At 68.2% G+C, this 88,935-nt stretch carries 79 protein-coding genes, 1 tRNA gene and 1 pseudogene; 31 read left to right on the forward strand and 50 right to left on the reverse strand.

Features of this window, described 5'->3' with window-relative positions; genetic code table 11:
• Both DFR74_RS36795 and DFR74_RS31230 read left to right on the forward strand, forming a co-directional pair.
• Positions 1 to 246: hypothetical protein (locus DFR74_RS36795; RefSeq protein WP_211334146.1), on the forward strand; the 246-nt coding region annotated here is incomplete at its 5' end.
• Positions 247 to 491: 245 nt separating this feature from the next.
• Positions 492 to 2,408 (forward strand): ATP-binding protein, encoded by a 1,917-nt coding sequence (locus DFR74_RS31230; RefSeq protein WP_232331836.1) that lies wholly within the window; start codon positions 492 to 494, stop codon positions 2,406 to 2,408.
• Positions 2,409 to 2,898: 490 nt separating this feature from the next.
• Here the strand turns inward: DFR74_RS31230 and DFR74_RS31235 are convergent, their stop codons facing one another.
• The 4 genes from DFR74_RS31235 to DFR74_RS31250 form a co-directional block, all read right to left on the reverse strand.
• The gene (locus tag DFR74_RS31235; protein ID WP_067511517.1) at positions 2,899 to 5,091 is read right to left on the reverse strand and encodes a hypothetical protein; all 2,193 of its coding nucleotides are present in this window, start codon (positions 5,089 to 5,091) and stop codon (positions 2,899 to 2,901) included.
• Positions 5,088 to 5,798 (reverse strand): hypothetical protein, encoded by a 711-nt coding sequence (locus tag DFR74_RS31240; RefSeq protein WP_147266004.1) that lies wholly within the window; start codon positions 5,796 to 5,798, stop codon positions 5,088 to 5,090. The genes DFR74_RS31235 and DFR74_RS31240 overlap by 4 nt, the downstream gene beginning before the upstream one ends.
• A 10-nt stretch (positions 5,799 to 5,808) precedes the next feature.
• Positions 5,809 to 6,687 carry a hypothetical protein gene (locus tag DFR74_RS31245; RefSeq protein WP_067511519.1) on the reverse strand — a complete coding sequence of 293 codons (879 nt, stop codon included), beginning with the start codon at positions 6,685 to 6,687 and terminating at the stop codon, positions 5,809 to 5,811.
• Between the two features lie 127 nt (positions 6,688 to 6,814).
• On the reverse strand, positions 6,815 to 7,432 hold the full coding sequence (locus DFR74_RS31250) for a hypothetical protein (protein ID WP_147266005.1): 618 nt from the start codon (positions 7,430 to 7,432) through the stop codon (positions 6,815 to 6,817).
• Between the two features lie 205 nt (positions 7,433 to 7,637).
• Between DFR74_RS31250 and DFR74_RS31255 the strand changes: the two genes are divergently transcribed.
• Positions 7,638 to 8,624 carry a restriction endonuclease gene (locus tag DFR74_RS31255; protein WP_147266006.1) on the forward strand — a complete coding sequence of 329 codons (987 nt, stop codon included), beginning with the start codon at positions 7,638 to 7,640 and terminating at the stop codon, positions 8,622 to 8,624.
• A gap of 770 nt (positions 8,625 to 9,394) precedes the next feature.
• Complete coding sequence (locus tag DFR74_RS31260) at positions 9,395 to 10,141, forward strand: TIGR02391 family protein (protein ID WP_067511521.1); 747 nt, start codon at positions 9,395 to 9,397, stop codon at positions 10,139 to 10,141.
• Positions 10,142 to 10,250: 109 nt separating this feature from the next.
• Here DFR74_RS31260 and DFR74_RS31265 read toward each other — a convergent pair whose 3' ends face one another.
• From DFR74_RS31265 to DFR74_RS31290, 6 genes are all read right to left on the reverse strand, one after another.
• Positions 10,251 to 11,870, reverse strand: coding sequence for an ADP-ribosylglycohydrolase family protein (locus DFR74_RS31265; RefSeq protein ID WP_084537943.1), 1,620 nt, complete (start codon positions 11,868 to 11,870; stop codon positions 10,251 to 10,253).
• Positions 11,871 to 11,908: 38 nt separating this feature from the next.
• Complete coding sequence (locus tag DFR74_RS31270) at positions 11,909 to 12,550, reverse strand: DarT ssDNA thymidine ADP-ribosyltransferase family protein (protein ID WP_084537937.1); 642 nt, start codon at positions 12,548 to 12,550, stop codon at positions 11,909 to 11,911.
• On the reverse strand, positions 12,547 to 13,935 hold the full coding sequence (locus DFR74_RS31275; protein WP_067511522.1) for a 3'-5' exonuclease: 1,389 nt from the start codon (positions 13,933 to 13,935) through the stop codon (positions 12,547 to 12,549). Before DFR74_RS31275 ends, DFR74_RS31270 begins: the two co-directional genes overlap by 4 nt.
• Positions 13,936 to 14,267: 332 nt before the next feature.
• A complete protein-coding gene (locus DFR74_RS31280) occupies positions 14,268 to 14,747 on the reverse strand; it encodes a helix-turn-helix domain-containing protein (protein ID WP_147266008.1) in 480 nt (159 codons plus the stop codon).
• A 297-nt stretch (positions 14,748 to 15,044) separates the two neighbouring features.
• Entirely contained in the window at positions 15,045 to 15,599 is a 555-nt protein-coding gene (locus tag DFR74_RS31285) for a hypothetical protein (protein WP_067511523.1), read from the reverse strand.
• A gap of 323 nt (positions 15,600 to 15,922) precedes the next feature.
• The gene (locus DFR74_RS31290) at positions 15,923 to 16,411 is read right to left on the reverse strand and encodes an FBP domain-containing protein (protein WP_067511524.1); all 489 of its coding nucleotides are present in this window, start codon (positions 16,409 to 16,411) and stop codon (positions 15,923 to 15,925) included.
• Positions 16,412 to 16,534: 123 nt separating this feature from the next.
• Between DFR74_RS31290 and DFR74_RS31295 the strand changes: the two genes are divergently transcribed.
• Positions 16,535 to 17,176: a peptide deformylase gene (locus tag DFR74_RS31295; RefSeq protein WP_198161819.1), complete on the forward strand. Its 642-nt coding sequence runs from the start codon at positions 16,535 to 16,537 to the stop codon at positions 17,174 to 17,176.
• Between the two features lie 83 nt (positions 17,177 to 17,259).
• Here DFR74_RS31295 and DFR74_RS31300 read toward each other — a convergent pair whose 3' ends face one another.
• The 3 genes from DFR74_RS31300 to DFR74_RS31310 are packed head-to-tail and all read right to left on the reverse strand — an operon-like array spanning position 17,260 to position 18,925.
• Entirely contained in the window at positions 17,260 to 17,976 is a 717-nt protein-coding gene (locus DFR74_RS31300; protein ID WP_067511526.1) for an ESX secretion-associated protein EspG, read from the reverse strand.
• Positions 17,973 to 18,548: a hypothetical protein gene (locus tag DFR74_RS31305; protein ID WP_067511527.1), complete on the reverse strand. Its 576-nt coding sequence runs from the start codon at positions 18,546 to 18,548 to the stop codon at positions 17,973 to 17,975. The genes DFR74_RS31300 and DFR74_RS31305 overlap by 4 nt, the downstream gene beginning before the upstream one ends.
• Complete coding sequence (locus DFR74_RS31310; RefSeq protein WP_067511528.1) at positions 18,545 to 18,925, reverse strand: hypothetical protein; 381 nt, start codon at positions 18,923 to 18,925, stop codon at positions 18,545 to 18,547. The genes DFR74_RS31305 and DFR74_RS31310 overlap by 4 nt, the downstream gene beginning before the upstream one ends.
• A 471-nt stretch (positions 18,926 to 19,396) precedes the next feature.
• Between DFR74_RS31310 and DFR74_RS31315 the strand changes: the two genes are divergently transcribed.
• Positions 19,397 to 20,353: a GGDEF domain-containing protein gene (locus DFR74_RS31315; RefSeq protein ID WP_067511557.1), complete on the forward strand. Its 957-nt coding sequence runs from the start codon at positions 19,397 to 19,399 to the stop codon at positions 20,351 to 20,353.
• Positions 20,354 to 20,381: 28 nt separating this feature from the next.
• On the opposite strand, the gene DFR74_RS31320 is transcribed toward DFR74_RS31315, so the two are convergent.
• Together DFR74_RS31320 and DFR74_RS31325 are read right to left on the reverse strand one after the other, a co-directional pair.
• Positions 20,382 to 21,182 (reverse strand): Fpg/Nei family DNA glycosylase, encoded by an 801-nt coding sequence (locus DFR74_RS31320; protein ID WP_067511529.1) that lies wholly within the window; start codon positions 21,180 to 21,182, stop codon positions 20,382 to 20,384.
• A gap of 9 nt (positions 21,183 to 21,191) precedes the next feature.
• Positions 21,192 to 21,665 carry a ribose-5-phosphate isomerase gene (locus DFR74_RS31325; protein WP_067511530.1) on the reverse strand — a complete coding sequence of 158 codons (474 nt, stop codon included), beginning with the start codon at positions 21,663 to 21,665 and terminating at the stop codon, positions 21,192 to 21,194.
• Between the two features lie 273 nt (positions 21,666 to 21,938).
• Between DFR74_RS31325 and DFR74_RS31330 the strand changes: the two genes are divergently transcribed.
• The gene (locus DFR74_RS31330; RefSeq protein ID WP_113975375.1) at positions 21,939 to 22,838 is read left to right on the forward strand and encodes a M48 family metallopeptidase; all 900 of its coding nucleotides are present in this window, start codon (positions 21,939 to 21,941) and stop codon (positions 22,836 to 22,838) included.
• 4 nt (positions 22,839 to 22,842) lie between these two features.
• Here the strand turns inward: DFR74_RS31330 and DFR74_RS31335 are convergent, their stop codons facing one another.
• Positions 22,843 to 23,484: a mycothiol-dependent nitroreductase Rv2466c family protein gene (locus DFR74_RS31335; protein ID WP_232331833.1), complete on the reverse strand. Its 642-nt coding sequence runs from the start codon at positions 23,482 to 23,484 to the stop codon at positions 22,843 to 22,845.
• 169 nt (positions 23,485 to 23,653) lie between these two features.
• Here DFR74_RS31335 and DFR74_RS31340 point away from each other — a divergent pair, with 169 nt between their 5' ends.
• From DFR74_RS31340 to DFR74_RS31355, 4 genes are all read left to right on the forward strand, one after another.
• On the forward strand, positions 23,654 to 24,874 hold the full coding sequence (locus tag DFR74_RS31340; protein WP_067511532.1) for an NAD(P)/FAD-dependent oxidoreductase: 1,221 nt from the start codon (positions 23,654 to 23,656) through the stop codon (positions 24,872 to 24,874).
• Between the two features lie 106 nt (positions 24,875 to 24,980).
• On the forward strand, positions 24,981 to 25,376 hold the full coding sequence (locus DFR74_RS31345; RefSeq protein WP_195125810.1) for a YciI family protein: 396 nt from the start codon (positions 24,981 to 24,983) through the stop codon (positions 25,374 to 25,376).
• Positions 25,373 to 26,599 (forward strand): RNA polymerase sigma factor, encoded by a 1,227-nt coding sequence (locus DFR74_RS31350; protein WP_198161821.1) that lies wholly within the window; start codon positions 25,373 to 25,375, stop codon positions 26,597 to 26,599. The genes DFR74_RS31345 and DFR74_RS31350 overlap by 4 nt, the downstream gene beginning before the upstream one ends.
• 7 nt (positions 26,600 to 26,606) lie before the next feature.
• On the forward strand, positions 26,607 to 27,080 hold the full coding sequence (locus DFR74_RS31355) for an NUDIX domain-containing protein (RefSeq protein ID WP_067511559.1): 474 nt from the start codon (positions 26,607 to 26,609) through the stop codon (positions 27,078 to 27,080).
• A gap of 2 nt (positions 27,081 to 27,082) precedes the next feature.
• Here the strand turns inward: DFR74_RS31355 and DFR74_RS31360 are convergent, their stop codons facing one another.
• The gene (locus DFR74_RS31360) at positions 27,083 to 27,910 is read right to left on the reverse strand and encodes a phosphoribosylaminoimidazolesuccinocarboxamide synthase (protein ID WP_067511533.1); all 828 of its coding nucleotides are present in this window, start codon (positions 27,908 to 27,910) and stop codon (positions 27,083 to 27,085) included.
• Positions 27,911 to 28,430: 520 nt separating this feature from the next.
• Between DFR74_RS31360 and pepN the strand changes: the two genes are divergently transcribed.
• The 3 genes from pepN to DFR74_RS31375 all read left to right on the forward strand — a co-directional run bounded on the left by pepN (position 28,431) and on the right by DFR74_RS31375 (position 32,399).
• Entirely contained in the window at positions 28,431 to 31,019 is a 2,589-nt protein-coding gene (gene pepN, locus DFR74_RS31365) for an aminopeptidase N (protein WP_067511534.1), read from the forward strand.
• A 151-nt stretch (positions 31,020 to 31,170) separates the two neighbouring features.
• Entirely contained in the window at positions 31,171 to 31,776 is a 606-nt protein-coding gene (locus DFR74_RS31370; RefSeq protein ID WP_067511535.1) for a ClpP family protease, read from the forward strand.
• Between the two features lie 29 nt (positions 31,777 to 31,805).
• Positions 31,806 to 32,399, forward strand: coding sequence for a ClpP family protease (locus tag DFR74_RS31375; RefSeq protein ID WP_067511536.1), 594 nt, complete (start codon positions 31,806 to 31,808; stop codon positions 32,397 to 32,399).
• Positions 32,400 to 33,020: 621 nt separating this feature from the next.
• Here the strand turns inward: DFR74_RS31375 and DFR74_RS31380 are convergent.
• From DFR74_RS31380 to ctaJ, 6 genes are all read right to left on the reverse strand, one after another.
• A complete protein-coding gene (locus DFR74_RS31380; protein ID WP_084537938.1) occupies positions 33,021 to 33,401 on the reverse strand; it encodes a helix-turn-helix domain-containing protein in 381 nt (126 codons plus the stop codon).
• 61 nt (positions 33,402 to 33,462) lie between these two features.
• Entirely contained in the window at positions 33,463 to 33,663 is a 201-nt protein-coding gene (locus DFR74_RS31385) for a DUF6186 family protein (RefSeq protein ID WP_067511537.1), read from the reverse strand.
• A complete protein-coding gene (locus DFR74_RS31390) occupies positions 33,645 to 33,887 on the reverse strand; it encodes a hypothetical protein (RefSeq protein WP_067511538.1) in 243 nt (80 codons plus the stop codon). The genes DFR74_RS31385 and DFR74_RS31390 overlap by 19 nt, the downstream gene beginning before the upstream one ends.
• 539 nt (positions 33,888 to 34,426) lie before the next feature.
• A complete protein-coding gene (locus tag DFR74_RS31395) occupies positions 34,427 to 35,230 on the reverse strand; it encodes an NAD(P)H-binding protein (RefSeq protein ID WP_067511539.1) in 804 nt (267 codons plus the stop codon).
• A 180-nt stretch (positions 35,231 to 35,410) separates the two neighbouring features.
• Positions 35,411 to 35,875 carry a DUF5130 domain-containing protein gene (locus tag DFR74_RS31400; protein WP_067511540.1) on the reverse strand — a complete coding sequence of 155 codons (465 nt, stop codon included), beginning with the start codon at positions 35,873 to 35,875 and terminating at the stop codon, positions 35,411 to 35,413.
• Complete coding sequence (ctaJ, locus tag DFR74_RS31405) at positions 35,862 to 36,137, reverse strand: aa3-type cytochrome oxidase subunit CtaJ (RefSeq protein ID WP_067511541.1); 276 nt, start codon at positions 36,135 to 36,137, stop codon at positions 35,862 to 35,864. Before ctaJ ends, DFR74_RS31400 begins: the two co-directional genes overlap by 14 nt.
• A gap of 203 nt (positions 36,138 to 36,340) precedes the next feature.
• Between ctaJ and DFR74_RS31410 the strand changes: the two genes are divergently transcribed.
• Complete coding sequence (locus DFR74_RS31410) at positions 36,341 to 37,111, forward strand: alpha/beta fold hydrolase (protein WP_084537940.1); 771 nt, start codon at positions 36,341 to 36,343, stop codon at positions 37,109 to 37,111.
• Positions 37,112 to 37,129: 18 nt separating this feature from the next.
• Here DFR74_RS31410 and DFR74_RS31415 read toward each other — a convergent pair whose 3' ends face one another.
• Positions 37,130 to 38,734, reverse strand: a complete 1,605-nt coding sequence (locus DFR74_RS31415) for a glycoside hydrolase family 13 protein (protein WP_067511543.1) — start codon at positions 38,732 to 38,734, stop codon at positions 37,130 to 37,132.
• 121 nt (positions 38,735 to 38,855) lie between these two features.
• A complete protein-coding gene (locus DFR74_RS31420; protein WP_067511544.1) occupies positions 38,856 to 39,260 on the reverse strand; it encodes a globin in 405 nt (134 codons plus the stop codon).
• Between the two features lie 325 nt (positions 39,261 to 39,585).
• On the opposite strand from DFR74_RS31420, the gene DFR74_RS31425 reads away from it, so the two are divergent.
• A complete protein-coding gene (locus tag DFR74_RS31425; protein WP_407674981.1) occupies positions 39,586 to 40,200 on the forward strand; it encodes an HNH endonuclease in 615 nt (204 codons plus the stop codon).
• Between the two features lie 48 nt (positions 40,201 to 40,248).
• On the opposite strand, the gene DFR74_RS31430 is transcribed toward DFR74_RS31425, so the two are convergent.
• Positions 40,249 to 40,818 carry a helix-turn-helix domain-containing protein gene (locus tag DFR74_RS31430; RefSeq protein WP_067511545.1) on the reverse strand — a complete coding sequence of 190 codons (570 nt, stop codon included), beginning with the start codon at positions 40,816 to 40,818 and terminating at the stop codon, positions 40,249 to 40,251.
• An 81-nt stretch (positions 40,819 to 40,899) separates the two neighbouring features.
• On the opposite strand from DFR74_RS31430, the gene DFR74_RS31435 reads away from it, so the two are divergent.
• Positions 40,900 to 41,673, forward strand: coding sequence for an AzlC family ABC transporter permease (locus DFR74_RS31435; RefSeq protein ID WP_067511546.1), 774 nt, complete (start codon positions 40,900 to 40,902; stop codon positions 41,671 to 41,673).
• A complete protein-coding gene (locus tag DFR74_RS31440; protein ID WP_067511547.1) occupies positions 41,670 to 41,981 on the forward strand; it encodes an AzlD domain-containing protein in 312 nt (103 codons plus the stop codon). The genes DFR74_RS31435 and DFR74_RS31440 overlap by 4 nt, the downstream gene beginning before the upstream one ends.
• 44 nt (positions 41,982 to 42,025) lie before the next feature.
• On the opposite strand, the gene DFR74_RS31445 is transcribed toward DFR74_RS31440, so the two are convergent.
• The 7 genes from DFR74_RS31445 to DFR74_RS31475 form a co-directional block, all read right to left on the reverse strand.
• Positions 42,026 to 42,694, reverse strand: coding sequence for a hypothetical protein (locus tag DFR74_RS31445; RefSeq protein ID WP_232331834.1), 669 nt, complete (start codon positions 42,692 to 42,694; stop codon positions 42,026 to 42,028).
• A 13-nt stretch (positions 42,695 to 42,707) separates the two neighbouring features.
• Complete coding sequence (locus DFR74_RS37455) at positions 42,708 to 43,166, reverse strand: acyl-CoA thioesterase (protein ID WP_067511565.1); 459 nt, start codon at positions 43,164 to 43,166, stop codon at positions 42,708 to 42,710.
• Positions 43,167 to 43,431: 265 nt separating this feature from the next.
• Positions 43,432 to 48,363, reverse strand: coding sequence for an NAD-glutamate dehydrogenase (locus DFR74_RS31455; protein ID WP_067511548.1), 4,932 nt, complete (start codon positions 48,361 to 48,363; stop codon positions 43,432 to 43,434).
• A gap of 383 nt (positions 48,364 to 48,746) precedes the next feature.
• Complete coding sequence (gene ettA / locus DFR74_RS31460; protein WP_067511549.1) at positions 48,747 to 50,423, reverse strand: energy-dependent translational throttle protein EttA; 1,677 nt, start codon at positions 50,421 to 50,423, stop codon at positions 48,747 to 48,749.
• A 155-nt stretch (positions 50,424 to 50,578) separates the two neighbouring features.
• Complete coding sequence (gene ssb, locus DFR74_RS31465) at positions 50,579 to 51,094, reverse strand: single-stranded DNA-binding protein (protein WP_067511550.1); 516 nt, start codon at positions 51,092 to 51,094, stop codon at positions 50,579 to 50,581.
• Between the two features lie 185 nt (positions 51,095 to 51,279).
• Positions 51,280 to 52,248 carry a serine/threonine dehydratase gene (locus DFR74_RS31470; protein ID WP_084537942.1) on the reverse strand — a complete coding sequence of 323 codons (969 nt, stop codon included), beginning with the start codon at positions 52,246 to 52,248 and terminating at the stop codon, positions 51,280 to 51,282.
• A gap of 13 nt (positions 52,249 to 52,261) precedes the next feature.
• The gene (locus DFR74_RS31475) at positions 52,262 to 54,304 is read right to left on the reverse strand and encodes a cytochrome c oxidase assembly protein (RefSeq protein ID WP_067511551.1); all 2,043 of its coding nucleotides are present in this window, start codon (positions 54,302 to 54,304) and stop codon (positions 52,262 to 52,264) included.
• A gap of 137 nt (positions 54,305 to 54,441) precedes the next feature.
• Between DFR74_RS31475 and DFR74_RS31480 the strand changes: the two genes are divergently transcribed.
• The 3 genes from DFR74_RS31480 (at position 54,442) to DFR74_RS36360 (ending at position 55,564) form a co-directional block, all read left to right on the forward strand.
• Positions 54,442 to 54,816 (forward strand): DUF4345 family protein, encoded by a 375-nt coding sequence (locus DFR74_RS31480; RefSeq protein ID WP_067511552.1) that lies wholly within the window; start codon positions 54,442 to 54,444, stop codon positions 54,814 to 54,816.
• Between the two features lie 105 nt (positions 54,817 to 54,921).
• Positions 54,922 to 54,995: transfer RNA gene (locus DFR74_RS31485), tRNA-Arg, on the forward strand.
• Between the two features lie 182 nt (positions 54,996 to 55,177).
• Positions 55,178 to 55,564 (forward strand): hypothetical protein, encoded by a 387-nt coding sequence (locus DFR74_RS36360; RefSeq protein WP_063125116.1) that lies wholly within the window; start codon positions 55,178 to 55,180, stop codon positions 55,562 to 55,564.
• Between the two features lie 351 nt (positions 55,565 to 55,915).
• Here the strand turns inward: DFR74_RS36360 and DFR74_RS38170 are convergent.
• From DFR74_RS38170 to DFR74_RS31520, 5 genes and pseudogenes are all read right to left on the reverse strand, one after another.
• A pseudogene (locus DFR74_RS38170) lies at positions 55,916 to 57,163 on the reverse strand (recombinase family protein); the annotation flags it as partial.
• A 304-nt stretch (positions 57,164 to 57,467) separates the two neighbouring features.
• Positions 57,468 to 60,332, reverse strand: a complete 2,865-nt coding sequence (locus DFR74_RS31505; RefSeq protein WP_082393410.1) for a PrgI family protein — start codon at positions 60,330 to 60,332, stop codon at positions 57,468 to 57,470.
• Positions 60,329 to 61,873, reverse strand: coding sequence for a hypothetical protein (locus DFR74_RS31510; protein WP_054815553.1), 1,545 nt, complete (start codon positions 61,871 to 61,873; stop codon positions 60,329 to 60,331). The genes DFR74_RS31505 and DFR74_RS31510 overlap by 4 nt, the downstream gene beginning before the upstream one ends.
• Before the next feature lie 332 nt (positions 61,874 to 62,205).
• Entirely contained in the window at positions 62,206 to 62,604 is a 399-nt protein-coding gene (locus DFR74_RS31515) for a pilin (protein ID WP_054815555.1), read from the reverse strand.
• Positions 62,601 to 63,524, reverse strand: coding sequence for a hypothetical protein (locus tag DFR74_RS31520; protein WP_146089069.1), 924 nt, complete (start codon positions 63,522 to 63,524; stop codon positions 62,601 to 62,603). Before DFR74_RS31520 ends, DFR74_RS31515 begins: the two co-directional genes overlap by 4 nt.
• Positions 63,525 to 64,002: 478 nt before the next feature.
• Here DFR74_RS31520 and DFR74_RS31525 point away from each other — a divergent pair, with 478 nt between their 5' ends.
• The 9 genes from DFR74_RS31525 to DFR74_RS31560 all read left to right on the forward strand — a co-directional run bounded on the left by DFR74_RS31525 (position 64,003) and on the right by DFR74_RS31560 (position 74,268).
• A complete protein-coding gene (locus tag DFR74_RS31525; RefSeq protein ID WP_146089070.1) occupies positions 64,003 to 64,647 on the forward strand; it encodes a hypothetical protein in 645 nt (214 codons plus the stop codon).
• 48 nt (positions 64,648 to 64,695) lie between these two features.
• Positions 64,696 to 65,709 carry a TRM11 family SAM-dependent methyltransferase gene (locus DFR74_RS31530; protein ID WP_063125117.1) on the forward strand — a complete coding sequence of 338 codons (1,014 nt, stop codon included), beginning with the start codon at positions 64,696 to 64,698 and terminating at the stop codon, positions 65,707 to 65,709.
• Entirely contained in the window at positions 65,706 to 68,159 is a 2,454-nt protein-coding gene (locus tag DFR74_RS31535; RefSeq protein ID WP_054813823.1) for a type IV secretory system conjugative DNA transfer family protein, read from the forward strand. Before DFR74_RS31530 ends, DFR74_RS31535 begins: the two co-directional genes overlap by 4 nt.
• A gap of 88 nt (positions 68,160 to 68,247) precedes the next feature.
• The gene (locus DFR74_RS31540) at positions 68,248 to 69,273 is read left to right on the forward strand and encodes a replication-relaxation family protein (RefSeq protein ID WP_054813824.1); all 1,026 of its coding nucleotides are present in this window, start codon (positions 68,248 to 68,250) and stop codon (positions 69,271 to 69,273) included.
• Between the two features lie 7 nt (positions 69,274 to 69,280).
• On the forward strand, positions 69,281 to 70,291 hold the full coding sequence (locus tag DFR74_RS31545) for a C40 family peptidase (RefSeq protein WP_054813825.1): 1,011 nt from the start codon (positions 69,281 to 69,283) through the stop codon (positions 70,289 to 70,291).
• 27 nt (positions 70,292 to 70,318) lie between these two features.
• The gene (locus DFR74_RS37705; RefSeq protein ID WP_063125118.1) at positions 70,319 to 71,731 is read left to right on the forward strand and encodes a cutinase family protein; all 1,413 of its coding nucleotides are present in this window, start codon (positions 70,319 to 70,321) and stop codon (positions 71,729 to 71,731) included.
• Positions 71,732 to 71,962: 231 nt separating this feature from the next.
• The gene (locus tag DFR74_RS31555; protein WP_054813827.1) at positions 71,963 to 72,724 is read left to right on the forward strand and encodes a hypothetical protein; all 762 of its coding nucleotides are present in this window, start codon (positions 71,963 to 71,965) and stop codon (positions 72,722 to 72,724) included.
• Positions 72,725 to 72,864: 140 nt separating this feature from the next.
• Complete coding sequence (locus tag DFR74_RS35690) at positions 72,865 to 73,701, forward strand: hypothetical protein (RefSeq protein ID WP_147266009.1); 837 nt, start codon at positions 72,865 to 72,867, stop codon at positions 73,699 to 73,701.
• 309 nt (positions 73,702 to 74,010) lie between these two features.
• Complete coding sequence (locus DFR74_RS31560; RefSeq protein WP_082393111.1) at positions 74,011 to 74,268, forward strand: recombinase family protein; 258 nt, start codon at positions 74,011 to 74,013, stop codon at positions 74,266 to 74,268.
• Positions 74,269 to 74,592: 324 nt separating this feature from the next.
• Here DFR74_RS31560 and DFR74_RS31565 read toward each other — a convergent pair whose 3' ends face one another.
• From DFR74_RS31565 to DFR74_RS31620, 12 genes are all read right to left on the reverse strand, one after another.
• On the reverse strand, positions 74,593 to 75,075 hold the full coding sequence (locus tag DFR74_RS31565) for a hypothetical protein (RefSeq protein ID WP_054813830.1): 483 nt from the start codon (positions 75,073 to 75,075) through the stop codon (positions 74,593 to 74,595).
• 90 nt (positions 75,076 to 75,165) lie between these two features.
• Positions 75,166 to 76,344: a hypothetical protein gene (locus DFR74_RS31570; RefSeq protein ID WP_104362266.1), complete on the reverse strand. Its 1,179-nt coding sequence runs from the start codon at positions 76,342 to 76,344 to the stop codon at positions 75,166 to 75,168.
• Positions 76,345 to 76,661: 317 nt separating this feature from the next.
• On the reverse strand, positions 76,662 to 77,006 hold the full coding sequence (locus DFR74_RS31575) for a hypothetical protein (RefSeq protein WP_063125119.1): 345 nt from the start codon (positions 77,004 to 77,006) through the stop codon (positions 76,662 to 76,664).
• Between the two features lie 41 nt (positions 77,007 to 77,047).
• Positions 77,048 to 77,359: a hypothetical protein gene (locus tag DFR74_RS31580; RefSeq protein ID WP_063125120.1), complete on the reverse strand. Its 312-nt coding sequence runs from the start codon at positions 77,357 to 77,359 to the stop codon at positions 77,048 to 77,050.
• 122 nt (positions 77,360 to 77,481) lie between these two features.
• Positions 77,482 to 79,299 carry a VWA domain-containing protein gene (locus tag DFR74_RS31585; protein ID WP_228791154.1) on the reverse strand — a complete coding sequence of 606 codons (1,818 nt, stop codon included), beginning with the start codon at positions 79,297 to 79,299 and terminating at the stop codon, positions 77,482 to 77,484.
• Between the two features lie 37 nt (positions 79,300 to 79,336).
• Entirely contained in the window at positions 79,337 to 80,521 is a 1,185-nt protein-coding gene (locus tag DFR74_RS31595; RefSeq protein ID WP_054815564.1) for an AAA family ATPase, read from the reverse strand.
• 743 nt (positions 80,522 to 81,264) lie between these two features.
• Entirely contained in the window at positions 81,265 to 83,052 is a 1,788-nt protein-coding gene (locus DFR74_RS31600) for a BTAD domain-containing putative transcriptional regulator (RefSeq protein WP_054815565.1), read from the reverse strand.
• A 9-nt stretch (positions 83,053 to 83,061) separates the two neighbouring features.
• Positions 83,062 to 83,811: a hypothetical protein gene (locus tag DFR74_RS31605; RefSeq protein WP_054815566.1), complete on the reverse strand. Its 750-nt coding sequence runs from the start codon at positions 83,809 to 83,811 to the stop codon at positions 83,062 to 83,064.
• Positions 83,812 to 83,925: 114 nt separating this feature from the next.
• Positions 83,926 to 85,068: a lipase family protein gene (locus DFR74_RS31610; protein WP_063125220.1), complete on the reverse strand. Its 1,143-nt coding sequence runs from the start codon at positions 85,066 to 85,068 to the stop codon at positions 83,926 to 83,928.
• Positions 85,065 to 85,703, reverse strand: coding sequence for a hypothetical protein (locus DFR74_RS37470; protein ID WP_228791159.1), 639 nt, complete (start codon positions 85,701 to 85,703; stop codon positions 85,065 to 85,067). Before DFR74_RS37470 ends, DFR74_RS31610 begins: the two co-directional genes overlap by 4 nt.
• The gene (locus DFR74_RS37475; RefSeq protein WP_308706005.1) at positions 85,597 to 86,316 is read right to left on the reverse strand and encodes a cutinase family protein; all 720 of its coding nucleotides are present in this window, start codon (positions 86,314 to 86,316) and stop codon (positions 85,597 to 85,599) included. Before DFR74_RS37475 ends, DFR74_RS37470 begins: the two co-directional genes overlap by 107 nt.
• Complete coding sequence (locus DFR74_RS31620; protein WP_147266010.1) at positions 86,313 to 87,077, reverse strand: hypothetical protein; 765 nt, start codon at positions 87,075 to 87,077, stop codon at positions 86,313 to 86,315. Before DFR74_RS31620 ends, DFR74_RS37475 begins: the two co-directional genes overlap by 4 nt.
• Before the next feature lie 803 nt (positions 87,078 to 87,880).
• Between DFR74_RS31620 and DFR74_RS31625 the strand changes: the two genes are divergently transcribed.
• Positions 87,881 to 88,717 (forward strand): helix-turn-helix domain-containing protein, encoded by an 837-nt coding sequence (locus tag DFR74_RS31625; protein ID WP_063125221.1) that lies wholly within the window; start codon positions 87,881 to 87,883, stop codon positions 88,715 to 88,717.
• Positions 88,718 to 88,935 lie beyond the last annotated feature (218 nt).

An 88,935-nucleotide genomic window follows, 5' to 3' on the forward strand; every position in this document is an offset into this window, starting at 1 on the left:
CTTGAAGGATCACGCGGTGGCCATCTCCTTTCCGGCTACGACACGCCGGTCACACCGGACGATCCGGCTGATACACCACCCTGCCGGACGCAACCTAAATTCGACACGATTGGACGTAGATCGAACGTTGATACTGTTCCATTGAAAGGCGATCCGCAGATACACTTTAGCGAGATCACCTCGCGGCGAGCCAGCCTTGCGAGGAGCTACGTCCGCGCCAAACTCGATGTGGAACCATGTCAATGAGCAAGAACCCTACGCCGAGCTCCGACGGCCGGACACCCCCAGGTCCGTCGATCCATAACGCCGTGGCTGGGTCCGTGTCAGGGCACGTCGTGCAGGTCGGCGCCCTCTCTGGCGATGTCCACCTATACGGTGGGGTTCCGGTGTCCGTACCGGTTCCGCGACAACTTCCCTCGGCGCCGGGATCGTTCGTTGGTCGGCGTCACGAGTTCACGCAGCTCGACGCGGTGCTGGACGCCCCAGGCTCAATGGTTGTGGTGTCTGCGGTCACCGGAGCTGGCGGTATCGGGAAGACCTGGCTCGTACTGCACTGGGCCCATCAGCATCTCGACCGGTTCCCAGACGGACAGCTGTTTGTCGACCTGCGTGGTTTCAGCCCTGCGGAGAGACCAATGTCGGTCGGGACCGCGGTTCGAGGGTTCCTGGATGCGTTCGGCGTTGAGTCCAGCAGGATTCCTGTAGATGTGGACACTCAGATCGGGCTCTACCGGAGTCTCGTCGCGCAGAAGTCGATGTTGATCGTGTTCGACAACGCCCGTGATGCCACCCAAGTGGCTTCACTCCTTCCAGGCACACCAGCGTGCACGGTGCTGGTCACGAGTCGCCACCAGCTATCGGGACTTCTTACGACACAGGACACGCGGCGACTGAACTTGGATGTCCTCGACGCGACCGAATCGCGCGAACTTCTCGCCGCACGACTCGGGCAGAGAAGGGTCGATGCAGAACCTGGCCCGGTCACTGAATTGCTCAACTACTGTGCGGGTCTCCCCCTCGCCCTGAGCATCGTCGCCAGCCGAGCCGCTGCCCACCCAACCTTCGCGTTGGCGGAGCTAGCGCGAGAACTCCAAAGTGCCGCCGCGCGGCTGGACGCTCTCGACGATGGCGATGCGGCTAGTATCACGACGGTGCTGTCATGGTCGTTTGCCGCATTACCTCCGGAGCAGGCCGAAGCCTTCGAAATGCTGGGAATTGCACCCGGACCGGACATCTCGCTACCGGCCGCAGGCGCGCTGCTCGGACTGTCGGAAGCGAAAGCCAGCACCGTACTGAGAGCCCTGGAGCGTGAGTCGTTGCTCCACCAGCACACTCCCGGCCGGTGGCAGATGCACGACCTGGTGCGCCTCTACGCTGTGCAGCAAGCTGAGCGTCTTCAGCCTGAGGACAAGCGACAGGTGTCACTCCACCGGCTGCTTGAGTTCTATCTCCACACAGCTCACGTTGCCGATCGGATCATCAACCCCCGCCGGCCTCCGATTGAAATCGATATTTCGATCACCTCCAGCAACTGGTCTCTGCCGTCGAGCCAGGATGCTGCTTGGGAATGGTTTGACGCCGAGTTTGCCTGCCTGGAGGCGAGTGAACGCCTCGCCGGCGATCAATGGCATCGTCTCGCTTGGCAATTGACCTGGGCGCTGGACACGTTTCGCTATCGACGGGGTCTCCTGAATGAGCGAATTTCCGCCTGGCACGCTGGATTAACCGCCGCTCGCCGCGACAGCGATCCAGATGCCCTGTTTATTGCGCATCGCCTGTTGGGCCATGCATACGTCCGGGTTGGCAGACACGATGACGCTCTTGAGAATCTGAGTCATGCGCTGGAAGTGGCCAAACGTACAGGAAATCTTCTGAACCAGGCGCATACCCACACGTTCCTTGTGAAAGCACAGGAGGTAATGGGAAACGAACAAAAGGCGCTCGCCCATGCCGCCGAGGCTCGTCGACTGTTCCAATCACTGGGTCATCCGGTATGGGAAGCGCAGGCTCTGACATCAATGGGTCAATACGCGGCTCGACTCGGCCAACACGATAACGCACGGCGGTACTGCGAGGCTGCACTGTCGATGTGCCGGAGTAATGGTGACAACCAAGGCGAGACCGAAGTACTGAATAACCTCGGATACTTGGCTCAGCTGGTTGGCAATCATCATACGGCGTTGAGCTACTATGAGCGATCGCTGGAACGCTATCGCGACCTCGGGCACACATACTACGAAGCCGACGTCCTCGATCGTGTTGGGCAGACCTACCAGGCACTCCGGATGGTCAGTCGCGCCCGCGCCGCTTGGTCCGAGGCCTTGGAACTCTACCAAGACCAACACCGCCGGGTAGACGCCGAACGCGTTCAACAGCTCCTCGCCGATCTCGGTGAGCCGTCGCGCTAACGGGCGGGCGGTCGATACCCGAAGTATGGTGGGCGATCAGCGCAGATCGGTATCGCCCTCGATAGAATCCGCCTGTACTACGTGGCCATGTACGGTGCCAGTAATCGTATTACCTCCGTGCTTCGGAGGTTGTGGTGGAGGTGCTGGAGGCGGCGCGGGCTTCGGCACCAGGGCTACAAGGGCGATTGTCACTGCTATCAGTCCACAGAACGCACTGATAACACTCGCTACCTTGTTGGCCTCATCAAGTCCGATCCTGGCCAGATAGACACCAAGTCCTACAAGAAGAGCTGCGCCGACCAGACCGGCGATGACTCCGACAAGCTTACGCTGGCTTGACATACGTCACAGTATGCACCCATCGTGCCGACTCGGAGTACGAATCCCGCTCCCAGAGAGAGCGATTGAGAGTTCGATCTGTCGCTAGACCACCCGCAGGCCCGACGTCGGGACACCGTGCTTCCCGCAGCTTTCAAATCGGGGCGACGCCCTAGTAGATTTCGAACGAGTCGCGCTCGATCCGAAACCCGCGCGAGGAATTCGCCTCGCGGCACGTCACCCCGGAGTGATAGTCGATCGAGCACCGGAACGGCCCGTAGGTCCTCGTCGTGTTGTATTCGAGGACCGGCAGAGACGGGTCGATCAGGGAGTCGGTGGCGCACGCGAAAGCCGCCCCGTGCCCCTCGGTAAGGACGACCGTTCGGCCGAAATGCTCTGGGGCGCAATTGGGCGGTGGCGGTGGCGGCTGGTACAGGACCTGCCCGGCGTCGCACCGGACCGAAGCCGGCGATTCGAAAACAACCAGACAGGAAAGGTTTGAGCTGGCCGATTGGAACCGGATGGGCGCCGGTGGCGGCGCCGACGAGTCGAACGTGGCGACACAGCCGCGAGCTGTCAACCCGAGCATCACGACCCAGATGGCACCGATCGCGAGCAGGAATGCTGTCGGCACCCGGCGGTGGCGCTTTCGGCGAGGTGGCTGCGCCCACTGTGGTGGGTAACTCGGTGGATACCGAGGCGGAGGCGGCGGGTACGACACCGGTGGCACGGTCGGACGGGCTTCGGTGCGCGTCGGCACCGGCCTCGCTGTCGCTGGCCCTGGGGTCGGCCGCGGAGGGGGCGGCGTCTCCGGCTTCGGTGCCTCGCGCTTCGGTTTCGGTGCTTTAGGCGGCGCTGCGGGCGATGGTGGTGGCGGTGATACCGGGAACCGGGCGGACATCGTGCTCAACAGGTCGTTGATCCCGGTCGGGCTGGCTGCCGGGCGCGCCTGCGGTTTCGGCTTGGGGGGCGGCGCGGCCGAAGCGGTTGCGGCCGTGTCGGTTCGACTCGACGCCCGGGGGATGGTCGGCGGTGTGCGTACTTTGGTCGTTCCGGATGCTGCGCTCATCATCGTGGCGTAGGCGGCCGCGTCCAGAGTCTTGAGCTGGGCGGCACGCGACAGGACCATCTGGGGAGTCAGGTTCGTTGCACGCTTGGCCTGATACAGCGTGACCAGCCCGGTCAGTGTGACAGTCTGGCCTTTCAGCTTGTAGAGGCCTTTGCCGTAGAGACGTTCGAGTGCACTCGCAACTGGGCCAAAGGCGACGACCGTAAAGTCGCCTTTTACGTAGGAGCCGAAGTTGATCAGGGCTACGGCGCCACTCCAATGAGGTTTGTATAGCCACTTCGTGGAGTCGACGGTGCCGACGATGGTGACCTGATCGCCTTGTCTGCGGCGGAGCGCGGCAGCATTCGAGGCCAGCATGACGGTAGGGGTTGGCGCTGCCGTCGCAGTGGCCGTCCGCGACTGGGTCGGCTTGCCGCTCAGCGCGTCCTCGATCTGTTCGTAGCTGGTGATGCACGCTTGCTTGAGCACCCTGGCCCGCGGCGCGAGCGGGCTTGCCAGAAGCGCGTCGAACACTTTCGACGTACCTGGGTCGGCGTAGTCGCTGGCGCTAAACAGAAGGTTTTGCCCGCCACCGCCGAACTTGTCCCAGAGATCGGGGTCTTGGGCGATCGCGGCCAGCGACAGATCGATCACGTAGGCCGAGAACAGGTCGAGATTCTCATCGAACCGGCTCCCGCGGTCAGGGTGTTGGTAGTTCGGGTGCCCACGCTCGGCAGCCCCGTACGGTTCCAGTTCGCGAAGGTACATGCCGTCGTAGTCGATCAGGGTGACGGCATAGTCGTCGCCAACCATGACATTGCCGTGCTGCAAGTCTCCGTGTGCCACATGGACGGCGCGCAGCCGACGCACGGCGTCCGCAAGGTTGCGCCGAACGGCCTCGATCGCGTCCGGCTCGTCGAAATGGTCGTCGACCCAGTCGCCGAGCGGATCGCCCGTGATCCACGGCATCCGCACCATCGGGTGCGAGGAACCGCCCACGACAACACCGTTCGTGTCGTAGCGGACGTCCACAAGGAAATCCAGCTGAGGGTTGCTGGTGACGAACTGGGCGATCTGGGCGTAGCGCTGCGCCAGCGTCGCGTCAGTAGTCAGCTTGTGGAAGCACCGCACAGCGTAGCTCCGGCCGCTGCCGGGGCTGTGGATTCGGAACGTGGCGGCAAATCCGCCCGACGCCACCGCGGCTGTGCCCAGAGGGGTCATCGCGGCCTTCCCGGCGCGCAGTTCCGGGTCGCGCGGGAAGGCGATCTCTGGGTGCAGGACAGCCTGCTGGTAATCAAGCAGGCTGGGCAAGCTCATAGCCACACCACGCAGATCGTCGTATCGTCGGGCGCCATGCCGCGTTCGGCGCGCGCGAAGTCGACCCAGGCTTCGAACTCGTCGTGCCGGACCATCACGTCAGTGCTGACCAGCTCTTGGTACAGCTCGCTGGGTCCACCCAGGAGGTAGGCCGCGGCGGCGTCGGTCGCGAGGATAAGCGCATCGCCGGGGCGAGCGATTGCCTCGTGGTGCCAGACGTGATCGAGAAACCCGTTCTCGCCTGGGCGCGTCGATACCAGCGACGGACGCGAACTGAAGTCCTGCGCCCGCTGCAGCGGACCTGCGCTCAGAACGTCGCCATCGCGGATATGAAGCAGGCAGGTGTCGCCAACACCGTTTGCCCAGTACTGCCCGTCAGCGTCGGGCAGCCGCAGTCCGAGGAATGTGGCGGCACCGCCTTCAGCCAGCTTGGCCGTTGCGTACCACGGCAGTTCAGGTTCGGAAACCTGGGCCATCCACTTATCCCTCAGCACGGCCAGGTGCATAGGATCGAGAGGGTCGAGCCCGTCATACACGAACGCCGTTACCAGCAGCTCGGCCCAGACCTCGGGACGTGCGGACCTGGAGGCACCGTCAGACAGGGCGACCCGATCGCCGGCGTGTGCGATCTGGTCTTCGTTGTCCTCGTCGGTGTCCTCGGGTTTCGGCACGCTGCATGCGGCGATCCGTGGCTCCGAAATGGCCATTGTGCCGGATTCAGCTGCCCAGGGCGGGCTGGCCGCTTGTCAGCTCCTTCAGCCCGGTCGGCGTCACCGCGCGAGTCCCGAGGTCCAGGAACTCGAATACGCTGCTCGCGTCGGCGTTATAGATGAACCCGCGGGCACCCGGTTCGAGCTGCTTGCCTGCGCAGCGGGCCGCTTCGTACAACGACGGCGGCAACTGGCTGGACATCCCGAACAGCAGATCCGCGTTCGCGTCGGGCATGCCAGCCCGGGAACTCGGGTACGCGAACGGCTGTTCCGCAGCATTCGAAAGATGGACGTTGAAGATCAACGACGAGCCGTCGTCGGTACTAATCGCCGCCACCCGCTGCGCTGCCGCCGTCGGATCCCCATCAGTGCTTTCACCGTCGGTGATATTGACAACGATGGGCGGAAAGCTCGACGCATGGTCGCTGCACCAAGCGGCCACGATGGGCTCGACCGTACGGAAGGCCGCGGTCATCGGCGTCATGCCGCCAAACACTGGGTCAATCCAGACAGGGAACGGCGATTCCACTGTCACTGGTCTCCCCGCGTGGTTCACCTCCTGGCGCTGGCGCATCTCGATGTGCTTTGGCGCCCGCGCCAACTCACTGATCGGCAGCACTGGCCGATAGGCATCGGTGCCAGACAGCTGGAGCTGCACATCAGCGCCGTACCCGAGCACGCAAATCTCGAAGTAGTCGTAAATGCGCGCAGTTCCCTTGCTGCACAACCCAATCGCGTTGTTCAGCGTCACGTTGACCGCCTGCGCCAGTGCCTGCGCCTTGCTGGCACCGGTTCCCGCCCACGGATCACTCATCGATGTCGACTGGTCGATGAGTAGCACCAGCAACGCCGGCCGCTTCCGGTTGATCTCCGCCGAGTACGCCACAACACCCTCCCTGTTCAGTGAGCCTTCTGCGCAGAACCCGCCCCTGACCACAACCCCTCAGCAGACGGCCAGCCCCACAGTACCGAGCCGCGCGCCCGCGCGCAGGCGACCAGTTGGTCGGATTCGATCACGCCACTTCGTACTTGGCGAGCCGCTCCGCTGCTTTGTCGTCACCGCGCAGCGACATGGCCAGCACACGCCGGCCTCCCGTGATGGCGACGTAGATCTGGGCGGGCCATTGGCCCCACAGCGAACGCGGCGTTGTCTCCTCCCCGGTGCTGGGGTCCATGAGCAGCACCTGCGTTTGCTCGCCGCGGGGGCTGGCGTGCTGGACCCACACGATCCGGGCGCCGTCATCAGCAGCGGCCCGGTGCAAGCTCAGCCACCGCACGCGGCCTTGCTTCTGCCGTCGGAACCACCGGTAGACCTCTCCCCCAAGGACGGGGAACAGCAGAAGCGCCACCACCAGAACCGTTCCAACGTCCGGCCGCATCCATAGCCACAGCAGCCCGAACAGGCACGCGATGACCTCGACTACCTTGGCCTTGCCCGCCGGACCATCGGCGACGGCCCGTACGACCGCAGCTCCTGGAACAAGCGTGACTACGAGGAGGTCGATGATCCCCGGCTGGTTGGCCAGAGCCGTCGCGATCATCACGACGCTGCACACGATGCCGCCGGCAACGGCGACTATGACCGGAATCGGCGTGCGGACCGCTGGAAAATCCGAAGCGTCATAGACCACGAGCCACCCCCTCCTGTCGTCAACCCCTTGACGGCACCCGCCGAACCACACGAGCCTGTCCGGCCGCCGTTCTCGCGTCACGAGGGTAGCGGACTGTGCGCCGCTTGGCAGCGGGCCGCCTCACCGACGTCGGTATCCTGTGAAGGCTCGGATCCAAATCGTCAGTGCGCGAAGGCGCAGCAGGTGGTCAAAGGGGTTTGTCAGGGTGGGCCGGGATGATCAGGCGCGACTCGGCGTGTATGGCGAGCGGAAGGTGACGCTGACTCGCCGGCACACACGCATCTCCGCCCAGGCGTACCAGGCCCTCCGCAAGGCGCTCCCCGCCATCGTCTGGTACAAGGCACGAACGCTGAAGCCCTTCCTGAAGGCCGCGTTCCGGGAGCACCCCGAGCTGCTCGACGGCGTCGACTTCAAGACGCCGACGAAGTGGGAGATCACCGATACGGTCGTCGACCGGTTGCTGGCCGGCGAGTCGCGGTACCGGGACACAACGCTTCACCTCATGCTCGAAGTCGCAAACATGACGCGGTTCCCGGATCTCGAAGACCTGGAGGACTCCGAACAGCGGATCAGCATCGCCCGAAAAGCTGTTGCCGAGATGAGGCGCCACACTGAGGGATACGAGATCCTCCAGGACGAGCGGGAGCGCCTCGCTGCTGAACATGCGGTACTCGAACAGCAGCTCGCGTCCCGCCGTGCGTTCGAGAACACACTGCAGACGATGCACCAGGACTTCCTCCGCCTGCACCAGCTCGACAACCCGCACTCCCGCGGCAAGGCGTTCGAGCTATTCCTGCTGCACCTATTCGGCCTGTTTGACCTGAACCCCAGAGGGGCGTACGAGCTTGAGCGTGAGCAGATCGACGGCGCCTTCACCCTCGACAGCGACGACTACATCCTCGAAGCGCGCTGGCGAAAGGAGAAGGTCACCCGAGAGCAGGCCGATGCCTTCGCGAGGAAGGTAGAGCGCAAGCACAAGAACGCTTCCGGGCTGATCGTCAGCGTCACCGGCTTCACGAAGGACGCAATCAACGAGTACGCCTCCGCGACACCGTTTCTGACCATGGATGGCACGGACCTCTTCTACGTCTTGGACAACCGCGTCCGGCTCGACGAGCTGCTGGCACGGAAGAAGCGCCACGCCAGCGAGACCGGGGAGTGCTACTTCCCGGTCAGCATGATGCTTACCTGAGGCCAGCGCGCACAGGCGGATCGAGGGCCACTTGGCAATTCATTAGCAAAACTAGGCTTCGACCGTGCCCCGGCCACAGAGATGCTGCCGGAAGGCCTGCCGATCTTGTTGCCGCGCAGCAGAAGTCCGCCGGCCACCTGCATGTTCATTGGATGTGGCCGACATCACGTTTGAAGCGTCAAGGACGCCGAGAATTGGCTTTCGCCGGGAATCCCACGGCTGTAAGATCGGACGTTGGTACACAGCAAACCCCAGGCCAAATGCCGAGGGGCTCTGGACCTGGGGCTTACGTGTCTACTTGGCGGTAGGGCGCTGAAGCTACCAGGAGGCTGTACCGCTGTCAGTGACAGCGGACACATCGTGACCAGAGCTTTACCCGCTGTTGCCTGGTCCGTGACGGATGTTGCGGGCCATCAGTGGAAGGTTGGCTCGATATGAGTCCGATCGGAACCATCGCCCGCACAGGCGAGCGTTGCCCGCAGAGTGGCGTTTGGGAGGTAGTCGGCACGCCGTCGACCACGGCACCCATCGCCAAGGGGAACGTTATGCCTCCGTACGGCGGCAAGGCCGTGAGCTGGAAGCTCGTTCAGCTGGCGTAGGGTCTATCGAACTACCGAGCCGGTCCTACAAATTGTAGGACCGGCTCGGTAGTTCCGAAGCTATAGGAAACTGTGGCGACGAGTGCCCTTCAGCCTATTCAGGCTCCACACTTCTATCGCATCGCCTAGCGGCGCAGCCAGGATTTTCATTCGAATGTAGGATAAATTACGGTGACATCCCTAAATACAAGATGGGCGATAGCTCGGCTTGAAGCATTCGTCGAAGCTGTAGAGCAATATAACTCTCTTGCGCCAACCATTCCCCCGACTGCTGAAAACAACGAAAAAAAGAGAAAGATGGAGTCAGCGTCAGTAGCCGCTGAGAAAATTCTTGATCGTATCATTCCCACATGGCGAACCGAACTGAAGACCGGCATGATGGACAATGTCTGGAGCCAACGTAAGGAATTCTGCGTCCGCGCCATCGAGGAAATACAGATGCAGAATGAGTTTGACGCGAATCTCGGCGACAACGCACCATCACTAAACGCCAACCAGCTGCATGACTGGGTATGGGAAGCCGCGAAGCCCCTCTGGATGAGCGGCCACTTTTCTGAGGCGGTCCGCGCTGCAAGTGTTGTCGTTAACGCACGAACCCAAGATAAGGTGGGCCGACGGGAAGTATCTGAGTCCGACCTGTTCGCGCAGGCATTTACGTTGGATGCTCCGAAGACGGGAGCACCCCGTCTTCGCATCATGGAGAATGACGGCAGCAAAACATACCAAAGTATTCACCAAGGCGCCGCAGCCTTCGCTCGCGGGTGCTACGCAGCCATTAGAAACCCTATAAGTCATACCGTGCATGAACAAATCAGCGAGCACGAAGCCCTTGAACATCTAGCGGCATTCAGCATTCTTGCGAAATGGGTCAGTCGCGCGATTGTAGAAATAGCACCGTCGAACGACGCTACCAAGTGAGGAAGACCATCGTCCGTCCGAAGCACCGGACAACTGCCTCACCTACCCCAATTACCGGCGTTAACGAACTATGCTGGCCACAAGTTGCGGACACTCAACTAATCACTGGCTAGTGCTTAGTATCTCCCGCATCGCGCCGGATAGCCCGCTGAACCTCTTTGGTAAACTCAGCCAGTTGGGAAGACGTTCCTCGTTCGATTACACGGCGAAACGCGTACCCCAGATCCTTATCGCTATAGCCTCGACCATCGAGCCAATCTAGTATAAGTCGAATGTTTAAACGCCTACCTTCCTCCTGATAGAGATGACGGGGCTCCGATTCGGATTCATCCTCGAACAACGACGACTGGGCAGAGGTTCTTGGATTACCCCGACTACTCGCCACATCCACACCCACTGTAGGCGCCACAGGCCAATTTCCTAGTGGAAGATCTGGAATGTGAACCCTATGTTTAAGCAGAAGCGTTGGACCAAAGGAAGTTGTCATCCATTGCCAATTACCAAGCTTTGAAACGTACACGTCACCAAACGGATGCACCCATCCAAGACCCGATACAGCTAGTTTCGAATCTGCAACTCCCAAGCTGTCCAGTGCAGATTTCGGTGCAGTCCATTTCAGCAAGTCCGGATAGGGGAATGCCGCAGTTTCCTCACCAAAGGAAATTGCCGCCAATCGTCGCGCTTCCGTAGTGATGTGCCCGATGTCGAGAAGCGGCGACGGAAGTTTAGCCGGACTTAACGCACCGACGATCGCCGCAGCCATCGTCGCTATTGTGTCCGTGTCAGTGTTGAGACGAGCGGCAGACAGTTGCGCAGACTGAGCAGGGTGATCAGGAAGCGCCCCGGCAAGTACTATCGCGGCAATCGAGGTCGTTAGACCATTTCCAACTGTACGGGCGTCATCGAGACTAAGCACTCGCACGAGTAACTCGTATGCGGCGCCTGCCATGACTCTATCGTTCCGAGAAGCGTGCAGCGCATCATACGCATCAACTGACTCGTAGAGCAGCCGTTTAGCGTGGTCCACCGTATTATGCCACTCTATATCGAATCGTCGTCCTGTGACCGATTCCCAACGAGGACGCCAGTATGCTGCGAGTTCCGCACAGTGATTGAAGATTTCGAATGACTCGTGGGCAACCTCAATAATCCTATTCCAGTTATCCGGACCAGGAGGACGTTGCTCCGCCATCGCAACTGTGAGTGCCGCTGCATGCAAAACGGCTCCGACTAACGCATTAGGATGGCCATGAGTGACGATCGAATTCTTAATTACGTCGTCAATATGACCGTACGACTGAAGGTCCGGCGAGGCGTAGACATGAGGCTGGATCCGCATGGCAGCGCCATTACCCCCGGACTTTTCCCATCCGGAGTAAAAGTTCGCTGCCCAATTCGCAGTCTGTTTCGCCATTGATGCCGAGGCCGCCTTGGTAGATCGGCCGCCGCCGAGCGCATAAGACTGCCAAACCGGCAGCTCCACTCGGGAGAACGCTTCGACATCGAACCCTGCAGACGAAATCGCTCTAGCCGTAGCCAGCCTTAGCTGTGTATCGTCCGAGTAACACCCTGCTGGCAGTTTGACTCGAGGCCCAGACCGTCCACCGATATTGCGCTCCCAAGCGAACGGCTCAGTGAGAGCACGCCCTTGAGTACGTCGCCGAAAGTTCTCCGCAGTGGTGAGCTCAGAAATCCAGCCCAAGGCATCCGCCCATGCCGCCCACAGCATAGAGGATACGGTTTGTTCTGCCCGATATCCGAAATTAGTCACTGAAATACCTCTGGACGGCAGGACACTGGCACATGCGGCACTTTGGGGAAGGTAGCAATTAGACCTTCGATGTAGTCCATGTGCTCCTCCTCCGGTACATATATCGCTCGTAGTCGAGCCAGCGACAGTTCCCCCGGATAAAGTACTTCTGCCTGATCATTTGTCGGCCGGTCGCTGGCAAGCCCAGCCTGACGCGTGCTCCGGTGGCCATACCAACCCCATGGCACCGATTCACTATACATGTCCTGAAGACCGGCGAGACCCTGCCCTCGACGAACAGTAGTCGTATACGTGTTGTTGGTGGTTGTAAACCATACGCCTTTATCAGCCAGTATATCGGGCTCAAAAGATAGCACAGCCCACCATACGCTATCTGTCTGATGCCAGTTCTGGGATGTTCCAAGCATGCGACGGTTGACCACGGATATCGACATGTTGACGTAGTCTGTCCACTCCGGGTCTTTGCGAACCTCGCAATTCGCCAGCCTGATATTCTCCAAATATTCGTCAACATCCAGCCTGTCTCGACTTCTTACAACACCAGAGGCGAATATTCCGACAAGTCCATGATTGGTTGTGAAGTGAACGACTTCGGAGATATTGCGTTCACGTAGGAACTTCAAGATCTCGTTATTCACAGTTCAATCTTTCGGTATGTCGAAGGGTTCAGGATACCAATTAATGTCGAGGCGGAGCCCTGCTTGAATCCGACGGTAACGGACTTTCGCGCTCTTCCTATGCCCATGGCCAGTAGCCGGCGCAAGTTCTCCAGTCCAGCGTCTCCCGCACCATCTCCATGGGGAGTGACTTCTTGGTTAAGACCAAGGATTATCACGTGATCGAACTCTAGACCTTTTGCCGAATGAATCGTGCACAGCGCCACAGTCTCCTGGCCGCCAGGCCACTTGCTCGATCGGGCGAGTTGGACATATGGAATACTGTAACGCTCAAGTTGTTCCTTGACGTAGCGGAACCATCCGCCGCCAAGAGGGTGCAGAAACACCACAGACTCGTCCGCAAGGCTTGCAATAGATACAACATTCGATATCGACCATTTCATCTGGTCAGAAAATTTTCCCACTAGCACGGTTGGGAGAGGTCCAGAATTATTCGCCGCACGCAGATCCGGCAGTGCACCGTCATCTCCAATTGCCATGCCTTCTACCAGGCCCCGGGCAAAAGCAGCTATCTGTTTTGTATTTCGGTAGTTTTTCTTCAGAGACCGACTCCGCGGCTGGATGACGCCAGCTTCCTTCCAAGTGAAGGAACGAGGGTATATTCTTTGCGCAGTGTCGACTACAAATGTAATCGAGTGATCGTCGGCAACATGCTTCAAGATTGCCCTCACTTGGTTCGCAGAAAAGTCCTGAGCTTCATCCACGATTACCACGTCCCACGGCATTCCGGAGGACTTCCCCGCCTCTAGTGCAATATCATTCCAGTCCCGGAGATGGCGGGTTTTCTTTTTGTCTAGGTATGGATATACGACGCGATCCAGGAGGCGGCGCCTAGTCGTTGTCTCCATTCTCGGGGAGAGCCCTCTACCGTCGCGCTGAGTCGTCAGATACTCGTTGATTCGATGTGGCTCAAACCGACCAAGTAGATACTGGATTTCATCACGAAGAAACGACTCGGGCATTCCAAAGGGTTCAATAAGCTCGCCCAGTATTTGTTCCGTCTCGACGACATCCGGCGTTGTTCCGACCAAATCGGTGGCAAATTTACCAAACGTTGTTACTGTCAGATGCAAATTCACATTCTCCTGCACCTGATGATGCGCCAGCTCTGATACATATCCCTCAAGGGTTCGATTATAGGTTAGAACCAGAACCCGAACCGGATCTTGAAGGCGCAACCGATTTCGACGTGCTAACCAAAATCCACAGAGGTGTTTCAGACGAAGTAATGCTGTCGTCGTCTTTCCGCTTCCGGCGGCGCCTCGAATAACCAATACGCCAGGACTAGGGTCGAGTAGAATTGTCAACTGCTCGGGTGTCGGACTGACGTCGGGCAATATGCGCATAGCCGCCTCCAGCAGGTTGGGGCCCAGTGTGCCAGGCTCACATGGCCAGGATGGTACGCCACGCGACGTCCTGTTGTGCACACCACACGCAGTGTCTCCTCCCCTTGAGGCTCATCCGTCGTTTCGCCGTTGGATGCACGCTGGCCACTGACGGTGGAATGGAGGTGTGCGTGGACGCGGGACTTCTAATCATGTCGTCCTTGCGCCGAGTAGTGCGTTTCGCGCCTGGCTCGAAGCAAGCTGCTTACACTTCGGCATCGGCCAGAGTGGCAGCTGCCCAAGGTCACATAGCGCAGCATCTTGACCTACACGTCGCCCTCGTGAATCCGCTCCTACTTCCTTGCCGGACGCATCGTCACCCCGTGAGCGATGAGGGCTTCACGGATGGTGCTGAAGGAGCTGCCGAGTTGGCGGGCGATGGTGCGGAGGGAATTGCCGTCGGTGTAGAGCTGGACGGCTTGGGTGATCTGGTCATTGGTGAGGGGTTGGCGGCGCATGGTGACGCCGTTGTCGGACAGGAGCTTGAGCAGGCTGCCCTTGGATAGTCCGTAGCGCTGGCAGAGTTCGGGCGTCGTGCTGCCGGCTTGGTAGGCAGCAACGATGGCCGTGATGGTATCGGGAGACAGGCGACGGGCGATGCGGTAGGGCGTGGGCGGTGTTTGCACTGGTCGGCGGCGGGGTGCGGACTCGACGAGGGCAATGATCCGGGCGAGGTCCTGGGCTGACCACTGTTTTGAATAGCGGGCGAGGAGGCCGACCAATACAGACTTACCGGAACCATCGACCAGGCAGATTCCGTCGGCAGGGTCCATCGCGATGACTACCGCGCAGATGGCCGTCCCGAATCGGGGATCGGTTTCCGAACGGTGTCCACAGTGCAGCCGACCGGGAACGGCGGGTCCCGCAGTACCGTTCACCCTCCCTCGAACGAGCACAGGTTCCAGCGATCGCGGGTGGTCGTCGTGGTGTACGTCGCACGGCGAATCGCGGTGTCGCTGTGGTTTTCCGGTGACGGCCGTTCGTGTCGCACAATCACCGTCGCGGTGGCGTCGCGTGGAAGAAGGGATCATCCGGACGGTCAGGGTCCACCCATTCGACAGCACCGAGGCTCACCAGTCGGCTTGTGCCGCGAGCGGCAGCGTTCGCGCAGGCGGTCTCTCCCTGAACGCGACGTCGGACTCGTAGGTGGTCGGAGGCAATTGGGTGTTGAGCGCTCCACAGGTGATGGCGGACAGGCTCGCCTTGTCGCCGGAGTCCCAGGCGGACAGCGCGAGCGCGGTAACCGTACGCCGTTGTTGTTCGGCGCCGAGGATAATGTCCCGACCGGAATCGTCGGCGGCCGCGCACGGCGAGGCGGACTTCACGACGGACTCTCGGGCGCCGGCCGGATAGGCGTCGACGGTGAAGCCGCGGTTGTCGGTGTAGCGGCGTCCGCGGGTGGCGGATTCACGAGTGAAGCCCCGCTCGGTCAGCGTGTCGACCCGGCCCAGCGTGGCCTCGATCGTTTCGTGGGTGACGTTCTGGAATGGGTGATCGACAGTGAACTTCCACGGCGACCCGGTCAGCGTCCGGGAAGCGTCGTAGCGGCACCTTCTTGCTTGGTCGTGCCATGGATGACCCTTCGCCCGGCCTCGGTGCGACGGAGACGAGATTGTCGAGAGCAATGGCTGCGGCGCCTTCGAGCGTCAACCGGTCGAGTCGAGAATGCCCTGATCAGTGGGGCCTTCGTCGGACAGATCCAGCCCACACCCAGCCGCGACGGCCACCACGACGAGTGCCACCAGACCACGGAGGCTCCACCCGGCGTGGCCTGAATGGTTCGAAGCGACTCCTCCCCGGATGAAACGGTCCGGTGGGGCCGGGCGGTCTCAACCGGGGAGGTGTCGGCGGCACCCCGAGTTCGGGTGCGGAACTCGGGGTGCGTGGTCGTGGGTATCGAGTGTCGGCGCATGGCATCCGACTCCTTTCGTTCGCGGGGGCGGGTGGGTCAGGCGTGGAGCCTGGTGAGGAAGGCGTCCATGTTCTCGCGGACGCGGGCGATCTTCTCCTCGACCGTCAGGTCCTCGCGGTAGCGGCTGCCGAGCGCGGGGCGCTTCTTGCCGCGCGCGTAGAGCGAGCAGGCCAGATCGGTGCACATGTAGGTGCCGATGGAGTTGCCGCGACGGCCGGACTCGCCCGCCTTGTTCGCGGTCATGAGACGCACGCCGCCACCGGTGTGGGTGGTGAGGCAGATCGCGCACATCTGCGCCTTGCCGGAGCCACCGGTCTCGTGGCGCAGCGCCACGCCCACCAGGCGGTCCTCGCGCGGCACCACGACGTAGCAGCGCCCGGCCAGCGACGGGTCGCCCCAGCCGAGGAAATCCAAGTCCTCCCAGGGATATTCGACCAGATCGCGCGGCACCGACAGGCGTTTGGCGTCGCCCTTGGAGCAGTTGACGAACGACGACCTGATGTCGCGTTCGGTGACGGGTTCCATGACGGATCCTTTCCGTTCGGTAGTGACAAACCGCGGCGACGTTACGGATCGCCGCCCGCGACGGCAACGCAATTTCCGATCCCGCGCTTCGCGTGCCGCCACCGGATTGCCATGCTGGCATCCATGGCCTCCCACGACCGCCCGCTGCTCGACCTGGTGTCGGAGCTGCTCGCGACCGACGGCCCGCTGCCGATCGTGCAGGCGGGCGACCCGGTGCTGCGCCGCCCCGCCGCGCACTTCGACGGGCAACTCGACGACGCCCTGCTCGCCCGGCTGATCACCGCGATGCGCGAGACCATGCACGCCGCACCGGGCGTCGGCCTGGCCGCGCCGCAGGTCGGCATTCCGCTACGGGTGGCGGTGCTCGAGGACGCGGCACAGGTCTCCGAGGAGGTCCGCGCCGCGCGGGCCCGCGAGCCGCTGCCGTTCCGCGTCCTCGTCAATCCGGTCTACTCCCCCGCCTCCGCCGAACGCGCCGCGTTCTTCGAGGGCTGCCTCAGCGTGAGCGGATGGGAAGCCGTGGTGACGCGCCCCGCCGACATCCACCTCACCGCCCTCGACGAAACCGGCCACCGCGTGGACGAATTCGTGCACGGCTGGCCCGCCCGCATCGTCCAGCACGAGACCGACCACCTCGACGGCACCCTCTACCTCGACCGCGCCGACCTCCGCTCCCTGTCCACCAACGACGCCGTCACCACCCGCTGGCACCACCCCACCCCCCACGAAGCCGCCATCGCCCTCCTCTTCCCCCTCCCCCACTGACCCACCCGAAACCCACTCCCCTGCGACATTTCCGGCGCGCGCCGCGCGGCAGATCCATGCGAATGGACTCGGCTCGGCGGCCGTCAGCGGATCGCGGCGAGGTGGCGGAGGTGGGTCGTCAGGGAGGTGTCGGTGACCGGGGCCAGGGTGAGGTGGGTGGCGGTGGTGAGCAGGTAGCGTCCATCGCCGGTGAAGTCGAGCCAGGTGCGGTGGCGGGTCGGCGGCGACATCGGGTCTTCCGGGGAGACGGTGACGGTGATGAAGCCGCGCGCGTCGATGGGGCGGTGCAGGGTTTCGCGGAAGACGGCGGCGCGGTCGGCGGCTTCGGTGCGGTCCCAGCGGTTCGGGTCGTCGTAGAGCACGGCCTCGCGCGGTTCGCGCATGGTGGCCAGGCGTCCGGGCGGCGTGTGCCCCATCGCGTCCACCAGGTGCCGTGGCACGGTGCGCGCGTGGCAGGCGATGACGGTGACGTCGCACGGCCCGGCGATCAGCACCGTCCCCCACACCAGATGCGCCGCCCCGAACGCGAGGATCGGTTCCTCGGCGCGCCCGTCGGCGCCGTAGCGGTCGCCCGAGACGGTGATGGTGGTGACGTCCGAGCGCGCGCACAGGGTGAGCGCGCCGGTGAGGTCGGGATCGACGTTGCGGGGGAAGCGTTCGGCGAGATCGAGCTTCTCCCGGTCGTTCTCGCTGCGCACGGTGCCGCGATGGGCCATGTTGATCGGATACGGGCGGCGGTCGCGGCCGGTCTCCACCGACCACACGTAGGTGAACTCGTCGGGAGTGAACACCCATCTCACGGCGCGTCCTCCCCTCCCGGGCCGGGCCCGCCGAACGAGGGAACGGCGTCGCCGGAGGCCACCAGGGTCGTGTTGTAGTGAAAGGTCAAGGTGTCCTGGGCGGCGGCCAGGGCTTCGGCGGCGGCGATGTCGTACGCCATCTTGCGCGGCCCGCCGTCCACCGCCTCCACCACCGGATCCGGGTGCGGCGTATACGGTTCCGGCGGCGGCGGGATCGCGTCCCGGATCGCCTGCGCGGCCGCCGAATTCGCCTCCATCCGCCGGTACATATCGGCGCACACGTCGCGCACGGCGGCGCCTAGCAGGATGAACTGCTCGGTGGAGGCGCGCGCCGCGTCGGCGGCCTGTCCCTGCCAGTCGGCCAGCTCCTGGTGCACGGCCGCGGCGAAGGCGCCGAACAATTCGTCGAGTTCGTCGGCCCCGGCCTCCCAGCCGTCGGCCAGGCGGCCGAGTTCGACCGGGCGCAGCGCCTCGTGCACCAGCTCCCAGATCTCGCGGTGGGTGTAGGCGTCGAAGGACTCCCGGTCGGTGACGTACGGCGGGTCGGTCGCCGCGTCCGCGCCGTGGTTCACGCGCCGCCGTCCAGACGGTCGGCGGCCAGGTCGAGGGCGGCCCTGTTGGCGGCGTCGGCCTCGGCGACCAGGCGCCCGGCGGCGAGGAATCCGGCCTTGTAGCGCAGCGCGGCCTCCCGCAGGTCGGCCACGACCTCGGTGAACTGCGTGCCCTTCCCGGCGAACCCCTTGGTGAGCGCCACGCCCGAGGGCAGCTCCGGGAATCCGGTCACGTGGGCGAGTCCGGCGCTGGAGTTCCGCAGCGCGCCGAGTCCGTCGATCAGCGCGTCGCACGCGGCCGCCAGCCGTTGCGCGGTCTGCTCCGGCATCCGGAAATCCCCGGCCGCGGCGGCGTCGTAGAGACCGCTCCCGGCGTCGCGCGCCTGATCAGGTCGCACGGATCCACCCCCTCGCTCTCGATCGGCGCCACGGTCGTAGAGCAAGGCAGCCTATCAGCGCCGGTGCGCGCGGGGGCAGGGCCGCGGGGCGGTGTTCGTACATCTCACAAATCGCCGCCGGGCGCGCACGCCGGGAACCATCCTGACCAGTCGGTTCAGCACACCTTCGGCAGCCCCGAAAGCTAATGTTCAGCTAATGAAAAGTGGGGTGTAACACTTCGGCCCGGACGGCGATGTCATACCCGATCGCCATTCGCGAGGCAGCGAAAACTCGTTGTAAAACGCCGTTTTTCGCCGCCGGGTGGCTTGCTAGGATCCTTTTTGCCGGACGGGGGTATCTGGAAAGGGGGCGGTGAGCGTGCGCCGAGCGTGGTGGGCACAACCGCATAGCAGTAACGAACGGGGTGAGACCGGCATCTGTGCGCGCACAGGCCACCCGGGTACCGACCTGACCAGCGGCCGGTGATCGACATGGCGACCGATCCCGAACCGCGGGTGCGCGAGATGTGTCGCGACTGGGCGCGCGCCGTGTGCGCCGAACCGGGCTCGCACACGACGCCCGCGCAGCTGGAACCTGTTCTCATCGAGCTGGTGCAGCGGCTGCTGTATCTGGCCAAGCACGAGCCCTTCCCGGTGCCCGAGGCGCGGATGCTGGGCGCTCGCCTGGCCGACCCGCCGTTCGAGCGAACCCGGATGCTGGCCCAGGCGAGCCGCTGGCTACTCGGATTCCCCTCCGGGCGTCCCGGCTCGCTGGTGGCCACGCGCTGGCCGTTCGTGGCCAGCCAGGCCATCGACAGCTACGCCCAGGCCCTCCAGGAGCGCGCGCTGGCACAGCAGGAGCAGAACCTCTCGGCGAAGGTGTCGCTGCGCGTGCAGGAGATCGCCGCGCTCCAGCACCGGCTGCGCCACGAGGCCACCCACGACGCGCTCACCGATCTGGCCAACCGCACCCTGCTGCAGGACCGGGTGCGCCGCATGGCGACCGATCCCACCAGCTGCGTCGGCCTGCTGCTCATCGACCTGGACCGCTTCAAGCAGATCAACGACGGCTACGGCCACGCCGTCGGCGACGAGGTCCTCGTGGAGCTGGCCAACCGCCTGCGCGAGGTGTGCCCGCCCGACACGGTCATCTGCCGGTACGGCGGCGACGAATTCGTCGTCGCGCTGAACCGGGACGGCCAGACATTGACCGATATCGCCAATCGCATCGTGGTCGCGCTGCGCGATCCGGTGTGGACGGCGGCGGGCCCGGTGCCGGTGTCGGCGAGCGTGGGCACGGCCTTCAACCCGCCCGGCGCGCCGTGTGACTTCATCGATCTGCTGCGCCGCGCCGACCGGGCCATGTACACCGCGAAGACCGCTGGTGGGCGCCGTTTCCACTATTCCGACACCGACGAACCGGAGATCGGCGCGGCCGTCGCGGGCTGACGAGGGGGCCGCGCGCCGGCGCGCGGCCTCATTTCGGCTGGCAGGTCGGGCACCAGAAGAGATTGCGGCCGTCCAGCACCGCGTGGGCAACCGGTGACGCACACACCCGGCATCCGGCGCCGGGTCTGCGGTAGACGTAGGTGCGCGGGCGATCGGGGGCGTAGGACGGCTCGCCGTGATCGTGTTCGGGCCGCACCACGTGCATCCGCCCCGTCGCGACACCCACCGGCATCAGCTCGACCAGATCGTCCCAGAGCGCGGCCCACTCGTCGACGCCGAGTTCCACGCCGGGACGGTAGGGCGAGATGCCGTGCCGGAACAGCACTTCGGCGCGGTAGACGTTGCCGACGCCGGCGAGCACGCTCTGGTCCATCAGCAGCGCGCCGATCGGCCTGCGGGAACGGGTGATCCGCCGCCACGCCCGCTCCGGCTCGGCGTCGGGGCGCAGCGGATCGGGTCCGAGGCGCTGGGTGAGCGCGTCCACTTCCGGCGGCAGCAGTATCTCGCAGGCGGCCGGTCCGCGCAGGTCGGTGCCGAAACCGGACGAGCCGGCCATCCGCATCCGCACCTGGCCGACCGGCTCCCCCATCGGCAGCTCGGCGTCGTAGAACTTGCCGTACAGACCCAGGTGCACGTGCACCGTGAGCCCGGATTCGTAGTGGTGCAGCAGGTGTTTCCCGTAGGCCTCGGCCCGCTCGAGCCGTTGACCGTCGACGCGCGCGGCGTCGGCGGCGAACCGGCCCTGCGGACTCGACACCCGCACCACGCCGCCCGCGAACCGCCGGTGATGCCGGTCCGCGAGGCGGTGCAGCGTGTGCCCCTCCGGCACGAGACGAACTCAGTACGCGGGAACGGCGGGCGCTTCCCCGGACTTCTCGTACTCGGCCAGGATATCGATGCGGCGCTGGTGGCGCTCCTCACCCGACCAGGGCGTGCTCACGAACGCGTCGACGATGGCCAGCGCCTCCTCGGTGGAGTGCATACGGCCGCCGATGCCGATGAGCTGCGCGTTATTGTGCTCGCGGGCCAGCTTGGCGGTCTCCACGCTCCAGGCCAGCGCGCAGCGGGCGCCGGGCACCTTGTTCGCGGCGATCTGCTCGCCGTTGCCGCTGCCGCCGAACACCAGGCCGAGGCTGCCCGGATCGGCGACCGTGCGGCGGGCCGCCTCGATGCAGAACGCGGGGTAGTCGTCGAGTGCGTCGTATTCGAGGGCGCCGCAGTCGACGACCTCGTGCCCCGCCTGCTCGAGGTGGGCCTTGACGTGATTCTTCAGTTCGAAACCGGCATGGTCGGCACCCAGGTATACGCGCATGGCTGCGATTGTGTCAGGCCCGTCCGGGCCGGTTCCGCGCGGGATCGTCCCCCTCGGGCGGGTCGCGCGCCGACGCGCCGACCGGCACGGCCGGCGATGAATAGAGTGCACATCATGCAGCCGCACGAACCGAATCCGCCGGGCCCGCAAGACCGGCCCGCGGACCAGTACGCGCCGCCGACCGGGTGGGAAGTCCAGCAACCGCCGTATCCGACCGCGCACACCGGCGGGTACCCGACCTACGGCGCGCCCCCGCCGCCGACGCCGCATCGGATGCCGCGCGGGCTCTCCCCGTTCGGCATGCCCGCCCGGCACAGCTGGGAGATCCCGCTGCTGGTGGCGGTCGTGGTGCTCACCGCGATCGCGTATCTGATCGCGGTGCTCGTGCTGATCGGCGCGCTGCTCGACGGCGCCGCGCCGAGCGATCTCGTCCTGCTGCTGGCGCTCGCGCCGGTGATCGTGTGGGCCGCGCGCGGTATGAATTTCGCGACGCAGCGGGTGAACGGCGTGAAGATGTCGCCGACGCAGTTCCCGGAGGGGTACCGGATGGTGGCCGAGGCGGCGGCCAGGTTCGGAATGGCCAAGGCGCCCGACGCCTACGTGGTGCTCGGCAACGGCCAGATCAACGCGTTCGCCTCCGGCCACGGCTTCCGCCGGTTCGTGGTGGTGTACAGCGACCTGTTCGAAATCGGCGGTCAGGCCCGCGAACCCGACGCGCTCGCCTTCATCATCGGCCACGAGGTCGGCCACATCGCCGCGGGCCACACCTCCTATTGGCGCCAGCTCGGCATGTTCCTGGTGCCGTTCCTGCCCATCCTGGGCAATTCGCTGATCCGCTCCCAGGAGTACACGGCCGACAACCACGGCTACTGCAACCGGCACACCGGCGCGGCCGCCGCGATGGGCACGCTCGCGGCGGGCAAGTACATGAACACCCTGGTCGGGTTCGACGAGATGGCCGACCGCGCCGCCACCGAGAAGGGCGGATTCGTCTGGCTGGTCAACGCCATGTCCACCCACCCGGTGCTGACCTGGCGGATGTGGGCGCTGCGCGACCGCAGCAGGCACGGCAAGATGTTCTGGCGGCCGAGCCCGCGCCCCGGTTTCGGCGGCCCGCCGCCGCCCGCGCCCTACGGCGAGGTGCCGAGCCTGCCGCCGAAACCGGTGCCGTAGCGGCTCAGTCGAAGGCCGGTTCCTCGTGCCTGGTGCGCTTGAGCTCGAAGAAGTGCGGGTAGGAGGCGAGCGCGACGACGCCGTCCCACACCTTGCCCGCGTCCTCGCCGCGCGGGATGCGGGACAGGACCGGACCGAAGAACGCGACGCCGTTGACGTGGATGGTCGGGGTGCCGACGTCGTCGCCGACCTTGTCCATGCCCGCGTGGTGGCTCTTGCGCAGCGCCTCGTCGTAGTCGGTGCTGTCGGCGGCCAGCGCCAGTTCGGCGGGCAGCCCCACCTCGGCGAGCGCGTCGGCGATCACCTGCTTGCGCTGTTCGGCGGTGGTCGGACGGCCGTAGGCGGTGTTGCCGTCGTGGAAACGGGTGCCGAGGGCGGTGTAGAGCGGGGCGAGCACCTTCTCCCCGTGCTGCTGTTCGGCGGCGATGGCCACGCGCACCGGACCCCACGCGGTCTCGAGCAGTTCGCGGTACTCGGCGGGCAGGTCGCGTCCCTCGTTGAGCACCGCGAGGCTCATGACGTGGAAGCGCACTTCGATATCGCGGACCTTCTCGACCTCCAGAATCCAGCGGGAGGTGATCCAGCACCACGGGCACAGCGGGTCGAACCAGAATTCGGCGACATCCTTCTCAACCGTGTCGGTCACGGGTGGTCCTCTCGATCGCATGCTCGAATACGCGACGCCCCGGCGCCGCTACTCCGAACCAACCACGGCGCCGCGCGATTCGTTCCCGGGCGGCGTCGCGATATCGCGTTGCCGGTGTCCGCGTGACAGTAGGCTCGAGGACACGAGTTCCCCCCGAGAGGAGTCCACGATGACCTCGGATCGGCATTTCGTGATCGTCGGCGGCGGCCTGGCCGGCGCCAAAGTGGCCGAAGCGCTGCGCGACAACGATTTCGACGGCAAGGTCACCCTGATCGGCGCCGAGGAACATCTGCCCTACGAGCGACCACCGCTGTCCAAGGAGCATCTACTCGGCAAGAAGGGCCTCGCCGAATTCACCGTCGACGCCGCGCAGTGGTACCGCGACCACCACGTCGAACTGCTGCTCGGCACCACCGTCATGGCGATCGACGCGGGCGCGAAAACCGTCACGCTGCCCGACGATTCGACCCTCACCTACGACAAGCTGGCTCTGGCCACCGGCTCCACCCCGCGCACGCTGCCCCTGCCGGGCGCCGACGCGGCGAACGTCTACACGCTGCGCACCATCGACGACTCGGACACGCTGATCGAACTGTTCGCCCAGGACCGGCGGCTGGCGATCATCGGGGCGGGCTGGATCGGGCTGGAGGTCGCGGCCGCGGCCCGCACCAAGGGCGTCACGGTGAGCGTGATCGAGTCCGCGGAGCAGCCCTTGCTCGGCGCGCTCGGCCCCGAGATGGGTGCGGTGTTCGCCGACCTGCACCGCGCGCACGGCGTGGATCTGCGGCTGGGCGCAAGCGTCGAGGAGATCGTCACCCGCGAGGGCGTCGCCACCGGCGTACGCCTGGGCGACGGGACCGAGGTGCCCGCCGACGCGGTGCTCGTCGCGGTGGGCGCGGCCCCCAACACCGGGCTGGCCGAGGCCGCCGGGCTCGCCGTCGACAACGGTGTGCTGGTGGACGCGAGCCTGGTCACCAGCGATCCCGACATCGTCGCGGTCGGCGATATCGCGGCCGAGGAACACCCGCACTACGGTCGCCGGATCCGGGTCGAGCACTGGGCGAACGCGCTGAACCAGCCCGCCGTGGCGGCGGCCACCCTGCTCGGCAAACCCGCCACCTACGATCGACTGCCCTACTTCTTCACCGACCAGTACGACCTCGGGATGGAGTACACCGGCTACGCCGCACCCGGCGCCTACGAGCGCGTGGTGATCCGCGGGGATCTGGACGCGCGCGAGTTCGTGGCGTTCTGGCTGGATGCGCGGAATCGCGTGCTGGCGGGGATGAACGTCAACGTGTGGGACGTGACCGACCGGATCAAGGAGCTCATCACCGCGGGCGAACCGGTCGATCCCGATCGGCTGGCCGACCCCTCGACGCCCCTGTGAGAACCGGCCGGAAGAATTCCCGAGCGGATACGTCGAAACCCGCTGTCCCGCGCCGACCTTCTCATGAGAGCGCCACCGGGGCGCGTCGACCGGCAAGGAGCCGACCGTGAAATACATGCTGATCAAGTCATACGGACCCCCCGCCAACTGCGACATCCCGATCTCGGAGTGGGCGCCCGAGGACATCGCGGCCCACATCGATTTCCAGCGCGCCCTCGGCGAGGAACTGGCCAAGTCCGGTGAGCTGGTGGACGGGCAGGGGCTGGCCGGTCCCGACGAGGCGCGCATCGTCAGTTCCGATGGGCGCTCCGCGCCGGTGGTGACCGACGGCCCTTTCCCTGAGACGAAGGAATTCCTGGCGGGGTACTGGATCGTCGATGTGGACAGCCCCGAGCGCGCGGTGGAGATCGCCGCGAAGGCGTCGGCGGCGCCGGGCCCCGGCGGAAAGCCGATCGGCGAGCACATCGAGGTCCGCGCGGTGATGAGCGCACCGCCGCGGTGATTCCGGCACGCACCGAGGACCTGCTGCGCGAGCTGGCGCCGCAGGTCCTCGGCCTGTTGGTGCGCCGGTTCGGCGATTTCGACGCCGCCGAGGACGCCGTCCAGGAGGCGTTGCTCGCGGCGGCGACGCAGTGGCCCGAGGAGGGCGTGCCGGAGAATCCGCGCGGCTGGCTGATCCAGGTGGCCCAGCGCAGGATGACCGACGCGGTGCGCGCGGAGGTGGCGCGCAGGCGCCGCGAGGTCACGGTGTTCGAGCGGGAGGTGCCCGACGGCGACGCCGCGGATCGCGACGACACCCTCGACATGTTCTTCCTGTGCTGTCATCCCGCGCTCTCGCAGGCCAGCGCCATCGCGCTGACCTTGCGAGCGGTCGGCGGACTCACCACCGAGGAAATCGCGCACGCCTTCCTGCTGCCGGAAGCCACGATGGGCCAGCGCATCTCGCGCGCGAAGAAGCGGCTGGCCGCGCTGGACCGGCCGTTCGCCCGTCCGGGTGACGCGCAGTGGCGCGACCGGCTCGGCGCGGTGCTGCACGTGCTGTACCTGATCTTCAGCGAGGGGCACACCAGCACCTCGGGGGCGCAGCTGCGGCGCGCGGACCTCTCGGCCGAAGCGATCCGCCTCGCTCGCGCCGTGCACGAACTCCTCCCCGACGACAGCGAAGTCACCGGCCTGCTCGCCCTCATGCTGCTCACCGATTCCCGCCGCGCCGCGCGGACCGGAGCGCACGGCGAGCTGATCCCCTTGCACGAACAGCAGCGCGGACTCTGGGACCGGACGATGATCGTGGAAGGCGTGCGACTGGTGACGAGCACGCTGTCCGGCGGGCTCACCGGCACCTACCAGGTGCAGGCCGCCATCGCGGCGCTGCACGGGCAGGCGCTGCGCGCCGAGGACACCGACTGGTCGCGCATCCTCGGCCTCTACGACGTGCTCGAACGGCTGGCGCCCAATCCGATGGTGACGCTGAACCGGGCGGTCGCCGTCGCCATGGTGCACGGACCCCCGGCCGGACTGGAGCTGGCGGAGACGGTGGCGGATCAGTTGGGGCGCGGCCATCGGCTCGACGCGGTGCGCGGGCACCTCTACGAGATGGCCGGTGATCGTCCCGCGGCGATCGCGCACTACACCGCCGCCGCGGCGCGCACCACCAGCGTGCCCGAACGCGACTATCTGATGTTGCGCGCCGCCCGGGTGCGCAGCGCCGCCGACTCCGACTCCTGAGGTGATCATGAAGTACAGCGCGGGCGTGCTGCTGTTCCGGCGCGGCGAACGGGCCGAGGTGCTGCTCGGGCACATGGGCGGACCGTTCTGGGCGCGCAAGGACGCGGGGGCCTGGTCGATTCCCAAGGGCGAGTACGAGTTCGGTGCGGAGGAACCTGCCGTCGCGGCGCGGCGCGAGTTCACCGAAGAGCTCGGCCTGCCCGTGCCCGACGGCGACTGGGCGTCCCTGGGCGAGGTGCAGTACGGCAGCGGGCGCGGGCGCAAGCACCTCACGGTGTGGGCGGTCGACGGCGACCTCGACCCGTCCGCAGTGACGCCGGGGACGTTCCAGATGGAATGGCCGCCGCGCTCGGGCACGCTCGCCGAGTTCCCCGAGGTCGACCGCGCCGAATGGTTCGACCTGGACACCGCCCGCGACAAACTCACCGCGGGTCAGCGGCCCTACCTGGACCGGCTGGCCGAATTGCTCGGCGAGAGCTGAACTCAGAGCTCCCAGGGGCGGCCGGTGATCAGCTCGTACGCCTCCTGGTACTTGCGGCGGGTGGCCTCCACGATGTCGGCGGGGATCTCCGGGCCGGGCGGTTCCTTGTCCCAGCCGGTGGAGGTGGACCAATCGCGCACGAACTGCTTGTCGAACGAGGGCTGCGCGCGGCCCGGCTCCCACTGGTCGGCGGGCCAGAAGCGGGAGGAGTCCGAGGTGAGCACCTCGTCGCCGAGGGTGAGAACGTCGCCGTCCCAGCCGAATTCGACCTTGGTGTCGGCGATGATCACGCCGCGGCCCGCCGCGTGCTCGGCCCCGCGCCGGTACACGTCCAGGGTGCGGTCGCGCAGCAGGTCGGCGACCTCGCGGCCCTCCTGGTGCACCACGTCGTCGAAGGTGATCGGCTCGTCGTGGCCCTCGGACGCCTTGCTGGTGGGGGTGAAGATCGGCTCGGGCAGCTTGTCGCCGTCGCGCAGGCCGGGCGGCAGCGCCACACCCGACACGGTGCCGGTGCGCTGGTACTCCTTCAGGCCCGACCCGGTGAGGTATCCGCGCGCGATGCACTCCACGGACACCATCTTCAGCGGCTTCACCCGGACCGCCCGCCCGGCGAACTCGGCGGGCACGTCGGTGGTGGATACGACGTGGTTGGGGATATCGGTGAAGAACTCGAACCACCAGTTGGAGAGCTGGGTCAGCAGCGCGCCTTTACCGGGAATCGGCGTCGGCAGCACCACGTCGTAGACCGAGACCCGGTCCGAGGCGACCAGCAGCAAGGTGTCGCCGTCCTCGTACAGGTCGCGCACCTTTCCGGCGTGCACATGCTTCAACGTCGGGCCTCCGATTCCGGGAGTGGGTCAGGTGTGCGCCCGTGCGCACGGTCGCGGTATGCGTCGCGCCGGCCCAGCGTTCGAGGCGTACCCGAGTATGCGGTGAACGCGAGGTCGGACATACGAACCTTATCGTCACCGGCGCTCGAACCCTCCGGACCGGGTGGGTGGCCGACGGGTCGTTCCTCGCCGTGGCGAGCGCCACTTTCACGAGCCGGCCGGAGCGACAGCGAAATCCGCGCCGGAGGATCTACCTGCGGTTTCGTCCAGGCTCCGCGACCGGAGTCGAGGCCGGATACCGCCCCGGGCGGCCCTCGGCGCGAAATCGGTTATCCACATGTGGACAACTTTCGCCGCGGGCCAGGTCGCGCGGCGATCGGCCCGGCACGTCCGTCCGCTCGGCCGTTAGGGTTGGCGGGACGGCTCCGCGAGCGCGGTCCCGCCGGGTGGCGACGCCCGCGGGCGAGCACCCGTCGCGAGCTCGTACCGTGCCGTGTTCGTCCCCGAGCGAAGGAGTTCCATGTCCGCCCCGAATCTCACCCGCGACCAGGCGATCGAGCGCGCCGCCACCGTGGGCGTCGAGAACTACCGCATCGAACTCGACCTCACCGGGCAGCCCACCTCCGCCGACGCGCCGGTCTCCGACATCTTCGGTTCCAAGACCACCGTCACCTTCACCGCCACCCCCGGCGCGAGCACCTTCATCGACCTGGTCGCCGCGGGCGTGCGCTCGGCCACGCTCAACGGCGAGCCGCTCGACGTCACCGGCTACGACGAATCGCAGGGCATCGCGCTGACCGGCCTGGCCGAGCGCAACGAACTGGTCGTCGAGGCCGACTGCGTGTACTCGCACACCGGCGAGGGCCTGCACCGTTTCGTCGATCCCACCGACGACAAGGTCTACCTGTACTCGCAGTTCGAAACCGCCGACGCCAAGCGCATGTTCGCGTGCTTCGACCAGCCCGATCTCAAGGCCACCTTCGACATCGTCGCCACCGCCCCCGCCGACTGGGAGGTCATCTCCAACGGCTCGGGCAGCCGCAAGCAGGTCGGCGCGGTGGCCGTGCACACCTTCGCCACCACGCCGCGGATGAGCACCTACCTGGTCGCCATGATCGCGGGCCCGTACGCCAAATGGACCGACTCCTATGCCGACGAGCACGGGGAGATCCCGCTCGGCATCTTCTGCCGCGCCTCGCTCGCCGAACACATGGACGCCGAGCGCCTGTTCACCGAGACCAAACAGGGTTTCGGCTTCTACCACCGCAACTTCGGTGTGCCCTACGCCTTCGGCAAGTACGACCAGCTGTTCGTGCCGGAGTTCAACGCGGGCGCGATGGAGAACGCGGGCGCGGTGACGTTCCTGGAGGACTACGTCTTCCGCTCCAAGGTCACCCGCGCCTCCTACGAGCGCCGCGCCGAGACCGTGCTGCACGAGATGGCGCACATGTGGTTCGGTGACCTGGTCACCATGAAGTGGTGGGACGACCTGTGGCTCAACGAGTCGTTCGCCACCTTCGCCTCGGTGCTGTGCCAGTCGGAGGCCACCGAGTACACCAACGCGTGGACCACCTTCGCCAACGTGGAGAAGTCCTGGGCCTACCGGCAGGACCAGCTGCCCTCCACCCACCCCATCGCCGCCGACATCCCCGACCTGCACGCGGTGGAGGTGAACTTCGACGGCATCACCTACGCCAAGGGCGCGAGCGTGCTCAAGCAGCTCGTCGCCTACGTCGGGCTGGAGCCGTTCCTCACCGGCCTGCGCGCGTACTTCGCCGAACACGCCTACGGCAACGCCACTTTCGACGATCTGCTGGCAGCGCTGGAGAAGGCGTCGGGCCGCGACCTGTCCACCTGGGGCGCGCAGTGGCTCAAGACCACCGGCCTGAACATCCTTCGCCCCGAGTTCGAGGTCGACGCCGAGGGCAAGTTCCGCTCGTTCGCGGTGGTGCAGGAAGGTGCCGAACCGGGCGCCGGTGAGCGCCGCGTGCACCGGCTGGCCATCGGCGTGTACGACGACGTGGACGGCAAACTGGTGCGCACGCACCGCGTCGAACTGGATCTGGACACCGCCGAGCGCACCGACGTGCCGGAGCTGGTCGGTGTGCCGCGCGGGCGCTTCGTGCTGGTGAACGACGACGACCTGACCTACTGCTCGGTGCGGTTGGACGCCGATTCGCTGGACGTGCTGGTCAACCGGATCGCCGATATCGCCGAACCGCTCCCCCGCACGCTGGCCTGGTCGGCGGCGTGGGAGATGACCAGGCAGGCCGAATTCCGCGCCCGCGATTTCGTCGCGCTGGTGCAGCGCGGTGTGGGCGCCGAGTCCGAGATCGGCGTGGTGCAGCGGCTGCTCGTGCAGGCCGCCACCGCCATCGGCAGCTACGCCGACCCGGCGTGGGCCGCCGAGGTGGGCTGGCCCGAATTCGCCGACCGGCTGCTCGAGCTGGCGCGCGAGGCCGAGGCGGGATCGGACCACCAGCTGGCGTTCGTCAACGCCCTCACCGGCGCGCGCCTGGCCGAACGGCACACCGAGGTGCTGCGCGAACTCCTCGACGGCGAGCCCTCGGCGCTGGGGCTCGACGGCCTGGTCGTGGACACCGATCTGCGCTGGCGACTGGTCACCGCGCTGGCGGCCTCGGGGGAGATCGACGCCGACGGCACGGCCACCCCCACCATCGATCGGGAACTCGACAACGACCCCACGGCGGCGGGCAAGCGCCACGCGGCGGCCGCCGCCACCGCCCGCCCGATCGCCGAGGTGAAGGAACAGGCGTGGGCCACGGTGATGGGCGACGATTCCGTCCCCAACATCACCGCCCGCGCCATCGTCGGCGGCTTCGCCCCGGCCGGCCAGGGTGAACTGCTCAGCGGCTTCGTCGAGCGCTACTTCGCCGACATCCCCTCGGTGTGGGAGCGCCGCTCCAGCGAGGTCGCCCAAACGGTCGTCATCGGCCTCTACCCGTCCTGGGAGATCACCGAGGAAGCCGTCGCCACCGCCGACAAGTTCCTCGCCGCCGACCACCCCCCGGCCCTGCACCGCCTCGTCTCGGAAGGAAAAGCAGGCATCGAACGCTCCCTCCGCGCCCGAGCCTTCGACGCACAGTAGGCCGCTCCGGTGCGGGGCTCGATACGGGCCCCGCACCCCACGCTAGCTGCGGTGCGGATGGTCCCCCCGCTTCACACATTCTCTGCTGTGGGCGGATCTGCTGACGGCAGCGAACCGGTGGGGTGGGGATTTTCTGGGGCACGGTGGGGGCATGACTCAGGACGGGAAGACACCGCTGTTCGATCGGCATGCGCGGGAACAACTGTTGAGCAGGCGCATTCTGGTGCTGGACGGCGGGCTGGACGACGACAACGGCACCCTGCTCACGACGCAACTGCTCACGCTGGCCGCCGAGGACTCCGAGGCCGGGATCTCGCTGTGGATCCACTCCCCCGGCGGTTCGGTGCCCGCGATGCTCGCCATTCGCGACGTGATCCGGTTGATTCCGTGCAGCGTGTCCACGCTGGCGCTCGGATTGGCGTGCAGCGCGGGGCAATTCCTGCTGTCGGCGGGCACGCCGGGACGGCGGTTCGCGCTGCCGCATGCCCGGATCCTCATGCACCAGGGTTCGGCGGGGATCGGGGGCAGCGCGGTGGAGGTCGAGGCGCAGGCCGACGATCTGCGGCACACCGTGGAAACGGTGCTCGGCATCATCGCCGCCGACACGGGCCAGCCCTACGACCGCGTGTACGAGGACTCGCTGCACGACCGCTGGTTCACCGCGCCGCAAGCGCTCGAGTACGGGTTCATCGACCACATCGTCGAATCGTTCGACCAGATCGTCCCCCAGCGCAGGCGCTTCGGCATCTCGGCGTGAGCCGCCACCTACACCAGGAGCGAAAGACCATGTCCACGTACACGATTCCCAACGTCATCGCGCGGCATCCGGGCGGCGGCGAGCGCATCACCGACATCTACTCCCACCTGCTGGCCGAGCGCATCGTCTACCTCGGCACCCCCATCGACGCCGGCGTCGCCAACGCGCTCATCGCGCAACTGCTGCACCTGGAGTCGGAGAGCCCCGGCCAGGAGATCAACATGTACATCAACTGCGAGGGCGGCGACCTGCCCGCCATGCTCGCGGTCTACGACACCATGCGCTACATCCAGGCTCCGGTGCACACCACCTGCGTCGGCCAGGCCATCGCCGTGGGCGCGGTCCTGCTGGCGGGCGGCGCGAAAGGCAAGCGCGCCATGCTCCCCCACGCCCGCGTGGTCCTGCATCAGCCCGCCGCCCGCGGCCAGGGCGCCATCCCCGACCTGATCATCCAGGCCGACGAACTGGTCCGCATGCGCAGCGCGATCGAGTCGATCCTCTCCGAACACACCGGCCAGACCGTCGAGACCCTCCGCCACGACACCGACCGCGACCGCGTCTTCACCGCCGCCGCCGCCGTCGAATACGGCCTCGCCGACCGTGTCCTGGACCCGCGAGGCTGAGCCGGCACCGCTGTGTAGCGGGGGTCATGTTCACCGAGTACGCCGTCCATGCACTCGCGATCGGTCGCGCACCTCCGACATACACCCGATTGCGTGGCACCCGTCCGCCCGCCGTATCTCCTCCCTGCGCGACAGGGGCATACCGGCGCATCTGGCGAGGCCGACGTTCGGTGTCGCGGCTGCCAGGGACTCTATGCGTCCGCGCCTGTATGCGTCCGCGCATGCCGAACGGCATCGGCGGTGTGCGCCGCACCAGTACCGGCGTTCACCCGTAGTCGCGGGAGCTGTTCGCGCCCAACGCATGTCGACCGAACCAGCCGGTGAGGTTCCCCGCGAACAGGGCGAGACGCACGCGCGGCGCCGGCGGGTGACGCGCCCCTGCCGATGGCCCGCCGGTCTCGCGCGGGTCACTCCGGTGGACGGAACCGGGCCGGGTGCCGAGTTTCAGGCGGCCAGGGTGGTGGGGTGCGCAACGCGGAAACCCGGTGGCGCGCGGGCGAAGCTTGCGCGTCAGCCCGCGCGCGACGAGTACTACCCGGCGTAGCGGCTGAACCCTCGAGCTCAGGCGGCCAGGAGGGTGAGGCCGTGGGTCGACCCGGCGTAGCGGCTGAACCCTCGAGCTCAGGCGGCCAGGAGGGTGGGGCCGTGGGTCGAGCGGCGCAGGGCAGGGCGCAGGAGGGACAGGGCGCGGTCGCGGCGGATCTCGGCGGCGACCTGTTCGGCGAGTTCGCCGAGGGACGTGCCGAGGGCGCCCGCCATGGCGGCGATCATCTCGCTGGAGGGCTCCTTGCGGCCGCGTTCGACCTCGGACAGGTACTGCGGGGAGATACCCGCGCGGCGCGCGGTCTCGGACAGGGTCTCCCCCTGGTCGCGGCGGATCTCGCGGAGCCGTTCGCCGAGCACCTCGCGCCACAGCGGTTCGCCCGCCGCGGACCGCTCGGTGTCGCGCTCGGCGTCCTCGCCCCCACCCGGAATCGCGTGCAACCTCGCCTGCTCGCTCATGAGCCGACGATACGACACCACGGCGTCCCCCCGGCCGCACTTACGCTCAGGGCGTAATGGGTCAGCGCGCGAGGAAATGCCAGCCGAGCCAGATCCACCCCGCCACCGCCACCAGCCGCATGGCGCGCCCGCGCAAGGCCGCGCCGACCACCACGCCCAGCGGAGCCAGCAGGTCGCGGCGCAGGTGGGCCAGCACGGTGGCGGCGAGCACCAGGGTGAGCAGTACCGCGAAACCGGCGATTATCAGCGTTCGCTCGTCCATCGCGTCACCACCCACCAGCCGAGCGCCAACCACACCAACCACCCGAGGAACCGCACCGGCCCCTCCTCCAGCACCGGGTCGAGCAGGATCGACAGGGTCGGGTGCTCCGGATCGGCGCGCAGCCAATCCGGTTGCCGCACATACGCGAACGCCTCGAGCACCACCAATGCCCCGATCAACACCGACCACACCACCACGCCGCGCCGGAACGCGACGCGCGACACCGCCCCGGACGCCGACCTGTCCCGCCGAGACGCGCCACCTCGGTCACCCAACGCTGACCGGCGAGAGCTGGACACCGGGCGGCGGATTGTCGCCGACCCCGCGCATTCCGCCGGCGAACCCACGTCGTCCGCCGACGGGCGCGGACCGTCTCCGGGCACCGCCCCCACCGACCTCCGCACGACGAGCCCCGCACCCACCCGCGGCCACGCCACCAGCACGACCGCTCCCACTCCGAAAACCAAAACCATTGCGGTAGAAGCGAAGTGGAACGGCCGCGTGAACGCCCCGACCCCCGCGATCAAGCACAGCACCGCCGCACCCCACGGCAGGCGCGCGATCGGGACCGGCAACTTTGCCACTCTTGCAGGATATGACTTCCCGGCTCGACCTCAACCGCGTCGCAGGATCCCGCCGAGCGCATCGACCACAGGGGTCCAGGGGATGCGAGCGCGTCGGCGGCCATCACCCTCGTCGCCGAGAGGCACCGGCGCGTCGGGTATCGCGCGCCCCTCGGCGAGCCATCGGGGAGTTCAGCACCTCAGCGGAACGCGTCGACGTTGTCGCGGGCCCACTGCGCGAAACTGGTGGCGGGCTCCCCGGTCACGTCGGCGACGGTGGTGGTCGCGCGCTGCGGGTGGTCGACCATCGACTGCATCCCGTCCAGGTACCACTCCGCGTACTCGCCCATCATCGGTTGCAGGATGGCCACCGCCTCTTCCCGCGACACGTGCTCGACGGTGAGGTCGCGCCCCAGCGCCGCGCCGATCTGGCGGATCTTGTCGGCCCTGGTGATGGTCTCCGGGCCGGTCAGCTCGTAGATCTTGTGCGAATGCCCCTCGGAGAGCAGGACATCCGCCGCGACGCGGGCGATGTCGTCCATGGTGATCGGCGCGTTCCCCGCCTCGGGGTACCCCTCGCGGATCACGTCGGACGCCTTGATCTGCTCGGCCCAGATGGTCGCGTTCTCGGCGAACTCGCCCGTGTACAGGTGTGTCCAGTCCGCCCCCGACCCCTCCACGGCTTTCGCGATCGGCTGCCAGTCGGTGCTCTCGTCGCCGGAGAGGTCCACGATGTGGCGCACGCCCGCCTCCCGCGCCAGCGCGACCACCTCGTCCACCGTCTCGAGCAGCGGGGCGAGATACATGCGCTCGACGCCCTCGAACGCGGCGGGCAGCGAGGAGACCCGCCCGAGGTAGCCGCGCGCGACCTCGACGCCCTCGGGCAGCGCGGCCTTGGCCGGATTGGTGGTGAGCGCCCGCACCCGGGTGGCTCCGCCCGCGAGCAGGTGGTCGACGACCTTGCGTCCGATGTTTCCGGTGGCGCCGGTGACGAGAATTGTCATGCCTCCAACCTGCTCGGCCGCGCCCCTCCCCGACAACCCCCACTTTCTGCGCCTGGCACTCGCGCGGGGATTCGTATCTGGGCGCGAACGCCCTCCCCGAAACTCTGGACCCCCGAAACGCCGACGGCGCGCCCACCGCAGGGGTGGGCGCGCCGTGAGCACGCTGGTGAACGTGGGGCGTCAGCGACCGATGGCGGCGGCCATCACGCGGACGGCGGAGACGAGCCCGTCGATGAGCTGTCCCTGCCGGATCGAGCTCAGCGCGGCGGTGACGCCGAGCTGGCAGACGCGGTCGTTCGCGCGGTCGGCGACCTCGTGGCCCGATCGGACCTCGACGGCCTTCTCGTTGGGCGAGACGGCGATGAGCACCGAGCGCGCCGCCTCGGGAGTGGTGGGGAACAGCGCGTCGGCGCCGGCGGCGGTGTCCGCGCCGAGGTCGCCGATGTAGACGTTGAAGCGCACCTTGGTCGCGCGGGTCGCTTCGGTGAGCGCGTTGTCCATGGCGAGCCGCTCGTCATCGCTGAACGGGGCTTCCTTGAACACGTCGCCGGCCTCGTGCACACCGGACACGCGTCCGCTGCTGGTGAGGGCGTATCCGTGCGGGAGGTCGGCCTCGACCACCGCGGGCCACTTAGAACTTGCCACTTGCCCGGCCTCCGATCGGCTCACCCTGGGCGGATTCGATAGCCGCATGGTTTCCGTGCGGCGCGGCGTCGTGGTGCCCGTGACCGGTCACCTCGTCGGTGGCACTCCACAGCACCGGCGGCTGGGTCCACTTCTGTCCGAGTTCGAAGTGGACCGGCTTCTCGCCGGGCAGCGGCTTACCGAGGTACGACAATCCGGCGATCGCCGCGTAGATCACCAGCGGGATGCCGACGAAGATCAGCACTGTCTCGAGAATGCTCACGGATCAACGGTAGACGATGGCGTGTAGTAGACGCTCGACCGGTCGCCGGCCGGCACCGTGTCGCGAGTGTCAGGACGGCCGAGCCGGCGGATCGCAGCCTTCGGTCGCCGTGGCTTTCGGCCAGCGGGACAAGGCGTTTCACCGTTCGGCCAGGCCGCCCGCGTTCGACCTTCACACCGATGTCAAGGCCTACTGTCGCCGACATGCCCCTTCCCGCGCTCACCGGCCGCGTCCTCGGCGCCTGCCCCGCCCTGCTGCTCGCCCACGGCGCGAGCAGCGATATCGACGACAGTTTCGGCCCGATCCTCGACAGCCTCGCCGCCCACCACACCGTGCCGGCCCCGGACTTCCCGGGCTCGGGCGCCACGCCCCGCGCGAACGCCCCACTGGACCCGGACGAACTCGCCGACGCCTTGGTCGATTTCGCGCACGCGGCCGCACACGAACGCTTCGCCCTCCTCGGATTCTCGACGGGCTCACCGGTCGCGATCCGCGTCGCGGCCCGCCACCCGGCCGAGGCCACGGCGCTCGTCCTGTCGGCCGGGTTCGCCAAGGCCAACCCGCGCCTGCGCCTGCTGGTGCGCACCTGGCGGGAGCTGGCCGCCACGGATCGCCGCGCGCTCGCCGCCTACCTGGTGCTGCTCGGGTGGAGCGCCGAATGGCTGGATCGGCGCACCGAACGGGACCTCACCGACCTGGTCGACAGCATCGCCCCCGCGCTGCCCGCCGGCGCCGACGACCAACTCCGGCTCCTCACCGAGATCGACGTGCGCGCCGACCTGCCCGCGCTCTCCCTCCCGACGCTGATCATCGACGCGCGCGACGACCGCGTGGTGTCGGCGGCGCACACCGAGGAACTCGCCACCATCCCCGCGGCGCGCAGGATCACCCTCGACGGCGGACACGCGATAGCGGCCGAACAGCCCGAAGCCTGGGCGACTGCCGTGGAGCAGTTCCTCGCGAGCGCCGGCTGACTCGGGCCCCTACCGCCCTCACACCAACCAGGCGGCGGCGTCCGGCGGCAGCTTCCCGTCGGCCAACGGCGCGCTGACCAGCAGCGGTTCGCCTGGCGGCAGGGCGATCGGCCGGCTGCCCGCGTTGAGCACGCAGGTCAGCCCGCCCGGCCGCCGGAACGCCAGGCACCCCTCGGGGCTGCCGTACCACTCGACCCGCGAACCGGCGAACTCCTCGCGCCGACCGCGCAATTCGATCGCCATCCGGTACAGCGAGAGCGTGGAGCCGAGCTGTTCGAGCTGCGCCTCCACGGTGAGCCCGGACCAGTCCGGCGGGATCGGCAACCACGATGTCTCGCCCTCGGTGAACCCGAACGGCGGCCGGTCGCCCTCCCACGGGATCGGTACCCGGCAGCCGTCGCGGCCGCGGTCGGTGTGACCCGACCGCTCCCACACCGGGTCCTGGAGCACGTCCTCGGGCAGGTCGTCGACGTTCGGCAGGCCCAGTTCGGCGCCGTTGTAGAGGAACACCGAGCCCGGCAGCGCCAACTCCACCAGGACCATCGCCCTGGCGCGGGCGACACCGCGCTCCCCGCCGCCGTAGCGGGTGACCTCGCGGGCGATGTCGTGGTTGGACAGCGTCCAGGTGGGCGACGCGCCGACCGGTTCGACGGCGGCGAGCGAGTTCTCGATGGCGTCGCGCACGGACTCGGCGGTGAACTCGGCCTCGGCGAGCCGGAAGTTGAAGGCCAGGTGCAGTTCGTCGGGGCGGACGTATTCGCCGAAGCGGGTGTTGTCGTCCACCCACACCTCGCCGATGGTCACCGCGTGCGGGTACTCGCCGACCACCTTGCGGATGCGGCGGTGGATCTCGTGCACGCCGGGGTTGTTGAAACGCGGGTCGTCATCGTCGTGGATCAGCATCTTGGTGGAGACCTCGCGCATGTCCGGCAGGCCTTCCGGTTTGGCCATGCCGTGGGCGACGTCGATGCGGAAACCGTCGACACCGCGGTCCAGCCAGAAGCGCAGCGTCTGCTCGAAATCGGCGACGACCTCGGGGTTCTCCCAGTTCAGGTCGGGCTGTTCGGGCGCGAAGATGTGCAGGTACCACTGGCCGGGCGTGCCGTCGGGTTCGGTGATCCTGGTCCAGGCGGGCCCGCCGAAGATGCTCGGCCAGTTGTTCGGAGGTTCGGCGCCGTCGGGCCCGCGACCGTCGCGGAAGAGGTAGCGGGCGCGTTCGGGACTGCCCGGCGCGGCGGCCAGCGCCGCGGTGAACCAGGGGTGGGCGTCGCTGGTGTGGTTCGGCACCAGGTCCATGGTGACCTTGATGCCGCGGTCGTGCGCCTCGGCGATCAGGGCCTCCATCGCCGCCAGGCCGCCGAAGAGCGGGTCGATATCGCGCGGATCGGAGACGTCGTAACCACCGTCGGCCATGGGCGAGCGCATCACCGGGCAGATCCACAGCGCGTCGACGCCGAGGAGTTCCAGATAACCCAGCCGCTCGCGTAGCCCGCCCAGATCACCGACGCCGTCGCCGTTCGAATCGGCGAACGAGCGCGGATACACCTGGTAGAAGACGGCGGATCGCCACCACGGTCGGTCGTCGCGCGACTCGGGCGCGGACTCGTCAGGTGTTGCTGTCACGCCGCTATAGTGCCAAAGACCGCCGACGTATTCCTCTCGGCGAGGCCGGTTTCCCACAATCTGGCAACTCTTCAGCGAATCGTAACGTCGCGGCGTCGCCGACCGGAACCGCCCGAGGATTTCACATCGGCGAGTTCACCAGCGAATACGCGGCCATCTCCATGTAGTCGAGCAGCTGTTTGCGGTGCGCGTCGTCGAGCATGTCGGGTTCGATCTCGGCGATGGCGATGCGCATACAGCGCAGCCACGCGTCCCGCTCGATCGGCCCGATCGTGAACGGCATGTGCCGCATCCGCAGGCGCGGATGCCCGCGCTCGTCGGAGTAGGTGCGCGGGCCGCCCCAGTACTGCTCGAGGAACATCCGCAGCCTGCGCTCGGCCGGACCGAGGTCCTCCTCGGGGTAGAGCGGGCGCAGCACCTCGTCGGCGGCCACTTCGCGGTAGAACGCCGCCACGATCCGCCGGAACGTGTCCGCACCGCCGACCGCCTGGTAGAACGACGTCGCCGTCTGCTCGCCCGAAGTCATCAGGTCCTCTCGATCGTGGATAGCGCCCACTCCATTGTGCCCGCACCCCGGCGGGCGGGCAGCGCGCGGCCGACACGGATAGCGGAGCGGCGGCACTTCAGCGGCAGTTAACCCAACATTGTGCGAAATCACCGTGCAAATGGCCGAGTTCCATGGTCATATTGGTGGCAGTCTCGCCGAGAGATAGCACATGATCTTGAACCGGACGAAATCGGGGTCACCCATGAAGCAGCGGCACGGCCGTCCACACGAGGCCAGGACTCACCGACAACTGAAGCCCGCCGACGTCCACAATCGTGGGTCGGGGGCTACTCCGCTGCACATCGTGTCCGACAATTATCCGGGGTCACACCGCTCCGGTGACGATCGATCCCGTGCCGACCACGGCCACCACCTCACGCCGGTCCGCACCGAATCCACCAGCTGGTCGAAGCGCCGGGTGCTGCTTCTCAACGCCACCTACGAGCCGCTCACCGCACTGTCCGCACGGCGCGCCGTCGTTCTGCTCATCTGCGACAAGGCCGACGCCGTCCACCACAATCCCGAAGGCCCGGTCGTGCACTCTGCGGGCGCCGAGGTGGCCCTGCCCTCCGTCATCCGGCTGCGCACCTACGTCCGCGTCCCCTACCGCGCCCGCGTCCCGATGACCAGGGCCGCCCTCATGCATCGCGACCGCTACCGCTGCGGCTACTGCGGCGGCAAGGCCGAGACCATCGACCACGTGATCCCGCGCAGCCGCGGCGGCGAGCACTCCTGGGAGAACTGCGTGGCCAGCTGCGCGCCGTGCAACCACCGCAAGGCCGACAAACTGCTCAGCGAACTCGGCTGGACGTTGCGCGCCCCGCTCGTCTCCCCCAAGGGCCCGCACTGGCGGCTGCTCTCCACCACCGCCGAACTCGACCCGGTGTGGTTGCAGTATCTGGGCGAGGGCGCGGCCTGATCCTCGGCGATCCGATGCACGATGCCGGACGGGCTTCGAGACGGCGGCCTACGTGTATTCGATGACCAGCGTCGCCCAGGTGCCGGGCTCCAGCGCTTCGAAGACGTGGGGCGCGTCGCCGGGGTAGGCGATGTAGTCGCCGGGGCTCAGTTCGGCTGGGGCACCGGTCGGGCCCACCAGGGCGCGGCCCGCACCGAGCAGGACGTGTTCGATCACGCCGGGGATGTGCGGATCGGATTCGCGCGCGTGACCGGGTTCGGCGGTGATGCGGAACAGATCGCGGCGCGTGTTCGCCGGACCGGCCGCCAGCAGCGTGGCCTGGTACTCCGCGCGCTCGGCCGCCACCACCGGCCCCTCGCCGGCGCGGATGATCTGGACCGTGGGGCGCGGCGGTTCCAGCAGGCTCGAGAACGGCATGTCCAGCGCGACGCACAGCGCCCACAGGGTTTCCAGGCTGGGGTTTCCGCTGCCCGATTCCAGTTGGGACAGCGTCGATTTCGCGATGCCCGCGCGCCCGGCGACCTCGCTCAGCGAGAGCCCGGCCCTGGCCCGCTCGCGGCGCAACGAGGCCGCGATGGCCGCCTGCGGTGTCGCCGCCGTGGTGTCCTCTCGCGTCATCTCCGCTCCCGTCGTGCGCCGTGAACCGCCCCACAGCGAACCACATTGACTTACCCGCCCGCCATGTTCACTATAAACAACATGCGTTCGATATGGCGAACACTGGATCGGGAGACGTTCACCGGCATCGCGGCGGTCTGCCTGGCGGTCGGCGTGATCGGCGTGTCCTACGGGACCACCGCCGTCGCGTCGGGCTTCCCGGTGTGGCTGCCGGTGCTGTTGAGTACCGTCGTGCTGGCCGGCGGCGCCGAATTCCTGTTCCTCGGCATCGTCGCGGCGGGCGGCAGTCCGATCGCCGCGGTGCTGGCGGGCTTGCTGGTCAACGCCAGGCACCTGCCCTACGGATTGTCGGTGCCCGACGTGGTGGGCACCGGCTGGCGGCGGCTGATCGGCGTGCACGTCATGAACGACGAGGCCGTCGCGATGGCGCTCGCCGAATCCGAGCCCGCCCGCAAGCGCGCGGTGTACTGGGCCTGCGGCCTCGGCGTGCTGCTGGCCTGGCCGACGGGTGCCGTGCTGGGCGCGCTGATCGGCACCGTGGTGCCCGATACCGCCGCGTTCGGTTTGGATGCCGTCTTCCCGGCGGTCCTGCTCGCCCTGGTGATCCCGGCGCTGCGCGACCGGACGACGTTCGGCGCCGTGGCGGTGGGCGCGGGAGTCGCGGTGCTGAGCGCGCCGTTCCTGCCCGCGGGGATGCCGGTGTTGCTGGCGCTGTCGGGGGTGTTGTTCGCCGCCTTGCGATTACGGCGGTCGGAGCGAGCCGGTGCGGAACGGAACGCCACCCCGGGTGAGTGCGCGTCGCCGGCAGATCGCACATGCGCTGCCGACGGCACGGGCCGGGGTGAGGATCGATGATGCTCGTCGCCGGAGTTCTCAGCCTGGCCGTCGGCACCTACGCGTTCCGGTGGGCCGGACCCGCCCTGCGCGACCGCATCCGGTTCCCCGAACGCGCGCGGCAGTTGCTCGAGATCGGCGCGGTGGTGTTGCTGGCCGCACTGGTCGCGGTCACGACATTGCCGTTCGGCACAGGTCATCTGGGTGCCGCGCTGCCCGCCGGGGTCGCCGTGGGCGGTGTGCTCGCGTGGCGGCGCAGCCCGCTGCTGGTGGTGGTGCTGGCAGCGGCAGCGACAACGGCTTTGCTGCGGTTGGCCGGGGTGCCGTAGCCCGGCGCGCAGAACCGGACGACCTGATGCGTGCTCCGCGCGAATCAGTTGGGCAGCAACGGGATACTGCCCGAGCGGCGGCGCGCGACGGACCCGTAGCGGGCGTCGATGCGCAGCCAGGTGGCGGTGGCGCGCACGCGGACGATCTCGGTGGGCGGGATGCGGCGGGCCTCGGCCTTGTCCCCCGAGTGCGGGATGAAATCCATGGCGGTGAGGGCGAAGACGACGCGCATCGGCACCCGCACCTCGGTGTCGTCGGCCGACACCGTGAGCACGGTCTGGTCGAGCAGGGAGGCGGGCGGGCCGTGCTGGCTGCCGTGCTCCTTCGCCAATTGCGCTCCGCGCTCGGCCAATTCGACCAAGGTGCGGGCGGGCACGTCGTCCACGTGGACGAACCCGTCGGCGGGCGGCAGCGCCCCGCGCCACGCGGAGTCCATCGAGTAGCCGAGGTCGATCGGGCTGCCGGTGCCGAGCCCGGCCAGCACCAGGTCCGCGCCGACGGTGACGTCGTCCACGCCCAGTTCGGCGACCACCGTGCGCACCGCCAGCGCCTCGAAACCCGTTGCCACCCACCCGGACACGAAGCGCTCACCGCGGCGGCGCAACCGGATCACGGCGGCCGGGTCCAGCCGCACCGCCCGGCTCAGGAAGGTGGCCAGGTTCTCGCGCTCGGCGGGGTCGGCGACGTGCAGCACCCGCTGCTCCCCGATCACGACCGCGCCGTCGTCACTTGTCGAGCCACTGCGCGAGATAGTCGCGCTCCTCCGGGGTGAACCGGCGCAGGCGCTGGGTCTCGATGTCGAAGGCCGCCAGCTGCGTGGAGGCGATCACGGCGGGCGGCGAGTCGGGGGCGGCGCCGTTCGGGCGGACCTCGTAGCCCACGGTGAAATCGACCGCCCGCAACCGCTGCACCCACATGGCGATATCGAGCGGGGTGTCCTCGTGCCGCAGCTGCGCGCGGTAGCGCACGTGCAGGTCGGTGAGCACACACCCCTTGCCGAGGGCCGACGTCGGGCGGTCACCCTCGAACAGCCACGGGATGCGCGCCTCCTCCAGCAGGGTCACCATGCGGGCGTGGTTGACGTGCTGGAACACGTCCATATCCGACCAGCGGATCTCCACCTGGGTGTGGAATCGCCTGGGCAGCAGGACCGTATCGGTGTGCGCCTGCCCGTTTCCGTTCAACGTGCTCGTCACAGTGGTACCTCCGGTGGGCACCCGGCCACTCGCCAGACTCCCACGCTGCGACTCCGCAACAGGCGACGAGGCGAGATCGCGGGTGCGACAGACTCCGATTCTCGACATTCAGATCCGGGCCGCATCGCTCGGATCGAGCCGATCCTGAGCGTCCAGTATCGCAAGCCGGGCCCGCCCGGTCGCGCCGGGGGCGAGACCCGCCGAGAAACCCGAGGTCGGGCGGGCACCGACCGGCGGCACCCGCCCGCGGTTCCTACCTCGGCACCTCCGACTGCGCGCCGACGCCGCTGACCATGCTGCGCACCTGTCGCGCCGCCACCGAGAGCGTCGCCAGATCGTGCGCGCCCGATTCGAACAGCTCCGACAGCGCGGCCCGCGCGCGACCCAGCCGGGACTGGTTCTTCGACTCCCAGTACGCGATCTTCTCGTCGGCGGTCTCCTCGGGTTCACCGCCGGACAGCACGTCGAGGGTGAGCGAGCGCAGCGACCCGTACATGTCGTCGCGCAGGGCCAGCCGGGCCAGCGCGTGCCAACGGTCGCCGCGTTCGAGGTGGCTCACCGCCTGGAGCAACCAGTCGATCTTGAGGTGCTCGTTGAGCGCGTAGTACAGCGCGCCCACCTCCTCGCCGTCGCGCTCGGTGATGTCGGCGATGTCGATCACGTCCAGCAGCGGGAACAGGTTGAGCAGGCCGAACACCTCGGTCGCGAGGTCGGTGGGCGCACCGCGCGCGATGAGTTCGGCGGACTGGTCGGTGAGCGTGGCCACGTGGTGACCGCGCAACCACTCCGGCACCTTCGAGGCCAGCTCCCGCACGCCCCTGGTGTAGCGGTTCACCTCCGCGCCCGCCGCGATGGGCTGCGGGCGGTTGCTCAGCAGCCACCGGGAAGCGCGGTCGAGGATGCGTTTGGTCTCGAGCTCGAGTTCGTCGCGCACCGAGATCGGCACATCGGCCGCGCGGATGCGCGCCCAGACCGTGTGCAGGTCGAAGATCCCGGCGGCCGCGGCGAAGGCGCGCACGGCGTCGGTGGTGGTGGCGCCCACTTCCTCGTTGAGCCGGAACGCGTAGGTGATGCCGCCGTAATCGACCATCTCGTTGACGATCATGGTGGTGACGATCTCGCGGCGCAGCCGGTGCTTCTTGATGGCCGCGCCGAACCGCTCCCGCAGCGGCGTCGGGAAGTACTCCGGCAGCCGTGCCGCGAAGTAGGTCATATCGGGCAGGTCGGACTCGAGCAGATCGGCCTTCAGCGAAAGCTTCACGTGCGCGAGCAGATTCGCCAGTTCCGGCGAGACCAGCCCCACACCGTCCTCGTGGCGGCGCTTCATCTCGGCGTCCGAGGGCAGCGCCTCCAGCTCGCGGTCGAGCCCGCGCCGCTGTTCGAGATCGGCGATGAGCCGCATGTTGACGTTCATCATGCGCGGCGCCTCGAAGCGCGCGATGCCCATCAGGAAGTTCTGGGACACGTTGTCCTGCAACACCATATCGGCGACCTCGTCGGTCATCGAGGCGAGCAGCGGGTTGCGTTCGGCCTCCGGCAGCGCGCCGGAGCTCACCACGCCGTCGAGCAGGACCTTGATATTGACCTCGTGGTCGGAGCAGTCGACGCCCGCGGAGTTGTCCAGCGCGTCGGTGTTCATCTTGCCGCCGTTGCGGCAGAACTCGATGCGGCCCAGCGCGGTCGCGCCGAGGTTGCCGCCCTCGCCGATCACCCGCACCCGCAACTCGTTGCCGTTGACGCGCACCGCGTCGTTGGACTTGTCGCCCACCTCGGCGTTGGATTCGGTGCTCGCCTTGATGTAGGTGCCGATGCCGCCGTTCCACAGCAACTGCGCGGGCGAGAGCAGGATGGCACGCACCAGTTCCGGCGGGGAGAGCGATTCGACGTCGTCGGGCAGGCCCAGCGCCACCCGCGCCTGCGGGCTGATGGGCACCGACTTCACCGTGCGATCCCACACACCGCCGCCCGCGCTGATCAGCGAGGTGTCGTAGTCGGCCCAGGAGGAGCGCGGCAGTTCGAACATCCGGCGCCGCTCCGCGTAGGAACTCGCGGCATCGGGATTCGGGTCGAGGAAGATGTGGCGGTGGTCGAAGGCGGCGACCAGCCGGATGTGCTCGGAGAGCAGCATCCCGTTGCCGAACACGTCGCCGCTCATGTCACCGATGCCGACGACGGTGAAATCCTCGGTCTGGGTGTCGATATCCATCTCGCGGAAGTGCCGTTTGACGCTCTCCCACGCGCCGCGCGCCGTGATGCCCATGGCCTTGTGGTCGTAGCCTGCCGACCCGCCGGAGGCGAAGGCGTCGCCCAGCCAGAAGCCGTAGCTCAGCGCGACGTCGTTGGCGATATCGGAGAACGTGGCGGTGCCCTTGTCGGCGGCGACCACCAGGTAGGTGTCGTCACCGTCGCGCCGGATCACCCGCGCGGGCGGCAGCACCGCGCCGGTGGTCAGGTCGACGTTGTCGGTGAGATCGAGCAAGCCGGAGATGAAGGTGCGGTAGCATTCGACGCCCTCCGCCCCCAGCGCCTGCCGGTCGGCCACCGGGTCGCCGGTGGGCGTGGGCGGCTGCTTGACCACGAAGCCACCCTTGGCGCCGACGGGCACGATCACCGCGTTCTTCACCGCCTGCGCCTTCACCAGGCCGAGAATCTCCGTGCGGAAGTCCTCCAGCCGGTCCGACCATCTCAGGCCGCCGCGCGCCACCGGCCCGAACCGCAGGTGCACGCCCTCCACCCGCGGCGAGTACACGAAGATCTCGAATTGCGGTTTGGGCTTGGGCAATTCGGCGATCTCGCGCGGCTCCACCTTCATGGCGACGAAATCGCGCGAGCGGCCCTCGGCGTCGGTGACGTAGTAGTTGGTGCGCAATGTCGCCTTGATCAACCCGAGGATGGCGCGCAGGATGCGGTCGGCGTCCAGGCTCACCACCTGGTCGATGCGGGCGCGCAGCTGGGTCTCCAGATCGGCGGCGTGGTCGGCCGATACGGTGTCGGGATCGAACCGCGCGGCGAACAGGTCCACGAACAGCCGCGCCACGTCGGGGTAGGTGAGCAGCACCCTGGCGATATTGGCCTGGCTGTACGGAAAACCGGCCTGCTGCAAATATTTCGCGTACGTGCGCAGGATCGACACCGACCGCCACGACAGCCGTGCGCGCAACACCAGTTCGTTGAGCCCGTCGGCCTCGGCACGGCCGTACCAGACCGCTTCGAACGCCTCGGTGAACCGCTCGCGCAGACCGGCCACCTCGTCCTCCAGCGCCTCGGCGCGGGCGGGCGGCTCGAGCAGTTCGGCGTCCAGATCCGAATCCAGTGCGCTGCGCAGCAGTTCGGGCCGAGCCAGCAGGCCGAAGTCGTAGATCCAGCGCTCGCCGTCGGCGTCGGCGCCGTCCGGGCGCACCCGGTACGGCCGCTCGTCGAGCACTTCCACGCCGAGGCTCTGCAGCACGGGCAGCACCTGGCTCAGGGAGACGCCGGTGCCCCCGATGTAGAGGGTGAAGCGCCAGGCGCCGGGTGCGGCGTCGGCGCTGCGGTACAGGTGCTGATCGATGACGCCTTCGGACAGCCGCTCCAACCTGCCGATGTCGCCGAGGGCGCGAGCCGCGCTGAAGTCCTGCTTGTACGCCTCGGGGAAGGCGCCGGCGTAGCGCTGCACCACGGCCGGATCGAGCACCGTGGAGTTGCTCACCGCGTCACCGAGGCGGTCGTCCCAGGTGTGGCTGGCCTCGTTCAGCAGGCCCTGGATGCGCAGGCGGTTGACCTCGGAGGTGTCGGCCACCTGATCGGCGTCACGCGGGACCGGGGAACCCTCGTCGGCTAGCCGGACCGTGAAATACACGCTGGCGAGCTCACTTTCGCTCACCCGCGCGGAGTAGTCGATGGAGACGCCGCCCAGTTCGCGGACCAGGATCTCCTGCATCTCGAGCCGGACCCGGGTGGTGTAGCGGTCGCGCGGCAGGTACACCATGCAGGCGACGAAGCGGCCGTAGGAGTCCGAGCGCATGAACAGCCGCACCTGCCTGCGCAGGCTCACGTTCAGCACCGCGGCGGCGGTGCGGCGCATGGTCTCGGTGTCGGAGGAGAACAGTTCGGTGCGCGGGAAGGACTGGATTACCTCGAGCATCGCCTGACCGGAGAAGGAGTCCAGGTCGAAGCCGTTCTCCTCGATCACCGAGCGCACCCGCCGCCCGATCACCGGGATGTCGAGCACGTTCTCGTGCACCGCGGTCACCGTGAATACCCCGATGAACAGGTGCTCGCCCCGAATCTCGCCCCGCTCGTCGAAATCGGCGACGCCGATGAAGTACGGGTACACCGACCGGTGCACGGTGGCGGGCACCAGACCCTGGGTGAGCATGAGCAGCGGCCGGTCGCCGCCGTTGATCGGGACGCGGAAATCGGTGCCGACATCGGGACGCAGCACGCCGAGGCAGGTGCCGGGCACCGGGCTCGAGGTGGTCTGCTCACCCTCGACGCCGAGGCGGTAGCGGGCGTAGCCGAGCACGGTGAAATTGCCCTCGGCGAGCCAGCGCAGCAGGTTCGCGCAGTCGACCAGATCGGTCGCGTCGAACGGCGCGGTCGGCCGGGCGGCGGCATTCTCCAACTCGTCGGCCAGCGCGCTCTGGACGTCGCGGATGGCCTCGGTGTCGCCGATGACCTGGCGCACGTCGTCGATGACGTCGGGCATGGACTTCTCGATGCGATCCAGGACGGCGCGACTCGTCGCGGGGTGCAGTTGCAGGTGCATCCAGGATTCGCGCAGGCCGGTGGCGCCGTTGCCGTCCACCTCGTGCGGGGCGGCGTCGAGCAGGTGGCCTTCCGCGTCGCGCTCCACCTCGAAGATCGGGTGGATCACCTCGCTGACGCTCACGCCCAGCCTGCTCAGCGAGGAGGTGATGGATTCGACCAGCAGCGGCATATCGTCGGTGACCACCTGCACCGCCGCGCCCAGTCCCGACCCGTCGTCGGGGTGGTAGACGCGCACCAGCGCGCGCTCGGGCCTGCGCGCCATCGCCAGGTGCAGGTGGCGGCGGAAGATCTGGGTGATGCCCGTGATCGCACAGTCCACATCGCCCGCGTCGACGTGGCGGAAGTACGCCTCCTCGAGCGCCGCGAGATCAGCGCGCAGCGATTGCGGCATACCCGCGGCCCACGCCGCACCGGACAACTCGGACGAGACCGTCATTTTTTCGCCAACTCCCTCGGATTTCGGTTCCGGAACAAAGTGACGCCGGTCCGAGAGTAGCTGTGCGGTGTGGACGCCCGACCGCCTAGGCACAGCACCCGATCGGACCCACGACATCACCCAGGGGCGGTCGCGGCGGGAAGGACCCGATGACCCGACTGCGCCTGCGCATGCACGCAGTCCACCCTAGTGCTCGGTGCGGGTCACGCGCGTCGGAATCGCCACCGATCGGAAATAATCCCGGAGGGTTTGCTCCGCCGGAGCCCGGGGGAGCGGCCACCGGCCGGAATTCGCCCGATCGCTACCGACGATCGAGGGTCTTTCCGGCCGGTCACCGTGGAGAAGCGCACCGCGGCGGAGCGTCGCCCCGCTGCGGCGGATACTCAGTCGCGGGTGAGCTTGCGGTGCGTCACCCGGTGCGGGCGGGCCGCCTCGACGCCGAGGCGCTCGATCTTGTTCGCCTCGTACGCTTCGAAGTTGCCCTCGAACCAGAACCACTTGGCCTCGTTGTCCGAGTCGCCCTCCCACGCGAGGATGTGGGTGCAGGTGCGGTCGAGGAACCAGCGGTCGTGGGAGATGACCACGGCGCAGCCGGGGAACTGTTCGAGCGCGTTCTCCAGCGAACCCAGGGTCTCCACGTCGAGGTCGTTGGTCGGCTCGTCGAGCAGGATCAGGTTGCCGCCCTGCTTGAGGGTCAGCGCCAGGTTCAGGCGGTTGCGCTCACCACCGGAGAGCACACCCGCCGGCTTCTGCTGGTCCGGGCCCTTGAAGCCGAACGCGCTCACGTACGCGCGCGAGGGCATCTCCTGCTGGCCGACCTCGATGTAGTCGAGCCCGTCCGAAACGACCTGCCACACCGTCTTTTTCGGGTCGATGCCGGCGCGGCTCTGGTCGACGTAGCTCAGCTTGACCGTCTCACCGACGCGCACCGTGCCGCTGTCGGGCTGCTCCAGGCCGACGATGGTCTTGAACAGCGTGGTCTTGCCGACACCGTTGGGACCGATGACGCCGACGATACCGTTGCGCGGCAAGGTGAACGACAGGTCCTTGATGAGCTGGCGATCGCCGAATCCCTTGTCCAGATGCTCGACCTCGACCACCACGCTGCCCAGGCGCGGGCCCGCGGGGATCTGGATCTCCTCGAAGTCCAGCTTCCTGGTCTTCTCGGCCTCGGCGGCCATCTCCTCGTAGCGATCCAGGCGTGCCTTGTTCTTGGCCTGCCTGGCCTTCGCACCGGAACGGACCCAGGCGAGTTCTTCCTTGAGCCGCTTCTGCAGCTTCTGGTCCTTCTTCCCCTGGACCGCCAGTCGTTCGGCCTTCTTCTCCAGGTAGGTGGAGTAGTTGCCCTCGTAGCCGATGGCACGGCCGCGGTCGAGCTCGAGGATCCAGCCCGCGACGTTGTCCAGGAAGTACCGGTCGTGGGTGACCGCGAGGACGGCGCCCGCGTACTGCGCGAGGTGCTGTTCGAGCCAGAGCACCGACTCGGCGTCGAGGTGGTTGGTCGGCTCGTCGAGCAGCAGCAGATCGGGCTTGCTCAGCAGCAGCTTGCACAGCGCGACGCGGCGGCGCTCACCACCGGAGAGGTTGGTGACCGGCTCGTCCGGCGGCGGGCAGCGCAGCGCGTCCATGGCCTGCTCCAGCTGGGAGTCGATGTCCCACGCGTCGGCGTGGTCCAGATCCTCCTGGAGCTTGCCCATCTCCTCCATCAGTTCGTCGGAGTAGTCGGTGGCCATGAGTTCGGCGATCTCGTTGAAGCGATCCAGCTTCACCTTGATCTCGCCGAGGCCTTCCTCCACGTTGCCGCGGACCGTCTTCTCCTCGTTGAGGGGCGGCTCCTGCAGCAGGATGCCGACCGTCGCGCCCGGCGCGAGGAACGCGTCGCCGTTGTTCGGCTGGTCCAGTCCGGCCATGATCTTCAGCACGCTGGATTTACCGGCGCCGTTGGGGCCGACGACGCCGATCTTGGCGCCGGGAAGGAAGTTCAAGGTGACGTCGTCCAGCACGACTTTGTCGCCGTGCGCCTTGCGAACCTTCTTCATTTGGTAGATGAACTCAGCCATGCGGTCAACCCTAATCGTCTCGAGCCGTGCGGCCGCATCCGGGCCGAAGCATCGGTCCAGCTACACAGCGGTTTTCGGTCGGAATCCCCCGGTGGCGGCGAATCGCGGGACCGGGCCCACGCCACCACCGGTGCGCCCCAGGTGCGCTCGTGCGATCAAGCGCTGACGGTTTCCGGTGCGACACTCCTGACAGGAACGCTACCCGTGGCCTCGACGGCGGCCACCACCCCCTCGCCCCCGCGCACGGGTTGTGCAGCGCCGAGCACACCGCCGTTATTCCGGACCTCGGCGTTCCCGGCCGGTTGCTCGCCACCGCGCTTGCGGACCTCCGTGGTGCACCGGGTGAGGTCGGGCCCCACCGCGCTGGCGCGCATCTCCAGATCGCGCCGGTCGGCCCCCTCCTTCGTGCGGTACTCGTGCGTGCGCAACTGGCCGTAGACGAGCACCGGATCGCCGCGCCGCAGGGAAGCGTCGACACCGCCCACCAACCTCCGCCAGCAGGTGACCGTGAGGAACAGGGTCCCGTTGTCGACCCAGTCGCCGGTCGCGATATCGAACCTGCGCGAGTTGCTGGCCATCCGGAACGTGAGCACGCGTTCGCCGTTGCTCAGATCCCGGGTGACCGGGTTGGTGACCAACGTGCCCACCACTGTCGCCATCGCTTCGTACATGATTCCGCCCCTTCACATTCGGACCCGACCACCGGGCCGCCCCTCTCGGCGAGGGCACTTCCAGCGTCGCGCCACGAGGTGACCGGCGGTACCCCCGATCCGCGGATTGTGGATGAGCTCGATCCTGTGGACAACCGCGGCCGAACACCCGGAGAATCACCGAATTATGCTGTGCGGCACCTGTTTCACAGCGCCGTCAGGTCGGTGTTCGCCCCGCACAACACCACCACCGGCCGCTCCCCCGGCTCGGGAATGTAGGCCCCGCTCTGGATCGCGGCCAGCGCGCTCGCCCCCGCCGACTCCACGACGATGCGGAACTCCCGCCACAGATACTCCCGGCTCGCGGCGACGGCCTCCTCGGTGACCAGCAGCGACGGCACGTCGTAGCGGCGCGCGACGTCCAGCGCCAGTTCCCCGATCCGGGTGGCCCCCAGCGCGTCGGCGCCCAGACCACCCCGGCCGACCTCCACCGGCTCCCCGGCGATCAGCGCCGCGTGCAGCGCGGGCAGTTCCACCGGCTCCACGCCGATCACCCGTTGCCGCCGTCCCAGCGCGGCGCCGATCCCGGCGACCAGCCCGCCGCCGCCCACGGTGACCAGCACCGGCGGCTTCCCGCGCACCTGCTCCTCCAGTTCGAGGCCGACCACCCCGGCGCCCGCCGCCACGTCGGGCAGGTCGAAGGCGTGCAGCGAGAAGGCGCCGCGCTCCTCGGCCAGTTCGGCGGCGTGGCGCACCGCCTCGCCGTAAGTCGTGCCGTGCCAGAGCACTTCGGCGCCGTGCGACCACATCGCCGCGACCTTGGTGTGCGGCGCGGATTCCGGCACGACCACCGTGCACGCCTTGCCCAGCCACGACGCGGCCAGCGCCGCCGCGATCCCGGCGTTGCCCGCCGAGGCGATCACCACCTGGTCGGTCCGCGCGCTCGAGGCGAGCAGCGCGTTGAGGCTGCCGCGCACCTTGAAGGTGCCGCCGTGCTGGAGGTATTCGAGTTTCAGCGTCACGGGCACCGGGCCGTCGGGCCCGGCCACCGAGGTGTGGAACACCGGGGTCTTGCGGATCCGGCCGGTCATGCGGCGGCGCGCCGCGCGCACGTCGGCGCGATCCACCCGCCCGGCCGGGCGATGCGCCGTCACGGCGCCACAGCGGTCGGTCACGGCGCGAATCGTCTCACTTGCGTACCCCGTGGTCACGTTTGGCCAGTTCGGCGAACATCGCGTTGTGGGCGGCGAGTTCGGCGTCGTTGTCCCGGTCGGCGGCCCGGTCCAGCCGCTTGGCCATCCGTTCGTCGCTGCGCGACCACTGGATCAGCAGCGCCAGCATCACCACCACCAGCGGGACCTCGCCGCTCGCCCACGCCAGGCTACCGCCGGTGCGCTGATCGCCGAGCAGATCGTCGTTCCAGCCGAGCCCGAGCGAGCGGAAGAACCAGCCGCCCAGCACGGTGGTCATGCTCATCAGGGCGACGCCGAAGAACGCGTGGAACGGCAGCGAGCCGAAGACCATGCCGAGTTTGGTGAGCGAATGCACTTCGCGCGGTTTGGGATCGATGCCGATGACCACCCAGTAGAAGAGGTAGCCGCTGATCAGGAAGTGCAGGATCATCGCCAGGTGCGCGGCGTGCGAGTCGACGAACGAGTCGTAGATGCCGCCCATGTAGAGGGCGTAGAACCCGGCCACGAAGATCACCGACGCCACCACCGGCTGGGTCAGGAACCGCGACACCGGATTGTGCACCGCGAGCAGAATCCACTCGCGCGGCCCCGGCACGCCGCCGCGACCGGCCGGCGGCAGCGCCCGCAGCGCCAGCGTCACCACGCCGCCCAGCGCCAACAGGATCGGTGCCATCATCGACAGGGCCATGTGCTGCATCATGTGCACGCTGAACACCGCGGGCGCGTAGCGGCCCACGCCCGACGAGGTCGCGAACAGCAGCAGCGCGCAGCCCGACAGCCAGGCGATGGTGCGCCCGACGGGCCAGGCGTCACCGCGCTTGCGCAGTCGCCGCACGCCGAGCAGATAGACCACGGCCAGCACGATCGCGAGCGTGCCGAAGATCAGATCGAACCGCCAGTCGAACAGCAGTCGCAGGGTGGTCGGCGGACCGTCCAGGTTGTAGCCGAGCTCGACCTCGGCGGGCGTGGGCACCGACGTGGGCGGCGGGGGCGGCGTGCGGCCGAGCCCCACCGCCAGGCCCATGGTGGCCGCGAAGATCAGCGCCTCGACGCCGCCGAACCGCAGCAGGGCGGCGCGATCGCGCGGGTTCTCGGCGAGCGCGGGCAGGGCGGCCTTGCGCTGGAACCAGCCGATCACGCCGAGCACCGCCAGCGCGGCCACCTTGGCCAGCACCAGGCGGCCGTAGGTGGTGGTGAACAGGTCGCCGAACGGGACCCGCACCCACGAGTTGATCACGCCGCTCACGCCGATCACCACGAACGCGAAGGTGGCGACGAGGGAGAAGCGGCGAGCCGCGACATCGGTGTGCGCGCCGCCGCGCAGGGCGTGCGCGAGCACGGCGAACAGCCCGCCCACCCAGACCGCGGCGGAGATCAGGTGCAGGATCAGGCTGTTGGTGGCGATGTCGTGCGAGCCGCCCGAGGAGGAATGCCCGGTCAGCGCCAGCGGCATCATGGTCAGGACCGATCCGGCCAGCAGCAGCGGCGTCCACGCCCAGCGCAGCGCCAGCCTGCTGCCGACGGCGACGATCAGCGCGAACAGCACCGTGGTCCGCCACGCCCCGGCCAGTTCGACCTGGTCGATCGCCCGCCACAGCTGTTCGGGACGCCAGATGTCGGCGAACGGCTGCCCCGTGGTGTCGGAGATGGTCAGCGGCACCAGCAGCGCGGCGCAGCAGGCCCACGCGATCGCGAACACCGACGCGCGACGCAGCGCCCGGTACCCGCCCACGTCGAGCAGACCGTTCTCCTGCGGCGGCACGAAGAACGCCGCGAACAACAGCGAGCCCACCGTCAGCGCCGCGAACAGATCCGACAGCGCGCGCACGGCGGGCAGCCCGTAGGTGGTGAGCGCGCCCGGATCCGGAATGCCGAGCAGGGTCAGCGCCTGCGACGCCGACAGCCCGACCACCATCGCCGCGACCACCGCCGCCACCGCGCCCGCGAACACCGCCAGCGCGCCGAACGTCCCCGCGGGCCGCGCCGCCCCGGCGTCCGGCTCAGCTGGTGCGAGGGGCGGGTCCTGCGGTGACGACATACGACCCAGCGTAGTTCCAGCGGCGCGACGGGCTCCCGGCGGCCGGGCGTACCTCCGCCGAGGCCACGACGCGGCGTTTCGGCCGGGCGCCGCCCGACTGTGTCCACTAGGGTTGGGCGCAATCACGGGAGGGTGCGATGCCGGTCGTTCTGATCGCGGTGGTCGCGGTGTTCTTCGCCGCCATGGGCGGCTACGGGTTACTGCGACCGCGTCAACTGGCGGAGGTGGTGGGTCTGCTTGCCGACCGCGCCGACGCCGATGCCGAGGTACGCGCCGTCTACGGCGGGTTCGGCCTCGCGATCGCCGTCGTCCTCGGACTCGCGGCTGCCGACATCGGCGAACTCAGACCCGGCGTGTGCGTGACGGTCGCCGCAGCGCTCGGTGGAATGGCCTTCGGCCGGATCTGGTCCGCATTCAGCGAACGCCCCTCCGCCTTCTTCCCGGTGTGGTTCTTCCTGCTCGTGGAGCTGATCTTGGCCGGCCTCCTCGGCACCGCCGTCGCCCTCGGCTGACCCACCTCAAAAGGTTGCTGACGCTAAACATCAACTCATTTGGACGATCGCTATACTTTCCCGTGCTGGACACCACGGCCGATCTCGGCCATGGTGGAAACCGCTGCCTCCGTAGCTCAGTTGGATAGAGCAAGGGCCTTCTAATCCCTAGGTCGCAGGTTCGATTCCTGCCGGGGGCACGAAGAACATGGGCAACCGTAGTAGCGGTTTCCCATGGCGTGCCGGGTTGCCCCGTACCGCCGCCCCTGTGGGCTGGTGGCGGTACGGGCCCCGTTTCGGGGGTCGTAGCAGGGGTCAGCGGTGCGGCGGCTATGGCGGCATCGGGGAGTGTTTCTTCGGTCAGGGTGGCGTAGATGGTCACGTGTTTACCGGTGTGGTCGTAAACGATCTTGATCCCGAATGCCTCGTACAAGTCACGTTGCAGGACATCGGGGGCGCGGGTGAGATGCAGCGTCAGCCGAGGCAGGTGCTCCAGGAGCGCGGGTTCGTCGGGACGCTGCCGGGCAGCCTGTTCACGCAGGGTATCCAGCTCGCCGTTCTTGCTGCGGCGTTCCTTTTCGAGTTCTGTGTAGCGGCGTCTCAGCCGTTCGGCCCACGCTTGGGACAACTCGTCGTCACCGGTGATCGGGCGGGATTCCAGCTCAGCGAGCAGGTTGTCCTGTCGTCGGGTGATATCGGAGAGCGTCTTCTCGATCGCGGCGGCCCGTTGTTCGAGGTCGTGGCCCTTGCTCGTGGATTGTCCGCGTAGCTGGTGGCGTAGCAGGGTCGCGCGGTCGGGGCCGAAGACGCGTTCGTTGAAGAACGTCTCGACGCAGTCGAGGAGCTTGTCTTCGCGCACGTACACCGCGCGGGGGTGGTCGGCGTATTCCTCGGGTTTGCCGACGAGATCGAGTTTGGGTTGGCAGGTGTAGTAGCCGTAGCCCTTGCGGGTTTTGCCGAACATCCTCTTGTTGCACTGCTGGTGGTGCACGAACGAGCGCAGCACGTAGGTGCGGTGGGTGTCAGGGTGGGAGTTCTTGACACCCATCCGCGACCCCTGGCGAGTGGTCCTGTTCTTTTGCACCGCTTCCCACACCGCGCGGGTTACCAGGGGCTCGTGGGTAGGCTGCGGTGACCACACCCATTTCTCGGGCGGGACGAGCGCGCCGCCTTTCTTGCTGGCGCGCCGGTTCCACACCATGTGCCCGGTGTATTTCGGGTTGATCAGGATTTCGCGGACCGAGGACCCTGACCAGCGGCCCCGAGCGCGTTTGCCGCTGTTGGGTCGCGGGGGCGGGTAGCGGTCGGGGTCGGCGTTGAGCCGCTCGGCGATCACCTGGTAAGCGAGGTTCTCGTCGTGGCGCAACTGGAAGATCCGCACCACCGCCGGTGCGCGTTCGGGGTCCACGAGGAGCCGGGATTTGGTGCGGCCTTCCTCTCGTTTCGCCGCGACCGGGTGTGGCACTTTCTCGTTGAGGTAGCCGTGGCAGGCTTTGCCGATGTTCCAGCCTTGAAAGGTGTGTTCGCGGAACCCTTCCCAGGATTGTTCGAGGGTGTGGCGCAGGAACCATTCGGCGACACCTTGTTTCATGCGGCGCACGAGGATCTGGGTGGCGCGTTTCTCCGACAGCGAGATCGGTCCCTCGTCGGCGGCGAACAGCGGCACCCCGACTTTCTCCAGTTCGTGTTCGAGCTGAGTGGACTGGTGCGTCCAGCGGGCGGCGCGTTCGATCTCCTCGACCACGACCGCCTCGAAGCGGCGGTTGGGGTGGCGGGCTTCGGCCATCAAGTCGGCCAAACCGCCGTCACGCGGGATCGGGATGTCGAACGCCTCGTGCGCGCTGCCCAGGCCACGCATCTCGAGGTCCTTGCGGGAGGATTCGACGTCGTAGAAGAACGCGACGATCACGAACCCGTTCGGCAGCACCTTGCGGCAGTTGTCGAGCTGGCGCGGCAGCGACAACGTGGGGTCCTGCAAATCCCGGGTCGAGGTGCGCAGGAACACCGCCACCGGGACCGGGGACGACCCACCCATCCCGAGCAGATCAGGGCTGTCGGGTCCGGCGAATACGGGCAGGCTCATGCCGCCTCCTGTTCGTCGGCGGTGGTGATGGCGTCGAGATCGACCAGATCGGCTGTGGCTGGGTCGTGGCTGTCGAGCCAGCGCAGCAGCGCCGAGATCGCGCGGGCTTGCCGTTCGGCGACGCGTTTGGCTTCGGCTCCGGTGACATAGCGAATCTGGAACGACGTGGTCATCTCGCCCACTCGAGCATCGACATGCATCGGCGAATCGGCGCGGGCCCGCGAGGGGCGCAACGGGATCACCACGGCGTCGTCGGAAAATTCCTCGTCCATGATTTCCTCTCATGTCCTGCCACGTCGGCCCGATAGGTGGCGGAGGTGGCTGTTTCGTGGGTGGGTGGAACTGCGCGGGAACCGGGCGGGTCCGCGTGCAGCGGGATCCATGAACGCTCCGTAGCGGCCGAGGCGTCAAATGTCTTCTCGTGCAGCATTTCTGCCGAACCGGTCACCCGCGACCAACCAGGGGTGCCGATCGGCCGGAATACGGCGGCCTGCGCCGTTCTGGCGGGTCCAACGGGCGGGTCTGCGGTGTGACCATTGCGCGCCGGAACCCGATCCCGGTGCGGTGGTTCGGACAGCGGCGTCAAGGGTCACCCCGCCCACCTGCCGTCGGCTGTTGCGGTTGAGCCGATGTCGACTTCGGTGTCGCGGTCGTCGGCGATGGCGGCCAGGAACTCAGGCGAAGTGGTGATGAGCGCGTTCTCGGTGAGCGAGGCCAAAGACCCGAACACCGCGCGGTCGGTGCCGCCGACCGCGAGCAGCCCCGAACCGCGAGCCGCGGAGAGCAGGAATTGCTGCTCGCCGTCAGAGAGGTGGAAGGCGGTAGCGACCTCGTCGATGGCCTGGGGTGCTTGGCGTAGCAAGATCTGAGTGGCGGCGTTGGAGATGATCGCTCGCCCGAGTTCGGTCGAGCAGACATCCGCGCAGTCCTGGGTAGCGACGGTGAGTCCGGCCCAGTGCTTGCGGAAGCTTTTCGCGGCCCGGAACAGGAACGCCGCCCCGGCGGGCTCGCGCAGCAGCAGCCACGCCTCGTCCACGGTGATCATGCGGGGCCGCCGATGACCGGGGTTCGACACTTTCCGCCACGTCGCGTCCAAAACCAGCAGCGTGCCGATGGTTTTCATTTCATCGGGCAGCTCCCGTAGCGAGAACACGATCATCGCGCCCTCGGGTTCGGTGGTGGTGTTCCCGTCGATCAGCCCGGCATAGGCTCCCTCGCCGGTGTAGGGGTGCAGCCCGGCAGCCAACTCGACGGCAGCGGGCACGGCGAGCTGGTCAAGCTGGTCTCGCAGGTCGCTCAGGGTGGGCGCGGGCCGGGTCCAGGTGGCGGGGTCGTCGGTGATCCCGGCGGCGGTGTAAGCAGCGGCGAGAGCAGCGTCCAGCGCCGACCGATGCGCGGCGGTTTGGTCCCCCAACAGCACCTGGATCAGGGTGTGGCAGAACAGTTTGCGCCGAGTGAGCGCATCGGTCGGGGCGCTGCGGCTCCCGTCGGGTCGGATGTGGATTTCCAGGTCGAACGGGTTGAGCCGAACTCCGGGTGCACCGAGGCGGATGTTGGTGCCGCCCACGGCCTCGCTCAGGCGCCGGTATTCATCCTCGGGATCGATGATGACCTGCTCGATCCCGCGATACAGGGCCCGCAGGATCTCGGTTTTCACCAGGTAGGACTTGCCCGCACCGGATCGGCCCAGCACGACGAGGTTGTGGTTGTGGGCCTCGGGACCGAACCGGTCCACGAACAACAACCCCGACGCAGCGTCGCGGCCATAGAGAACACCCTGGGGCCGGTCGGCCTGGGCGGGATCGGCGGCGGGGAGCTGGGGTGAGTCGAAGGGGAACGCCGCGGCGAGGGCAGTGGTATCGAAGGTCCGCTGGACCCGGATAAGGTCCAACCCGAGCGGCAGAGTCGTCACCCACGCCTGAGCTGCCCGGTAGGACAGGGTGCAGGTGTCCACGAGCAGACTCGCCGCCAACGCGCGAACGGCGGCCAACTCGTCGGCCAGCTCGGATTCCGAGGCGGCATGGACGGTGAGATACACCCCGACGCGGAACAATCTTGCTTCGGCCCGCGCGACGCGCGCGGACAGGTCGGCGGCGTCCTCGACGGCGACGTCGACCTGCGGGTCGGTCAGACGGCCCCGGCCGAGGTCCTGCCTGCGGGCAGATTCGAGGCGGGCTTGCTGGCGGCGCAGCCGAGTGGCGGCGGTGGCCGGGTCGACCGGCTCGACGTGCACCGCGACCTCGACTCTGCCCGGGTGAGACAGCAGAGGCGCGAGCCAGCCGGCGGTCACCTCGCGCGGGTAGCCGGTCACCGCGAGGGTCGCGCTCCAATCCGAGCCGATCTCAAGATGCCGGGTGCCGATGGTCAAAGATTCCGGGGCGAACCGGTCGAGCCCGTCCCCGGCGAACGGATCCGGTAATCGGGTATCGGGGTCGGTGCTGACGACCGTGCCGGCGGCGGTGATGTCGGCGGCGGCAGAGACGAGGCTTTCGGGGTCGGTGCAACTGGCCAGCACAGCAGTGGCGGCGTCGTGGTCGAGGGCGGTCACCGAGATCCCCAACGGGGACAGCACATCGGCGGCCTCGTTCATCCGGCGCAGCAGCCTGGACTCGGCTGCACGACGCGCACCGCCCGATAGGGTGCGCCGGGCTCGGCGCTGCCCAGGGAGACGGGCACGCAGCCCGCTGGTCGCCACGGCCTCGGTGTGTTCACGCCAGACGAGCAGCACCTGTCGGTGAACGGGGTCTTCGCGGGCGGCCAGCTCGGTGAGGTGGTCGGCATGGTCGAGGGCTGCCGCGGCGAGGTCGGCCGACATCTGCGCGGCAGCAGAGTGCAGGCCGGTGATGTGCTCAGTCAAGTCCAGCCGCGCCGAACGGATCAGGATCTGAACGGGTTGACGCAGGGTGTGCAGCCAGCCCGCGAGCTGGCCGACCAAGCTGTCCTGTTCGGCCGGGGTCCGCAGCGACAGGTTGAGGGTTCCCGCGACCGCGATAGCGGCGAGGCCGTCGGCGCCGAGGTCGATCACCCCGACCCCGCCGCTGCCACTGCTCGCCACCGACTCGGGCAACCGCGCCTGATCCGCCGATAGTTCCGAGGGCACCGGCGACCGAGGACGTCGTCCTGTGGTGCGAGTCGTGATCCAGCGCGGAGCCCGGGCGGCACCATGTGATCGGATGAGGTGGCGTGGACGCAGGCGGTGACGAACGGCCGCGACGAGCAGCAGGTCGGCCGACAGACCCTCGCGGCGGGTCAGGACCGCGACTGCCACGAACACGAACATCAGGGCAGCGGTGACCGCGAATACGGGCAGCGGTAGCAGGGTTCGCGTTGCAGCCCAGGCCGCGTACAGCAGTGCGGCGGTCGTGGCCAGGACAGCGAGCTGGCGCGCGGTGAACGGCCCCAGCAGCCGGTCGGAGCGGTCGACGTCGGCGGGGATGCGCACGATGGTGCTCATTTCAGGGTTCCGCCTCTCGGGGCGCGGGGCGCTCGGCGGCGCACGGGCAGATCCGGCATGGGCAGATGCAGCTGCCGCCCCGCCGGACGCGCCGGGGCCGCTGCGGGTGGTTGTAGCGGGTTCGGTGGCGATGCAACGGGTTTGACCCGGGCGACCGGGAACGGCAGCGGGTACTGGCCGCTACGGTTCGGGCGAACACGCGCGTACGGGTCGGGCGGGGTGGGTTCGGTGAAGTCGAAGGCGAGCTGTTGCGGTGTCGCCCGGCGACCGGGCCGCTGCGGCGGCGGCTCGGGAGGCGGGGGTGTTGGACGGACACGGCGCACTGGGATCGGGAGCGGGTACTGTCCCCCAGCCCCGGCGCGAATGCCCCGATACGGGTCCGGTGGAGTGAAGTCGAACGCGAGCTGGCGTCCCCTCGCCGACCGGTTCGAGCGCGGTGGTGGGGTGCCGGTCGCTTGGGCCGGTGCCGGGTTGGGTTGCCGAGGAACGCGGCGCACTCCTTCCAAGGGCAGCATGAGCTGCCCGTCGCGGGTCGAACGCACCCGCGCGTACGGATCGGGCGGTCCACTGCTGGAGGCGGCGCGGGGTACTCGTGGGGCACGGACGGGTCGCGCACTCCGCCGTGCGGACGCCGCCGAGGCTGTGGTGCGGGCGGAGCTCGCAGTGGCGCCTTTGAGCATGCCGAGGGTTTTGTAGGCGATGAAGCCACGCACGATCGAGCCGAGGAAGCTGCGGCCTTGCCCGATCTTGAGCACCGACAGCAGCCACATCGGTGTCTTGATCAACACGAACATCAACGCCAAAGCGACAGTGAGATCGGCGATCTCGTTGGCATCGGGCCCGAACACGTACCAGCCACCGGGACGGAGCATGACCCGCAGCACGGCCACCAACGTCAGTGATTGCACCACCTGGACCGCGAGGCAGGCGGCGAAGGAGCGCCACCACCAGCGCGCGACACCGTCGAGGCCGGGCAGCCCATGACACATCAAAGCCAGGGGTGCGCCCACGATCAGCAAGATCGTGATCGTCACCCGCACGAGATAGCTGATGATCAGCACGAGCAGCATCACCGACAGCGCCAGCTGCAACAGAACAAGGACACCGAGGCTCTGGGTACTGGTGAACGCCAACTCGGCCAGCGCGTCGGCGGCCGAGCCCGAGTCGACACCATCTCCAGCGAGAGCACCGGCGAGGGCGTTGGCGAAACCGATTCCGGCGGTGGCGATCATCATGCTCAACCCCCCAGCCGCGAATCCGACGACCAGGCGGGGTGCGAGTTCGCGGATCGACCATTGGGTTTGGACGGTCTCACGCATCATCAACAGCACCCCGGCAGCCATCACGACCAGCACGTAGAGGGCGAGCACGATCTGCCACGACTGGTTCCACAAGACCCCGATCTCGGGAATCTGCCCGGGTTCGGGTGTGGTGAGCAGGGTTTGCGACAACAGTTCCAGCAACGGGTTGAGCGAGGTCTCCACGATGCGCCGGAAGAACCCGTCGACCGCGTTCTCCACACACCCGTTGATGTTGGTCACCCCGCACTCGGCCGAGCCCGACCCGGATCCAGGTGCCGGTGCTGGCGCTGTTGTGCCGGGCGCGGTTGTCGTCGGTGGGGTGGTGGTCGAGGGTGGTGTCACCCACCGGCGCGGTGTCGTGGTCGGTGGACTGGTGGTCGGCGCGGGTGTCGCCGGTGCCGTGGTCACTGGCGGAACCGGCGTCGGAGTGGCGGGTTGGGCGGCGGCCCCGCCGGAACCGGTGAGCACGATCAGGACGGCGGCGAGGACCGCTGCTGCGCTATTGGCAGCGAGGCGCGCGGCCGGTGTGAACCGGGTGGGGGTGGGTGGTGCCTGGGCCGGGGTTGTCACGGTCAGGCTCCGATGATGGACTTGAGCACGGCGACGATGACCGGTGCCAGCATCGCCAGCGCGTAGCCGATGCACGCGGCGCGGAAGGCGGTCTTGGCCTTCTCGATCTCGCTGGGATCACCGCCCCCGAGCAGATAGCGGGCTCCGGCGATGGTCAGGAACAGTGTCGCCAGCCCGGCCAGGATGCCGACCAGCCAGTTGCGGGCGTTGTCGATCACCTCGCCCAGCGACGAGGCGATGGCCAGCACCTCGGTGTGCGGTGGCGCCGCCGAGGCGGATCCGGCCGCGACCACCGACACCACTACGGCGGCGACCGCGATAGCGAGGCGCCGGGGCCCGCGTCGTGCGCGGCCAGCCGAGTCCAGTACCTCCCCATCGAGAGCGTTCGTGTGCGGGTTCATGCGGCCACTTGCCCGGACTCGATGCTCGCCGGTGCCGGAGCTGACGAGAGTCGTTTCGGCCGGCGGCCTCGCCGCGGTGAGGAGACTCTCGGCGCGAGCGTGGTCACCGTCGCGGTCTCGACCGGGCCGTTGCGGACCGGATCGAGGTCGCGGGTGCGGTCGGCCAGCCATGCCAGTAGGGCACGTTCGGCACGGGACCGCTGCTTGCGCAGTCGGCCCACTGGGACACCGCGTTCGGCGGCCAGAGCGGGCAGCAGCCGGTCTTCCCACCGGGACGCGGCGATGAGTTCTGCGGCGTCGGCGGAGATCACCCCGGCACCCACGGCAGCAGCGAGCACCGTCTCGGGGTGACCAGACTCGGCTCCGAGTACCTGCGCCCGCTGCCCCCATTCGGTGAGATCAGCCCCGAGGTCACCAACCACCGTGAAACTGGTTCGCTGCTCGATTGCTGTTCTACGGTCAGCGCGGAAGGCAGCCCACCGTAGGCGATTCCATACGTGCGGCTGGTCGACATCGATGCACGGGAGGTGGAGCAGGAACTCAGCCAGCGCTTCGGACTCGGCATCGTGGCGTTCCGGGGTTCCCGGTGCCGTGTGCTCGCCGGTGATGCGGGCCAGCATCGGCATGGCCAGCGCCGCGCTCACGAGCATTGCGGATTCGCTGCGCTGCCGGACCCGTTCGATGAGCCACACCCAGATCGCATCGACCTCGCCCATTGGTGTGCCTGGATCCCACAGCCGCTCACGCAACTCCCCCCACGTCCGGATCCGACCGCACGCGGCCTCCGACACCGGGGCCGGACGGGGGATGGTCGGCAGGTAGTGTCCGGCGATCCGGTCGAAACCCCTGTTCACCGCAGCCAGTGGCGAGGGCGGTTTGCCGATCTGTCCCGGAATGGTTTCGTCATGCGTGTTCGTCACCACGATCTCCTTGTTCGGTCGATGATTTTCCGACCACCTCAGGACACCTCGCGGATCTATCCGAAACCTATCCAAACCCTATCCGCAACATATCCAAACACTATCTGAAACATATCCAAGTCATATCTTGCGCAGATCAGCATCTCCTCCGCTACTACGACACACCCACCCGTCAGGGGCGGGGCATATCCGCGCGGATATGCCCATCTGCCAGCACATGTGAAGCGCAGGATAGCGCCTAGATATGACTTGGATATGTTTCAGATAGGTTGCGGATAGGACGTCCGAGCATGCTGGCAAACCTTGGCGAAAATTCTTCAAAATAATTTCCGGGACATCTCATCGATGCACCCGTTTCCTAGGTTCGGATATCGGACTCAGGGAATTCTCAGAGAGCGGAGTTCGGAAATTACGTCCCGTTTTCGGCTTTTTGGCGGCAGTTAATGAGTAGAAGCACTCTCTCGTTCAGGAGGCCCTCATGACCGCCCCTTCCCGCCGCCCGCGCTCTGGCACCAATGCCGTGCAGATCCCCTCGACCCTGTGGCCGCTGGGACCCGACCCGCTCGATCCCGCCGATCGCTGGCCCGACCGGGCTCTGGTCCACACGATCACCGAATTCTCCGCGCCGGGCGCGCGGGTGATGCTGCTGGGCTGGCCCGCCCCCACCGCGCGGGGGACGCTGCGGATCATCGAGTCCGACACCGCCGCCGCACTGTCCACGATCGGTGATCTGGGCCGCCACGGACTCGACGCACCCACCGGCCGGACGTGGACGGGCGCGCCGGTGGATCTGGTCGTCGCGAGCCTGCTCGCCGATCAGCTCGACCCGATCGCCGCCGCCGAACACATAACCGCGCTCGCGACCGAAGTCCTCGCGATGGGCGGGTTGCTGGTCATTTTCTCCCGCTGCCGACACAGCGACTCCGGAACCTTGTTCGACCCGGCCGGTTCGGTCGTGGCCGCCGCGCAGTCCGCCGATCTGCTCTACCTCCAGCACATCATCGCCGCCCCGATCTCCGGGCACCAGGTCACCGCGCCCGCCGCGCCGACACCGTCGGGGACCGCGCGTCACGCCGTCGCGCACACCGACGTCTTCGTCTTCCTCCAGCCCGCACATGGCTGAACCCACACGCCCTGCACCCCACCGGAACTCTCACGTGAAGGACGCCCGATGACGCTCGAACCGACCACCCCCGCCACCGCCGACAGCGCCTCCGGCAGCCCCGCACAGACCGCCCCGACCGTCGCGCCGGTGTCGGTGTGGGCCACCGCGCAGACCGCGCCCACCGCGCAGCGCCGGGGCCGCTATCACCCCGACAGCACCGCCCATCCCGCGAAGATGTTCCCCGCCATCGTCGCCCACGCCGTGAACACCTACACCCGGCCCGGGGACCTCGTGCTGGATCCGATGTGCGGGATCGGCACCACCCTGGTCGAGTCGCTGCACTTGGGCCGCCAAGCGGTCGGTGTGGAGTACGAGAGCCGGTGGGCGGAGCTGGCGCGCACCAACATCGAGCTCGCTCGCGAGGCCGGGATCGATCTCGCCGCGGACGTCTTCCACGGCGACGCCCGCAAGCTGGGCGAGCTGATCCCGGCCGAGCTGCGCGGCCAGGCGAAGTTGGTCATCACTTCCCCGCCCTACGGCGATTCTCTGCACGGGCATGTGCGCGCCAACCGCAAAGACCCGGTGGTGAAGAAGAACCACCGCTACGGCCAGCTCCTGGACCGAGGCAATTTGGCCAACGTCGGCCTTGGCCGCCTACTGTCGGGGTTCACGAAGATCCTGGCCGGGGCCGCCGACTACCTCGCCCCGGGCGGGTATGTGGTGATCACCGCGCGGCCGTGGCGTCAGCACGCCGAACTCGTGCCGCTGCCCGCCCACCTCTACACCTGCGGTGAACTGGCCGGGATGGTGCCGGTGGAGCGGTGCGTGGCGCTGCTCGGGCGTCTCACCGAGGGTGATCTCGTCGCTCGGTCGAGCTTCTTCCAGCGCGACTTCATCGTCAAGCAGCGCGCGGCCGGGCTGCCGATGCACCTCATCGCCCACGAGGACGTCATCATCCTGCGCAAGCCCGAAGCCAGCGAGGCGACCGAAAGCCGCCGCGCGGCAGGCCGGTTCCCGTTCGGCAGCGCGGCGACGCTGCCGAACACCGAGATCACCGGCCCGGGATCGGTGGCCGCGTGAATCCCGAGCAGGGATGGCTCGGCCGGGCGCTTCTCGCGCCCGGCCGGGCCGTGGCCGACCTCCGCGAATCCCTCGAACACGCCCTCGTGTTCACCGATGCCCTGTTCCTGGTGGTGGCTGGTGTCACGGTGCTCACCGCGGTCGGGCTCGCGGGCCGGTGGCGGCGAGGCCGGCTGAGTGCGCGTGCCCGTCAAATCACCGTGCTCACCCCACCGGAGGTCGATGCCAAAGGCGCACTCTCCTTCTGGGCCCACCTCATCGGCCAGCTCCGCCCCGCGTGGGCGAGAACGCTTCTGGGGCAGCCGCATCTGGGGTTCGAGTACACCGTCACCCCCGAAGAGGGCGCGGCGATCCGGTTGTGGGTGCCCGGCGCGATCCCACCCGGACTGATCGAGCGGGCCGTCGCCTCGGCGTGGCCCGGCGCGCACACCGACACCCGCGAGCCCGCCCGGCCGCCACTGCCGAACCCGGTCAAGGGAATCCGGCGGGTCGTGGCCGGAGGCGAGCTGCGTCTCGGGCGCCACGAGGGACTCCCGTTGAGCACCGAGCATTCCGGTGATCTGGTGCGCAACCTGATCACCGCCGCCGACGATCTGGGCCCCGGCCAGGCCACCTGCGTACAGGTCCTCGCCCGACCGGTCACCGGCCGCCGCGTCGCCCGAGCCACCCGCTCCGCGGCGAGCACGGGTACCCGGGCAGGTGTCGCGGCCCGACTACTGCGCGAGGCCCTCGACCTCCTCACACCCGGCTCGAACAGCGCTCGCACCTCCCGCGCTACCGCCGGGGCAGGAACCGGCCGGGCCAGCGACCGGCAGACCTCCCTCGAATACAGCGCCGCCGCCCGCGCGGCGGCGGCCAAAGCGCGAGGGGCGCACTGGGAAACGGTCGTGCGCTATGCCGCCTCGATCCCGGTCTCCACCGACCCCTCCGAGATCGACTCGACAGCCGCAGCGACGGCGGTGGCGCGCGGTCGCGCCGATGCGCTCGCCACGACATTCGGGGCGTGCACCGATCACAACTACTACCGGCGTCGCCGTCGCCATTTCCGTCTTCAGCGGTTGATCCGGGAGCGCCGTCTCGGGCGTGGGGATGTGTTGTCGGTGCCCGAGCTGGCCACGATCGCCCATCTGCCCACCGACGACGGGCTACCGGGCCTGCAGCGTGCCGGAGCCCGAGCTCTGTCCCCGGCCCCGGAGATCCCCGTCGGTGGGGAACACACCAAGCCGTTGGGGATGTCAGACACCGGCACTCGCCGCCCAGTAGCGGTCAAAGTCAGCGACGCCCGTCATCACCTGCACATCCTCGGCCCCACCGGTGTCGGCAAGTCCACGCTGCTGGCGCGCACGATCCTCGATGACGCCGAGGCCGGGCGCGGAGTGATCGTCATCGACCCGAAGGGCGACCTGGTCACCGATGTCTTGTCGAGGCTGCCGTCGCCCATGGGTGAGCGGGTGGTGCTCTTCGACGCCGACGCCTCCAGTGCTCCGCCGTGTGTGAATCCCTTGGATATCGGCCGGATCGGACGCGCCGGAATGGATCTCGCGGTCGACAACCTGACCACGGTGTTCCGCCGGATCTTTCACCAGTGGTGGGGGCCACGCACCGACGACATCATGCGCGCGAGCCTGCTCACCCTGTGCGCACAGCCCGGCACCGCCACCCTGGCCGACCTGCCCCGCCTGCTCACCGAGCCCGCCTTCCGTTCCCGGGTCACTCGCACCACCGCTGACCCCGTCCTGCGCGGGTTCTGGGACTCCTACGAACAGCTCTCCGATACTGGGCGTGCCCAGCTCACCGGCCCGCTACTGAACAAACTGCGCGCCTTTTTGCTGCGGCCGTTCGTCCGTGCGGCCATCGCCGGTGGCCCGTCGACTGTGGACTTCGGCGATGTCCTCGACCACGGCGGCATCTGCCTCGCACGGTTGCCGAAGGGCTCACTCGGCGAGGAAACCTCACGGCTGGTCGGGTCACTGCTGGTCGCCCGGACGTGGCAAGCGGTGACCGCCAGGGCCCGGGTGCCCGCCGCCGACCGGCCTGACGCCGCGCTCGTGCTCGACGAGGCACAGAACTTCCTCAACCTGAGCACACCGATCGAGGACATGCTCGCCGAAGCCCGCGGACTCCGGCTCTCTCTGCTGCTGGCGCATCAGAACTTGGGTCAGCTCTCGCGCGAACTGCGCGACGGCATCTCAGCGAATGCGCGCAACAAGATCGTCTTCGCCGTGTCACCCGACGACGCCCGCGATCTCGCCCGGCATACCGACCCGTGGCTGTCCGAGCACGACCTGTCCCATCTCGACGCCTTCCACGCTGCCGCCCGCCTGCTGGTCGACGGCCGCAACGCCCGCCCCTTCACCCTCACCACCCGGCCGCTGGATCCACCGATCCCCGGACGCGCCCGCGAGATCGCCGCCGCCGCCCGCGCCCGCATCACCGCACCGGGCCCCTGACCGTGACGAGTGACCCGGTCACGCATAGCGCGCCTCACCAACTGCCACCGCCCGTCTTCTCTTCATCCTGAGAAAGGTTGTGCCACCGATGCTTTCCCGACCCGCCCAGCAGGCCGACAACCGCCGACCCCGACCCGACAACCGGACCCGGCCCCGCCCCCTCGATCCCACCGCGCTCGTCTCCCGGCTGACCGAGCGCGACCGCTGGATCCTGCGCATGCTCTACGAACACCGCGTCTTGACCACCAACCAGCTCACCGACCTGGCCTTCCCCACCCAGCCCATCGCCCTGCGACGGCTCAACCTGCTCCACCGCTACGGCGTCCTCGAACGGTTCCGGCCCTGGCGCGCCCGAGGCAGCGCGCCAATGCACTGGGTACTCGCACCGGCCGGAGCCGGCGTCCTCGCCGCCGAAGCCGGAATCACGGTGCGCGAGCTTGGCTACCAATACCAGCGCGCGCTCGCCATCGGGCACAGCCTGCACCTGACCCACACCCTCGGCGTTGTCGAGTGGTTCACCGCCCTGATCGCCCACCCCGCCCTCGATCAGCGTGGCGACCCCGCCCAAGTCCTGGGGTGGTGGTCCCAGACCCGCTGCGAGCGCCTGTGGGGAGACCTCGCCCGTCCCGACGCCTGGGGCCGCTACCGCCACGCCGAAGCCGTGCTCGACTTCTACCTCGAATACGACCTCGAATCCACCACGGCGCTGTCGCGGGTCGCGGCCAAGCTCACCGGCTACGCCGAGCTGGCGCGCACCACCGGGGTCGTCGCCCCCGTCCTGCTGTGGGTGCCTAGTAGCGCCCGCGAGACCAAAGCCCGTGCCGCGCTGCGCCGAACATGGGAACGGCTGCCCGACCCCGAGGCGGTGCCGGTGGCCACCGCCGCCGCTGAACTCCTGGCCCCCACCCACGAGGCGAGCCCCGCCGACCAGGTCTGGCTGCCCTTGGAGTTTGACACCGACCGCAGGTCGCATCTGCACCAGCTGGCCACCATGTGGCCCCGGCGTACCCCGCCCGCCGCCGACAGCGAACTCGACCCCGGCTGGGTATCCCAGAGCGGCGTCGTCGCCTTGCCCCCACCCGCACCCCGGCCACCGACCTACGAGTCCTGGTGAGCTGACGATGCTGGTCAAGGCACTCGGGGCAGGATTCGCCGGGTTCGTGTTCCTCACGGTCGTCATCGCGACCGTGGTCACCACGGTCATCGTGTTCGACCAGGCGCTCACCGCACCCGCCCCGGGCGCCTCGACCGGCACCGGCTCCACCCCGAGCACCGAAGCACAGCAGGACATCCCGGCCGAGATGCTCGTGCTCTACCAGGCCGCTGCCGGGGACTGTCCCGGCCTGGACTGGAGCGTGCTCGCCGCGGTCGGCAAGATCGAGACCGACCACGGTCGCTCCACCCTGCCGGGAGTGTCCTCCGGCGAGAACAGCTCCGGGGCCGGTGGGCCGATGCAGTTCCTCGCCCCGACGTTCGACTCCGTTGTCTCCCGGCATCCCCTGCCCGCTGGTGGAGCGAACCCGCCCTCGCGCTACAACCCCTCCGACGCCATCCACGCCGCCGCGTTCTACCTCTGCGACTTCGGTGCGCCCGACGACATGTACAGCGCGATCTTCGCTTACAACCACGCCGACTGGTACGTCGACCAGGTCCTGGACCAGGCGTCCCGCTACCGCGCCACCACCCCCAACACCTCCGGCGGGGACTGCGCCAGCGCTGCACCGCCGAACTCGACAGCGGCACAGGTGATCTCGTTCGCCTGCGCGCAGCTCGGCCTGCCGTACGTGTGGGGCGGCAACGGGCCCGAGGTGAATGGCGGCTGGGACTGCTCGGGACTCACCCAGGCCGCCTACCGCGCCGCCGGGATCTCCATCCCGCGCACCACCTACGACCAAGTCCACACCGGCACACCGGTCTCCGAGGACCAGCTCGCCCCCGGAGACCTGCTGTTCTACAGCACCGGCGGCGATGTCCACCACGTCGGCATCTACCTCGGCGGCGGCCAGATGGTGCACGCACCCACCTTCAACGAACCCGTCCAGGTCTCGCCCTACCGGTGGCCCGGAGACGACTACTTCACCGCCACCCGACCCACCCCCGCCCACAACAACAACTCCCCCGCCGCGCCCTGAACATCGACTTGTGAACGGAGAACCTCCATGCGCCACAACCACTCTCGAACCGTCCGCGTCGCGCTGTGCGCGGCCGTCACCGCGACCACCATGACGGCCGGTGTCACCGCCGCAGAACCCACACCCGACCGCACCGGTTCCCAGTGCCCGCGCTGGACCGCGCTGCTGGCACCGGGCACCTACGAGACAACCTCGACCGCCGGACAGGCCACGACCGGGATCCTCACCCAGCTCGGGGAATCGCTCACCGCCCGCTACGGCTCCGACATCGAGGTTCACACCCTCGCACCTTCCGCCGGTGCGGGGTCGGTGAGCCAAGCTGACCTCACCGCGGCGGTGAAGGGGCTGTGCTCGGACACCCGAGTCGTTGTGGCCGGCTACGGCCAGGGCGCCGAGGTCGCCGGCGACCTCGCCACCACGCTCGGCAACCGAGGCGGCCCGATCCCGGCCACGCGAGTCCTGGCCGTCGCGCTGGTCTCGGACCCGCGCCGCGACCCGGCCACCGCCCAGCTCGGCACCCCGGTCTCCGGACAGGGCGTCACCGGGCCGCGCGCGCAGGGCTTCGGCGAGCTGACCGATCGGGTCCGCACGCTGTGCCTCGAGGGTGACAGCTACTGCTCGACCACCGCCGAGTCCTCGCCCGTCCTCGCCGCGGTGAGCCGCGCCCTCACCACCGCCACCACTCCGGCTCCTACCAGCACCACCTCGCCCACCACCACGACGAAAGCCCCGACCACGACGACGAGCACACCGACCATCAGGCTCGGCACGGGCTCAACCGGGCAGATCAGCGTGTCCCAGGTCCTGGCCCAGGTCGTCACCGTCCTGAACGGGCTCGCCAGCTTCACCGCGAACGTGCCCGCGATCGTGGCCGACCTCGCCCAGCTACCCGGACTGATTACCGCTGGAGACGTGCGCGGCGTGCACCGCGTCTCCGGGGATCTGAACAACCAGTTCGCCCCGCTGGTCGCGCTCGCCGACGGACTCGACCTGCGCCTGGTAGCGAAGGCTCTGGCGTTGGCCGCGCCGCTGGACACCACCGGCGTCGCCACGATCGCCGCCGAGATCGTCGGTGTCCTGGCCGGACTCGACATCTCCCGTATCGCCACCGACGTCGGCCGCGCGCAGGAGATCGCCTGGACCGCCGTGGAATTCCTCGCCGATGGCGACCCGGTGACGGCGGTGCTGACGCTGACCGGGCTGGCCCCGGTCGCCGCCGATCTCGTCTCGGCCACCACCGCAGCGTTCACCGGCGCGCAGTTGCCCACCCTGACCACCACCTACACCGCGACAACCACCGGAACGAGCGCGACGGGCAGCACCACCAGCACGACCCCCGCCCTTCCGGACGCCCAGGACGGGGGCGCGTCCACGTTCTACGCCAGCGCCGCCGCCGTGCTGACCGACTGGATCACGCAGACCATCGACCAAGCCAAGTAGCCCCATGCGTCCTCCGTGCACGCGCTAGCCCCTCCGCACTGAAACGGCCGGTGGTGCCGAGCAATTCGCTCGCCACCACCGGCCGCTGTCTGTGACTCGACCAGCAGTAGCTGCGATGATGACACGCAGCCAGAGTCAAGTGACGAGACGAGTTTCGTTGTAGCTGGCGGATATTCCTGCGCTTCACGAACGTGATCGAGAGCGGTGCCGCTAGCGACGGGGAGAACAGCAATGCACGCAAGTCAGGTTCAGGTTCTAAGCCTGGTCGTCGCGACTGTGGTGGCGATCTTCGCAGCGATCAGTTTGCGCATCAACTACCGGAAGCATCGGGTCGAGGAACGCGAACGAGGACGAATGTCGGTTCGGCGCTGGCGTGAGCAGGTCGAGGAATACAGCGCCGAAATCGAGCGGCTCGGCGACGCCTGCCCCCGGGCCCTACGATTGGACTACGACGTGGCTCGTCACTGGCTGGCCGCCGAATACGCCGTACGCATGACCGACACAGAACTCGACCTCCAATGGCGGGCCTTGCGCGCGGTGTCGCCTGCCCTTCTGGTTCTGCTGATCAGCTATCCGCTCCATTACGACGGCACGTGGGTCACAGCGGTCGCTGGTGTCGTGTACGTATCCGCTGTGACGAGGCTCGCGATGTCGGCGCACATCCTCTCCAGACTGACAAGGCGCGTCAAGCGGCAGAGGATGCTCTACGCCAGACTCGGTGCCCCCTCGGTACTCCCGCAAGTTCGACCAGTCACCTCGAGCAATCCGCTGCGGGCACCAGTTCCCAGTGTGATCGTCATCGACCGTTGGATAACCGAGGTCACGGGCCGACCGGTGAACTCCGCTGCCGTCCCTGCCGAGCAGGTTCGCGCGATTCAACACCGGCTCGACCGGTGGTACTCCACAAGGCCAACTCTCCGACTCCAACGAGCACTCATCCGTTTCGGACGAACGGTTCGCGATTACGCGACTGACCAGGTTCGACTTCGATGAGCCCGCCAACGAGAAGTTGCAGCTCCGCTGCGGACGCGAGGCGGGCGACACACTGGGGGGGAACGTGTGAGCAGCGCTGACACACGAACGCTCCGACTGAATTCCCGGAACAGTTCACCCTCACCTCTAGTCTGATCATCGTGGCCTCGAACACCGCGAACACCGACATGGGCACCGATCTCTGTACGAGATCGATGCTGCTCATGCTGGCGGACCAACACGATCGCGGCAAAGACTTCGGGCACCTGTGGCGGCACCATCTTGAGGGGCTCGCAGCAGCGGTCTCCGATAGCGCGTTCCTCGACCATGTCGACCTGTGCGTATTCGCACGCAGTTCCATCGCTGACAAGGTTTCGCGGCAGTGGTGGATTGCTGAGGCTCCATCATTCGATCTGGCCGCCATGCGAATCGGAGTCGTTGAGGTAGAACGCCGAACGCTGGGGGTCCCCGGCGGCATCGCCACCACCGACCTCGAGCCGTATCTCCTGCTGCCCCAGAACGCCTCATCGAGGGTCACCGAGGTGGTGACGGCGACTCTGGCGACCAACAACGCACACGAACCACAGGGGCCACAGCCGGGCCGCAACTGGGTCTCCGAGCACCGACTCAAGCGCTACAGCCCGGACAGCCCGATCAGATGGCTCCTCGGGTCGCGGACCGCACACACGCCTACCAACTCCGGAAAGTCAGCCATCGCTGACGCCCTTGCCTACGCCTACCACGCCGCGTGGCAAGCAAGACACCGCGCTCGCAGCATCACCGGCGTCGCCTACCGCGCCTTGTCAACTCGCCGTGGCCGTCAACTCGACGCCATGCGCAAGGCATGGACGAGCCTGCGGCGCAACATGTTGCGCCGCACTGCCGGTAATTGCTGCCCAGGGCAGGCCGTCACCGCCTCCCCGCGAGTGTCCCGTGGACCGAACCCGGCTCGTGAACAGCCGACTCGAATCCACCTCTGGAGCGCGCCCGCACACTGACACGGCGTCGCGCTCCGAACCCACACGGGAGTGCACGTTGCTGACCCATCTCAGCCAAGCCCACACGACCTGGGGCTTGGCCCCGATCATCATTACCGCCACGGTTCTCATACCTATAACGCTGTTCGCCCTCGTGGTTTCGCTAGCCGCTGTGGTCGCCGTCTTCGGAAACAACCGCCGAAGCGCACGCGCCATGCGAATCTTCGACGCGACGCTCGGGGCGTTGATCTCACTGATGAACGCCATCTTGCGCACCCGCTCGGCCGACCAACCTCGGCCTGCTGCTCGCAACGCTCGCCGGGGCCGTCGATGACCGGGTGCCGGAGACGCGGACGACCGCGCGTCTGCCCTGATGAGGTCCTCGCACTCGTTGTGAACATGCATCGCACAGGAATCAGCTACCGAGGCATCGTCGCCGAACTCAACGCCAGAGGAATTCCCACACCGGGCGGCGGACACCGCTGGTATCCCTCCCACGTGTCCCGGCTGTTGAACACCGCCAATGTGATCGAACAGTTCGGTCGCCCGAACACGGCTCGCCGCAACGCCGATCGCGTCATGAGCTGACCGCCACGTACGATCGCGATCCGCCGGAACTCGCCAGTAACTCGGGACTCGGTGACTCGCCGCGGGCGAACCTGGCGCGCAGTGCGCCGATCCCGCTCCCACGCCCCGCGCAGCGTCGGCGCGCGAAGACACCGACTGGATATGCCACACGGGCGCGTTCGACGCCACCGGCTACAACACCCGCCGCGCCCGTGCTGACCGACTGGATCACCCAGGCCATCGACCGCAGCAAGTAGCCCGCGCCGTCATGTCAGCTCACAGGAAACGGCCCGTGATGCCGAGCGGAATGCTCGGCACCACGGGCCGTTTCAGCGGGTAGGCGGGTCAGGAGATGAGTGGCGGCACCGCGCGCAGGCCCGGCGCGGCCGGGCCCCTGTCGTTGCGGAACCGCCACGACGGCAACGCCCTGTACACGGTCACGGTCTGCTCGTCGCCGTCGTTGCCGCTGTCACTTCCGCTGTCGCTGGTGTCTCCGCAGTCCTGTTTGGGCAGCTGGTCCAGGGTTGCCACGACCACCTCGCGGGCGGCTGTTTCGAGGTCGCCGTAGAGGGTGCCGGTCAACGGGCCGGTCATGACACGCACCGCACCGGAGTGCGGGAAGAACTCACCGTCGGTGGTCACCTGCTCGTAGCGCAACGCGATCGGCACCCACGGCACCAGCGCGGCCAGCACGGGCATCTGCAGTTCCCGCACCGCCGTCTCGGCGATGGCGATCCACAGCTCGAGGCTGTCGGGGGCGTGGCTGGAGTCGGCGTACACCCGGTACAGGGCCGCGCCCAGGATGGTGGGGGTTGGGGTGGAGTACATAGTCGAGCACCTTTCTCAGAGGTTAGGTTGAGAGGGCGGTGTCGGACTCCCCGGAGGTAGCAGCTCCGGGGATTCCGGCATCGCCCAGTTTCAGGACGCGAGGGTGAATTTCTTGGGGGCCGTGCTGGTCTGGCTCGCGGTCCCGCCGTCGGTCAACTTGACCAGGGCGTTGTGGACCGCGCCGCTGGACCGGTTCAGCGCTTTGCCGATCTGGTGTGGGGTGAACTCCTTTCCGGGGTTTTCGTGCAGGAAGTCCTCGACCTGTCCCCGCAGGGCACCGGCGGGCAGGCGTTCGACCGTCGACTCCGCGTCGCCCCCAGCGCCGTTGTGGGCCGCCGCCGGGGGTTCCGGGGCCACGGTGGCGGTTTCGTCGCCCGTGGGGGCGGCTGCCGCCGTCTCCGCCGTGGTGTCGGGCGCGGGGTCGGCCGGGGCCGCCTGTTCGGCGGGGGTGGCCGGTTCGGGCGCGGTGGGTTCGGCCACAGCGGGTTCCGGAGTCACGGGGTCGGCCGGTGCGGGCTCCGGTTCGGCGGGTGTGGTGGCCACCGATTCGGGCGCGGCCGGGGCTGGGGACGGTTCGGGTTTCGCTCCGGCGGTCCAGCTCTTCCCGGCCCGAGGCTTGCCCGGATCGGTGGCCGCCCACACGGCCCCGGCGAGTTCCCATTCCGTCAGCAGATGCCGCGCCGCATTGGTCCCGATGGCCGCAATTTCGGCCAGATCGGCGGTGGTGCTGCCGGGGTGGGTTTCCAGCGCCTTCCACAGTGCCCGAGCTTCGGCGCTGTGCAACGCGGGCACCTGCGCCGCCGACACCGTCGCGGATTCGGGTGCGGGCTCGCCGGTTTCGGGCGTCGATCCGACCGGTTCGGCCGTCTCAGGAGACACCGCGCCCGGGTCGGTGGGTTCGGCCGGATCCGCGTCGGTGTGTTCGGCCGGGCCCGAATCGGCGGGCGCGGTGGGGGCCGGGTCCGGTTCGATGGTGGCGGGTGTGCCCGTGCCCTGGGTCCAGGTCTTGGCGGCGCGGGGCGATGCGGGGTCGGTGTGGGATTGGGCGCACCCGGCGGTTTCCCACTGAGTCAGCAGCCGCCGCGCGGTGGACTGGCCGATCCCGGCGATGTCGGCCAGCGCGGCGCTGGTGTTGTCAGGGTGTGCGCGCAGCGCCGCCCACAACGCCCGGGTGCTGTCGCGGCGCGGTACCGGCACCGACCGCGAACCGTTTTCCGGGGTGGGTGCGGCCGTTTCCGTGGCCACGGCGGCGTTCTTGGTTTTCGACATGGGGGTTCCTTCCAACAAATGGGTTTGGTGAATTCGGTGATGTCCCCGGGCGGGGACGGAATGCGCACCGATCGGGGCGATTCCCCGGGCGGTCGGTGCCGTTCCGGTTTCCATGACCGCTCGATAGGGCGTGTGATGTCAAGCGGAATGTGGAAATTGGTTCCGGTCGCGAATTCCTCTCGTCCGATTCCGTAATAGCCTCGGCGCGAGCGGAATTCGAGTCGCCGGTGTTGACTCAGGGATGGCGAGGCGCCTCCCGCCGGCAGCCTCGCCGCGGGCGCGTGGCACGCGAGCCGAGGACTCGATACACGAGCCGGTCACGGGTGCACCGGTGACGGGTCGGCCGTGTCGGTGCCGGGCTCGCCGGAGTCGGCCTCGGAAGGTTCTGCGTTGCCGGTGGCGGGCTGGATGTCGAGGGCCTCGCGAAGTCGTCGCCCGCCGCCGGTCAGCTCGTAGTCCACATGGTGGTCGAGTTCCCAGCTTTCAGCGCACTCGACGCAGATGGTGTAGCCGTGGTGGCAGCGGGTCGGGTTGCGTACCACCAGGATTCGGCCGGGCGGGTCGTCGCTGTCGCGCAGCCTGACCACGACGTAGTCGTTGCCGCTGAGTTTGGCTCCCGGTTTGATGACGCCGTCCTCGTCGTGGGCGCGAGTGTCTTTCATGGGGGTGCTCCTGTTCGGGTTCGGTTGGGGTGCTAGCGGGTTCACCGGGCGAGGCGCGTGTGCAGGGGGCCGGTGGTGCGGTCGAGCCACACCGTCACCGCGTGCAGGTGCGAGCCCCGACGCAACCTTCCGGCGGCCCCGGCGGCGTAGGCGGCGATGTCGTCGGGGTGCACGAGGTGGATACGCGGGGCGGCGTAACCGCCGGTGCCGCCGGTCACGTGCGCCACGGTGTACATGCCGCGCTCGTCGTGCGGGCCGGTGGCGTAGATGACGAACTGGTCGCCGGTGACGGCGTTGGCGATCACGTAGATCGCGTCGAGCGCGGCGGTGGTGGGAATCGCGGGATCGGTCACGGTGTCTCCTGTGGTTGCCGCCCCGGGGTGCGGGGCGGGTGGGTGATGGTTGGGCCGCGCCGGTGACACCAGCGCGGCCCGGTCCGGGTGCCCGGGCGCGGTGCGCGCCCGGGGCCGGAGGTTTAGGCGGCGCGCACGGCGGCAGTGATGGCGCGGGCGATCGCGGTGGCGGTGGCGGCCGGGTCGCTGACCACGTGCACGGTCGCCCCGTTCAGCGGAGTCGGGGCTCCCGGGCGGCCGGGGCGCTTGCCACTCTCGGGTGCCAACCACAGCACCGCGCACCCGGCCGCGCGGACAGCGTCGAGTCGACGCTGTGCGGAGGCGCGTTCGTGGGGTCGGTAGATGCCGTCGGAGATGATGACCAGTAGCCGTGTCGCGCCGGGCCGTGACAGGCCGAGGGCCCCGTCGAGGGCGACCGTCGCGGCAGCGAGGGCGTGGTATTTGTCCGGGCAACCGAACTCGGCGACCTGGGCGGGGGCGGTGCCGGGGTAGGTGATCGGGGTGACCTTCGCGCCGAAGGTCACGGTCGCGGTGGTAGCGGGCATCGCGGCCAGCTCGGCGGCGCGGGCGATGATCCACGCGGCCGAGGACACCGGGGCGGCGAACGCGCTCATCGAGGAGGACACGTCGCACGCGATGCCGACCTGCAGCGGCGGGTACGGGCTCGTTTTGCGGGCGGTGCGGGTGAACGGTTCGGCGGTCGGGATGGCACCGGCGGCGAGCTGTGCTTGGCGGGCCAGCACACCACGCATCCGCACCCGGCCCGGCGGGACCACCGAGGTCGTTTTCACCGTGGCGCGTTCGCGGGCGGCGGCGGTGTCCAGCGCGCGGGCCAGCACCCGCGCGGCGGTCTGTTCTGTGCTCAGTGGGGTGCGGGTGCGGGCTACGGTGCGCGAGTGCCCCGGTGTCTCGCCATCGCCGAACACGTGCTCGGCCATCAGCTGTGCCTGTTCGGCAGTGGCGGCGGCAGCCTCGCGCGCGGCGGCAGCGGACTCGGCCGGGTCGGCGGGCACCGGGTTCGCCGCGACCTCGCGGGCGATGGCGGCGGCGGTGGCCTCGATGGCCGCGCCCAACAGCGAGGTCGGTACCGGTGTGGTGTGCGGTTCGGGGCCCACGATGTCGAACCAGCGCCGCCCGAGTTCGAGCATGGCGGCGGTGTCGGTATCGGCCACGGTGTGCGCCTCACGCCAGATCGCGCGCAACGCGGCGAGGGTGTCGGTGCCGAGGATGGACTCGATCTCGCGCACCAGCGGCGCGCATTCGGACTCGGTCAGTACCCCGGCATCGATCCGGCCGAGCACGAGGGCGGCGTTGTGGGCGGCGGCGTAGGTGGTGCGCGGGAGGTGCGCGGCGGCACTCGCGCCGCCGTTGTCGCCGATCACGATCTCGGTGGCGCTGGCGCGCAACCAATGCCGGTCATCGGGGCGGCGGCGAATCTGGGCGGCCTCGATCCGTGACTCCTCAAGCAAATCCGCCGCCTTCACCACCTCCGGGTGCGCCAGCAACGGGGCCCGCCACACCGAGTGTTTGGCGTGCGCGCACTCGTGCACCAACGCACCCCACACCGCCGGGTAGTGGTTGCGGTCACTGTTGCGGGCCGGGCACGCGGCGGCCGGGTCGATCTTGAGTCGGGACCCGTCGAGTTCGATCGCGCGCAGTGCGGGCACGAACACCGCCGGGTGCCCGAACGCGGCACCGGGGGCGATGCTCACGGTCAAATCGTCACGGTCGGCGATCGGCGGAACCTCGGCGGTCATGGCGGCCGAAAGGGTGGCCCATCCCCCGGTGACCGGCACAGACGTCGGGGCGGGGGTGGCAGGCGCGGCGGCGGGGGCCGCCCCCGCCCCGGCGGCGGCCGGGGCGGAAGCGGTGCCGGTGCCCGGGGTGGCGGGCGCGGCGGGGCTAGCGGGGGCAGGGGCGGTGATCACGTGGCCGGTCATGGCAGGCAATACCTTTCGGGCGTGCGGCGGGTAGTGGTTAGAGGCGGGGGCCGAGGGCGAGCGGGGTGTGGCTGGTGCCGCACACGGTTTTCATCACGGCGGCCACCACCTCGCGGTCCTCTTCCGGGGCGGCCCCGAGGAGGTTGGCCATCGCGGTGTCGGGGTCGGTGGCGGCGGCGATCTTGCGGAACGCCAGCAACTCGCGCAGTTGCGGGGCCCACCCGACCTCGCCCTTGGCCTGCCGGGCGGCCAGCTCCCGCGCCACTTTCACCGCGCGGCGTTCCACCCCCAGCTGGGCGGCCAGGTCGAGGTCGGAAACCACGCGCACCTGGAACGCGAACCGCGAACTCAGCGCGTCGGACAGGATGGCTCCGTGCACGCCGGGGTTGTGCCCGGCCACCACGAAGAACCCGGGCTCAGCCTTCACCACCGCGCCGGTTGCTTTGACCACCAGCTCTTTTCGACCGTCCATCGCCGGATACACCGCCGCAAGCACGGTCGGCGAGATCAGGGTCGCGTCATCGATGAACAGCACCCGGCCCTCTTTCATCGCCCGAACGAGAGGGCCGTCTACGAAAACGAAACGGCCGTCGGGGGTTTGGGTGTACTCGCCCACGAAATCGGCGACCGTGGTGTCCCCGTCGCCCTGCACCGTGAGCAGGTCCCCGTAGGCGGCCTCGATGAGCGAGGTCTTACCGGTGCCGGGCGGCCCGTACAGCAGCACCGGCACCTCCGCCGCGCGCATGGTCTGCAACACCTCCACATCGGCGCGCCCGGCGAGCTGACGCAGGTGGTAGTCCTGCCCGTTCGGCCGGGCCACCGTGTTACCTGTGCGGGCCGGGGCGGCGGGCGCGGCCGGGGCCGGGGTGGCGGTCTTCTTGGTGCGGCGGGCCGGTTTCGGCTTGCTGGGGGCCGGGGCGGCAGGCGCGGCCGGGGCCGGGGCGGTAACGGCCGGGGTGGCGGCGGTAGTCGTGGTGGCGGTGGCGCGGTAGCGGCGGGGCGCGGCCGAGGTGCGTTCGGCGTGCCCGGCGGCGGTCAACGCCTCGAGAGCGTTGCCGACAGCGCCCGAGGACCGGTTCAGCCCGGCGGCGATTTCGCGGGGCGACTGTTCGCGGACGGGGTCGGCGGCCAGCGCGGCGGCCACCATGCGGCGGAGTTCGCCGTTGGGCAGGCGACCGGCGGCCGGTGCAGCGGTAGCGGCGGGGGCGGGTGTGGTGGGCATTGCGACTCCTGCAATTTCCGTTCCGAATTCGCGCCGGTTTTCGGCATACGTGCGGCGTGGCCGCCATTCGGATTTCTACGAATTTCCCGGCGAATTCCGGGAACGTGGTCGACGCTAGCTCGACCTCGAACAAACTCACAACCCCGAAAACAGCTCAATTTTCCGGAATTTTTCCGGACAACCGCGAGTCCGACTACGCAATTTCGGAATGCGCCATGCAAGCAGCCTCACCAGCGACATCACACCCCGGCCGGAAAAGACCCAAAAAGACAGAAGAATTATAAATTGGGAGAGCGGGGACGATGGCGGAAGATGGAGGTACAGCAGCGGGAAGCGAGTCATTCGAGAGCACGGCCAGCCACGCGAGAGAGCCCGCACGAGCATGTCTATCCATCTTTGTGGATAGACAATCCCCGATGATATCCGCGCGGATATCCGCCGCCCGACCTGCCTATATGGCCCATAGAGGGTGCGTCGTTCCAATCTTCGCACCGAATCGTGCATCGAAACCCACCATGGAACGACGCACCGATCTTTTTTCATCGAGCCACTCAGGCTCACCGCAGTTTTATCCACAGCCGAGCACGGAGTGTCCAGCGACGATAGAACCGTCTAGAACACAATTCGAGTAGATATTCCACTATCCCCGGCACACATTTTCGCTCGATGCCAGAAAATCGAAATTCCGGCTTCTACATTAATTGACATGCTGCGCGAGTGGTAATGGCCGCCAGCATTCGACTCTATTTCTGGTCGCGGCGGAGCTGTTCGAGGAGCTGGCGGGTTTCTGGACTCGGACGCTGCCCTATCTCGGAAAGTCGCCGGGTCAGGAGCCGGTAGGTGCGGGTGAGTGCGGCGGTTTCCCCGCGACGGGCGTGCAGGCGTAGGAGATCGTGCCAGACCGCCTCGTTGTAGGGGTCGTTTTCCACGGCGGTCTCGAGCATTCCCAAGGTCGCGTCGAGGTCGGTGCTGCTACGAGTGGCCAGCCAGCTCAAGGCGTTGAGCGAAGTCCGCCGGGCCGATTCGCGCAGGGATTGAACCCAGGTGTCAGTGAGGTCGCTGGCCAGCTCGCTGGTGGCCAGCGCCGCGATACGGCGGGCGGCTTCGGCCTGCTCGGTGTCGCTGCGCGCGTGGCGACGTTGAGCCACCGCTACGTTGAAGTCCCAGTAGTCCACCCCCACCTGGCTCGAAAGCCGGACCTTGGTGCGGTCCTCGGCGAGTACCTCGCTGACCTGTCCGCCGGTGGCGGTGCCCAGCGCGGCACGCAAGCGGCTCAGGGTGTTCGCCAAGGCGCTGCTGCCCCGGGTGCCGGGCCGATCGCCCCACAGCCGCTCGATCAGCTGCTGGCGTGGCAAACCCTCGGGATGCAGGGCAAGCACAGCCACCAGTTCGCGGGCACGCGGCTGTAGTTGGGTAGTGATCTCCACGCTCTCACCGGTTTCGGCGTTCCAGAAGATGCGAGTGGGCCCGAACACCCGCACTGCCAGCGCGGGCGCGCCGTCGGCCGGTGTCGGCCCCGGTGCAGGCTCAGTGCTCTCGATCTCGGGGTGCGGGCTCGGCTCGGGCACCGCGGCGAGGTCACCTTCTGCGGGTTGGCCGGCATCCTCGGCCGCCACCGCGAGCACCGGTTCAGAGGCCGGTGTTTCGGTGGTATCGACCACGACGGGCTCACGCGGGCGAAGACGCGGCGTCGGCACGGTGGCGGGGTCGATGGCATAGATCCTGGGCGCGTCCTCACCGCGGCGAGGACGCCGCACCGAACGGCCTTGGTGGCGGGCAGATTGTCCGATGTGGGGTGGGTCGAACTGGCCGGTGCGTTCGTAGCGGCGCAGTTGGATCTCGACGGCGGTGATGGTGCCGCGTGCGGGCGGGATGAGGTGCTGGCGGGAGCGGCGGCCGGTCAGCAGGGCACGGGCACCGGAGCGGGAGACCGGCAGCTCGCCGACGACGGGGAACCCGATCGCGTCGATGTAAGCGCGGCTGCCGCCGATCACCACCAGGCCCCGGGGGCGCCGACGGCGGGTGAGGTCGAGGACCCGCTGGGCGGCGGTCTCGGGGTCGATGTGCTCGGCGCGGACCACGAACAGGGCAGAGTCGGCGGCAGCGATGACCGGGTGCGCGGGCGCACCCGGCTCGGGGACACCGCAATCGGCGAACACCACCGCGCCGAACCCACGCCAACCCCGGTCCAGATCCGTCAGAAGCGCAGCAGCCGGGACCGGGTCGTCGGGGGCATGCCCGGGCGGGGCGGCCAGGAACGCCTGCCCGCCAGGCAGATACTGCACATGCTGGCCCAGCAGCTCCCCGGTCATGGGCACACCGAGGGCGGTGCGTCGGGCCAGGCTCGCCGAACCCAGATAGGGGTCCGCGCCGACCATGTCGGCGAGCTGGCCGCCTGCGGGGTCGGCCTCGACGACGAGCGCGGTTTCGGGGCCGGGCCAGGTGTGGGCGAGCGCGACGGTGGTCGTGGTGGTTCCCGCGCGCGAGCTCAGTCCGGCGACAGCGATCAGGTAGGGCGCCTGCGGCCTCATCGGTGGCTCCTATCCCTGCTTCTGGACGTTGGAGATCAGCAACGCGCCCCCGCTGTCGGCGGGTCGGGTGTTGATCAGTTGGAGGTAGTCGGTCCGGGTGCGGTCCGGGCGGATCTCGGCGATGTGAACGTTGGCGGTGGTCGGGGCGATCGGGGTGATCGCGACGCAGTGGCGGGTACCGGGCGGGATCGAGGCGATGCCCGCGGCGAGTCCCTCGAAGGTGATCCCGCTCTCGGGCGCGAGCAACGGCATCGCCTTCCCGGCGTCGCGGTGGATGTAGTAGGCGGCCTCGAAGGAGGCGATCACCCCGGCCAAGGTCGTCGGGTCACCGGACTGCTCGGTGACCACCTCGCCGGTGAGCCCGGTGCACGGGCCCTGCACTAGCGTGGTCGAGGTGGGTGGTGCAGCTGTGGCCGGTACCTGCGCGCCGGTGTCGCCGGTCTTCCCAGGCGATGCGAGCAGCACCCCGGCCAGGACGGCGATCGTGGCCGCCAGCGCGGCCCAGGCACCGCGCGGCAGCCGCTCCCCTAACCCGGTCCCCCAACGGGAAATCCCGACGGTGTCGGCCGCGCTGGGAGTGTCGCGTATCCGGTGGTACCAGAACTGCTCCGGCAGGAGCGGCTCGTCGGGCTCACCGAGATCATGGTCGGTGCCGGTGTCGGCGACGAGGCGCAGGTCCACAACAGCCGGGGGCAGCTCGACCCAGGCGTCGACCTCGTCGTCCTCGTTCTCAGGTGGGTTGCGCGGGTACCTCGGCATTCATCTCGCCTCGACTCGGATCAGTGGTGTCTCCGGGGCCTGCCCGCACCCGGTGGTGGGGGAAGTGGGGTGCCCGGGTGCGGGCAGGTTCCCCCGGAGGGGTTCAGGGACGGCTCACGCGCCTCGCCTCGCCTCGGCCTCGTCTTGAGCCGGGATCGGCTGGGACACCGGACCGTTGGCGATGTCGGTGGCGAGTCGGGCCAGGACATCGGAGATCGCCCAGTGCGCGGTGGAGCGGTGGTCGCCGTCGTATTCGCGCCAGTCAACGTTCGTGCCGCGCTGCCGGTAGGCGATCATGGCGCGCCGCCCTGATCGCACCGGCACGACCAGATCGAGCTCGCCGTGGTAGAGGTGCAGCGGCACAGACGATTTCACGTGCGCCAGCGACTCCAGCGCGAGGACTCGTCGCCACCAGTGGTCGTTCCACGGGTCACGGTCGCGGCACCAGTGCGCCAAGGGTTGAGGGAAGCGTTGCAGCAGTTCCACGACGGTGAGGTGACGGGCCTCGGCGGCGGCGACGAGCCCGTCCTCGTTGAGCACGTGCCGCAGCGGGAGCTGGTTGTAGGCGTGGGACAACCCGATCAGCCCGGCGAACGCCAACCCCGCGATACCTCTGCGGGTGCCCCGGCTGATCAACGGGGCCAGGACCGCCAGATCGGAGAAGACCGCTCCGGCGGCCACACCGCGCAGGTCGATCTCGGGCGCGTACCACGGTTGCAACTCGCCCGCGACGGCCGCGACCCGACCGCCGTCGGCGTACCCCCAGGCAACTACCGGGGCGACCGGCAGGTCCAGATCCGAGGCGCGGTAGACCGCGCGAGCCAGGTCGAGGACCGGTTTGGCACCGGCGGCGCGGGCGGCGAGGAAGGTGTGCGGGCCGGTGCCCGCGCCGAGTCCTTGCCCGTCGGGGATGGCCACGACCCAGCCTCGCTTGAGAGTGGATTCGATGCCGGCGAGGTCGTACTCGGCGCCGGTCGCGAGCAGTTGCGAGGGCGCGCAATGCCCGCCGAGTCCGCGGAAAGGTGGGCAGTAGAGCAGGATCGCGCCAGTCCCTGGTTTCGGCTTGGTCTCAGGGATGAGGACGATCGCCGAGGCCGCGATCGGCTGGGAGCGGGAATCGCTGGAGACGTAGACGAGTTGCCACGCCCCGGCCGCATCCGCCAGCTGCGGGACGAAAACCGGTCGCAGGCGCACGATGTCGCCCGGACGCGCCCCTTCAGGGAGAACGGGGGTGGTGTAGAAGTCGCTGATGGTCATTGGTTTCCTCCGGCGAGGTCGTGGGCAGCGGCGGTCAGCCACGCGGCCCCGCTGGCGATGTGCCCGGATGCGGCATAGCCGGTGTGGCGGGCAGGAATGTCGGTGTAGCGCAACAACACCGCAGGATTGGCCAAGTCGGCGTTGTCGGAGACGAGCTGGCCCCACGCCTCCGACAGTCCCGCCGCCAGCGGCGGCAACGTGGCCAGCGGGTTGGCGGCGACCGTGGCCGTGATCTCGGCCCACCGCGCGGTCGCGGCGGCGGTCTCGTCCGGGCCCGGTGCCGGGATACGCGAGTTGGCGGCCTCGGTGAGACGCTCGGCCAGACTCGCCGCGGGCACATAAGCCACCGTGCCGGGCCCGACATGGAAGTCGTTGAGCACCATCGTGGTCCAGGCATCCCCGAGCGCACCCGACAACAACGACTGGATCGAGCCGACGGCGGCGATCGGGTCACGCAGGTCGGCCTGGGCGGCGATCTGCGCGGCGACCCGCAGCAAGGCGGCCCGGTCGGGTGCCGCGCAGCTTAGGTCACCCTCGACACAGATGTCGGCAACCCGGCCCGTCAACTCGCCGTAGTCGGCCCCGGACGTGGTGGCGATCCCGCCACCGGAAGCGACAGCCGAACTCAAGCTCACCCGCGACACCGCCGCCCCGCTCGTCCCGGGGGGCGAGTCCGGAATCGTCTGCCCGGGGCGTCCCGCGATGACCGGTGAACCCGGGGGCACGCTCGGGGTCGGAGTACAGGATCACCGCGGCGACCCGCTGTGGCGCCACGGGGCCTTCCCCGGCCCCGACCATCTGCGCGAACCCCGAAGCGACCTGCGCGCCTTGGGAATAGCCGACGATCGCCTGGGAGGTCCCGGGGCAGATCGCCGCAACATGCTCGGATTCGGCGAGCAGTGTGTTCAGCCCGGTGCTGGCCGAGGCCGCATAGGGGTCGGTGCCCCCACCGGTGCCCGGTGCGCCACCGAACGATGCCGGATAGCTGATGTAGGAACGTGCGATCAGACTCGGATCGGCGGCGGCCACCGGGCCGAGCAGGTGACCCAGCATCCCCGAGTCCGCGGTCGTCGAAGCGCTCGGCGAAGACTCTGAGGTCCCCTGCACACCGAGGACCCACAGAGCCGGGCAGCCTTGGCCGGCGACCTCGGGCTGCGCACTCGCAGGGCCCGCGCTCGTGGGGCCGAGGACAGCGGCGACGGTCGCGGCGGCGACGGTCGCGGCGGTGAGCAGGCGTAGCCCGGTCATGGCTGCCCGACCCCCACCCCGGCACCGAACCCCGCACCGACCGTGCCACCGACCAACGCCCCCAGCGCTGCAGCAGGCACACCCGCGACGGCCGCCCCCGCTGCGGCACCGGCCGCCGCACCCAACGCGGTACCGGCCACACCGGAGGTGACGGTGCCGATCACCGGGATCGCGATCACGGTGCCGATGGCAGCTCCGGCGATTCCGCCGATCGTGCCTCCCGCGAGCCCTCCCACGACAGCACCGACTGCTGCCGCCGGGGCACCGGTGAGCGCGCCGCCGATCGCGCCACCGGCCCCGGCTCCGGCGACGGTGGCACCGGCGACGCGGTCCGAGCGCCCGGCGGGTAGCCCGACCGAGTCGAGGAAGGTCGCGGCCTGGGCTTCCAGGTCGGCGCTGACGGTGTTGATCGTGTCGCCGACCTCCGGCGGCAACCATTCGGGGTCGGGGAACACCGCCGTCCCGATCCGGATCGTGTCCGGGGGCGGTTCGATCGGCGCGACCGGTTCCACCGGCTCCGGCGAGTGCAGTTCCATCAGATACACCGGCGGGGCGGGCGCGGGTGAGGGTTCCGGGCGCGGTTCCGGTCCGTTGCGGATCTCGGGCGGCTGTTCGACATACACCGGCGGTTCGACGGGGGCCGGAGGCGGTGCGGGAGTAGCGGTTCCGGGTTGGGCCGGGGCGGTGACGCCGGGCTGGTCCGCGATCGGGGCCAACGGCGCCATCGCACTCGCGGGCTGGGCGGCCAACACCATCAGCACAGGCACCGCACCCGCAGCGACCGCACGGCCACCCCACAGCATCCAGCCCTCATGGCCTCGGCGAATGCACCGGCCTCCGGCACCGTAGAGCGGCCCTACGGACACGACCGCTGACGATGTAGCACTGTTTTTGGACATGACAAATGACTCCTTTCAGGTAAAGGAAGGAATGAAGGAATGAAGCAGAGAAGTAATAGGAAGTTTGAGGCGAATGAAGCGGCCGATCCCCGCCGGGAGATTCCCAGCTCCCGGCGGGGATCGCAGCCGGGAGGCTTAGCTGATCATATTTTGAGTAGTCAAAAAATGATCAGCCCAGATCAGAAGAACGGCAGCACCTGCGTGGCGATTGCCAGCACGTTCGAGACCAGTGACGCACCGGCGCTGAGAACCGACAGGATGGTGTAGAGGTCCATGACTTCCCTTTCCGAGGAGGAGCGATTGCCTCACCATCACAACCCCGAAAACCACTGGTGCGCCACCCTTTTGACGGGGACAAAAATCGGTACCATTTTCCGTCCCCCCACGCACACACGGGGTGGCCTGCACCGATCAGCGAAACAGGTACAAAAAGTGTCACCAAAGAAATTTTCCGGCGGGTGTCCCGCACCGGAGAAAGGGTGCCCTGAACACTCCGTGCGCCCCGCGCGGAGGTCCGTAGCTAATTGTCAGCCAGGTCACAGTGAATGATCGGTGGCCGGGCTGTTCCCTTTCTGGTAGAAGTTAATCAACTCGGGGGAGTTAACCCTTCAACCTATCGCGTGGTGGAGGGGCGACGGAAGACTCAAATAGGAGGGGCTTGACACATGAACCGGCGGACCGGCTCGACCCGGCGACCGCGGCGAGGCAAGGCCCGCCGCACCACATCTGAGCTACCCGACCTGCGCCGATGGGTCCGACAAGTCCGCGAGGCCCGGGGCCTGACCCGGGCCGAGGCCGCCGGCCGACTCCAGGTCAGCGAGGACCTGATCAAGAAGATCGAACGCGGTGAACGTTCGGCCTCGCCGACAGTGCGCGAGCAGTTCATCACCGGGCTCGGCATGAACGAGTCCCAAGCCCGCTACACCCGCGAACTCGCCGGGCCGCCGCTACCGCTGCCCTCGATCGAGGAGCTACGAGCCCGCCCCGTCGCCTGCGAGCACCACACGACGTTGCGCCGTCTCGATGAGCGAGGTTTGGTCGGTGCGTATCTCGACCCCTTGTGGAACGTCGTCTACGCCAGCGAGCGCTTCCGCAGCGTACTGCCTGAGCTTGCCGACTACGACGACAACCTCAGCCAGTGGTTCTTCCACCCCGGCACCACCACACTCACCGCCGAGGCTCTCCTCGTGCACTGGGACGCCGCCGCTACCTACATGGTCGCGTCTCTGCGCGCGAAGTTCGGCATCTACCGGCACAGTCCCCGCGCACGAACGCTGCACGAGAAGCTCAGCGCGGCAACCACTTTCCGACAGCGGTGGACCGACAGTATCGAGGTCGCCTACGGCCACAAAACCGTGCACCCGCTGCAGGTACGTGATCGCGACACCGGCGAGCAACGCACGATTCGTATCCACCTCGGTGTCGGAGCGGAAGGCCCTCCCGATCTGCGGTTCTGCTTCGTCTACCCCGATCCGTGTGAGCCGCCGAGCAGCGACACCTGACCCTTCCACCGCCCCACGACCACTCCCCCGGAAGTCCCGGGCGGAGGCATCCGAACGAAGGAGCCCGACCATGACCAGCAATCCCCAGCACACCCGCCATCTCGGAACAGATCCACACCGACAGGTTGCGTCCGGCAGGGTGGTGTATCAGCCGGATCGTCCGGTGTGACCGGCGTGTCGTAGCCGGAAAGGAGATGGCCACCGCGTGATCCTTCAAG

The sequence above is a fragment of the Nocardia puris genome (assembly GCF_003315035.1).
GTDB classification, from domain to species: Bacteria; Actinomycetota; Actinomycetes; order Mycobacteriales; family Mycobacteriaceae; genus Nocardia; species Nocardia puris.

Coding starts and splice junctions, on each gene's coding strand:
- DFR74_RS31395 (WP_067511539.1), bottom strand. CDS start 35,230: ATGACAATTCTCGTCACCGGCGCCACCGGAAACATCGGACGCAAGGTC.
- DFR74_RS31295 (WP_198161819.1), top strand. CDS start 16,535: ATGGCCTCCCACGACCGCCCGCTGCTCGACCTGGTGTCGGAGCTGCTC.
- DFR74_RS31325 (WP_067511530.1), bottom strand. CDS start 21,665: ATGCGCGTATACCTGGGTGCCGACCATGCCGGTTTCGAACTGAAGAAT.
- DFR74_RS31540 (WP_054813824.1), top strand. CDS start 68,248: ATGCTTTCCCGACCCGCCCAGCAGGCCGACAACCGCCGACCCCGACCC.
- DFR74_RS31290 (WP_067511524.1), bottom strand. CDS start 16,411: ATGGAACCCGTCACCGAACGCGACATCAGGTCGTCGTTCGTCAACTGC.
- DFR74_RS31475 (WP_067511551.1), bottom strand. CDS start 54,304: ATGTCGTCACCGCAGGACCCGCCCCTCGCACCAGCTGAGCCGGACGCC.
- ettA (WP_067511549.1), bottom strand. CDS start 50,423: ATGGCTGAGTTCATCTACCAAATGAAGAAGGTTCGCAAGGCGCACGGC.
- DFR74_RS31230 (WP_232331836.1), top strand. CDS start 492: ATGGTTGTGGTGTCTGCGGTCACCGGAGCTGGCGGTATCGGGAAGACC.
- DFR74_RS31515 (WP_054815555.1), bottom strand. CDS start 62,604: ATGAACCCGCACACGAACGCTCTCGATGGGGAGGTACTGGACTCGGCT.
- DFR74_RS31435 (WP_067511546.1), top strand. CDS start 40,900: ATGCGTTCGATATGGCGAACACTGGATCGGGAGACGTTCACCGGCATC.
- DFR74_RS31380 (WP_084537938.1), bottom strand. CDS start 33,401: ATGAGCGAGCAGGCGAGGTTGCACGCGATTCCGGGTGGGGGCGAGGAC.
- ssb (WP_067511550.1), bottom strand. CDS start 51,094: ATGTACGAAGCGATGGCGACAGTGGTGGGCACGTTGGTCACCAACCCG.
- DFR74_RS31330 (WP_113975375.1), top strand. CDS start 21,939: ATGCCGCGCGGGCTCTCCCCGTTCGGCATGCCCGCCCGGCACAGCTGG.
- DFR74_RS31605 (WP_054815566.1), bottom strand. CDS start 83,811: ATGCCGAGGTACCCGCGCAACCCACCTGAGAACGAGGACGACGAGGTC.
- DFR74_RS31235 (WP_067511517.1), bottom strand. CDS start 5,091: ATGAGCTTGCCCAGCCTGCTTGATTACCAGCAGGCTGTCCTGCACCCA.
- DFR74_RS31385 (WP_067511537.1), bottom strand. CDS start 33,663: ATGGACGAGCGAACGCTGATAATCGCCGGTTTCGCGGTACTGCTCACC.
- DFR74_RS31560 (WP_082393111.1), top strand. CDS start 74,011: ATGACCGGGTGCCGGAGACGCGGACGACCGCGCGTCTGCCCTGATGAG.
- DFR74_RS31565 (WP_054813830.1), bottom strand. CDS start 75,075: ATGTACTCCACCCCAACCCCCACCATCCTGGGCGCGGCCCTGTACCGG.
- DFR74_RS31275 (WP_067511522.1), bottom strand. CDS start 13,935: ATGCGCATATTGCCCGACGTCAGTCCGACACCCGAGCAGTTGACAATT.
- DFR74_RS31240 (WP_147266004.1), bottom strand. CDS start 5,798: ATGGCCATTTCGGAGCCACGGATCGCCGCATGCAGCGTGCCGAAACCC.
- DFR74_RS31280 (WP_147266008.1), bottom strand. CDS start 14,747: ATGGACCCTGCCGACGGAATCTGCCTGGTCGATGGTTCCGGTAAGTCT.
- DFR74_RS31555 (WP_054813827.1), top strand. CDS start 71,963: ATGCACGCAAGTCAGGTTCAGGTTCTAAGCCTGGTCGTCGCGACTGTG.
- DFR74_RS31575 (WP_063125119.1), bottom strand. CDS start 77,006: ATGAAAGACACTCGCGCCCACGACGAGGACGGCGTCATCAAACCGGGA.
- DFR74_RS31315 (WP_067511557.1), top strand. CDS start 19,397: ATGGCGACCGATCCCGAACCGCGGGTGCGCGAGATGTGTCGCGACTGG.
- DFR74_RS31375 (WP_067511536.1), top strand. CDS start 31,806: ATGTCCACGTACACGATTCCCAACGTCATCGCGCGGCATCCGGGCGGC.
- DFR74_RS31600 (WP_054815565.1), bottom strand. CDS start 83,052: ATGAGGCCGCAGGCGCCCTACCTGATCGCTGTCGCCGGACTGAGCTCG.
- DFR74_RS31530 (WP_063125117.1), top strand. CDS start 64,696: ATGACGCTCGAACCGACCACCCCCGCCACCGCCGACAGCGCCTCCGGC.
- DFR74_RS31525 (WP_146089070.1), top strand. CDS start 64,003: ATGACCGCCCCTTCCCGCCGCCCGCGCTCTGGCACCAATGCCGTGCAG.
- pepN (WP_067511534.1), top strand. CDS start 28,431: ATGTCCGCCCCGAATCTCACCCGCGACCAGGCGATCGAGCGCGCCGCC.
- DFR74_RS31430 (WP_067511545.1), bottom strand. CDS start 40,818: ATGACGCGAGAGGACACCACGGCGGCGACACCGCAGGCGGCCATCGCG.
- DFR74_RS31585 (WP_228791154.1), bottom strand. CDS start 79,299: ATGACCGGCCACGTGATCACCGCCCCTGCCCCCGCTAGCCCCGCCGCG.
- DFR74_RS31265 (WP_084537943.1), bottom strand. CDS start 11,870: ATGCTGTGGGCGGCATGGGCGGATGCCTTGGGCTGGATTTCTGAGCTC.
- DFR74_RS31340 (WP_067511532.1), top strand. CDS start 23,654: ATGACCTCGGATCGGCATTTCGTGATCGTCGGCGGCGGCCTGGCCGGC.
- DFR74_RS31440 (WP_067511547.1), top strand. CDS start 41,670: ATGATGCTCGTCGCCGGAGTTCTCAGCCTGGCCGTCGGCACCTACGCG.
- DFR74_RS37475 (WP_308706005.1), bottom strand. CDS start 86,316: ATGACCGGGCTACGCCTGCTCACCGCCGCGACCGTCGCCGCCGCGACC.
- DFR74_RS31355 (WP_067511559.1), top strand. CDS start 26,607: ATGAAGTACAGCGCGGGCGTGCTGCTGTTCCGGCGCGGCGAACGGGCC.
- DFR74_RS31505 (WP_082393410.1), bottom strand. CDS start 60,332: ATGAGCACCATCGTGCGCATCCCCGCCGACGTCGACCGCTCCGACCGG.
- DFR74_RS31410 (WP_084537940.1), top strand. CDS start 36,341: ATGCCCCTTCCCGCGCTCACCGGCCGCGTCCTCGGCGCCTGCCCCGCC.
- DFR74_RS31455 (WP_067511548.1), bottom strand. CDS start 48,363: ATGACGGTCTCGTCCGAGTTGTCCGGTGCGGCGTGGGCCGCGGGTATG.
- DFR74_RS31370 (WP_067511535.1), top strand. CDS start 31,171: ATGACTCAGGACGGGAAGACACCGCTGTTCGATCGGCATGCGCGGGAA.
- DFR74_RS37705 (WP_063125118.1), top strand. CDS start 70,319: ATGCGCCACAACCACTCTCGAACCGTCCGCGTCGCGCTGTGCGCGGCC.
- DFR74_RS31570 (WP_104362266.1), bottom strand. CDS start 76,344: ATGTCGAAAACCAAGAACGCCGCCGTGGCCACGGAAACGGCCGCACCC.
- DFR74_RS31480 (WP_067511552.1), top strand. CDS start 54,442: ATGCCGGTCGTTCTGATCGCGGTGGTCGCGGTGTTCTTCGCCGCCATG.
- DFR74_RS31625 (WP_063125221.1), top strand. CDS start 87,881: ATGAACCGGCGGACCGGCTCGACCCGGCGACCGCGGCGAGGCAAGGCC.
- DFR74_RS31420 (WP_067511544.1), bottom strand. CDS start 39,260: ATGACTTCGGGCGAGCAGACGGCGACGTCGTTCTACCAGGCGGTCGGC.
- DFR74_RS31595 (WP_054815564.1), bottom strand. CDS start 80,521: ATGCCCACCACACCCGCCCCCGCCGCTACCGCTGCACCGGCCGCCGGT.
- DFR74_RS31610 (WP_063125220.1), bottom strand. CDS start 85,068: ATGACCATCAGCGACTTCTACACCACCCCCGTTCTCCCTGAAGGGGCG.
- DFR74_RS31545 (WP_054813825.1), top strand. CDS start 69,281: ATGCTGGTCAAGGCACTCGGGGCAGGATTCGCCGGGTTCGTGTTCCTC.